Source organism: Myxococcales bacterium, assembly GCA_016712525.1.
GTDB lineage: Bacteria > Myxococcota_A > Polyangia > Polyangiales > Polyangiaceae > JAAFHV01.
The window spans coordinates 514,493-628,061 of record JADJQX010000007.1 but is presented as its reverse complement, the minus strand read 5'-3'; the positions used below and the strand labels follow the sequence as shown (position 1 = coordinate 628,061).

At 69.8% G+C, this 113,569-nt stretch carries 97 protein-coding genes, 1 tRNA gene and 2 pseudogenes (2 of these 100 cut by a window edge); 50 read left to right on the top strand and 50 right to left on the bottom strand.

Features of this window, described 5'->3' with window-relative positions:
• The 3 genes from IPK71_19810 to IPK71_19800 form a co-directional block, all read right to left on the bottom strand.
• Window positions 1-78, bottom strand: partial view of an FHA domain-containing protein gene (locus IPK71_19810; GenBank protein MBK8215980.1) — the 5' portion only. 810 nt of this gene lie to the left of the window's left edge; only the first 78 of its 888 coding nucleotides appear in the window; the start codon lies at window positions 76-78; the stop codon falls past the left edge of the window.
• A gap of 108 nt (window positions 79-186) precedes the next feature.
• A complete protein-coding gene (locus IPK71_19805; GenBank protein MBK8215979.1) occupies window positions 187-462 on the bottom strand; it encodes a NifU family protein in 276 nt (91 codons plus the stop codon).
• 91 nt (window positions 463-553) lie between these two features.
• Window positions 554-1,597, bottom strand: a complete 1,044-nt coding sequence (locus IPK71_19800; GenBank protein MBK8215978.1) for a hypothetical protein — start codon at window positions 1,595-1,597, stop codon at window positions 554-556.
• A gap of 173 nt (window positions 1,598-1,770) precedes the next feature.
• Between IPK71_19800 and IPK71_19795 the strand changes: the two genes are divergently transcribed.
• Window positions 1,771-2,355 (top strand): cobalamin ABC transporter substrate-binding protein, encoded by a 585-nt coding sequence (locus IPK71_19795; protein ID MBK8215977.1) that lies wholly within the window; start codon window positions 1,771-1,773, stop codon window positions 2,353-2,355.
• 88 nt (window positions 2,356-2,443) lie between these two features.
• Entirely contained in the window at window positions 2,444-3,241 is a 798-nt protein-coding gene (gene map / locus IPK71_19790; GenBank protein MBK8215976.1) for a type I methionyl aminopeptidase, read from the top strand.
• 91 nt (window positions 3,242-3,332) lie between these two features.
• On the opposite strand, the gene recN is transcribed toward map, so the two are convergent.
• Complete coding sequence (recN, locus tag IPK71_19785; protein MBK8215975.1) at window positions 3,333-5,033, bottom strand: DNA repair protein RecN; 1,701 nt, start codon at window positions 5,031-5,033, stop codon at window positions 3,333-3,335.
• A 247-nt stretch (window positions 5,034-5,280) separates the two neighbouring features.
• Between recN and IPK71_19780 the strand changes: the two genes are divergently transcribed.
• The 4 genes from IPK71_19780 to IPK71_19765 all read left to right on the top strand — a co-directional run bounded on the left by IPK71_19780 (window position 5,281) and on the right by IPK71_19765 (window position 9,836).
• A complete protein-coding gene (locus IPK71_19780; GenBank protein ID MBK8215974.1) occupies window positions 5,281-6,108 on the top strand; it encodes a Fic family protein in 828 nt (275 codons plus the stop codon).
• 90 nt (window positions 6,109-6,198) lie between these two features.
• Complete coding sequence (locus tag IPK71_19775; GenBank protein MBK8215973.1) at window positions 6,199-8,262, top strand: hypothetical protein; 2,064 nt, start codon at window positions 6,199-6,201, stop codon at window positions 8,260-8,262.
• Window positions 8,263-8,362: 100 nt separating this feature from the next.
• Complete coding sequence (locus IPK71_19770) at window positions 8,363-9,391, top strand: hypothetical protein (GenBank protein ID MBK8215972.1); 1,029 nt, start codon at window positions 8,363-8,365, stop codon at window positions 9,389-9,391.
• Between the two features lie 58 nt (window positions 9,392-9,449).
• Window positions 9,450-9,836 carry a TerB family tellurite resistance protein gene (locus tag IPK71_19765; GenBank protein ID MBK8215971.1) on the top strand — a complete coding sequence of 129 codons (387 nt, stop codon included), beginning with the start codon at window positions 9,450-9,452 and terminating at the stop codon, window positions 9,834-9,836.
• Between the two features lie 75 nt (window positions 9,837-9,911).
• Here the strand turns inward: IPK71_19765 and IPK71_19760 are convergent, their stop codons facing one another.
• A complete protein-coding gene (locus IPK71_19760; protein MBK8215970.1) occupies window positions 9,912-10,274 on the bottom strand; it encodes a response regulator transcription factor in 363 nt (120 codons plus the stop codon).
• 59 nt (window positions 10,275-10,333) lie between these two features.
• Window positions 10,334-11,668, bottom strand: a complete 1,335-nt coding sequence (locus tag IPK71_19755; protein MBK8215969.1) for a HAMP domain-containing histidine kinase — start codon at window positions 11,666-11,668, stop codon at window positions 10,334-10,336.
• A 114-nt stretch (window positions 11,669-11,782) separates the two neighbouring features.
• Here IPK71_19755 and IPK71_19750 point away from each other — a divergent pair, with 114 nt between their 5' ends.
• Window positions 11,783-12,100: a hypothetical protein gene (locus IPK71_19750; GenBank protein ID MBK8215968.1), complete on the top strand. Its 318-nt coding sequence runs from the start codon at window positions 11,783-11,785 to the stop codon at window positions 12,098-12,100.
• Window positions 12,101-12,126: 26 nt separating this feature from the next.
• On the opposite strand, the gene IPK71_19745 is transcribed toward IPK71_19750, so the two are convergent.
• Entirely contained in the window at window positions 12,127-13,410 is a 1,284-nt protein-coding gene (locus IPK71_19745; GenBank protein ID MBK8215967.1) for a hypothetical protein, read from the bottom strand.
• A 196-nt stretch (window positions 13,411-13,606) separates the two neighbouring features.
• Here IPK71_19745 and IPK71_19740 point away from each other — a divergent pair, with 196 nt between their 5' ends.
• The 8 genes from IPK71_19740 (at window position 13,607) to IPK71_19705 (ending at window position 20,355) form a co-directional block, all read left to right on the top strand.
• Window positions 13,607-13,966, top strand: coding sequence for a hypothetical protein (locus tag IPK71_19740; protein MBK8215966.1), 360 nt, complete (start codon window positions 13,607-13,609; stop codon window positions 13,964-13,966).
• A complete protein-coding gene (gene aroQ / locus IPK71_19735) occupies window positions 13,963-14,433 on the top strand; it encodes a type II 3-dehydroquinate dehydratase (protein MBK8215965.1) in 471 nt (156 codons plus the stop codon). The genes IPK71_19740 and aroQ overlap by 4 nt, the downstream gene beginning before the upstream one ends.
• A 127-nt stretch (window positions 14,434-14,560) precedes the next feature.
• Window positions 14,561-15,019, top strand: coding sequence for an acetyl-CoA carboxylase biotin carboxyl carrier protein (gene accB / locus IPK71_19730; protein ID MBK8215964.1), 459 nt, complete (start codon window positions 14,561-14,563; stop codon window positions 15,017-15,019).
• A gap of 8 nt (window positions 15,020-15,027) precedes the next feature.
• The gene (gene accC / locus IPK71_19725; protein MBK8215963.1) at window positions 15,028-16,377 is read left to right on the top strand and encodes an acetyl-CoA carboxylase biotin carboxylase subunit; all 1,350 of its coding nucleotides are present in this window, start codon (window positions 15,028-15,030) and stop codon (window positions 16,375-16,377) included.
• A complete protein-coding gene (locus IPK71_19720; protein MBK8215962.1) occupies window positions 16,370-17,008 on the top strand; it encodes a hypothetical protein in 639 nt (212 codons plus the stop codon). Before accC ends, IPK71_19720 begins: the two co-directional genes overlap by 8 nt.
• Window positions 17,009-17,085: 77 nt before the next feature.
• On the top strand, window positions 17,086-17,946 hold the full coding sequence (locus tag IPK71_19715; protein ID MBK8215961.1) for a rhomboid family intramembrane serine protease: 861 nt from the start codon (window positions 17,086-17,088) through the stop codon (window positions 17,944-17,946).
• 25 nt (window positions 17,947-17,971) lie between these two features.
• A complete protein-coding gene (locus tag IPK71_19710) occupies window positions 17,972-18,817 on the top strand; it encodes a glutamate racemase (protein MBK8215960.1) in 846 nt (281 codons plus the stop codon).
• 62 nt (window positions 18,818-18,879) lie between these two features.
• Window positions 18,880-20,355 carry a nicotinate phosphoribosyltransferase gene (locus IPK71_19705; protein ID MBK8215959.1) on the top strand — a complete coding sequence of 492 codons (1,476 nt, stop codon included), beginning with the start codon at window positions 18,880-18,882 and terminating at the stop codon, window positions 20,353-20,355.
• A gap of 9 nt (window positions 20,356-20,364) precedes the next feature.
• Here the strand turns inward: IPK71_19705 and IPK71_19700 are convergent, their stop codons facing one another.
• From IPK71_19700 to IPK71_19685, 4 genes are all read right to left on the bottom strand, one after another.
• Window positions 20,365-21,672: a homoserine dehydrogenase gene (locus IPK71_19700; GenBank protein MBK8215958.1), complete on the bottom strand. Its 1,308-nt coding sequence runs from the start codon at window positions 21,670-21,672 to the stop codon at window positions 20,365-20,367.
• Window positions 21,673-21,717: 45 nt separating this feature from the next.
• A complete protein-coding gene (locus IPK71_19695) occupies window positions 21,718-22,182 on the bottom strand; it encodes a GNAT family N-acetyltransferase (protein ID MBK8215957.1) in 465 nt (154 codons plus the stop codon).
• Window positions 22,183-22,290: 108 nt separating this feature from the next.
• On the bottom strand, window positions 22,291-24,726 hold the full coding sequence (gene lon / locus IPK71_19690; GenBank protein MBK8215956.1) for an endopeptidase La: 2,436 nt from the start codon (window positions 24,724-24,726) through the stop codon (window positions 22,291-22,293).
• Window positions 24,727-25,030: 304 nt separating this feature from the next.
• On the bottom strand, window positions 25,031-26,359 hold the full coding sequence (locus tag IPK71_19685; protein MBK8215955.1) for a DUF1015 domain-containing protein: 1,329 nt from the start codon (window positions 26,357-26,359) through the stop codon (window positions 25,031-25,033).
• 367 nt (window positions 26,360-26,726) lie between these two features.
• Between IPK71_19685 and IPK71_19680 the strand changes: the two genes are divergently transcribed.
• Window positions 26,727-28,064 carry an MATE family efflux transporter gene (locus IPK71_19680; GenBank protein MBK8215954.1) on the top strand — a complete coding sequence of 446 codons (1,338 nt, stop codon included), beginning with the start codon at window positions 26,727-26,729 and terminating at the stop codon, window positions 28,062-28,064.
• A gap of 90 nt (window positions 28,065-28,154) precedes the next feature.
• Here the strand turns inward: IPK71_19680 and IPK71_19675 are convergent, their stop codons facing one another.
• Both IPK71_19675 and IPK71_19670 read right to left on the bottom strand, forming a co-directional pair.
• A complete protein-coding gene (locus IPK71_19675) occupies window positions 28,155-29,021 on the bottom strand; it encodes a cyclic nucleotide-binding domain-containing protein (GenBank protein MBK8215953.1) in 867 nt (288 codons plus the stop codon).
• 102 nt (window positions 29,022-29,123) lie between these two features.
• Window positions 29,124-29,933 (bottom strand): SDR family NAD(P)-dependent oxidoreductase, encoded by an 810-nt coding sequence (locus tag IPK71_19670; protein MBK8215952.1) that lies wholly within the window; start codon window positions 29,931-29,933, stop codon window positions 29,124-29,126.
• 136 nt (window positions 29,934-30,069) lie between these two features.
• Between IPK71_19670 and IPK71_19665 the strand changes: the two genes are divergently transcribed.
• The gene (locus IPK71_19665; protein MBK8215951.1) at window positions 30,070-30,585 is read left to right on the top strand and encodes a hypothetical protein; all 516 of its coding nucleotides are present in this window, start codon (window positions 30,070-30,072) and stop codon (window positions 30,583-30,585) included.
• Between the two features lie 92 nt (window positions 30,586-30,677).
• Window positions 30,678-31,112 carry a GatB/YqeY domain-containing protein gene (locus IPK71_19660; protein ID MBK8215950.1) on the top strand — a complete coding sequence of 145 codons (435 nt, stop codon included), beginning with the start codon at window positions 30,678-30,680 and terminating at the stop codon, window positions 31,110-31,112.
• A gap of 138 nt (window positions 31,113-31,250) precedes the next feature.
• Here IPK71_19660 and IPK71_19655 read toward each other — a convergent pair.
• The 4 genes from IPK71_19655 to IPK71_19640 all read right to left on the bottom strand — a co-directional run bounded on the left by IPK71_19655 (window position 31,251) and on the right by IPK71_19640 (window position 35,818).
• Window positions 31,251-31,325: transfer RNA gene (locus tag IPK71_19655), tRNA-Pro, on the bottom strand.
• Window positions 31,326-31,474: 149 nt separating this feature from the next.
• Entirely contained in the window at window positions 31,475-31,963 is a 489-nt protein-coding gene (locus IPK71_19650) for an arsenate reductase family protein (protein MBK8215949.1), read from the bottom strand.
• A 43-nt stretch (window positions 31,964-32,006) separates the two neighbouring features.
• On the bottom strand, window positions 32,007-34,607 hold the full coding sequence (locus tag IPK71_19645; GenBank protein MBK8215948.1) for a CehA/McbA family metallohydrolase: 2,601 nt from the start codon (window positions 34,605-34,607) through the stop codon (window positions 32,007-32,009).
• 44 nt (window positions 34,608-34,651) lie between these two features.
• Complete coding sequence (locus IPK71_19640; GenBank protein MBK8215947.1) at window positions 34,652-35,818, bottom strand: M20/M25/M40 family metallo-hydrolase; 1,167 nt, start codon at window positions 35,816-35,818, stop codon at window positions 34,652-34,654.
• 124 nt (window positions 35,819-35,942) lie between these two features.
• Here IPK71_19640 and IPK71_19635 point away from each other — a divergent pair, with 124 nt between their 5' ends.
• The 3 genes from IPK71_19635 (at window position 35,943) to argB (ending at window position 38,689) form a co-directional block, all read left to right on the top strand.
• Window positions 35,943-36,698, top strand: coding sequence for a sterol desaturase family protein (locus IPK71_19635; protein ID MBK8215946.1), 756 nt, complete (start codon window positions 35,943-35,945; stop codon window positions 36,696-36,698).
• A gap of 99 nt (window positions 36,699-36,797) precedes the next feature.
• Complete coding sequence (argC, locus tag IPK71_19630) at window positions 36,798-37,856, top strand: N-acetyl-gamma-glutamyl-phosphate reductase (protein MBK8215945.1); 1,059 nt, start codon at window positions 36,798-36,800, stop codon at window positions 37,854-37,856.
• Entirely contained in the window at window positions 37,853-38,689 is an 837-nt protein-coding gene (argB, locus tag IPK71_19625; GenBank protein ID MBK8215944.1) for an acetylglutamate kinase, read from the top strand. Before argC ends, argB begins: the two co-directional genes overlap by 4 nt.
• Before the next feature lie 74 nt (window positions 38,690-38,763).
• Here argB and IPK71_19620 read toward each other — a convergent pair whose 3' ends face one another.
• Window positions 38,764-40,932, bottom strand: a complete 2,169-nt coding sequence (locus tag IPK71_19620) for a bifunctional (p)ppGpp synthetase/guanosine-3',5'-bis(diphosphate) 3'-pyrophosphohydrolase (GenBank protein MBK8215943.1) — start codon at window positions 40,930-40,932, stop codon at window positions 38,764-38,766.
• Between the two features lie 211 nt (window positions 40,933-41,143).
• Here IPK71_19620 and hemW point away from each other — a divergent pair, with 211 nt between their 5' ends.
• The 3 genes from hemW to IPK71_19605 all read left to right on the top strand — a co-directional run bounded on the left by hemW (window position 41,144) and on the right by IPK71_19605 (window position 45,707).
• Entirely contained in the window at window positions 41,144-42,325 is a 1,182-nt protein-coding gene (gene hemW / locus IPK71_19615; GenBank protein MBK8215942.1) for a radical SAM family heme chaperone HemW, read from the top strand.
• Between the two features lie 102 nt (window positions 42,326-42,427).
• Window positions 42,428-44,506, top strand: a complete 2,079-nt coding sequence (locus IPK71_19610; GenBank protein ID MBK8215941.1) for a right-handed parallel beta-helix repeat-containing protein — start codon at window positions 42,428-42,430, stop codon at window positions 44,504-44,506.
• Window positions 44,507-44,594: 88 nt separating this feature from the next.
• Window positions 44,595-45,707: a hypothetical protein gene (locus tag IPK71_19605; GenBank protein MBK8215940.1), complete on the top strand. Its 1,113-nt coding sequence runs from the start codon at window positions 44,595-44,597 to the stop codon at window positions 45,705-45,707.
• Window positions 45,708-45,778: 71 nt separating this feature from the next.
• On the opposite strand, the gene IPK71_19600 is transcribed toward IPK71_19605, so the two are convergent.
• The 4 genes from IPK71_19600 to IPK71_19585 all read right to left on the bottom strand — a co-directional run bounded on the left by IPK71_19600 (window position 45,779) and on the right by IPK71_19585 (window position 49,854).
• Window positions 45,779-47,383, bottom strand: a complete 1,605-nt coding sequence (locus IPK71_19600) for an AMP-binding protein (protein ID MBK8215939.1) — start codon at window positions 47,381-47,383, stop codon at window positions 45,779-45,781.
• A gap of 80 nt (window positions 47,384-47,463) precedes the next feature.
• Window positions 47,464-47,730: an acyl carrier protein gene (locus IPK71_19595; protein MBK8215938.1), complete on the bottom strand. Its 267-nt coding sequence runs from the start codon at window positions 47,728-47,730 to the stop codon at window positions 47,464-47,466.
• 112 nt (window positions 47,731-47,842) lie between these two features.
• On the bottom strand, window positions 47,843-49,081 hold the full coding sequence (locus tag IPK71_19590) for an alanine racemase (protein MBK8215937.1): 1,239 nt from the start codon (window positions 49,079-49,081) through the stop codon (window positions 47,843-47,845).
• Window positions 49,082-49,107: 26 nt separating this feature from the next.
• Entirely contained in the window at window positions 49,108-49,854 is a 747-nt protein-coding gene (locus IPK71_19585) for an acyltransferase (GenBank protein ID MBK8215936.1), read from the bottom strand.
• A gap of 142 nt (window positions 49,855-49,996) precedes the next feature.
• Here IPK71_19585 and IPK71_19580 point away from each other — a divergent pair, with 142 nt between their 5' ends.
• Window positions 49,997-51,037: a hypothetical protein gene (locus tag IPK71_19580; GenBank protein MBK8215935.1), complete on the top strand. Its 1,041-nt coding sequence runs from the start codon at window positions 49,997-49,999 to the stop codon at window positions 51,035-51,037.
• Between the two features lie 15 nt (window positions 51,038-51,052).
• Here IPK71_19580 and IPK71_19575 read toward each other — a convergent pair whose 3' ends face one another.
• Window positions 51,053-52,621, bottom strand: coding sequence for a hypothetical protein (locus IPK71_19575; GenBank protein MBK8215934.1), 1,569 nt, complete (start codon window positions 52,619-52,621; stop codon window positions 51,053-51,055).
• Between the two features lie 105 nt (window positions 52,622-52,726).
• On the opposite strand from IPK71_19575, the gene IPK71_19570 reads away from it, so the two are divergent.
• The 4 genes from IPK71_19570 (at window position 52,727) to IPK71_19555 (ending at window position 57,494) form a co-directional block, all read left to right on the top strand.
• On the top strand, window positions 52,727-53,542 hold the full coding sequence (locus IPK71_19570) for a class I SAM-dependent methyltransferase (protein ID MBK8215933.1): 816 nt from the start codon (window positions 52,727-52,729) through the stop codon (window positions 53,540-53,542).
• 30 nt (window positions 53,543-53,572) lie between these two features.
• Complete coding sequence (locus IPK71_19565; GenBank protein MBK8215932.1) at window positions 53,573-55,921, top strand: heparinase II/III family protein; 2,349 nt, start codon at window positions 53,573-53,575, stop codon at window positions 55,919-55,921.
• A 37-nt stretch (window positions 55,922-55,958) separates the two neighbouring features.
• A complete protein-coding gene (locus tag IPK71_19560; protein ID MBK8215931.1) occupies window positions 55,959-56,351 on the top strand; it encodes a YhbY family RNA-binding protein in 393 nt (130 codons plus the stop codon).
• A gap of 120 nt (window positions 56,352-56,471) precedes the next feature.
• Window positions 56,472-57,494, top strand: coding sequence for a D-alanyl-D-alanine carboxypeptidase (locus IPK71_19555; protein MBK8215930.1), 1,023 nt, complete (start codon window positions 56,472-56,474; stop codon window positions 57,492-57,494).
• 45 nt (window positions 57,495-57,539) lie between these two features.
• On the opposite strand, the gene IPK71_19550 is transcribed toward IPK71_19555, so the two are convergent.
• A complete protein-coding gene (locus IPK71_19550) occupies window positions 57,540-58,673 on the bottom strand; it encodes a hypothetical protein (protein ID MBK8215929.1) in 1,134 nt (377 codons plus the stop codon).
• 564 nt (window positions 58,674-59,237) lie between these two features.
• On the opposite strand from IPK71_19550, the gene IPK71_19545 reads away from it, so the two are divergent.
• Entirely contained in the window at window positions 59,238-62,606 is a 3,369-nt protein-coding gene (locus IPK71_19545; GenBank protein ID MBK8215928.1) for a vitamin B12-dependent ribonucleotide reductase, read from the top strand.
• A gap of 208 nt (window positions 62,607-62,814) precedes the next feature.
• On the opposite strand, the gene IPK71_19540 is transcribed toward IPK71_19545, so the two are convergent.
• The 3 genes from IPK71_19540 to IPK71_19530 are packed head-to-tail and all read right to left on the bottom strand — an operon-like array spanning window position 62,815 to window position 67,359.
• On the bottom strand, window positions 62,815-64,518 hold the full coding sequence (locus tag IPK71_19540) for an ABC transporter substrate-binding protein (protein ID MBK8215927.1): 1,704 nt from the start codon (window positions 64,516-64,518) through the stop codon (window positions 62,815-62,817).
• A gap of 25 nt (window positions 64,519-64,543) precedes the next feature.
• The gene (locus tag IPK71_19535; GenBank protein MBK8215926.1) at window positions 64,544-65,506 is read right to left on the bottom strand and encodes a PEGA domain-containing protein; all 963 of its coding nucleotides are present in this window, start codon (window positions 65,504-65,506) and stop codon (window positions 64,544-64,546) included.
• Window positions 65,503-67,359, bottom strand: a complete 1,857-nt coding sequence (locus tag IPK71_19530) for a protein kinase (GenBank protein ID MBK8215925.1) — start codon at window positions 67,357-67,359, stop codon at window positions 65,503-65,505. The genes IPK71_19535 and IPK71_19530 overlap by 4 nt, the downstream gene beginning before the upstream one ends.
• A 235-nt stretch (window positions 67,360-67,594) precedes the next feature.
• Between IPK71_19530 and IPK71_19525 the strand changes: the two genes are divergently transcribed.
• A complete protein-coding gene (locus tag IPK71_19525; GenBank protein MBK8215924.1) occupies window positions 67,595-68,317 on the top strand; it encodes a class I SAM-dependent methyltransferase in 723 nt (240 codons plus the stop codon).
• 27 nt (window positions 68,318-68,344) lie between these two features.
• On the opposite strand, the gene IPK71_19520 is transcribed toward IPK71_19525, so the two are convergent.
• The 3 genes from IPK71_19520 to IPK71_19510 are packed head-to-tail and all read right to left on the bottom strand — an operon-like array spanning window position 68,345 to window position 72,362.
• On the bottom strand, window positions 68,345-69,694 hold the full coding sequence (locus IPK71_19520; GenBank protein MBK8215923.1) for a sigma 54-dependent Fis family transcriptional regulator: 1,350 nt from the start codon (window positions 69,692-69,694) through the stop codon (window positions 68,345-68,347).
• A gap of 6 nt (window positions 69,695-69,700) precedes the next feature.
• Window positions 69,701-71,290, bottom strand: a complete 1,590-nt coding sequence (locus IPK71_19515) for a serine/threonine protein kinase (GenBank protein MBK8215922.1) — start codon at window positions 71,288-71,290, stop codon at window positions 69,701-69,703.
• Window positions 71,291-71,300: 10 nt separating this feature from the next.
• Window positions 71,301-72,362: a hypothetical protein gene (locus IPK71_19510; protein MBK8215921.1), complete on the bottom strand. Its 1,062-nt coding sequence runs from the start codon at window positions 72,360-72,362 to the stop codon at window positions 71,301-71,303.
• 159 nt (window positions 72,363-72,521) lie between these two features.
• Here IPK71_19510 and IPK71_19505 point away from each other — a divergent pair, with 159 nt between their 5' ends.
• A complete protein-coding gene (locus IPK71_19505) occupies window positions 72,522-73,640 on the top strand; it encodes an SUMF1/EgtB/PvdO family nonheme iron enzyme (GenBank protein MBK8215920.1) in 1,119 nt (372 codons plus the stop codon).
• 22 nt (window positions 73,641-73,662) lie between these two features.
• Here IPK71_19505 and IPK71_19500 read toward each other — a convergent pair whose 3' ends face one another.
• From IPK71_19500 to IPK71_19485, 4 genes are read right to left on the bottom strand one after another with little or no spacing between them, the layout of a single operon-like run.
• Window positions 73,663-74,892, bottom strand: coding sequence for a DUF790 family protein (locus IPK71_19500; protein ID MBK8215919.1), 1,230 nt, complete (start codon window positions 74,890-74,892; stop codon window positions 73,663-73,665).
• A 4-nt stretch (window positions 74,893-74,896) separates the two neighbouring features.
• Window positions 74,897-76,336: a DEAD/DEAH box helicase family protein gene (locus IPK71_19495; GenBank protein MBK8215918.1), complete on the bottom strand. Its 1,440-nt coding sequence runs from the start codon at window positions 76,334-76,336 to the stop codon at window positions 74,897-74,899.
• Window positions 76,281-77,138 (bottom strand): hypothetical protein, encoded by an 858-nt coding sequence (locus tag IPK71_19490; protein ID MBK8215917.1) that lies wholly within the window; start codon window positions 77,136-77,138, stop codon window positions 76,281-76,283. Before IPK71_19490 ends, IPK71_19495 begins: the two co-directional genes overlap by 56 nt.
• A gap of 32 nt (window positions 77,139-77,170) precedes the next feature.
• Window positions 77,171-77,680: an FHA domain-containing protein gene (locus tag IPK71_19485; GenBank protein ID MBK8215916.1), complete on the bottom strand. Its 510-nt coding sequence runs from the start codon at window positions 77,678-77,680 to the stop codon at window positions 77,171-77,173.
• 653 nt (window positions 77,681-78,333) lie between these two features.
• On the opposite strand from IPK71_19485, the pseudogene IPK71_19480 reads away from it, so the two are divergent.
• Window positions 78,334-78,438, top strand: a pseudogene (locus IPK71_19480) (flagellar motor protein MotB).
• A 331-nt stretch (window positions 78,439-78,769) separates the two neighbouring features.
• On the opposite strand, the gene IPK71_19475 reads toward IPK71_19480, so the two are convergent.
• Window positions 78,770-79,417: a hypothetical protein gene (locus IPK71_19475; GenBank protein MBK8215915.1), complete on the bottom strand. Its 648-nt coding sequence runs from the start codon at window positions 79,415-79,417 to the stop codon at window positions 78,770-78,772.
• Between the two features lie 148 nt (window positions 79,418-79,565).
• Here IPK71_19475 and IPK71_19470 point away from each other — a divergent pair, with 148 nt between their 5' ends.
• The 4 genes from IPK71_19470 (at window position 79,566) to IPK71_19455 (ending at window position 83,367) form a co-directional block, all read left to right on the top strand.
• Window positions 79,566-80,756 carry an alpha/beta fold hydrolase gene (locus IPK71_19470; protein MBK8215914.1) on the top strand — a complete coding sequence of 397 codons (1,191 nt, stop codon included), beginning with the start codon at window positions 79,566-79,568 and terminating at the stop codon, window positions 80,754-80,756.
• Between the two features lie 35 nt (window positions 80,757-80,791).
• Complete coding sequence (locus tag IPK71_19465) at window positions 80,792-81,499, top strand: FadR family transcriptional regulator (GenBank protein MBK8215913.1); 708 nt, start codon at window positions 80,792-80,794, stop codon at window positions 81,497-81,499.
• A 214-nt stretch (window positions 81,500-81,713) separates the two neighbouring features.
• The gene (locus tag IPK71_19460) at window positions 81,714-82,133 is read left to right on the top strand and encodes a hypothetical protein (protein ID MBK8215912.1); all 420 of its coding nucleotides are present in this window, start codon (window positions 81,714-81,716) and stop codon (window positions 82,131-82,133) included.
• 136 nt (window positions 82,134-82,269) lie between these two features.
• A complete protein-coding gene (locus tag IPK71_19455; GenBank protein ID MBK8215911.1) occupies window positions 82,270-83,367 on the top strand; it encodes a 6-phosphofructokinase in 1,098 nt (365 codons plus the stop codon).
• Between the two features lie 86 nt (window positions 83,368-83,453).
• On the opposite strand, the gene thiL is transcribed toward IPK71_19455, so the two are convergent.
• A complete protein-coding gene (thiL, locus tag IPK71_19450; GenBank protein ID MBK8215910.1) occupies window positions 83,454-84,410 on the bottom strand; it encodes a thiamine-phosphate kinase in 957 nt (318 codons plus the stop codon).
• Window positions 84,411-84,485: 75 nt separating this feature from the next.
• Between thiL and IPK71_19445 the strand changes: the two genes are divergently transcribed.
• The 4 genes from IPK71_19445 to IPK71_19430 all read left to right on the top strand — a co-directional run bounded on the left by IPK71_19445 (window position 84,486) and on the right by IPK71_19430 (window position 89,318).
• Window positions 84,486-85,112: a peroxiredoxin gene (locus tag IPK71_19445; protein ID MBK8215909.1), complete on the top strand. Its 627-nt coding sequence runs from the start codon at window positions 84,486-84,488 to the stop codon at window positions 85,110-85,112.
• A gap of 297 nt (window positions 85,113-85,409) precedes the next feature.
• On the top strand, window positions 85,410-86,117 hold the full coding sequence (locus tag IPK71_19440) for a hypothetical protein (GenBank protein ID MBK8215908.1): 708 nt from the start codon (window positions 85,410-85,412) through the stop codon (window positions 86,115-86,117).
• Window positions 86,118-86,512: 395 nt separating this feature from the next.
• Window positions 86,513-87,409 (top strand): M48 family metallopeptidase, encoded by an 897-nt coding sequence (locus IPK71_19435; GenBank protein MBK8215907.1) that lies wholly within the window; start codon window positions 86,513-86,515, stop codon window positions 87,407-87,409.
• Between the two features lie 100 nt (window positions 87,410-87,509).
• A complete protein-coding gene (locus IPK71_19430) occupies window positions 87,510-89,318 on the top strand; it encodes a dynamin family protein (protein MBK8215906.1) in 1,809 nt (602 codons plus the stop codon).
• 67 nt (window positions 89,319-89,385) lie between these two features.
• Here the strand turns inward: IPK71_19430 and IPK71_19425 are convergent, their stop codons facing one another.
• The 3 genes from IPK71_19425 to IPK71_19415 all read right to left on the bottom strand — a co-directional run bounded on the left by IPK71_19425 (window position 89,386) and on the right by IPK71_19415 (window position 92,040).
• On the bottom strand, window positions 89,386-90,255 hold the full coding sequence (locus IPK71_19425) for an MBL fold metallo-hydrolase (protein ID MBK8215905.1): 870 nt from the start codon (window positions 90,253-90,255) through the stop codon (window positions 89,386-89,388).
• Window positions 90,256-90,367: 112 nt separating this feature from the next.
• Window positions 90,368-91,087: a hypothetical protein gene (locus tag IPK71_19420; GenBank protein ID MBK8215904.1), complete on the bottom strand. Its 720-nt coding sequence runs from the start codon at window positions 91,085-91,087 to the stop codon at window positions 90,368-90,370.
• Window positions 91,084-92,040 (bottom strand): homoserine kinase, encoded by a 957-nt coding sequence (locus IPK71_19415; protein MBK8215903.1) that lies wholly within the window; start codon window positions 92,038-92,040, stop codon window positions 91,084-91,086. Before IPK71_19415 ends, IPK71_19420 begins: the two co-directional genes overlap by 4 nt.
• A gap of 354 nt (window positions 92,041-92,394) precedes the next feature.
• Here IPK71_19415 and IPK71_19410 point away from each other — a divergent pair.
• Window positions 92,395-92,925, top strand: a pseudogene (locus tag IPK71_19410) (hypothetical protein).
• 83 nt (window positions 92,926-93,008) lie between these two features.
• Here IPK71_19410 and IPK71_19405 read toward each other — a convergent pair.
• Complete coding sequence (locus IPK71_19405) at window positions 93,009-94,553, bottom strand: response regulator (protein ID MBK8215902.1); 1,545 nt, start codon at window positions 94,551-94,553, stop codon at window positions 93,009-93,011.
• Window positions 94,550-96,004, bottom strand: coding sequence for an Asp-tRNA(Asn)/Glu-tRNA(Gln) amidotransferase subunit GatB (gatB, locus tag IPK71_19400; protein MBK8215901.1), 1,455 nt, complete (start codon window positions 96,002-96,004; stop codon window positions 94,550-94,552). Before gatB ends, IPK71_19405 begins: the two co-directional genes overlap by 4 nt.
• A 56-nt stretch (window positions 96,005-96,060) precedes the next feature.
• Between gatB and IPK71_19395 the strand changes: the two genes are divergently transcribed.
• The 3 genes from IPK71_19395 (at window position 96,061) to IPK71_19385 (ending at window position 99,733) form a co-directional block, all read left to right on the top strand.
• Window positions 96,061-96,366 carry a septum formation initiator family protein gene (locus IPK71_19395; protein ID MBK8215900.1) on the top strand — a complete coding sequence of 102 codons (306 nt, stop codon included), beginning with the start codon at window positions 96,061-96,063 and terminating at the stop codon, window positions 96,364-96,366.
• Window positions 96,367-96,418: 52 nt separating this feature from the next.
• Complete coding sequence (locus IPK71_19390; GenBank protein MBK8215899.1) at window positions 96,419-98,002, top strand: hypothetical protein; 1,584 nt, start codon at window positions 96,419-96,421, stop codon at window positions 98,000-98,002.
• A 69-nt stretch (window positions 98,003-98,071) separates the two neighbouring features.
• Window positions 98,072-99,733 carry a methylmalonyl-CoA mutase gene (locus IPK71_19385; protein ID MBK8215898.1) on the top strand — a complete coding sequence of 554 codons (1,662 nt, stop codon included), beginning with the start codon at window positions 98,072-98,074 and terminating at the stop codon, window positions 99,731-99,733.
• 10 nt (window positions 99,734-99,743) lie between these two features.
• Here the strand turns inward: IPK71_19385 and IPK71_19380 are convergent, their stop codons facing one another.
• The 4 genes from IPK71_19380 to IPK71_19365 form a co-directional block, all read right to left on the bottom strand.
• Complete coding sequence (locus tag IPK71_19380) at window positions 99,744-99,989, bottom strand: hypothetical protein (GenBank protein MBK8215897.1); 246 nt, start codon at window positions 99,987-99,989, stop codon at window positions 99,744-99,746.
• A gap of 61 nt (window positions 99,990-100,050) precedes the next feature.
• Window positions 100,051-100,668, bottom strand: a complete 618-nt coding sequence (locus IPK71_19375; GenBank protein MBK8215896.1) for a thiamine phosphate synthase — start codon at window positions 100,666-100,668, stop codon at window positions 100,051-100,053.
• Entirely contained in the window at window positions 100,665-100,925 is a 261-nt protein-coding gene (locus IPK71_19370; GenBank protein MBK8215895.1) for a hypothetical protein, read from the bottom strand. The genes IPK71_19375 and IPK71_19370 overlap by 4 nt, the downstream gene beginning before the upstream one ends.
• 39 nt (window positions 100,926-100,964) lie before the next feature.
• The gene (locus IPK71_19365; GenBank protein MBK8215894.1) at window positions 100,965-101,738 is read right to left on the bottom strand and encodes a thiazole synthase; all 774 of its coding nucleotides are present in this window, start codon (window positions 101,736-101,738) and stop codon (window positions 100,965-100,967) included.
• A gap of 137 nt (window positions 101,739-101,875) precedes the next feature.
• Between IPK71_19365 and IPK71_19360 the strand changes: the two genes are divergently transcribed.
• The 4 genes from IPK71_19360 to IPK71_19345 are packed head-to-tail and all read left to right on the top strand — an operon-like array spanning window position 101,876 to window position 107,569.
• Window positions 101,876-103,510, top strand: a complete 1,635-nt coding sequence (locus IPK71_19360; protein ID MBK8215893.1) for a hypothetical protein — start codon at window positions 101,876-101,878, stop codon at window positions 103,508-103,510.
• A complete protein-coding gene (locus IPK71_19355) occupies window positions 103,495-103,965 on the top strand; it encodes a hypothetical protein (GenBank protein MBK8215892.1) in 471 nt (156 codons plus the stop codon). The genes IPK71_19360 and IPK71_19355 overlap by 16 nt, the downstream gene beginning before the upstream one ends.
• Entirely contained in the window at window positions 103,962-106,853 is a 2,892-nt protein-coding gene (locus IPK71_19350; protein MBK8215891.1) for a hypothetical protein, read from the top strand. The genes IPK71_19355 and IPK71_19350 overlap by 4 nt, the downstream gene beginning before the upstream one ends.
• Window positions 106,850-107,569: a hypothetical protein gene (locus IPK71_19345; protein MBK8215890.1), complete on the top strand. Its 720-nt coding sequence runs from the start codon at window positions 106,850-106,852 to the stop codon at window positions 107,567-107,569. The genes IPK71_19350 and IPK71_19345 overlap by 4 nt, the downstream gene beginning before the upstream one ends.
• Here the strand turns inward: IPK71_19345 and IPK71_19340 are convergent.
• Window positions 107,535-108,401 (bottom strand): lysophospholipid acyltransferase family protein, encoded by an 867-nt coding sequence (locus IPK71_19340; protein MBK8215889.1) that lies wholly within the window; start codon window positions 108,399-108,401, stop codon window positions 107,535-107,537. The two genes, IPK71_19345 and IPK71_19340, sit on opposite strands and share 35 nt — an antisense overlap.
• Window positions 108,398-108,676 carry a hypothetical protein gene (locus IPK71_19335; protein ID MBK8215888.1) on the bottom strand — a complete coding sequence of 93 codons (279 nt, stop codon included), beginning with the start codon at window positions 108,674-108,676 and terminating at the stop codon, window positions 108,398-108,400. Before IPK71_19335 ends, IPK71_19340 begins: the two co-directional genes overlap by 4 nt.
• A gap of 104 nt (window positions 108,677-108,780) precedes the next feature.
• Here IPK71_19335 and IPK71_19330 point away from each other — a divergent pair, with 104 nt between their 5' ends.
• Entirely contained in the window at window positions 108,781-109,581 is an 801-nt protein-coding gene (locus tag IPK71_19330; GenBank protein ID MBK8215887.1) for an ATP-binding cassette domain-containing protein, read from the top strand.
• Between the two features lie 19 nt (window positions 109,582-109,600).
• Here IPK71_19330 and IPK71_19325 read toward each other — a convergent pair whose 3' ends face one another.
• The 3 genes in view from IPK71_19325 to IPK71_19315 are tightly spaced (at most 55 nt apart) and all read right to left on the bottom strand, a layout consistent with a single transcriptional unit that may run on beyond the window.
• The gene (locus IPK71_19325; protein MBK8215886.1) at window positions 109,601-111,487 is read right to left on the bottom strand and encodes a polysaccharide deacetylase family protein; all 1,887 of its coding nucleotides are present in this window, start codon (window positions 111,485-111,487) and stop codon (window positions 109,601-109,603) included.
• 55 nt (window positions 111,488-111,542) lie between these two features.
• On the bottom strand, window positions 111,543-112,145 hold the full coding sequence (locus IPK71_19320; protein ID MBK8215885.1) for a DUF374 domain-containing protein: 603 nt from the start codon (window positions 112,143-112,145) through the stop codon (window positions 111,543-111,545).
• Window positions 112,142-113,569, bottom strand: partial view of a tetratricopeptide repeat protein gene (locus IPK71_19315; protein MBK8215884.1) — the 3' portion only. 9,936 nt of this gene lie beyond the right edge of the window; the window shows 1,428 of its 11,364 coding nt (coding positions 9,937-11,364); the start codon falls outside the window, past its right edge — the gene reads right to left on this strand; the stop codon is at window positions 112,142-112,144. The genes IPK71_19320 and IPK71_19315 overlap by 4 nt, the downstream gene beginning before the upstream one ends.

Sequence of the window (113,569 nt, the reverse complement as noted above, 5' to 3'; positions counted from 1 at the left end):
GTAGCTGCGTCCGATCAGCGTGGTCCCACGCGGAAGATCGAACTCTTGCAGCAACAGGCGCAGCCGATACCTCGCCACGACACCTCCACGCGCCCTGCGGGCCGCGATCGACCAAGTCTCTCATCGTCAGCATCGCTCGTAGGCCTTGCCCCTGGCAAGCCCCAAAGATGCTGCGGCGTTACCGGTTTAGGCCGGCCTCTCCACTCGCTTTGCTCCTTCGGGGGGCGAGAAGCCCGTCGTGACCTTGACGACCGCCTTCGGGGCCACCTTGGCCACCACGGGCTCGATGAGGCGCTCGCGTGTCATCTGGGCCCCCGGGCACCCCGCGCACGTGCCCGTGAGGTGCACGTGGACGAGGTCTTGGGTGGCCGCGACCAGGTAGAGGTGACCTCCGTCGGCTTCGACGAGGGGGGCCACGAGATCGCGACACTGCGCCACGAGTTTTTCTTCCACGGTCCCCACGTTAGCAAACTCCGGCCCGAGAAGCGAAGGCCCCTCCCCGCGGCGCGGAGAAGGGCCTCAAGTTGCCGAAAGTCCGCCGATTATCGGCGCGTCATTTCTTCGGCGCGGGCTTCTTCGGGTCCTTCTTGGGGTCCTTCGGCTGCACCGCGGCGCCCGCGGCGTTCGGGTCCGTGCGGTTGTCGCCCTTCGTGACGGCCGCGATCGTGGGGTCGATCTCGAGCGGATTGCCCTCTTTGACCGACCGGAGGCTCGCGAGGTTGTTCACCGTCGACAGGTCCTCCAGCACGAGCCCACACACGCCCTCGCCGGAGCGATCGACGAGGCGCATGTGGGAGCTCTGATCCCGCCAATCGACCAACGTGTGCGCGCGCCCGGCGGCGGCGTCGGGGGGGACGATGCGGCCTTGCACGCCGAGCTTGCCGTTCATCGTGTTCACGGCGTCGGCGAAGGTCTTTCCGTACGCACCCGAGTCCCCGAGGGGGACGGCGTCGTAGATTTTCCAGAGGCGGCCCTGGATGAAGAAGAAGTAGCGCGTCTTCCCGCCGCGGGTGAGCTGGAGGAGGGCCTCCTTGTTCCGGTACGAGTACTCGGGCTTGAGCCCGGTCGCGTCGTAGCCGGTCGGGTTCCCGTCGAACTCGACCCACGTCCGCTCGAAGGCGCGCATCGCCGAGTCGCGCTCTTGTTCGATTGCCTTCATTTGCGGGCCGATCGAGGTCTTCGCGAGCTTGGCGTCGTACTCTTTCCAGAGAATTCCGCCGACCGACGTATGCGCCTTCACTACCTCTTCTTTGCTCATGCCCCAGCGGAGACCGCCGTCGAGCATGGTGGCGACACCCGGGGCGCTGGGCGCCTCGCCGGGCTGCGAGCCCTTCTGCCCGCCGCCCGTGGGCGCGTTCCCACCCGAGCCACCCTTCGACGGGGGGATCACGGGGCCGGGGACGTTGATCCCTCCGGAGCCACCCGACGAGCCCGAAGAGCCCGAGGAGCCACCCGACGAGCCCGAGCTCGCCTCGGCCGGAGTCTCGTCGGCAGGAGCCTCGGCCGACTCGGCGGGCTTGGCGGGCGTGCACGCGCCGAGCGCGACGAGGACCGTCGCGCAGATTCCATGGACCCAAAGACCTGTCGTTCGCTTCATCGCGCCGTATCTCCTCGGCGCGAACGCTACCAGAGCGGCACGAGCACAGGAAGGCGCACGTCACGGTCCCTCGAAGGCTCCACGAAAGCCTCGCGCGAGGGCGGCCCACGAACCGAGGCGGCGCGGCACTTTTGCCGTGGTCTCGAGGGGTTTTGAAGTACGATGCGCCTCCCATGGTATCCCGTGCATTTCGTAGGCCCACGTCGCTGTCGCGCACGACGAGCCTCCTCGCGGCGCTGACGCTGTCCTGGGCGCTCTCCGCATGTGGCGGAAAAACTCAGCCACGCGGACCCATCGGGACCTACCTCGGCCACTCCGTGGCGCTGTTCGACGACGGCATCGAGCCCGCCGCCGCGGGCATCACGGGCGAGAAGCGCGTCTACCAGCCGAAGTTCGACCCCCTCTTCCTCGAGCGCGCGCAGACGTCCGACGGCGTCGTGCGCGTGAGGATCACGACGATCGTGGCGAAGGGCGAGTCGAGCGGCACGAGCTTCGTCCTCGGGTGCCGGATCGAAAAGGTGCTCGCGGGACCGCACCCCCCCGCCGAGACGTTCGACCTCCACGTGGCCCACGACGCCCCGTCCGCGGGCATCCTGAAGAACCTCGACTCGGCCATCGTGGGCAAGAGGTTCGTCGCGTTCGTCAAATCGTTCGTGCGGCCCGACGGTGACAGCGAGATGCACTTCCATTTCGCCCCCGACACCAAAGAAGTGGCCGACGCCGCGACGGACGCCAACGTCCTCGCCGAGGGCAAGTAGGGCGCCCTACCGTCGAGCTCGCGGGGGGGCGCACGAATCGTGCTCGCAACCCGAGGACGGCGCTCGTCTCACGTGCTAAGAGGCGCGCGTGGCGATCGAAATCAAGAGCCCCCGTGAAGTCGACGACCTGCGCGTCGCATGCCAAATGGCCGCCGAGACCTTGCTCCTCGTGGGCGAAAAGCTCCGAGCGGGCATGACGACCGACGACATCAACGACATCGTGCACGAGGACACGATGAAGCGGGGCGCGTACCCGGCTCCCCTCAAGTACCGGGGTTTCCCGAAGAGCGTGTGCACGTCCGTGAACGACGTGGTCTGCCACGGCATCCCGGGCAAAGAGATCTTGCGGGACGGCGACATCGTCAACGTCGACGTGACGACCCTCTACAAGGGCTTCTACGGCGACACGTCGGCCACGTTCTACGTCGGCACCCCGAGCCCCGAGGCACGCCACGTCACCGAGGTGGCCCGCAAAGCGCTCGAGCTCGGCATCGCCGAGGTGCGCGAGGGGGCCCGGTTCGGCGACATCGGCGCGGCCATCCAAGAGTACGCCGAAGCCCAAGGCTGCAGCGTCGTCCGGGACTTCGTCGGTCACGGCATCGGCCGGAAATTCCACGAAGATCCGCAGGTGAAACACTACGGAAAACGTGGCACCGGCGAGCGCATGAAGGCCGGCATGACCTTCACGATCGAGCCGATGGTGAACCTCGGCCGGTTCGAGGTGAAGGTCGACACGAAGGACAAGTGGACCGCGCGCACGATCGACGGAAAGCTCTCGGCGCAGTTCGAGCACACCCTCGTCGTCACGAAGGACGGCTGCGAGGTGCTCACGACCCGCTCGAAGCCCCTCCGCGCGTCCGAGAACGTCGCGCTCGTCCTCCTCTGAATCGGACGCCAACGTCCGCGGGTCCGCGGGGCACGACATAAGCCCCTTCACGCACGATCCGCCGAGGGTCGTGCGTGGCGAGACGCGGGCGTCAGCTCTTCTTGGCCGCGAGCAGCTCTCGGGCGGCCTTCTTGGCCGCGTCTCCCACTTTGACGCCGCCGATCATGCGGGCGATCTCGGTCACGCGCTCGGCCTCCGAGAGCCTCCGCACACGGCTCAAGGTGCGCTCCTTCTCTTCGGTCTTGTCGACCAAGAAGTGGACGTCGGCGAGGGCCGCGATCTGCGGGAGGTGCGTGATGCAGAGCACTTGGCGGTGGCGAGCGACGTCCTCGATCGAGCGGCCGATGACCTCGGCCACGGCGCCGCTCACGCCCGCGTCGACCTCGTCGAACACGTAGAGGCCCGCGGGCGCGTTCTCGGCGAGCACCTTTTTTACGGCCAAGAGCGCGCGCGACAGCTCTCCGCCGCTCGCGATTTTCCGGAGCGGCTTCGGGTCCTCCCCCTTGTTCGGGGCGATGAGCAGCTCGGCCCGGTCGACGCCCGACTCGGTCAGGCGCGCCCCGTCGACCACGAGCGGGTCCCCCTGCCCCGGCTGGATCGGTGTGACATCCACCGACACACGCGCCCTCCCCATGCCGAGCTGCGCGAGCTCCCGCCCGATCGCGTCGGCGAGCTTCTCGGCCGCGGCGCGGCGCCGCTTCGAGAGCGAGCGAGCCACCTTCGCGACCTCGGAGAGGCGGACGTCCCGGTCGGCCTCGAGCGACACGAGCCGGTTCTGAGCCGAGGCCATGGCGTCGAGCTCGCGGGCGAGCTCTTCGCGGTACGCGAGCAGCTCCTGGGTGCCGGGCCCGTGCTTCCGTAAGAGCTTCTGCAAGCGAAAGACCCGGTCCTCGAGCTCGGCGAGCCGCTCCGGGTTCTCCTCGACGGACTCGGCGTAGCGAGAGATTTGCCGGGCCGCGTCCGACAGCTCGACCGACGCCGCCTCGACGGCGCGGGCGACGGGCGAGAGGCTCGGGTCGAGCGTGGCGGCTTGCTCGAGGTCCGAGACGATCCGCGCGAGGGCGTCGCAGATCGTGCTCTCGCCGTCGTAGAGCCGATCGGCGGCGCTCCGGGTGGCGTGGGAGAGCTTCTCGGCGTGCCGGAGCCGCGCGCGCTCCGACTCGAGGGTGTGCTCTTCGCCCAGCGCCGGGCCCAGATCGTCGATCTCGCGGGCCTGGAAAGCGAGGAAGTCCTCTCGTTCGCTGCGGGAGCGCTCGGCCGCGCGCGTGGTCTCGATCGAACGGACGACGGCGGCGAGCTCGGCGAACCCTGCGGCGAGCGAGCGGCGAAGCTCGGCGAGGCTCCCGAACGCGTCGAGGTAGTCGAGGTGGCTCGACGGATCGGTCAGGCTCACGCTCTCGTGCTGGGACGAGATGTCGCAGAGCTCGCGCCCGATCTCGGCGAGCTGCGCGGCGGTCGAGAGGCGGCCGTTCATGAACGCGCGGCTCCGGCCCTCGGCCGCGACCACGCGCCGCACGACGAGCTCGCCGTCGCACGGGATCCCCGCCGCCTCGAGCTTCGCCCGCACCGACGACCCCTCCGGCAGCTCGAAGCGAGCCTCGACCTCGGCCTCTTTTTCGCCCTTTCGGACGAGGTCGGGGCTCGCTCGGCCTCCGAGCACGAGGCCGAGAGCGTCGACGAGCATCGACTTACCCGCGCCGGTCTCGCCCGTGAGCACGTGGAACCCTGGCCCGAGCTCGATCGAGAGGCGCTCGATGAGCACGAGATTCTGGACGGAGAGCTCGAGGAGCATCGCGTTCAGCTACACCCGCAGGCCCCCCCTTGTCGACGGCTTGCGCGGGCCCGACGGCACGGACGAGGGCCCTCGCGTCGTCTCGCTCCCCGTGAAGCAACCCTAGAGAATCGTTCACCTATTCGGCCATTTTCTTGACCTCGCTTCGGCGAAACGAGTAGGGTGCGACGGGCCCGAGAAGGGGGCTCTCGCGGGAGCGATCCCACGAGACAGCGACCTCGCACGGGAGAGGAACGTTCGGAGCACCATGGCCGCGAAGACCGCCAAGACCTCGACGAAGAAGCGCTCGATTAGCCCCCCGCCCGAGGTGCCCAAGCCTCTCACGCTGGAGGAGCGCGCCCAGAAGCTCGACGAGCGGCTGCAGGCGGCCGACCCCGACTTTCAGCGCCAGTACCACGAGGCGCTCGACATGTCGTGGATCTACCACGACAGCGCGCTCGAGGGCACGGTCTACACCCAAGAGGAGCTCCGTATGGCGCTCGACCCGAACGCGGTGGTCGTGCCCGAGTCGAGCCTCCAACCCATCTGCGACGAGATCCGCCGGCACCGCGAGGCGCTCGAGTTCGTCCGCGACTTCGCCCTTCGCAAGCGCCTCCCTGTCACGCTCGATGTCGTCAAGAAGATTTACCTCATCTTCCACCCCGAAGAGGGGGACATCAAGACGGTCAAGTACCGCAAAGACATTCCCCAGCACCGGCTCTACTTCCACGAGTACGCGGCGCCCGACAAAATCCCGGCGAAGGTGCGACAGGTCGTCGACTGGCTCAACGATCCGGAGACCCGGAAGGCTCGCTCCGCCCTCCGCATCGCCTCGCGCGCTCACTACGACCTCTTGCGCGTCTTCCCGTTCACGACCGACAGCGGCAAGGTCGCGCGCCTGCTCATGAACATGCTCCTCCTGCGCGCCGGGCTCCCGCCATCGATCGTCCACTCGACCGAGCGCCAGCGCTACTACGAGGCGCTGAAGGGCTCGAGCGCGATGATGAACCAGATCGTCGTCGAGGCGATGGAGAACAACCTCGCGTCCGTCGAGAAGCTGCTCGACGGCTACGAGTCGCGGCGCGGCGCGCGTTAGCCCCGACGCCCCACGAGGGAATTCCCCGAGAACTTTGAATCGCGTCCCTGCCTTTTGCTAGGGTGGCACGCGGAGGTCAATCGGTCCGCGATGGCAAGCGCGCTCGACGCGTCGGTGACACTGGAAGACGTATTCGCCGTCGTCGCGGCGAAGCGGGTGCCGTTGGCCCCCGAGCTCGCCGGCTACCTCGTCCTCGAGATCGTCGACGGCGCCGACGCCGCGGGTGGGGCGATCGACCCGAGGTCCGTCTTCATCAGCGACGAAGGCACCGTGGCCCTCGTGCGGCCGAAGCGCGACGACGCGACCGCAGAGGACGCCGAGACCTCGGCGCGTGCGCTGCTCGTGCGGCTCCTCGAGGCGAGCGGATCGCAGACGCCGGCGCTCGCGGCGACCGGACGGCGAAAGTCGGGAGCGGGCCTCCGCGGCCTCGCGACCGAGGTCGAGTCCGCGCTCATTCCGGTGAACCGAGCGGCCGGGCGGAGGGCCCTCGCCCGCCTCGCACGCGAGGTCAAGCGTGTCACCCAAGGTGTGGGGAGGAACGCGGCCCCGGCACCTCGGCGCGAGGAGCCGAAACCCCCGGCGCCCGCGGAGCGTGACGAGGCCTTCGACGACGAGGCCCGGACGCGCGCGAAGGTGCCCGGCGCAGACGTCCCGAAGAGCCCGCGGGTCGCTCCGCCCGTGGTTCGGCGTGCATCGGGGAGCCTCCCGAAGCCCACCCCGCCCAAGGCCCCCGCGCCCGAGCCCGAGCCCGACGAAGCCGCCGAGGCCGCGCCGCTCGAGGTCGCCTCCGAGGCGCCTCCCCCCGCCGCGCGAGGGATGCTCCCGAAGGTGCAACCTCCGAAGCCCCGCGTGCTCACCCCTCCGCCGCCCAAGGCGGAAGGCGCGCCCGAGGCGGGTGGCGAGTCGCTCTTCGCAGGAGACGAGGTCGACAACCTGCTCGCGACGTTCGAGGTCTCGAACGTCAAAGACGACAAGGCCGTGTCGAGGGACCTGAAGGCGATGGCAGGCCTCGACCCCACGCCGCCGCCCCCCGAAGCGAAAGACCTCGCCAAGCTCGTCGAGAGCGTCGTCGGGAAGCCGGCGACCGAGGCGGGGAGCGAGCCTTTGCTCGGGGTCGACCCGATCGCCATGCCCCCCGCCGAGGCGCGCCCGCGCAGCCTCGCCGACGCGCTCGAGCCCGAGCCCGCAGATGGCGGAGTCGACGAGCTCTTGGGCCTCGCTGACGACGAAGGCGCGCGCGAACGCGAACCTGACGAGGGCCCGACCAGCAAGCTCCCAGACAAACCCAAAGAAGCGAAGCCCGAGCCCGCGCCGAAGCGCCTCCCCGCGGTCACCCGCGCGGCCGATCCTCCAAGGCCGGCGGTGGCGCCCGCGAAGGCGGGGAGCCCGGCCGCGACGGCCGCTCCCGAGGCCGCTCGTCCCACCGGGCCCCTCGGCGCAGCGCCCGCGTTCGAGCCCCCCCGCGCGCCCCGGACCACGCTCGCCCTCGGGGCCATGGCGCTCGTCGCCCTCGCCGCCGGCGCCGCGGCCGTCTACAAGTTCTTCCCCGAGTTTTTCTCAGGCAAGAGCCATACACAACCCGTCACGTCGGCATCGGCCCAGCCAAGCGCTCAGCCCGCCGCACCCAAGTGCAAGGCCACGGTCGTCGCGGCCGACGTGCCCACGGGGGCCGAGGTGCTGTGGCGCGTCGGGCAGGCCCCGGCAGACGTCGAGCGCATGCCCGTCGGCCGCCTCGAGTTCGTCGCGACCGCCGAGGGGTTCGCCCCCAAACGCGCGGTCGTCCCGGCAGGAGCCTCCTGGGACACGGGGCCCGACGGGAAACCCCGGTTCGAGCTCGCCGTGCAGCTCGATCCCGCCAAGAAGGCCGGTGTCGTCGATCCTTGGCCGCCCGGCGAGCCCGGGTCCCAGGTCGGCGGGAACGGCGCACCGGGGACGGTCCACATCGTGACGACCCCGCGCGGCGCCGAGGTGTGGCTGCTCGTCGGCCTCGGCCCCGAAGCCCGCGTGGAGCGCCTCAAGTGCGACGCCGACGTCGACGTCCTCGTGGCGGGGCCCGGGCCCTTCCGAAAGCGTCTGCACGCGAAGGCCGACGACATCGCGAAGGCTCCACTCGACGAGAACCAGACCCGCGTCGTCAAGCTCTCGGCCAAATGAGCCGCCTTCGAGCGCCGCGGGCGCTGGCGCGAGAACGGCGGGCCTGATCCTCGATCGAGATCGCTGATTTCGGGCCGCGCGCTGCTCTAGTCTGGGCCGCATGCCCTTCCACCGATCGTTCGTCGCCGCGTGCACGCTCACCATCTCGCTCGCGAGCCTCGTCGCGTGCGGCGGCGCCCCGCCTCCCGCCGAGGTCCCCTCTCCGCGCCCGATCGACGACGCGACGGGCACCGCTGTCGCGGAGAAAAAGGAGGCTCCGTCGCCGAGCCTCCCGTGCTCCGGCGCTGCGGCGTGCGCCGAAGAGGGCAAGGCCCGGCTCGCCAAGGGCGACGCCGCGGGCGCCCGTGAGAGCCTCGGACGCGCCTGCCACGCGGGGGACGTACGCGCCTGCACCGACGCCGGTCTCCTCTACCTCGACGCGCCACGGGACCTTGGCCGCGCCTCGGCGATGCTCGTGCACGCCTGCAGCGAAGGCAAAGGGGACACGGACGGTTGCGCGCTCCTCGCCGGCCTCGAGAGCACCGAGAGCGAGACCCCTGCCGACGAGCGCCTTCGTGTGGCCGAGGCCGGGTGCAAACCGGGCGCGGACGACGCACGCCGTAAAAAGGCGCGGGCCGAGGCGTGCGCCATCGCTGGGGCGGCCTACGAGAAGAGCGTGGGCGCCACCTCCGACCTCACCCCGGCCGCGCGAGCCTACACCTCGGGGTGCGAGCTCGGCAGCGACGCCGCGTGCCGCGGAAAGAGCGCCGTCGAGGCGAAGCTCGAGGCGGAGCGCCGCGCGCGGGCCGAGAAGGACGCCCTCCTCCCCGGCGCCAACCTCAACGCGAAGAGCGTGACCGGAAACGGCTTCACCCTCGACGAGCTCGCCTGCAAGACCGAAGGGCTCGGAGGCTTCCTCGGCGCCACGCTCGGTGTCGCGGCCGCTTTCGCGCCAAAAAAAGCACGAATCGAGGGGTGCGCGACCAAGAAGACCGAGGTCGTCGTGCGCTGGACGGCCCGAGGAGGCGCCATGTCCGAGGTGAAGGCCTCCGGCGCCACCCCGCCCGTGCACGTGTGCGTCGAGCGCGCCCTCGCCGGGACCAAGGTGCCCGCGGGCACGTGCGCAGCGCGCTTCACCATCAAGCGCTGACGGATCCCATTGACGGAACATCGAGCCTCCTCGATCCTTCGTCTCCGAGGTTCATCCAATGCACGACCAGCAGCTTGCCATCGTCAAAGGGCTCATTCCGATCGCGTGGGCGGACGGGGATTTCGGTGAGAAAGAGCGCGAGGCCATCACGGGCATTCTCGCGGCCTACGGCGCGAGCGACGCCGAGAAGGCCGAGGTGCTCGAGTATGCGAAAGAGCAGCGCACGCTCGACGACATCGACCTCCAAGAGCTCTCGGCGACCGACCGCCGCGTGCTCCTCCAGACGGCCGTCGTCATCAGCTTCGTCGACGGCGAACAGAGCGTCACCGAGTCGACCATGCTCCACGACCTCGCCGTGCGGCTCCGCATCCCGGACGCCGAGGCGAAAGACTGCATGGAGCAGGCCGCCGAGCGCGCCAAACACCACCTCGGCCTCCTGAAGTAGCGGGACTCGAGGGGAGCGCCGCGCCTCGAGCGAGGTACGCGCGCTCCCCGTCGCCCGTGCGCTCGCGCCGCGAGGTCAGGGCTTCGGGCGGATCGACTCGAGCTCTTTCACGAGGGCCGTCGGGGAAACGGGGACGCCGTAGTACCCCGTCGCGCCCGCTTCGAGCGCACGCGCCCGCACGTCCTCGTCCGCGCTCGGGCCGATGACGATGACCGGGAGGCGAGCCGACCGCCCCTTCAGCATGCGACATACCTCGACGCCGTCGTGCGCCCCCACGACGTCCACGGCGACGACCACGGCATCGGGCTCGGACTCGGCGCAGACCTCCAGCACCCGGGCTCCGCTCGTCTCCGTGACGACCTCGATGCCGCGGGCCGTGAGCAGCGCCTCGAGGACGCTCGAGACCGAGTCGGAGGGGACGGCGAGCAAGATGCGCATCGTCCCTTCACGCTAGTTCGTGGCCGCTCGGATCGCGAGCAAAGAAAACGCGCGCCGCCTCACCGGCTGAAGATCGCGGAGACCCGAAGACCGCTCGGCGCGTCTCCAAATTCCATTGGAATTTGAAGAACTTGCGCAATTTCGACGCACGCGTGGAGGGGCACGGCCGAGGCCCTTCCGTAGGCGCTCGCGTCGACCTCGAGGCGGACGAAGGGGCCACGCATCGCCGCAGGGAGGGACGCCCCCTCGTCGGACACCGAGAGGCGAACGACGCCCGGGAGCGCCTCGACCGTCACCGTCACGACGCCGTCCTTGGGGCTTGCCGCGATCGCCTGGCTGACGAGCTCGCGGACGAGCACGGCCGTCGCTTTCGGGCGAAGGCGCGCCGCGGCGTCGTCGGGGACGACACGCTCGACGCGGACCCCGTGCCGCTCGGCTCGGCCCTCGAGCTGCGCGACCACCTGCCGAACGACGTCGACGAGGTCGACCGTCTGCGGGAGCTCGTCGACCGAGACGTCCCGCGTGGCGGCCAGCGTCGCCGCGAGGTCGTGCGCGGCCGAGAGACGACGACGCAGAGGCTCGAGACGCTCGTCTGCCACGTGCTCTCGGAGCGCCGCGAGGTCGGGGCCGATCGGAGCGAGGATGGCCCGGAGCTCCGCGCCGACGCCGGCGGCGAGCCGAAGCCACGCCGAGAACGAGTCGCCACCTCCGGCGGGCGGGAGGATCGAGTCGGGAGCTTCGGCGTGCTCGATGAGCTGCGCCAGCTCCCGCGCGACCGCCGCGCCCTGTTTTTTCGCCGCGTCGAGCTCCTTCGTGAGCCGCTCACGCTCGCTGCGGTCGGAGGCGTCGTCGGACCGGAGCGTAAGGATCTCGTGCCCGCCCTCGAGCTCGAGCTTGCCCCCGTAGCGGATCGCCATGCGGCTCAACCAGGCGCGCTCGGTCTCCGCCGTGGGCGAGGTGTCCGGGCCGAGGGCGATCGAGAGCCGCACCTCGTCGCCGTCCCCGCGGACGGCGATCGCCGAGCCGACTCCCCCCGCGTGGTCGAGCAACACGTGCAGCATGCGGCGAAGCTCCGACTCCTCGCCGAAGACCTCGGTGCCGCCTCCTGGCTCGATCTGAACACGCGCGTCGGGCGAGATCTCCCAGAGGAGCGCCGCCACGTCGATGCGACCACGCCGCGAGGTCGCGGACTTCTGGTGCATGTTCGAGAGCATGCGCATGACGTCGTCGAGGGCGTCGAGCGAGTCGTCGACCGTCGCCGAGTCGGTCGGCTCGGCCTCGGGGGCTTGCGTGCGGAGGACCTGTACGCCCTTGCGGAGCCGCTCCGCCGCGCCTTGCGCCTCTTGGGTGAGAAGCCAGCCGAGCTCTTGCCGTGTGAGCCTTCCTTTGGACATCGCACGTATCCTACCGTCGTCCATCGAAGAGCGTTTCCAAACTTTCTACCGCGCACCACATTTCGGGCCTCCACGCGGCTCGACGGGCCAAGCTCCGGGGCTTACCGTCTCGGAATGCTCCGCGACATCAACGCCACCCATGTCTCGTTCGACCCTTCCGCCGAGCTCACGATCGTACGGACGGGCACCGGCGACGGCCCCTTCGTGCGGCGCACGGCGACGCTGCTCCTCGATGCGGCCGGAACACTCGCCGGAGTCGACCTGCGGGGCCCCGGAGGGGACGGCTGGGTCGTCATGCTCGGCCCCCACGAGGACGTCGCCAGCACCGAGGGCGGCCACTCGGTCGACGTCGCGAGCGACGAGACCGGCAAGCCGAGCCTGCTGCGGGTGCCCGGAGCGAGGCCACGCGGCGCCGAAATGAGCATCCTCTGACCCGAACGCGCGCTCGCGCCGTCGGCTCAGCGCGGCCGCACGATGAGCACGTCGTCGGTCGGGAGAGAGCGCGGGAGCTTCAATCGCGGAAGGCGCCGGAACGCCTTCGGATCGTGGACCACCCCCCTGGCGATGGCCATCGCCAAGGTCTCCGAGCTGGCCGTGTACGCCCTCTCCACGGTCTCGTGCCCAAGGAACGCGCTGAGTGTCAGGCCGGCGCCTTTTGTGGGTGAAGGTACGAACACCTCGCCTCGGAGGATCGCCGGATCGGGCTCGACGATCCGCGCGCCGGCGCCGAGCAGGTCGGCGAGCGCGCCCGAGCTAGCGGCGACGTCGAGCACCTGGCGCGACGGCGGCACGAAGACGAGGTCGAGGCCGCGCGGCACACGCTTCCCGCGGACGAGGGCGGCGACCACGAGCACGTCGCGGTAGTGCATTCCGTCGCCCCCGAGCAGCACCTGCGCGACCTTCTCGCCCGCGAGCTTCCCGACGGGAGTCGCCCCGCTCGGGGTGCCGAGGGACGCCCCGACGGTGCCGAGGTCGAGCACCAGCGTGGCGTCGTGCGGGGCCTCGGCCTCTTCCGGGAGCACGCGGTGGGCCTTCGAGCGACGTTCGTCGCGGAGGAAGTCCTCGACCCTCTCGTCGACCGGGAAAACGACGCCGAGGGCGCCGACGAGCTTCGCCGCCGCGGCGATTTGCGCCCGTTCGTGCACCGAGAGGACGCGGAGGGACGGCCCGCCGACCTCGACGACGACCGGTCGGCCGCTCGTTTCCCCGAGCCCCAGGACGGAGCTTCGGCGGTCGACGAGCGCATAGGCGACGTCGGTCGCGCCGACGAACGGGCGGAGCTTTCCTTCCAGGGAGACACGGAGCGTGGCGATCTCGGGGAGCCCGACCCGCCCCTCGGCGAGCACCTCCGCGAGGGCAGCGACCGCCTCCACGTGCACCACGAGCATGCCCGAAGCGCCGACCGCCGCGAGGCGAGGGTCGTCCGTCACGAGCACCCGGCCCGGGCTCGCGAAACGCTCGAGATGCACCGTCGCGGCGGTGCCCGCGCCCGGCCGCGCGACGACCACACCACGCGCGACGAGGGCGTCGACGTCGACCACGGACCGCGGCGTCGCCGGGACGTAGGCGACCACGAGCTCCGGGACGAGCGGGCGATCCCTTATCGCCTCGAGGACCGCCGCGAGGCGGCCCATGTCCGTGATGGCGACGTGGTCGACGCGCACCGCTCCGGACGGTGCGCGGTGGGCGTCGACGATGCGCCGTGGAATCGAACGAAGGGGGTCGCCTTCCCGTGCACGCATGCGAGCTCCTCGCGAGAATCGGTGGGCACGCCCACCCGGAGGCGCGCCCGTGGGGCATAGGGCCCCGCGACACGTGCCGGCCCGGGCTCCCTCGACCGTAAACGCACCTTCCGGAAGGGGTCAATCGGCGAACCGTTCCCCCTCCCGACGCGTCGGGATGTTGACGCGGCCCGCGCGGCCCCGTAGCGTCGTCCTCATGTTCCAGGCGCAGCTGAAAGAGCTGGTCGAGAAGACCGACGGCGGTATCGCAGGGCTCGTGATGGACTCGAGCGGGATCGCGCTCGACGCCTACGCGAAAGACGGCGCCGCGTTCGACATCACCACCATCGGGATCGAGTTCAGCGTGGTGGTCGGCGGAATTCGCCGCGCTTCCTCCATGCTCGAGGCGGGCGCGGCCCAAGAGATCGCGGTCGGCAGCGAGAAGCTCGTCACCGTGATTCGAACGCTCGGAGAGCAGTACTTCCTCGCGCTCGCCATGGTCCCCGAGGGGAACATCGGGAAGGGGCGCTTCAACCTGCGCCTCGCCGCGCCGAAGATCCTCGCCGAGCTCGCATGAGCGAAGCCGCGGGAGAAGGCCCCCCTTCCCTCACGATCGCGTGTTTTTCGGGCCCGAACCTGCAGCTCCTCGGCACGCGTGAGCCCGAGGTCTACGGAAAGCTCACCCTCGCCGAGATCCACGAGCGCCTCGTCGCGCGGGGTCGGGAGCTCGGCGTGCACGTCGACGCGCGGCAGACGAACCACGAAGGCACCCTCTGCGATTGGATCGCCGAGCTTCCCGGTCGCGCCGACGGCTTGCTCATGAACGCCGGGGCATACACGCACACGTCGATCGCGCTCCTCGATGCGCTCCGCGCGACGCGAATCCCGTGTGTCGAGGTCCACCTGTCGAACCCCGAGGCTCGTGAGCCGTTCCGCAAGACGTCGTACATGGCGGCCGCCTGCGTCGGGAAAATCGCCGGTTTCGGTGCCGACAGCTACCTGCTCGCGCTCGAGGCCCTCGCGCGGCGTCTCCGCTCGACGTGAGACCTGCGTAGCGAAATTCGCAGAGTCCCACGGTCGACGCGCGCGAACGAAGGGCTCTCCGCCGTTGCCGAACGCCACCAAGCGATACTAGTGTCCCCGCTGCCGCGAGATCGCGGCGCGGAGGAATATGGCGGTCGAACTCGAAGAGCTTCGTGCTCTCCTCAAAGTGCTCTCGGATGCCGACGTGGCGGAGTTCGAGCACGAATCCGAAGGCGTGCGCGTCTTCATCAAACGCGGAACGGTAGTCGCCCCGGCGCAGCTCGCCGTGGCCCACGCGGCCCCGGCCGTCCCCTCGGCCCGTGGCTCGCAGGTCCACGTGGACAAGGCTCCCGTCGACGACGGCACGACCATCGACGTGACGAGCCCGTTCGTCGGGACCTTCTACCGCGCGCCGAGCCCCGAGACGCCCGCGTTCGTCGAGGTCGGCTCGCAGGTGAAGCCGGGCCAGACGCTCTGCATCGTCGAGGCCATGAAGCTGATGAACGAGATCGAGGCCGAGCTCGCGGGCACGATCGTCGAGATCTACGCGCAGAACGGCAAAGCGGTCGAGTTCGGCCAGAAGCTCTTCCGGCTCAAAAAGGCCTGATTTTCCCCATGTTCAAGAAGATCCTCATCGCCAACCGCGGAGAGATCGCGCTGCGCATCCTGCGCGCTTGCCGCGAGCTCGGCATCAAGACGGTCGCGGTCCACTCCGAGGCCGACGCACGCGCGCTCCACGTCCGGTTCGCCGACGAGGCCGTGTGCATCGGCCCCGCACCGGCGGCGCGGAGCTACTTGCACATTCCAGCCATCATCTCGGCGGCCGAAATCACGGGCGCCGACGCCGTGCACCCCGGGTACGGCTTCCTCTCGGAGAACGCCGAGTTCGCCCGTCTCCTCGGGAAGTGCGGCGTCACCTTCATCGGACCGACGCCCGAGGCCATGCGCGCCTGGGGCGACAAGGTCACGGCCCGCGAGAACGCGAAGCGGTTCGGGCTGCCCCTCCTCCCGGGGAGCACCGTGCTCAAGAGCGAGGCTCACGCGCTCGAAGAGGCTCGCCGCATCGGCCTGCCCGTGATCATGAAGGCCTCCGGCGGCGGCGGCGGGCGCGGCATGCGCATCGTCCGCACCGAGGAAGAGGTCGGGCCGAGCTTCGTGCAAGCCTCGCGCGAGGCCGAGGCCGGCTTCAAGAACCCCGACGTCTACATGGAGAAGTTCGTCGAGCGGCCGAAGCACATCGAGTTCCAAGTCATCGCCGATCAGCACGGCGGTGTGTGGACGCTCGGCGAGCGCGAGTGCTCGCTCCAGCGCCGGCACCAGAAGGTCATCGAAGAGGCCCCGAGCCCCGTGATGACCGCCGAGCTCCGCCAAGAGATCGGCGAGGTCATTCGCAAGGCGGTCCTCGAGACGGGCTACACCTCGCTCGGCACGCTCGAGTTCATCATGGATGAAGACAAGAAGCTTTACTTCTTGGAGATGAACACACGCGTGCAGGTCGAGCACCCGGTCACCGAGCTCGTGACGGGCCTCGATCTCGTCCAGATGCAGATCCGTGTGGCGGCGGGAGAGAAGCTCGAGCTGCCCGACACCCGCCCGTGGAGCTTCCGCGGGCACGCGATCGAGTGCCGCGTGAACGCCGAGGACCCCAAGTCGTTCGCGCCGTGGCCCGGGCTCATCACCGAGTACTTCCCTCCGGGCGGCGCCGGCGTGCGGGTCGACTCGGGGGTCTACGGCGGCTTTCGGGTCCCTTCCGACTACGACTCGCTCATCGCGAAGATCATCGTGCACGCCGGGTCGCGAGCCGAGGCCATCACGCGGATGAAGCGCGCGCTCGACGAGTTCATCGTCGGAGGAATCCGAACGAACATTCCGCTTCACCAGAAGCTCCTCCGGGACGCCGAGGTCCTCGACGGCACCATGAGCACACGGACGGTCGAACGGGTCGTCGGCCAAAGCGATGCGTAACCGCACGTTATTCAAGACGAAAACGTCATTTCGCGGAGTCGGCCTCGCGGCGGTCGCCGCCCTGCTCGTCGGGGCGGGCTCGAGCGTGACCGCGTGCGAGACGGGCACCTCCGCCGACCAGGCCGTCGTGACCAGCCTCACCGTGCGCGCCGCCGACGTCACCAGGAGCATCGGGTGCGGGCGACGCCCCGGTGAGGTGTACAAGTACGTCGCCGTCGGCCGCCCCGTGACCGAAAACGGCCTCGGGAACGCCGAGATCGGCGGGCTCTTCGACTGCTTCGCCGACGCCACGTTCGTCTCGCCCCCGCTGCGGTCGCTCACGACGTACGAGGTCACGGTGACGCTCTTCGACCTCCGCGGGTACGAGGCTCAGGCCGCCGCCATCGACGCGGCCCTCGCCAACGTCGGCGCCCTCCGCGACCTCCCCGGGAGCCTCGGCACCCTCACGTGCACCGGCACCGTGCGCGACAACGTACAGGCGTTCGCCGCCTGCAAAGACCCGAGCGGTACCGTCGTGCCCGTCGTCGACGCGTCCCTCGACGCCTCGGACGCCACCTCCGACTCCAGCCTCGACGCCTCCGACGCGACCACGGACGCCCACCTCGACGCCTCCGACGCGGCGACCGACTGATCCCCTCGAGGCGTGATTTCGGTTTCGGCTCGCCGCTCTGGCGATCGTGAGCCATCGGCCTTAGGATCTCTCGACGCATGGCGGACGAGCCCTCATCTCTCGGCATGGCCCTACCGAAGCCCGGGCCCACGCTCCGTGTGGTGCTCGTGCTGCTCGCCGCGGTCTCCGTGGTGTCGGCGATCGTCGTGCACTGGCTGCCGGGCGGTCCCAAGGGCGCCGAGCTCGTCGGGTACCTCACGTTCGACCCGACGAACCGCGCCTTCTTCCTCGAGCCGTGGCGGCTCCTCACGAGCGGCCTCCTCACGAGCCCCGAGGGGATCTCGCACACGCTCTTCACGCTGCTCGGCCTCTACTTCCTCGGAGGGGACCTCGAACGTCGCTGGGGGGGCGGGCGCTTCGTCGGGCTGCTCGTGTCCTCCGTGCTGGTGGGCAATCTGCTCGCGTTCGTCCTCGCGCAGGCCTTCCCAGGGGTCGGGCTCCTTCGGCGGACCGTGCTCTTCGGCCCGGAGGCCGCGCTCATCGCCGCCGCGATCGCCTGGGGCCGAGAGAACCCGAACGCGCAGATCCGGCTGTTCTTCTTTCTGCCCATCCGAGGGACGACGTTCATCTGGATCACGCTCGGCTTCTGCGTGCTCGGGCTCGTCTACTCGCAGAGCCAACCCGAGGGGGTGGTCGCGCCGTTCGGTGGGGCCCTCGTCGGAGCGCTCCTCGGGGGCACGCCGTCGCCGCTGCGCAAGGCCTACCTCCGCGCGAAGCTCGCGTTCCTTCGGCGCAAAGGGCCCGTGCTCACGGTCGAGTCGCTCCTCGACGAGCGCGGCACCTCGGAGCCTCGCGCCACCAAGAAGGGCAAGACGCCTTCGCTTCGTGTCGTCTACGGCGGCCTCGACGACGACCGCGAGACGAAAAAATCCCCGAAGGACAAGCGGTGGCTCAACTGAGGGGCCGAAGGGGCTCGGCCGAGACATGGTGAGCCACACGGACCGCGCCGACGACGACGCCCGACGAGAGGCGCCCCTCGGGGTGTTCGATTCGGGGCTCGGTGGCCTCACGGTGGTGCGGGCTATCCGCGCGGCGCTCCCGAACGAGAACATCGTGTACCTCGGGGACACGGCCCGTGTGCCCTACGGCACCAAGGGGCCCGACACCGTCGTGAAGTACGCGCTCGGCTGCTCGAAGGCCCTCGTCGCGCGCGACGTGAAGGCCATCGTCATCGCGTGCAACACGGTGAGCGCCGTCGCCCCGGAGCGCCTACGGATCGAGCTCGATCTCCCGATCCTGAGCGTGATCGAGCCCGGCGCCCGCGCTGCCGTCGCCGCGACCACACGCCACCGCATCGGCGTGCTCGCCACGGCCGGCACGATCGCCTCGGGAGCGTACCCGCGGGCCGTCGGCACCCTCTCGACGCGCGCCGAGACGTTCGGGCAGGCCGCGCCCCTCTTCGTCCCGCTCGCCGAAGAGGGATGGACCGAGGGCGACGTGCCGAGGCTCGCTGCCGAACGCTACCTCGCGCCCCTCGCCGCGAAGGGCGTCGACGTGGTCGTGCTCGGATGCACCCACTACCCCCTCCTCCGGCCGACGATCGAAGACGTCGCGCGGCGGCTCATCGGGCCTCACGTGGCGGTCGTCGACAGCGCCCACGCCACCGCCGAGGACACGGCGAGCTTCCTCCGTGAGCGTGGACTTGCGCGTCGAAAGGAGTCTCCGGGGACCGTGAAGCTCCTCGTGACCGACATGCCACGCTCGTTCGCCGACCAGGCCGCGCGCTTCCTCGGCGAAGACGCCCACGACGTGCACGCGATCGACCTTTAGAGCACCGTATACCCCAAAAAGAGTCATTGACACTCATAGCCTAGTTCCTATGGTCTAGGCTCATGACCATCTCCGTGCTCGCGACCGACGGCTACAAGCTCAGCATGGCCGAGGCGGGGTATCCGCTGCGCCGCGAGACGTTCTACCAGTCGCACCGCAAGGGCGGCGCGCAGCTCCTCCCCTTCGATCCGAGAGCCCTCGTGTCGCGGCTGCTGCCCGCGGCGTCGAGTGCAGATTACACATTTTTGGCCGCCCACGGGTACGACATGGGGGCGGGCTTCAAGGCGGCCGTGGCCGGGCCCGCGGCGCTCGAGATCCGGGCCCTCCCGAAGGGCGCGTGGTTCCTCCCGCGCGAGCCGTTCCTCACGGTGACCGGGCCGTCGGCGCTCGTGTCGTGGCTCGAGCCCCTGCTCCTTCAGGCGAGCTTCCGCATCCAGATCGCCACGCTCGCCCTCCAGGATCCCGAAGCGCTCGTGCGCGAGCTCGCCGTGGTGACGTGTGAGGCCGAAGCCCGCATCGTCGAGGAGACGCTCGACGCCGTGAGGGAGCTTCACCCCGAGTGCCGCGTCTCTCTCCGCCCGGAGGCTCGCCCCGAGGCGTACGCGAGCCGGGTCGCGACGCACGTCCGAGAGCTCGTCGCCATCACGGGCGATCCCGGGCGCATCTTCGAGGTCGGCCTGCGGGCCGCGACGTGCCTCGAGCAGCACCACGTGGCGCTCGCCGCCATGAAGGGCGCTGGGCTCACTCGGACGAGCAACACGCTCGGGGCCCACGAGCTCGGCATGATCCCCGTCGGGACGATGGGCCACGAGCACGTGCAAAGGTTCGGCTCCGACGAGGTCGCCTACCGGGCGATGCGGGACCGCCGCCCCACCCGCTCGAGCTTCCTGCTCGACACGTTCGACACGCTCCGCTCCGGGCTCCCCGCCGCCCTCAGGCTCATGGCCGAGGCGCCCGACGCGGGAGACAGCATCCGCTACGACTCGGGTGACAAAGAGGCGCAGTACCGCGAAGCGGTCGCGCGCGCGGCGGCCTTGGGGCTCGCTCCCGTCCACATCCTCGAGGACAGCTTCGATACGGCGCTCACCGCGCGCTTCGAGGCCGTCCGGCGCGAGCTCGGCGTGCCGGAGTCGAAGCAGTTCTACGGGTACGGGGGCTTCCTCGTGGCCGAGACGGCGGGCCGCACGCTCACACGCGACAAGGTCGCTGCGGTATACAAGCTGTCCCAGTCGGGTCCCCGCGCCGTGATGAAATTCGGGGACGAGCCTGGCGCAGGGAAAGAGAGCCTCCCGGGCGTCCCCGTCGTGGCGCGCCGTGTGCGGGGCGAGGGCGCGCTCGGCCTCGTCCTTCAGCACGGAGAGCCCGTCCCGCCCGATCACGTGCTCGGCACGGAGCTCGAAGGCCCGGCGCTCACGGCCGCGCGTGTCTCGAGCCCGACGCCGCTCGAGGTGAGCGACGCGACCCAGGCGCTCATGCGCACCCTCCGCGCCGAGCGGGAGCGCGTCGTCGCGAACGAAGGCCGCGGCGCGCCGGCATAAGCAACCGACTTACGCCGCTACCACCGGGAAGAGCCGAGTCTTTTCGACCGCGAACGGCGCAACGTCCACCTCGGCGAGCGCCGCCTCGAAGGCCGCCCGCGACGAGGCGTGCGTGAGCATGATGACGTCCGCGTTCGTGTCGCCCCGGCGAAGCTGGACAAGCTCTCGGATCGAGACGCCGGCCCGGCCGAGCGAGGTGGTGATGCGACCGAGCACTCCGGGCTCGTCCCTCACGACGAACCGCGCGTAGTGGGGGAGCACGTCCTCCCCTGCGGCGCGCACCCACGACGGCTCGGTGCGGAGCGCTGCCGTGAGCATTCCCGTGGAGCCTTCGTGGATCGCGCGGGCCACGTCGAGCACGTCGGACACGACGCTGACCGCCGTGGGCCCCTCCCCGGCCCCGCGCCCCGAGAGCACCAGCGGACCGAGGGCGTCGCCCTCGAGCAAGACCGCGTTGAGCACCCCCGACACGCTCCCGAGGAGCGCGTCCTTCGACACGAGGGCAGGCCCCACGCGGAGCGCGAGGCACGGGCCGCGCTCGGGATCGGAGAGCCCCGTGTCCTCCGCGACCGCGAGGGGTTTGACGACGAATCCGAACCTGTCGGCGCAAGCGTGATCGACCGGCTCGAGCGACCGGAGCCCTCGTGTGTCGACCTCTTCCGGCCGGACGCGGCGACCGAACGCGAGCGCCGAGAGCACGACGAGCTTGTGGGCCGCGTCGTGGCCGTCCACGTCGAGCGACGGATCGGCCTCGGCGTAGCCGAGCCGTTGGGCGTCGCGTACGACCTCGTCGAAGCCGAGCCCCTCGCGCTGCATGCGGGTGAGCACGTAGTTCGACGTCCCGTTCAGGATGCCGACGATGCGCCTCACACGATCCCCGGCGAGCGCGTCTCGGAGCGCACGAACCACGGGAACCCCTCCGCCCACGGCCCCCTCGAAGGCGACGTCGACCCGGGCTTCACGAGCGGCGCGAAAAATCTCGGGGCCGTGGTACGCGAGCAGCGCCTTGTTGGCGGTCACCACGGCCTTTTTCCGGGAGAGCGCGTCGAGGACGTGGGTCTTCGCCGGCTCCAGCCCCCCCATGAGCTCGACGACGACGTTCACGCGTGGCTCGTGCACGACCTCCGCGGGGCTCGCCGTGAGCCGCACGCTGCCGAGCTCGGACACGCGCGCCTTCGCGAGATCGCGGACCGCGACCGCCACGATCTCGACGCGGTCACCGACCCGCGCCTCGATCTCGGCCTGCCGCTGCCGAAGGAGCTTCACCACGCCGGAACCGACGGTCCCGCACCCGAGCAATCCGACCCCGATCGTCATGGCCGCACGATAGCAGAGGCGAGGCGGCGGACGGCGCGACTTCCCTTAGAGCGCGAGGACGTACCCGCGCGAGCAGCGCGCGCCGCGGACCTCGGCGTCGTCGCGCACGAACCCCTCGCGCTCGTAGAACGCGATCGCCGCCTTCATCTGCTCCGTCGTGTCCAGCACGAGCTTCTGCGCGCCCGCCGCCCGCGCGAACGCCTTGGCCTCGGCGAGCAGCGCCACGCCCACTCCGCGCCCGCGGGCCGAAGATGCAAGATACATCTTTCGGAGCTCCATGGCGCCCGGCCCGACGGGAAACACCCCGCACGTGCCGCAGAGCTCGCCCTCGAGCTCCGCCACCCAGAACGCTCCCCCGTGCTCCGCGTACGACCTTGGGAGCCCCATCACCTGCGCGTCGGTCTCGCTGCCTTCGCCGAACACGAGGCCGAACTCGGAGAGCACCTCGCGCAGCAGGGCCTCGATGCGGGGGACGTCGGCGGCGAGCGCCGGGCGGACGACGAGCGGCATGGGCCGGAACGAAAGACCGCCACCCGCGCGCGGTCAAGCCCGTCGTCGCAGACACACGAAGGCCCTCCGACCGCGAAGGTGGGAGGGCCTCGTGACGGGACGCTCGGCTCAGTTCGTGGACGGAGCCGCCGCGGTGCCCTCGGGCTTCGGGGTGGGCTTCTCTTCGAGCGCTGCGTCGAGCACCTGCTCCATCTTGCTCGCCGCGATGAACTCGAGATCGCCCTTCACCTCGACCGGGACCTCTTCGAGGTCGGGCACGTTGCGCTCGGGCAGCACGATGCGCTTGATGCCCGCGCGGTGGGCCGCGAGCACCTTCTCCTTGAGGCCACCGATCGGGAGGACCCGACCGCGCAGCGAGATCTCGCCCGTCATGGCCACGTCGTGACGAACGCGAATGCCCGTGAGGAGCGAGACGAGCGCCGTGAACATCGTCACACCCGCGCTCGGGCCATCTTTCGGCATGGCGCCCGCGGGGATGTGGATGTGGATGTCGCTCTTCTCGAGGAAGTCCTTGGAAATACCGAACTTTTCGCAGTTCGCGCGGACGTAGGAGAGGGCCGCGTGCGCGGACTCTTTCATGACGTCGCCGAGCTGCCCCGTGAGCTGGAGCTTGCCCGAGCCGTACATGCGGGTCGCCTCGATGAAGAGGATCTCGCCGCCGACGGACGTCCACGCGAGGCCGGTGCACACGCCGGTCTCCGAGGTGCGCTCGGCCACGTCGCTCGTGTAGCGCGTCGGCCCCAGGAACTCACGGATGTGGTCCTCGGTCTCGATGCGGCGGGGCGAGAGATCACCCTCGGCGACCTTGACGGCGACACCACGGATGACGCTCGCCACCTGACGCTCGAGCGTACGAACGCCGGCCTCGCGCGTGTGACCGTCGATGATGACCTCGACCGCCGAGTCTTTGATCTCGAGCAGGGCGGTGCCGTCGGTCGCGGTCTGGTTCGAGATGCCGTGCTCCTCGATCTGCTTCGGGATGAGGTGCTGGCGAGCGATGGCGAGCTTCTCGCGGCGCGTGTAGCCCGGGATTTCCAGGATTTCCATGCGGTCGCGGAGGGGCGCCGGGATCGGATCGGCGACGTTCGCCGTGGCGATGAACATCACGTTCGAGAGGTCGTAGGGGATCTCGAGGTAGTGATCGGCGAAGGTGTTGTTCTGCTCGGGGTCGAGCACCTCGAGCAGCGCCGCCGCGGGATCGCCGCGGAAGTCGTGACCGAGCTTGTCGACCTCGTCCATCATGATGACCGGGTTGATCGTCCCGACCTTCTTCATGCCCTGGATGATCTGCCCGGGGAGGGCGCCGACGTAGGTACGCCGGTGCCCGCGGATGGCCGCTTCGTCGTGCACGCCGCCGAGCGACATGCGGTGGAACTTGCGGCCGAGGGCGCGCGCGATGCTGCGCCCGAGCGACGTCTTGCCCACGCCGGGCGGCCCGAGGAGGCAGAGGATCGGGCCCTTCTTGTCCTTCTTGAGCTTGCGTACGGCGAGGTACTCCAAGATGCGCTTTTTGACCTTCTCGAGGCCGTAGTGGTCCTCGTCGAGGACCTTGCGCACCGCCGAGATCTCGAGGTTGTCGGCCGTCTGCTGGTGCCACGGCACGTCGAGGATCCAGTCGAGGTAGGTGCGGACCACCGTGTACTCGGCGGAGCCGACCTGCATGTTGCGGAGGCGCTTGATCTGCTTCTTCGCGACCTGCTCGGCCTCGGTCGGGAGGTTCGCCTTGGCGATGCGGTCCTCGAGCCCGTCGAGGTCACCCTGATCGCCGTCGTCCTCGCCGAGCTCCTCTTTGATGGCCTTGAGCTGCTGGCGGAGCACGTACTCGCGCTGGTTTTTGCCCATCTCCTCTTTGATTTGCGAGTTGATACGCTCGCGCATCTTGAGGATCTCGAGCTGGCGCGTGAGGAGCTTCAGCACCTTGCGGATGCGCTCTTTTGCGTCGAGCGTCTCGAGGAGCTGGGCCTTCTCTTCGACCGGGGCGTCGAGGTTCGCGGCGACGAGATCGGCGAGCGCGCCGGGCGCCTGGATCGAGTCGATGAGCGAGCCCGCTTCACGGGGCAGCTCGGGCATGAGCTGGATGACCTGCTTCGCGATGTCGCGCAGGCTCATGCTGAGGGCCTCGGCCTCGTCGTCCTCGGTGGTGGGCTCGTCGAGCCGCTGCACCTTGGCTTTGAGGTACGGACCGGACTGGGTCACGTCGTCGAGCCGGATGCGGACGATGCCCTGGAGGATGAGCGAGTAGTTGCCCGAGCTGTGCTTGAGGGCCTTCAAGACCCGCGCGGCGCAGCCCACGGTGTGGAGGTCGTCCGCGCCGGGATCGTCGGTCGACGGGTCTTTCTGGGCGAAGATCGCGATGACGGGCGACGGGAAATTGTCGACGTCCTCGACGAGGGCGACGGACTTCTCGCGGCCGACGTCGAACGGGGCCACGTTGCCCGGGAAGAGCACGGCGTTCCGGATCGGAAGCACCGGGAGCTCGTCACCGAACGTGATGGGCTCGTCGTCCTTGTCGCGGGGGGGCGCGGGGGCCTTTTTATCGGACATGGTAGGAACCTCTCGGGCGGGCACGGCCGCCGGATGTTTCGCCCCCACCGCCGGCCAGGCGCCGAGTCGGAGGGGCGGACGAAAGGAGCAAGGGCTCCGGATCGAAGGCCAAGGGAGCCAAGGGCTCTCGGGTCGAACTGCGAGGAAAGCGTCGCGGGCCAAGATTCCCCGAGACGACGCCATGTTCCCTTGAACCCGACGAAAAGATCAAGGGATTCGGGGCCGCCGTCTCGAGCACTGAGAGGGCAAGGTAAGCCTGATTCGGCGGGGGGAAAGGGCCCGCGGCGCGCCGTGGCCACACGGCTCAGCCGAGCGCGGGGACCTCACGCGCCGGGTCGAGCGTGTGGATCGTGAGCCCGGTGAGCACCTTCGGGAAGAAAAACGTGGACTTCTGGGGCATGACCTCGCCCGCCTCGGCCACGTCCCGCACGACGTTCGGCGGGGTCGGGTTCATCAAAAAGAGCACGTCCCCCTTGCCCCCGAGGAGCTCCGTGAACGCCTTTTCGGCATCTTGGGGGTAGTAGAGGTTCGTCTTCGCCGCCTGAGCCTCTTTGGTGATCCCGCACAGGCTCTCGAGGATGGCGCCGTGCAGAACGGCGATGTCGGTCCGCTGGAGCGCCGGGACGAGCCCTGAGAGCGCGGGGTGAGCGGCGAGGTTCGCATCGCTTCGGAGGCAGAGGAGCGCCGCGCGGCCGTCTTTGGCGCACGCGACGAACGCCGGGCCGACTTTTCCGGCGCGGTCGAGGTCGCGGAGCATCTCGCGCGTGTCTCTCGTGCCGAGCATGGTCACGTCGAAGAGGGGCCGCGCGCCCGCGAGGAGGTCGTCGAACGAGAAGCTCGGGAGCGAGTGCACGTGCCTGTGCGTGGGGAACACCACGAGGCCCGGGTCGTCCCCGTTCGAAAGGAACACCATGAAGTACCGGTGCTCGGCCCTCGCCGACGCGCCGGGGTGGGCCTCGGACACCTCGCCGGCGTAGCGCACGGCCGTCTCGTAGCGGTGATGACCGTCGGCGATGAGGAGCGCGCTCTCGGCGATCTTCGAGGTTATCGCCCGGAGGGCCTCCGGGTCGACCACCTTGGACAGGCGGTGGACGACCCCGTCGGGCGTGATCATCTCGGCGACCGGCCGCGCGAGGCCGAGGGGCCCGTCGAGCGACAGCGAAGGATCGCGGTAGAGCATGAACCCGGGGGAGAGGTTCGTGCGCGTCGCGCGAAAGAGCTTCAGGCGGTCTTCTTTCGGACCGGAGAGGGTGCGCTCGTGGGGGAGGACGATGCGCTCCGAGAACGGCGAGAGCTTCACCGCGGCGAGGAACCCCTTGCGCGTGATGCGGCGCGCCTCGCCGCCGGCGACCGCCGCGGTGAACGTCTGGTCGTAGCGGTAGTACCCGGGGACCTCGTCGCGCACGAGCACCCCACGCTCCCGCATGGAGGCGAGGGTCGTCGCGGCGTTCGCGTACTTCGTGTCCCCTTCCCCTTCGGGCAAGATGAGGCGCACGACGTTCTCGGGATCGCGGGCCGCGAGCGCCTCGCGCTCCTCGGCGGAGATGACGTCGTAAGGAGGAGCCGTCACCCTCTCGAGGGCGAAGCGGCTCAGGTCGTACCGGAGGGGAGTGAGCGGGGCAATCTCGGCCATGCGCGCGAGCCTAGAGCGCCGACGCGCTCGATGACCAAGGATTTTGGACACGTCGCGACGCGAGGCGACCGCGCATCGCCGCTTGACGGGCCCCGGCTCGGCTGTCAGAAGAAGCGCATGGTGAATCAGCGCACCCTCCACACGACCCGTTTCGGCGTCCCGTGTGGGGGCGTCGTCCGCTGAGTCACCGGTTCCCTTCGCCACCTTCGGTGCGAGCCCCTCGAGGAACCGGACGCAAATCCGGTGGCCCGAGGGGCATCGCAAGTTCGCGGAAGGAATCATGAAAAGGCACTATTTTCGACGCAAACGCAGGGTCGCTTCCGGGCGGCCCTCTCGCCCCGGCAAGCGACCTACCCCCGAACGATCCATGTTCGCCGAGCTCGTCGAGCTCGCGTGGCCGATCGCGGCCGCCATGCTGGGCGAGACGGCCTTGGGGCTCGTCGACACGAAGATCGTCGGCGGCCTCGGCCCAGCGGCGCTCGGTGGCGTCGGCATGGCCACGACGCTGATGTACCTGCTCTACGCGCTCGCGTTCGGCACCATGCGCGCCGTCAAAGTGCGGACGAGCCACGCCGTCGGCGAGGGCGCGCCGCACAAGGGCTTCGCGTACGGGCGGGCCGGTGTCGCGCTCGGCCTCGGGTTCGGCCTCCTCGTCTCGCTCGCGATGCGGGACACGGCGCCGCTCCTCCGGCTCGTCGGCGCCGATCCGAGCGTCGTCCCCTACGCGACGGAGTTCTTGCGCGCGGTCTCGTACGGCGCGCCGGCGACGTGCGCCGTGGCGGCGCTCATTCAGCACCGGCAGGCCAAAGGCGACGTACGGCTCACGATGGTCGTGGGCATCGGCGGCAACGTCGTGAACGCGACGCTCGCGTACCTGCTCGTGTACGGAAAGCTCGGTCTCCCTCGCCTCGGCGTCGCCGGAGCGGGGTACGCCACGGCCACCACCGAGGTGCTCGAGCTCGCCGTGCTGCTCACGCTCTTCGTGCTCGAAGAACGGCGATCGAAGGCGAGCGGGCTCTCGTTCCGCGAGGCCCTCTCGGAGGTGGCGTCGCTCGGCGTCCCGACCGGGGTCCAGTTCGCCGGCGAGCTCCTCGCGTTCAGCACGTTCACGGCCATCGTGGGCTCGCTCGGCGCGGGAGAGATCGCGGCGCACCAGATCGCCCTCGCGACCATCCGCGTCTCGTTCCTCCCGGGGATCGCGGTCTCCGAGGCGACGAGCGTGCTCGTCGGGCGCTCGCTCGGCGAAAAGAGGGTCGACCGCGCCGACCGCGCCACGCACGCCGGGCTCTTCACGGGCATGGCCTTCATGGCGGTCTGCGGCGTCGGTTTCGCGCTCTTCGCGGGCCCGATCGCGCGCTTTTTCACGCCCGACGCGGCCGTCTCGGCCATCGCGACGCGCCTCTTGTGGGTCGCGGCCGTGTTCCAGCTCTTCGACGCGGTGAACATCGTGCTCCGCGGAGCGCTCCGCGGCGCGAAGGACGTGAGCGGCGTCGCCGTGATCGGCATCTCGGTCACGTGGGCGTGCATCCCCACAGCCGCGTACGTGCTCGGCAAGCACATGGGCATGGGTGCGCTCGGTGGCTGGATGGGCTTCCTCGCGGAGACCTCGCTCGGCGCGGGCCTCTTTTGGCTGCGATGGAGGCGCGGGTCGTTCCGCACGCTTGCGACGCAGCCTTCGGTGGAGTCAGGCGGGCCGAAAACCTAAGAAATCCGCAATGCTACAAAAGAGCGTCGGGCACCTCACGGGAACCGTGGGGTGCCCGAGGGCATGCGCGGAGTAACGGGCGCGCTCTGTTCAGACGACGTAGTCGAGCATTTGCAGGCGCGTGACGTAGTCCTCGAGGGCGGCGTGGTACTCGTCGATGAGGACGTCGAGCTTCACGACGACGCCGTCTTTGCCGGCGCGCAGGACCTTGCCCGAGACGAGGATCTCGCGCTGCGGGAGGACGAGCACCGCCACGAGCTCACCCTTGGGAGCGAGCCTGTCCTTGGCGCCGGCGAGCTTCAGGTAGGCGTCGGAGAGGTCCACGATGCGGACCTCGCTCTTGTCGTCGAGGCGCACGTGCGCAGGCAGCGCGGGCACCGGCGAGACGCGGTAGTGGGCGCGACGGTTTTGCTCGATGTGCTCGTCGAGCATGTCGCAGACGGGCTTCGAGATGGGCGTCTCGGGGGCGCCGAGCACCACGTCCCGCAGCTTCTTCATGGCCTTCTGGGTGCGAATGACGTTCGCCCGGACCTCGTCGAGGCGGCGGCGATCACGAAGCACCTTCTCGCTCACGACGGCGAGGAGGTTCTTGTAGAACGGGAACGCGATCTCGGCGCGAGCCTCGAAGAACGTGCGCAGCTTGTTCACCTCGATCGAGAGGACCTCGACCGCCGTCTCGGCGACGGCCGTGCTGCTCCGGGGGATGCCCGTGAGCGAGCCGAGCTCTCCGATGGGCGCGACCGGGTCGAGCACGAAGCGCGTGGTCGACTCTTCGGTGAGGCGCACGCGCCCCTTCACGAGGAGGAGGAACGTCTTCGGCATGTCGCCCTCTTTGAAGAGGACGTGGCCTTTCGGGTGGGACGTTTTCGTGAGGCTCGCGAGCAGCTCTGCGAGGTGCGGTTCGGAAATGTCCGAAAACAGCGGGATTCTGCGGAGATCGTTCGGGGTCACGCTCACGGGAGGCCTCTTCTTCTCGCGAACCCTACCCCGAACTCGAGCCGAGCGGCCCGTTTTTTCGGGGAGGGGAAATTTGGGCTGCCAGCCGACGCGCAGACGCGTTCAGCGTGGGTCGCGGGCCTTCTTGGCCATGTAGGCCGCCTTCGCACGCGCCCCCTTTTTGGCGAGCGGGCCCCGGATCGCGGCCGAGAGCGCCGGGAACACGTACGCCGCGGTCGCGAGCCGCCCCGACACGGCCGGCACGGCGATCTCCTCGGCGCGGGTGTCGATGCACCGGAGGACGGCCTCGGCGACCTCGTCGGCGCTCGACATCGGCTGCGAGAAGACCAGGTCGGCCACCTCGGAGACGTCCCCGAAGAAGCCGGTATCGACCGGGCCGGGCGACACGACCCCGGAGTGCACGCCCCGCTTCGCGAGGTCGTCGGCGGAGGCCCGGGCGAACGCGCGGAGCCCTGCCTTCGAGGCCGAGTAGGTCGCCTCGCCGGGCACGGGGACCATGCCCGCGATGCTCGCCACGTGCACGACCGAGCCTCCCGACGAGAGCTCGTCGTAGGCCGCCCTCGTGAGGACGATCGGCGCCGTCAGGTTCGTGGTGACGATCTCGGCGAGCTTCGCCGGGCTGTGTTTGGCGATGCTCCCGCGGTGGTTCACGCCCGCGTTGTTCACGAGGATGTCGAGCCTGCCCATCGCCTCGCGGACCTTCCGGGGGAGCTCTTCGAGGGCCTCGAGGCGGCTCACGTCGCACGGGAACGCCATGGCCCGGTCGCGCCCGAGCCGCGCCACGGCGCGCTCCAGGTTCTCGACGGTCCGGGCGACGAGCGCCACACGCGCCCCCCGCGCGACGAGCTTCGCCGCGACCGAAAGGCCAATGCCCGAAGAGGCTCCCGTGACCAACGCGACTTTGCCCTGCATGGGCCGCGAGAGTAGCGAAGTCCTCCGGCGACGTGGCTCTCCGCGTGCAGCGGGCAAGCGCCCCGAGGGAGCCGCCCATGGGCCGATCCCCCCAAATGACTTGCGGCCTCGAGCCCCCACACGTATATGGGGGCTCGTGACCTCACTTCTCCTGCTCGTGACGATGCTCAAGCTCCTTCCTTCGCGCGGCGAGGCCGACGTGAAGGACCGACTGGCGCTCGCCGAAGCCATCCACGCCGCCACGGCCGACGCCGACGAGCAGAGCCTGCTCGTGGCCGTGGCCCTCCGCGAGTCGAGCTTCCAGACCGGCGCGCGAGGCGACCTCCGCGAGGGGAAGGCCACGAGCTTCTGCGCGTTCCAGCTCCACCTGCCGGGAGGCGCCAAGACCCGGGAGGGGTGGACCGGGGAGGAGGTCGCGGCCGACGTGACCAAGTGCACCACCGCCGCCCTCCGCAAGCTCCGGGAATCTCAGCGAATCTGCGGTGCCCTGCCACGCGAGGAGCGCCTCGCCGTGTACGCCGCCGGGCGCTGCGACTCGGAGGCGGGGAAGAGGCTCTCCCGCGACCGGGTCGGCCTGTCCAAGCACGTGCGCGCGATCGCCCTCCGCGCCAAGGAGAGCGAGGCGCCGAAGGTCGCGCTCGAGTCCCGCTGAGCGCGAGCAGCGGCGGCGAGCGCCCTGAACAGGAAGAGGACCCCTCGCGAGATTCGCGCCCCCCGAGGGCCGTCCCCTGGCATCATGCGCCCATGTTGAAAGACGAGATCTCGCGCCGCATCAAGCAGGCCATGAGAGACGGCAACACCGTCGAAAAAGAAGTGCTCCGCGTCGCCCTCGGCGACATCCAGACCGCCGAGGCCCGGGAGGGCGCCAAAGAGAGCGATGACGCCGCCATCGCCGTCGTCAAGAAGCTCTTGAAGTCCGTCACCGAGACGGCCGCTCAGACCGCGAATCCGGCCGAAAAGGCCACGCTCGAGGCCGAGATCGTGGTCCTTTCGTCGCTCCTCCCGAAGGCCCTCTCGGTGGAGGAGCTCGTCGCGAAGCTCACCCCGAAAGCCGACGCCATCAAGGCCGCTCCGAACGACGGGGCCGCGACCGGCATCGCCATGAAGGCCCTCAAGGCCGACGGCGTCGACGCCAACGGCAAGGACGTAACCGAGGCCGTGAAGAAGCTCCGCGGCTGAAGGCTCGAGCGCCCGACCGGAGCACCGCTCGGGCGTGCCCCTCCCCTGGGACGCGCGACACGCGACGCGCGCCCGAACGACGCGCGCGCACGCGACCACAAAACCGAAAAGTCCCGAGAGCCGAGCTCCCAGGACCTGTCGGGGCGAGAGGATTCGAACCTCCGACCCCTAGACCCCCAGTCTAGTGCGCTAACCAGGCTGCGCTACGCCCCGATCCGCCAGCGTTTTTCAACGAAGGCGGGCGGAACATAGACGCGCTTTCGGAACTCCTCAAGAGGAAACGACCAGGTGCCCATCAACTTTGATTTTGTTCGAGAATTTGCTCGAGAAAATCATGGGGCGCTCGGGACGGGCGCCCCCGCTCAGGCCTTCTTCGGGGCGCGGCGGGGCGGCGAGGTCTTCGGCTTCGAGGGCTGGGTGCTCTTCGGCTTCGGGGCGGGCGCCGCGGCGGGGGTCGGCTTCGGCGCGGTGGAGCGCGGGCGGGACTTCGTTTCGGCGAAGTGCGCGGCATACGCGGCCTCGTCGAAGCCGACGAGCACACGGTCGCCGTCGACGAGCACGGGGCGCTTCACGAGCTTGCCGTCCCCGGCGAGGAACGCGGCGATGCGATCGTCGGCGGCCCCCTCGAACGTGGCCTTGCCGCCGAGGTCGCGGTAGCTCTGGCCGCTCGTGTTCAGCCATTTTTTGGCCGCGATCCCGCTCGCGGGCATCCACACGTCGAGCTCCTTCGGCCGCGGCGGGTCGTCCACGATGGGTCGCACGTCGACCTCGATGCCCCGCCCGGCGAGCCACGCCAGGGCTTTTTTGCAGGTTCCACACGCCGCGTAGGAGAGAACGAGAGGCTTCGCCATGGCCCCTCGTTACCACGCCGGCCCGCCCCCTTCGAGGGCCCGGTCAGAGCCCGAGGGACCGACCGTCGCCGTCGGCGTCGAGGAAGATCGCCGACGTCATGGCGTAGGGGCGGAGGTCGTCCCCCGCGCCATCCATGACCTCTCGGAGCTCGCGCACGCCGCGCACCACGACGGAGAGCGCGTCGTCCGCGGCCACGGTCACGGCGAGCTCGAGCTCGGCCACGCACCGCTTCGCGTCGCACTGGAGCGCGGGGCGACCATCGGCCCTCGAGAGCTTCGCGAGCTCGCGCTCGGGACCGGGGCCCCCTCGGGCGAGGCGGTAGCCCACGAACGCGAGATCGATCCACGCGGGCGCCTCGATGCGCACCTTCACGCGAGTCGGAGCGCCGGACCTCACACGGACGACCTGCCCCGGGCCCTTGCCGTCGATCGTCACGCGCACGAACGGACCGTTGGTGACCACGACGTCGCGCGTCTTCGTGAGCGAGCGCACGAGGCCGGCCGTGCGCCCGGCGTCCCACGCCTCGAGGTGGGTGTCGTCGTCGACGCGCACCATCGTGCGCGGGTACCCGGGCTCCTCGCCGACCACGCCGTGGGTGTCCGTGTTCGCGGTGGGCGTCACGGGCCTTCGGGCCGCGAGCAGCGCGAAGTAGTCGTCCGTCGCGCGCCCGCGCTGCGTCTCGTCGCGCCCGTTCCATACCTCGAGCGCGTCGAAGTCGGCCGTGTACCCCTCCCCCGTGCCCTCGCCCTTCGTTCGATCGAACGCGAGGGCGTCGAAGTAGCCCGTTCGCCCCGAGCGAGGATGGTTCACTTGCACGACCACCGGATGCGGCAAGGCTCGCGCGTCACGCACGACGTCGCGGGCGAGCCTGCCACGAACGGGGAACGCGCCGGCCCGAGGCTTCGCCGGGTCGGGCACGAGGGGGAAGACGTTCAAGTGACCGAACGGTCGCACCTGGGCGTCGGTCGTCACTTCGTCCCCGGGGACGTGGACGAGCCACGCCTCGAGAGACAATTCCTTAACGATTCCAGACAGATCTGCGACAAGGTTGTGTTCGGTGGTCGCCGCGAGCTCGACGCCCTCGACGGCGTTCGACACGACCCGGTCGCGTTTGCCGACGGGCGCGTCGGCGCCGAGCATGGAGTGCTGGTGAAAGTCGCACGCGAGGTAGCCGGACGTGTCGACCACGCGCTCGAGCGTGCCCTCGACCCGCACGGTCTCGCCAGCCTTCACCGTGGCCCGCGCCTTCGCGATCGTGTGCTCGAGCCCACGCGAGAGCACGACGTCGTAGTCGCCCGGAGGGAGCTGCGCCTCGCCCACGCCCGTCTCGGTGAGCACGCGGTTTCTGGCGAAGCCCGCGCGGTGCGGGGTGCCGAGGTCGGGGGTCTCGGTGCCGTTCGCGCCGACGAACGTCGCCTTGCAGGGGAGGTTCCGGCCGTCCGTGTCGGCGCAGGCAAACGCGAGCGCGCCGGGCTCGGTCACGTCGAGCCACACCTCGGTCGCTTTCCCCTTCTCGACGACCGCCGGCACCGGCTTGCCACGCGCCACGCGGCCCGCGCTCGGGGCGTAGGCCACGAGGTAGCTCCCCTTGGGGACATCGCCGACGACCGCGGACGTGCCCGCCGCCACGATGCCGACGAGCTCGTGGTCGTCCCGGGTGCGCACGGAGACACGCGCGCCCAAGGGCGCAGGGACCTCTCCTTTCGGTCCGCGGAGGCGCACGGTCAGGGTGCCGACGTCCTCTCCCGAGGTGCGCAAGAGCTCGGCGAGGACGCTCGCCGTGTCCCCGCGCTCCCCCACGACGAAGACCCTCGCGTAGCTCTTCGACGCCCCGGGCGCGAGCTTCACGTCGCGCTCTTGGAACGTGTCGCTCCACGTGGACCCGCTAACGGCCTCGACGTGCGCGTCGGTCGTGGTGAGGGCGTAGCTCGTCGTCACGCCCACCCCACCGAGGAACGCGCCCTCGGATGGGCCACGGAAGCCGCGAGGTTTGCCCGGCGCGTACCGCTCGGCCATCCCCCACTGCACGGCGTCGCCCAAGCCGGGCACGACGAGCGGCGCCCGGCTCGTGTTCGCCAGGGTCGTCGTCACGAGCATGGCGCGATCGCCGGGAGAGAGCCTGTAGACCGTCTCGATCGCGAGAGACGGCTCGTAAAGCTCCTTTCCTTTCGCGACGACGACCGCGCTCCCGTCGGGCTCGTCGCGGAACGTGAGCGCGTCGTAGACGGCCTGGCGAGGGAACACGCCGAAGAACGTGAACATCTGCCCGAGCTCGTCGCGTCGCACCTTCGCGTCGGCGGCGTCGACCAAGTTGCCGCCCGACTCGGCGAACCCCACGCCGCCCCCGAGCGCGTCGAACACGAGCACGATCTCGTCGTTCTCGAGCATCACGTCGCCGGGCTTTCCGACCGCGTTCGTGCCGAGGAGGGCCTCGCCCGCTTTCATCACGTGGGCCCGCGCGCGTCCCGGTGCGGCGGCCCGCGGAGCCACAGCCCCCGCGTGCCGAGGTACGAGCCCCATGCGCCCCTGGACGCCGGGAGACACCGCGATGGGGGGGATGTAGTCGCTCTCGCGCTGGCACCCCGCCGCGACGAGCGCGATCCCTGCGACGACGAGGGAGAGGCCGAGCGACTTCGTTGCCATCGCGGGCTTCGACACACGAGGCCCGTGGAGTCGTGGGAAAAACTTCACCCGCGCGACCGCGCGACGAGGAACCGGGCGAGCGCCTGGGCCTTGAGGAGGAGCGTCGCTACCTCGATTTGCTCGTCCTTCGTGTGGAACCCGATGCCACGCGGCCCGAGCCCGTCGATCGAGGCGATCCCCATGGCCGAGGACGTGCTCGCGTCGGAGCCCCCTCCGATGAGCGGCGCCTCACCCGACCCGAGCCCCACGGAGCGCGCCGCCTCGAGGTAGCTCTCCATCAACGCGACGCTCGACGCCGAGCGCTCGAGGGGGAGCCTCCCGATTCCCCCGCCGAGCTCGATACGTGTACCTTGCACACTCTCGGCCGCCTGGGCTGCCGCGGCGCGGATCGCGGCCTCGAGGGCCTCGCCGTCCTCACGCGTCTCGAAGCGGAGATCGACCTCGCACCGAGCCTCGTCCGGCACGGTGTTCTTGCCCTGTCCTCCCACGAGCTTGCCCACGTTCACCGTGACGCCGCGGGAGTAGTCGGTGAGGGCCTGCACGCGATCGACGAAGCGCGCGAGCGCCCAGATCGCGTTCGCGCCCTCTTTGTGGGCGTTTCCGGCGTGCGCGGCCTTGCCGAAGGCCGTGGCGGTCATGCCGCCCGTCCCCTTGCGCCGCGTGATCACGAGATCACCCTTTCGACCGGCCTCGAACACGAGGCACGACGAGGCGTCGCGAATGGCCTCGCGGATGACCCCCTGCCCCTCGGGCGAGCCCACCTCCTCGTCGGCCACGACCACCACGCGGAGCGGCGCGATCGCGTCGAGCCCTACGGTCTCGGCCACGGCCCGGAGCGCGTAGGCCACGACCACGAGCCCGCCCTTCATGTCGAGCACGCCGGGCCCGCGCAGGAGCTCGCCGTCACGCCGAATCCCCTCGAAGGTCCCCGGCGGGAACACGGTGTCGTAGTGACCGACGAGCGCGATCGGAGGAGCGCCCTTCTTCCCTTCGGTCGAGAGCACGAGGTGGTCGGAGAAGCGCGTCGACGGCACTCGTTTGCCAGCGAGGCCGGGCATGGCGAACGTCTCTTCCAGCATCGCGAGCACCTTGCGGCCACCCTCGGCGTTGTCCGTGAACGAGTTCTGCTCGACGAGCTCGGCGAGGCGCTCCCGCATCGCGGTCTCGTGGTCACGGAGGTAGAGCGACACGTCGTCGGCCGGGGTTCCCATGGGGGCCATCCTAAAGCACGGGGCCCCGACTTCGCGCGGGGCGAGCAGGCACGCCAACGCAACTAAATGAACGACCGGTCGTTTTGTTATTGCGTTCTGAGTTTTCAGAATTCATAGTCGACCCATGAGCACAGAGAACGGAACGCAGGTCTTTTCGTCGGAAAAAAGCACCTTCGAGGCCCACCGGGAGAAGGTGCGCAAGGCGTCGATGGAGGAAATTCCGTCGTGGTACTCGCCGATCGGTCACCTCTTGGCGACGGCGGGGATCGGGGCGGGCACCGTCGCCTTCGCGCTCTCGCGTCTCAGCGGCGTGTCGGCGCTCGAGGCCGTGCTCGTGCCCGTCGCCGGCTTCGTCATCGCGAACGGCTTCGAGTGGCGCGTGCACAAGGACGTGCTGCACAAGCGCCGCTTCCCGTTCGGCGAGCTCTTCGATCGGCACACCCCGAACCACCACGTGGTCTTCGTCGAGGACGACATGGCCATGCGCGAGACGAAGGAGATGCGGCTCGTGCTCATCCCGGCAGTGGGCGTGCTCGGCGCCGTCATGGCCTCGGCGCCGCTCGCCCTGGCGGTCGGAAAGCTCTTCGGCGCGAACGCGGGCTGGCTCATGCTCGCGACCTCGGGGGCCTACATGGCCACGTACGAGCTCTCGCACCTCGCCTACCACCTGCCCGAGGACCACCCCATCGGAAAACACCCGCTCGTTCGCTTCATGCGGAAGCACCACGCGGTCCACCACGATCCTCGCGTGATGCAGCGAAAGAACTTCAACGTCACGCTCCCGCTTTGGGACTGGCTCATGGGCACGATGGCCTCGGACGAGCCCGTTCGCCCGCGGCGTCGCGAGGCGAGCCGCGCGGCCGAGAGCGCCGCCGAGTAGCGCGCGAGACGACGCACCGCGACAGGGCCGAGCCCATCGCGCAGGACCGTTCGTCCCCCGTGCCATCCGCACCCGCGAAGCGGTAAGCTCGCGCGCACCATGGCAAAACGATTCAAGGCCGCCGTCATCGGTGGCAGTGGTTACGGCGGCGGGGAGCTCGTGCGACGGCTCTTGCTCCACCCCGAGGTCGAGCTCGTTCGTGTCGCGTCGGTCGACTTCGTCGGCGAGCCGCTTTCGGCGGCGCACCCGAACCTCGAGGGGCGCACCGATCTCGTCTTCGAGGGCCTCACGCCGGCCGAGGCGGCGAAGGGCATGGACGTCGTGCTCCTCGGGCTGCCGCACAAGGTGTCGGCCACGAAGATGCCCGAGCTGCTCGAGTCGGGCGCGAAGATCGTCGACCTCTCGGGCGACTTTCGCCTCCGCGATCCCGCAGCGTACAAGCGCTACTACCACGCCGATCACCCCTGCCCCGACAAGCTCTCCGGCACGTTCGTCTACGGCCTCCCCGAGCTCCACCGCGAGCGCATCAAGGCCGCGCGCTACGTCGCCTCGCCAGGTTGCTTCGCGACCACGATCGAGCTCGCGCTGCTCCCGCTCGCCAAGAAGGGCCTCCTGCGGGGCCCCGTCGAGGTCGTCGGCATCACCGGCTCGTCGGGGAGCGGGGTCGTGCCGAGCGCGGGCACGCACCACCCGGTTCGTGCGGTGAACCTCCGCACCTACAAACCGCTCGATCACCAGCACATCCCCGAGATCGTGCAGACCCTCGAGGACGCAGGCGCGAAGGATCTCACCCTCCGCTTCGTGCCCGTGAGCGCGCCGCTCTCGCGCGGCATCTTCGTCACGTGCTTCGCCCACGTCGAAGGCGCGACGAAAGAGGACCTCCGTGCACTCTACAAGGAAACGTACGCCGCCGAGCCGTTCGTGCGCGTGCCCGCGAAGCGCCTGCCCGAGGTGGCGGCGGTCTCGGGCACGAACTACGCCGAGGTCGGCTTCGAGGTGGGCTCGGACGGCGCCGAGCCGGGCAAGAGCGTGGTGGCGTGCTTCGCCGCTACGGACAACCTCATCAAGGGCGGCGCCGGGCAAGCCATCCAGTCGATGAACCTCGTGCTCGGCCTCGACGAGCGCCTCTCGCTCGAAGATCCCGGCGGGTACCCATGAGCGCGCCCTCGATCGAGAAGGGCCGTGCCGTGGTCGTGAAGCTCGGCGGCGAGGTCGTGCGCGGAAAGCACCTCGCCGCGATCGGCCACGATCTCGCCGAGATCGCCAAGGTTCGCCCCGTGCTCGTGGTGCACGGCGGAGGGCCTCAGGCCACCGAGCTCCAGAAGAAGCTCGGCCAGTCGCCGAACATCGTCGCGGGGCGCCGCATCACCGACGACGCCACGCTCGACGTCATGAAGATGACCGTCGCCGGGCAGGTCAACGTCGACCTGTGCCGCGCCCTCCTGGGTGCCGGCGCGCGCCCCGTCGGGCTCTCGGGCGCGAGCTCGTGTGTGATCACCGCGAAGAAGCGCCCGCCGCGCGTGGTCGACGGCGGTGGGCCCGACCCGATCGACTTCGGGCACGTGGGAGACGTGACGGGCCTCGGCGAGCACCTGCTCGGGACGTTGCTCGGCGCAGGGTATTTGCCCGTGCTCGCGTGCCTCGGGGCCGACGAGGCCGGCAACGTCTACAACATCAACGCCGACGTCGTGGCGAACCGCGTCGCCGTGCTCGTCGACGCCGCCGCCCTCGTGCTCGTCACCGACGTCCCCGGCGTGCTGCGCGACATCTCCGATCCGAGCTCGCGCATCGCCAGGATCACGCGCGCCGACAAGGCCCGCCTCGTCGAGGACGGCACCGTCACGAAGGGCATGATCCCGAAGCTCGAGGAGTCGTTCACGGCGATCGCGAGCGGCGTGCGCGCCGTGCACGTCGTCGGGAATCTCGCCGAAGGCGACCTGGCCGCCGAGATCGCCGAGCCCGGCTCCAAGGGCACGGTCCTCGTCCCGTGAGGCAGGCCGGGCACCGAGCGGCCTAACGTATCGTAACTACGGATATTTTCGGTGGTCGTGGCGCGCCTTGGGCCTCAGGCGCGCTCGACCCCGACGACGCCCGCGACCTTCTGGAGGGCGCGCATCACGTTCTTGAGCTGGTTCAGATCCTGGCACATGAACGTGAAGATGTTGATCGCGCGCCCGTCGTCCCCGGCGCGGCAGTTCGCCTCGGTGATGTTGATGCCCTGGGCGCTGAACGTGGAGCCCACCGTGGCGAGGATGCCGACGCGGTTCTGCGTGACGACCTTGAGCTGCACGGTGCGGTTGATCTTGGCCTTCGAGTCCCACTGGATCTCGACACGACGCTCGGGATCGGTGTCGAACGCCTTGGTGCATCCGCGCCTGTGGATCGTGATGCCACGCCCGCGCGTGATGAAGCCGAGGATGTCGTCCCCGGGGAGCGGGTTGCAGCATTTCGCGTAGCGGACGAGCACGTCGTCGATGCCGTTCAGGCGAATGCCGCCGGTGTCGTCGCCCTTGACGATCTTGCGCACGAAGCCGGCGAGCCTGCCCTCGCGGATGCTCTCGGGCGCCTCGATCGCCTTGCCGTCCTCGGTGGGGGGAGCGGCCGCGTGCAGCACCGCGCGAGGGTCGATTTTGCCGTACCCGACCGAGATGAAGAGCTCGTCGGTCGTCGAGACCTTGAGGGCCTCGAGCACCTTCTTGAGCTCGAGCTCGTTCTTCTGGAGCTTCGAGAACGAGACGCTCGCCTTGTGGAACTCGCGCTCGACGAGCTCCTTGCCGAGCCGGAAGCTCCGCTCTCTGTGCTCGGCGCGGAGGAACGCGCGGATCTTGGCGCGCGCGCTCGTCGTCGCGGCGTAGTCGAGCCAGTCCTTGCTGGGCTGCTGGCTCGGCGACGTGACGACCTCGATGACGTCGCCATTGCGGAGCTTGTGCCGGATCGACTCGAGCTTGCCGTTCACGCGCGCGCCGGTGATGTGGTCGCCGAGCTGCGAGTGGATCTGGTAGGCGAAGTCGATCGGGGTCGCTCCGCGAGGAAAAACGCGCACGTCCCCCTTCGGGGTGAAGACGTAGACCTCGTCCTGGAAGAGGTCGACCTTGACCCCCTCGAGGAACTCGGCCGGATCCTTGAGATCCTTCTGCCACTCCATGAGCTTCTTGAGCCAACCGAAGCGCGCGGCGTCGTCCTCGTTCATGCCGCCGGAGTGGCGCTCTTTGTACTTCCAGTGGGCCGCGATGCCTCGCTCGGCCACGCGGTGCATGTCCTGCGTACGGATCTGGATCTCGACGCGCTCGCGGCCCGGGCCGATGACCGTCGTGTGGAGCGACTGGTACATGTTCGGCTTCGGGAGGGCGATGTAGTCCTTGAAGCGCCCGGGCACCGGGGTCCACTTCGAGTGGATGACGCCGAGGGCCGCGTAACAATCCGACACGCTCTCGACGATCACACGGAACGCGATGATGTCGTGGATCTGCTCGATGGTGCAGTCGTTCTGCTTCATCTTGCGCCACACCGAGTAGAGGTGCTTGGCGCGACCCGACACGTCGGCCGCGAAGCCCTGCTCGGCGAGCCGGCTCGAGAGCGTCTTGCAGACCTCGGTGATGTACTTCTCGCGCTGGTTCTTCGTCTTCTGGATGCCCGACGAGACCTCGGTGTACCCGTCCGGCTCGAGGTAGCGAAACGCCAGATCCTCGAGCTCGCACTTGAAGTTCGCCATGCCCAGGCGGTTCGCCAGGGGGGCGTAAATCTCCATGGTTTCCCGAGAGATACGCTCCTGCGCCTCGGGCTTCATGTGCTCCATCGTCCGCATGTTGTCGACGCGGTCGCAGAGCTTCACGAGCAGCACGCGAATGTCCCGCGACATCGCGACGACCATCTTGCGGAAGTTCTCCGCTTGGCGGTCCTCTTTGGACGTGAAGTTGATCTTGGAGAGCTTGGTGACCCCGTCCACGAGCTGGGCGATCTCGTCCCCGAACTCGCGCTCGATGTCCTTCGTGGTGGCGAGGGTGTCCTCGACCACGTCGTGCAGGAGGCCCGCGCACACGCTCGCCGTGTCGAGCTTGAGGTCGGCGATGGTGCCGGCCACGCTCGCGGGGTGGATGAAGTAGGGGTCGCCCGACTTTCGCATCTGCCCGGCGTGCATGCGAAAGCTGTAGTCGTACGCCCGCTTGATGAGCTCCGCGTCGGCCGTGGGCTGGTAGGCCCGGATGCGGTGGATCAGTTCTTCTACGGCAAGCATTTTGGGGGGAGAGACGCAGATCTCTCTCGTCTTCAATCTATCACCGGGCCACGCGAGCGGCAACGAACCGGCGGCGGCCCGAGGGTGCCCGGGGAGGCGGCACGAAAGCCCGTCCTTATGCCGGGACGCTCTAGAGACGCGAGGAGCGCGCGGGGGAGATGGGCGTCGATTCGGCTGCGGAGAGGCCCGAAGGAGCGTAAGGGAGACACCGATGGCCTCGGTCTACGTGCACTTTCCCTACTGCCTCGCGAAGTGCCCCTACTGCGACTTCACGAGCTACGCGGCCAAGCGCGAGGACATCGACCACCGCGGGTACGCCGACGCCGTCCTGTCGGAGCTCGGGCGGCGCGCACGGACGCTCACGGCGGGTGACCGTCCATTCGTGGTCGACTCGGTCTTCTTCGGCGGTGGCACGCCGAGCCTCTGGGACCCGACCGAGCTCGGGCGCGTCCTTCGAGGCATTTTTTCCGTGTTCGAGGGCCGGCTCGGCCGCGACGTCGAGGTCACCGTCGAGTGCAACCCGACCTCCCTCGACGAGGACCGCGCGCGCGCCCTCGCCGATCAGGGTGTGGGGAGGCTCTCGATCGGGACCCAGTCGCTCGACGCCGCGGCTCTGAAGTTCTTGGGGCGGCTCCACGACCCCGACGGCGCGCTCGCGGCGGTCCGCGCGGCCCTCGGGGTGCCCGGGCTGCGTGTCTCGACCGATCTCATCTTCGGCCTCCCCGAGCAGTCCCCGGAGGACGCGAGCGCCCAGGCTCGGACCCTCGCGGACCTCGGGCTCCGCCACGTCTCCGCGTACCAGCTCACGATCGAGCCCGGGACGCGCTTCGGAGAGCTCGCGAAGCGTGGGCGTCTCCCCCTCGCCGACGACGGGCGGGTCGCCGAGGCCTTCCTCGCGGTGGACGAGACCCTCGTCGCAAGTGGTCTACACCACTACGAAATCTCGAATTTCGCCGTCCCAGGAGAGGAGGCGCGGCACAACCTCGGCTATTGGAGGGGTGAGCCGTACCTCGGGCTCGGCTGCGGCGCGGTCGGCGCGCTCGAGGACGACGACGGCGCGTACGCCACACGCTACCGGAACAGCACCTCGCCCGAGCGCTACGTCAAGGTCAACCAAGGCGACGGCCGCGACGCCGCCGCGACCGAAGAGGTGGAGCGCCTCTCCCCCGAGACGCGCCTGAAGGAGCGCATCATGCTCGGGCTCAGGCTCGCGCGCGGCCTCGATCTCGCCGCCGCGGCCGCGCCCCTCGGGGTCGAGCCTTTCACACGGGAACGCGAGCGCGATCTCCGCGACCTCGAGAATCGCGGGAGAATCGTGCGGGACGGGACCGTCCTGCGCATCCCCCGCGAGGCGTGGCTCTTCACCGACGACACGGCGGCGCGCCTCTTCTGAGCTTGGCCGGGCCGAGCGACGAGGGCACGTGCGTCCGCGTGGCCCGTTCGGACGACGTCGTGCGCCCTCGACGTCGGGACGCGCGTTCCGTATGCTCGAGGCATGCGGAAGGCTCTTTTCTTCGGTGGTGTTGCCCTCGGCGTCGGGTGGGTGGGCGCGGCCGCCTCCGGCTGCTCGGAGCTCGAGCTCCCCTCGACGCTGGCCGACGCGGCCGCCACGGTGGCGTGCGCCCCGGGCGAAGACTGCGTGAAGCCCCCGCCCTGCAAAGACCCGGTGATGTTCGTCTCGCCGAAGGGCGACGACAAGAACGACGGCTGCTCGAAGGACAAGCCCAAGGCCACCATCAAGAGCGCGGTCGAGGCCGTCACCGCCGCGCGTGTGGGCGTGGCCCCGGCCGACGCGGGCCCCGACGCGGCCGTCACCAACCGCTACGACATCAAAGTGTGCGCGGGCACCTACAAGGAGCAGAACCTCGTCGTCGGTCACCCGATGAACCTCCGCGGCGGCTACGACTGCGGCTCCTTCGAGCGAGCGCCCGACTTCGGCTACGAGAAGGGCTTCCCCGCCACCAACGAGACCATCATCCAGAACGGCGCCTACACGAAGGACAACATCCAGGCGCTCGCGTACGCCATTCGCCGCGAAGGCACGCGCATCGATCGCGACGTCGTCCTCGAGGGCTTCACGATCGACGGCGGCGGCGGCACGTCCGGCTCGGTGGGGCTCGTCATCTCCGATGGCACCGCACCGACCATCCTGAACAACAAAATCAAGGGCGGCGCAGGCGTCTGCGACAACGGCTTCGGCAGCATGGCCGTCTGGGTCGTCGAGGGCTCGCCGCGCTTCTTCCACAACGACATCCACGGCGGCACCGGGAAGTGCCTCGACCCGGCCATGCCTTCGCCCGGAAACGGAATAGGTACGGGCAGTTACGGCATGTACCTGCAGGGCGCGGGCGACATCGACGTCGAAGAGAACAAAATCTCCGGCGGCTCGGGCAACGGGGCCGACGGCGCGGTGGCGATCACGGTCGCGTCGGTGGGCGGGCGGCACATCACGAAGAACTTCATTACGTGGGACGAGCCCCGCACCGACGCGAACGGCTACACGGCCGCGGCCGGCATCCTCGCGGTCGGCGAGACGGATCTCATCATCACCGACAACGTGATCAAGGGCGGCATGACGAAGTGCTGGGAGTCGTGCCTCTCATGGGGCATCCTCGCGAGCGAGTCGGAGCGCCTCCGCATCGAACGGAACCGCGTCTACGGCGGCGACGTCTTCATGGACCCTCCGTCGAAAGAGGGGAACCCCGACCGCAGCCAGGTCTTCGTCCGCGGCATCCGCGTCGACCGCTCGCGCGACGCGCTCATCGCGAACAACATGGTCCACTCGGGCGGGCTCCTCACGCAGACCGAGTCCCCCGGCGTGAAGACGACCCAAGATCGCTTCTACAACGAGCGCAACGCCACGGGGCTCATGCTCGACGACCGCGGGCTCGGCGCACGGTTGATCCACAACACGGTCATCACCGTCTCTGGGGATCCTGCGCGGACGGGCGACGTGGGCTCGCAGAAGGGCGGAACGGGGTGGGACATCGTGCGCCCCTTCTATCTGGCCATCGGGTACGAGAAGGCGATCATCCAGAAGAACCTCCTCATTGCCCATGGAGGAGGACCGGAGTCGAACAGCTCGTTCGGGTTCACCCTGGTCGAGGCCGACAACAGCGTCGAGCTCGCCGAGGACAACGCGTTCGTGAACTTCACGGGGCCTGCGCTCATCGCCATTCACGCGTCGCCTGGCCCCGGCATCGAGTCTCCCCCCACCGAGATCTACCGCGCCCTGAAGGATGTCGTCCCGTACAACCCGCAGACGAAGACCGGCGTCGGCGGCACCTTCCGCAACAACAAGTTCATTCGCTCGAGCTGCGCCGGCGATCCCGATTGCGTGCAGGATGCACAATACGACGGGAAGTGGGGCGCGGTGGGCCTCGTCATCGACGGCCAAATGACCGAGCCCGATCAGGGCACCCAAGAGCTCTTTCGCGCCGGATGGAAGCTCAAGCCGAGCGTGCTCGGGCTGCTCAAGACGGGCGCGGGACAGCCTTCGCCGCTCGTCCCGAAGGACTACTACGGGACGACGCGGTCGGCGCCCGTGGCGTACGGGGCCCACGAGCTCGATTGAGCTCCGACGCGCCGGGTCTTGCGGTCGTGTAAGCCGCGAGGGGGGAAATGGACGAGCCATCCCTCGGCGGTGACGCTACGCTTCGCGCATGAGCCGCTCTCTTTTCTTCCCCTCGCTCGCGCTCGTCTCGGCCACCCTCGTCGGAGGGGCGTCCGCCGCGTGCGGCGCCGACGATGCCGCGATCGAGGGGGACGCGGCCGCCACGGCGACCGCCACGGGTACGGCCTCGGGCGACTCGGGCCCCATCGTGCTGGAGGACGGCGCGATCGTGGATCCCCCGCCGCCTCCTCCCCCGCTGCCGACGTCCGGCGGAGGGCACTTCTATTACACGCTCGGAAACCGCATCCTCCGGATCGCGGCGAAACAAGGCGCGCAGGCCGAGAACATCAGCCTCGCGCTCGATCGCGTGAGCCGCGGCAGCCGCGACCGCTACCCTGCCGCGAGCCTCGACGGCGCGTGGCTCGTGTTCGCGGCCTCACGCTTCGGGTGCCAGAGCGAGTGCCTCGTCCGCGTGACACGCGACCTCTCGAGCGGCGAGGCCGTGAAACCGGGCGGCGAGGAGATCTACCCGGAGGGCATGTCGGCGATCACGTCGAACGGCGACCTCATCGTGTTCCCCGCCACCGGCGGCCCGCACCGCATGGACCTCTGGGTGACGCGGCGCCAGGGCAACGGCTGGTCGGCGAAACAGCTCCTCACGGCCGCCTCGCCCTACCCGTACAACAACATGGCCGCCCTCACGTTCGACGGCCAGCGGGTCACGTTCGACTGCGGCCAGGTCGCCTACCCCGAGGGCGGCATCAACGACGCCTGCGAGGTGAGCGTGACGGGCTCGGGCTTCAAGAAGCTCGTGGGGCGCGACGCGCTGCCGAACCCACGCCAAAACCACGTGCAGAACCCCCACGAGGGCCTCGACGGCCTCCTCTTCGAAGCGGCCTGGCCCGTGGGGCAGACCTCCCCCGAGATCGTGTGGCTCCTGCCGAAGGCCGGCGGTGCGCCCACGGCGATCGCAAAAAACTTCAACAACTCGGTCGCCCCCTGCCCTCTCCCCGACGGGCGCTTCGGCATTCTGTGGCTCGAGTCTCCGAACAACCCGCAGGGCAAACACGAGCTCACCGTGGTCGAGCGCGACGGCTCGAAGGGCACGGTGCTGACTCCGGGCATCGACGTGGTCGACGACGGCGTCGGCTGCAGCGATTGACACGGCGCCGGCGCGACGAAAAACGGGGTGGCACCTCTCCGGCGCCACCCCGATTTATTCAATAAATACGTTCACTTATCCCAAGGCTTGTCCCCCGAGAGGTACGTCGACTTGGCGAAGTCCTCGAGGTTCGTCTTCGAGATTTTGTTGCTCGTGGTCTTCTGCATCTCTTTCAGGAACGTGACGAACTTGGGCACCATGAAGGGCTCGAGCTTCTGCCCGACGACCTGCTGCACCTGCGCGGGCACGAGCTTGGCTTTGCCGTTCTCGATCATCTCGTCGGTCACGACGATGTAGGCGTGCACGGCCTGACCGAGCACGTCGTCCGCGCGACCCACGACGGCCGCGTCGACCACGCCGGGGATGCCGTAGATGACGTTCTCGACCTCTTTCGGAGAGACCTTCTCGCCGCGCGACTTGATGATGTCGTCGGTGCGGGCCACGAAATAGAGGTAGCCCTCTTCGTCCATGCGGAAGGTGTCACCGGTGAAGAGGTGCATCTCGTTCGGGATCTCGGGGCTCGGCTTGAGGCGCTTCGCGGTCGACTCGGGCTTCTCCCAGTAACCCTTCATGACCTGCGGGCTCCGCACGACGAGCTCGCCGGGCGTGTTCGGCGGGAGGCGCTTTCCGGTGACGGGATCGGCGATGTACGTCTCGAGGTTCGGCATGGCCTTGCCGACCGAGTCGGGGCGGCGATCGATCTCGGACGGAGGCAAGTACGAGACGCGCTTGCACTCGGTGAGGCCGTACATCGAGTAAATGCGGGCGTTCGGGCAGATGGCCTTGAGCGTCGCGATGTGCGAGCCCGAGAGGGCCGCCGCGGTGTTCGTCACGTACTCGACCGTGGGCAACACGAGCCCCTTCGCCTCGTACTGCTTCAGGATCGACGCGATCGTCGGCACCACCGGGAGCCCCGTCACCTTGAGCTCCGTGATGCGCTTCAGGATGGGCCCGGGGTACGAGAACGACTGCTCGAGCACCAGCGTGCCGCCGAACTGGTTCGCGTTGATCCACTGGTAGAGGCCGTAGTCGAACGAGAGCGGGAGCAAGTTGATGACGATGTCGTCGGGCTTGTTCTCGAGGTACGTCGTGATCGACTCGGTGGCCGACACCATCGCGTGGTGCGTGAGCATGACGCCCTTCGGGTCGCCCGTGGATCCCGAGGTGTAGATGATGGCCGCGAGATCGATGGGGATGTTCACCCCGCGCGGACGCTCGGTCGTCTGCGCGGCGATGGCCTTCGCGAACGGGACGAGCTCGACGTCGCCGACCTTGTGGCCCTCTTCTTCGAGGCCCACGACCAGCGCATGTTTCAGGTGCGGCGTCTTCGTGAAGGCCTCTTTGTAGACACTCTCGAGCGCGATGTCGGTCACGACGGCGCGGGCGCGGCAGTCGTTCAACATGTAAATGAGCTTGTCGACCTTCGTCTGCGCGTTGATCGGGCTGAAGATCGCGTCGGCGCGGAGGATGCCCCAGAGGCTCGCGGCCATCTCGACGTTGTTGTCGAGGAAGAGCACGACGCGATCTTGGCGCGCGACCCCGAGGCTGCGGAGCAGGTGGGCGAGGCGGTTCGCCGTCGTGTCGACCGCGCCCCAGCTCTCACGGCGGTCTTTGAAGATGAGCGCCGTCTTCTCGGGATGCTTCTGGGCATTTCGCTCGAGGTACTCGTCGAGCATCGTCGGAATCGATACGTGCATGTTCCCTCTCCTCGCACCAAAACAGGATGACCTCGGCCGCGCGCGCCGAGGGGACGCGCTCAGCTCGCGGCGCCGACCTTGCCGGCCACGAAGCCGACGATGGCGTCGACCGTGTCGAAGTTCTCGGGGGTCGCGTCGTCGTTCGTGACCTCGAGGCCGAAGGTCTCTTCGAGGAAGAGAATGAGCTCGAGCACGCGCGCCGAGTCGACGATGTGCGAGCGCTCGAGCGACACGTCGTCTTTCAGGCCGGACGGGTCGAGCCCCGCCATGTAGCTCTCGAGGATGAACGAACGGATTTTTTCGCGGATCTCGGCCTTCGTGGACATGGCGCGAGTATAGACGCGCGCGACGCCAGGGCGAGGCGTGAAAAACGGCCCGCCCCGCGGAAAGGCGCCCGACCGTCGAAACGCACCCGAGGGATCGCCCCCGCCGCGCCGATCACTGGAAGTACGAGGCCGGTCTCCGCGGGCGGACGAGCGTGATGCGGCCGTCCTGGAGCACGAGCTCGGGCGGGGTGTCGTGGCTCAGGAAGAGGAGCGGGCTCGCGGCGTAGCTGTAGGCGCCGCAGCGATCGAAGACGACCAGGTCGCCGATCTCGGCGCGGGCGAGCTCGAGGGCGCGGGCCATCGAGTCGATCGGGGTGCAGAGGGGGCCGACGATCTCGTGGGGCTCGGTCTTTTCGCCGGGGCGGGACGCGTTCGCGACCGGGAAGTTCTTCTTGATGACCTGACCGAAGTTGCCCGTCGCCGGGAAGCAGTGGTGCATGCCGCCGTCGAGGATGGCGAAGCGCTTGCCGCGGGTCTCTTTCACGTCGAGCACGCGCGTCACGTAGATGCCGAACTCGGCGACCATGAAGCGCCCGAGCTCGAGCAAGAAGCGGGTCTTCGCGAACCTCGGGTTTTGTTCGCGGAACACGGACACGGCGTCCCCCACGGCCTTGCCGAGGGCCGCGACGTCCATCGGCTCTTGGCCCGGAAAATACGGGACGCCGAACCCGCCGCCGAGGTTCACGATCTCGGGCTGGAGATCGTGGGCCTCCGCGAGCCGCGACGCGATGGCGAGCGTGCCTTGAGCGTTGTCGACGATGGCGCGGGGCTCGAGGCAGTTCGTCCCGGAGAAGACGTGCACACCGACGACCCGAATGCCCTTCGTACGGAGCGCCTCGGCCATGACCTCGTCGGCCTGCTCCTCGGGGACGCCGAACTGCGAAGGGAGCCCGCCCATCTTCATGGGGAACTCCTTCGGCGCGCTCATCGGGTTCACGCGGAGCGTGATGCTCTGCTCTTTGCCGAGCCGCGTGGCGATGGCCGAAGCGCGCCGGAGCTCGGTGGGGCTCTCGACCGAGATGACGTGGACCCCGGCGGAGATCGCGCGCTCGAGCTCGTCCTCGCTCTTGCCGGGGCCGGCGAAGCTCATGACGCTCGGCTTCCATCCGACCGCGACGGCGAGATCGAGCTCGCCCGCGCTCGAGATGTCGAGGCCGGAGACGTGCGGGATGAACCCGGAGAGCACGGCCTTGTTGGCGTTCGCCTTCGCGCAATAGAGGAGATCGATGCACGACGGGAGCGCCGCACGGAGCGCGCGCGCCTGCGCGATGGCCGCGTCCATGTCGTAGACGTAGAGCGGGGTCTTGTGCTCCTTGGCGATCGCCTCGAGGTCGAGCTTGGAGAAGTCCATGGTTTTATTGCCTTTTTAGCCTTCGCTCAGGTCTCGTTTTTGGGGGCAGCGGGGGGCGCGGCGGCTGCCCCCTCGGCCACGATGCGCTTCACGACACGGGCCGGGTTGCCGGCGACCACCGAGTCGGGCGGGATGTCGCTCCGGACCACGGAGCCCGCGCCGATGATGGCGCGCGCGCCGATGCGAACGCCGCGCAGGATGGTGACGTCGCGGCTGATCTGGACGTTGTCCTCGATGATGACCGGGGCGATCTCGGCGTCGGTCGCGGGGACCTCCCAGATGGGGCGGTTCGGGTTGTAGTTCGCGTGGCCGTCGGTGTCGGTGATGTAGGAGCCGCCGCCGATCGACACGAAGTCGCCGATCTCGATGCGGTCGGCGATGACGAACGTGGTGCCGTGGCCGATGAAGATCCCGTTTCCGAGCTTGAGGACCGGCTTTCGCTGCGCGTTCCCTTGGATGCCAACCTGGCCCGAGAAGCGAATGTCGCTCCCGAGCTGGATGCGCGGTGAGCCTTGGATGTAAGGGAGCCTGTCGATCTCGATGCGCTCGCCGTACGACTCGCACTGCGTGAGGAACGCAGGGGTGGCGACGAGGCTCCGACGCGCGAGCTCGTAGGCCTCGCGGACGTAGAAGTCGGCGCTCGCGACCGCACGGTAGATCCACCGTGTGCCCGGCCCAGGTTGGACGGCCTGCCCGTAGAGGATCTTCTTCGCGATGGGCTTCACCCAGGTGCGGAGGCGCGCCTCGATCCCCGACTTGTCACTCGCTCCCATGGCCGTCGACGGTAACGTATCCAGGCGCGCTCTAGCTGGGAAAAAGATGCGAAAAACGACCGGGGAACGAGGCCTCGCCGAACGGGACGAGCCCCTTCGCCGCCGCTCGCCCGGAGAGGAGATCCGTGCGATGCTCTTCGCCATGCGCTCTCTTGCACGCTCGCGCCACGCACGCTCCGTTGCCGTGTGGGCCCTAGGTCTCTCCTCCGCCCTCGCCCTCGCCTTCGGTGCGCCGCGCGCCGAGGCAGGAAACTGCCCCAAGCCGGAGTGTGTCACGGGTGTGCTCCTCGCCTCCGGAGGCACCATCCCCGCGAGCGCCGACGGCATCGTATACCGCGCGACCCAGGGAAAATACGTCTCGTCGGCCCCGTCGAGCGGAGTCGACGACGCGGGCGATCCGATCCCGCCGCGCTACTACGGTCCGAACGCCGAGGTCATCGACGACCAGGGCAACGTCGTGCCGTCGAGCCTCGACGACGACCTCGCCGACGAACGCTACAAAGTGCTGAAGCCCGCAGGCGGGCTCCGCGCGAACCGCACGTACAAGGTGCGCTTCGATCAACAGTGCGCCACCGGCTCGACGCAACCCCCACCCGTCACGGCCGAAATCAAGACGGGCGAGGCCGCACCCAAGCCCACCAAAATGGGCACCCTCGAGATCGGCGAAAAGAAGGTCGAGATGCGCGACGTGCCGAACCCGGAGGACGGCGGCGCGTGCACCGTGAAGAAAGAGGTCTCGCGCGTGCACATCGTCTACAAGCCCGCGCCCGAGGTGCTCCCCTTCGTGCCGTACTTGGGCTTCCGCGCCACCCTCGACGGTTTCGAGTCGGGTCCGCTCACGTACGAGGCCGCCCGACCCGACGGAACCTACGAGACCGACGTGTTCGTCGAGTGCCCGACCGACGAGCGCGCGGTCAAAGCCGAGCTCCTCGTCCGCCTCGCCGGAGCCTCGGTGAACGCACCCGCGGTCGCCGCCGACGTGACCGTGCTCCCGTGCGGTGGGGGCGCGGCCGCCGGAGACGCGGGCGCGGATGGGGGAGCATCGAAGGCCGCCGACGCCTCGGGCTGCTCGTGCGACACGACGGGTGGTGGGGCCGGTGGCGCGGGCCTCGCGTTCGCCGTGGGCGCCTTCGCCACGGGGCTCTTCGTCCGCGCCCTCGGGCGGCGCAAACGAAGCAGCTAAGTCCCCGATAAGGCTCTACTTTTCGACGATTCGCCGCGCTCGCCGGGAGCCACGCCGGCGGGCCGCCGCGCTCACCGCGAGGCCGACGAACGCGAGGCCTCCGACGAGGGGCGCGCGCCCGTTCGCCTTTGCCCCCGCCGCCTCGCACGTGCACCCCGAGTCGCTCGGGTCGGCGCTCGTAGTCGGGCCCCCGTCGCCCGAGAGGCCCCCGTCGGCCCCTGGTGTCCCCGGTGGGGTCGGCGGCTCTGTGCCGGGGACGCCGGGCTCCTCGGTCGCGCTCCCGTACTCGTAGGCCCCGATGTCGATGGCGCCGACCGAGGCGCGCACGGTGGCCTTGCCGAGCGCGGGTAGCACCCGGAGCGGAGGCGTGTGCGTGGGTTTGGCGAGGGGCCGAGGGATCGCGTACGCGTCGGTGCGCGCGGTCGTGGCGGCGCCCTTGTCGACGAGGGGACTCTCGGCCTTCGGGCGCACGTCGCGCTTCGCGAGGTCGACGAAGCCCGGGTCCGTCCCGAAGATCGTGCCGGTGAGGCCCTCGGGGATGTTGGTGGTCCCGGTGGTGACCCAGTTGTTCGCGCCGGCGACGCGGCGACCGCTCACCCACTGGAGCTCCGTCTCCCGCGCGAGGTACTCGATCGGCCTCGGGCTCACGAAGACGTTGTTGTAAAGCTCGACGGACTCGAGCGAATACGAGAACCGGAACGCCCCGAAATTGCCCTCGTTCGCCGCATGGACGAACGTGTTGTTGACGAAGCGGTACCGCCCGCCCGTCCTCCCCGAGCCGTCCCCTCCGATGCGCACCACGTAGCTCTCGGACTTCGTCTGGAAGAACACGTTGCCGACGACGTCGCCGTCCTCCCGAGGGGCCGTGAGGGTGTCGCCGTCGTCGGGGCCGATGAGCTCGAGCTCGTAGTACTGCCCGCCCTCGAGCCAGTTGCCGTAGATTTCGTTGCGCTCGGCGCGCGACTTCACGGAGTTTCCGCCGTTCGCGTCGTGCACGTAACAGTGTTGCATCCGGAAGACCGAGCCGGGGTGGGCGCGCTCGTCGGTTGCAATATACACGGGGTGCTTGAGCGACTCGCTCGGGCGGTCGGCGCCCGCGTCGTACACTTCGACGTACTCCATCGTGATGGAGCCCGAGTCGGTGTCGGTCCCGAGGATGCCGTGCCTCGGGCAGCCGTGGACGACGTCGTCGCGGAGCACCGTCCCGTGAGCGCGGTGGACGACGCAGTCCTGCGTGCCCCCCGACACCTCGAGGCCCTCGAGCACGACGTGGTTGCCGAGCACGAGGATGGTGATCTCGCCGCCTGCGACGAGCGGGCGTTTCCCCGCGACGCGCACCCCACGAAACGTGATGGGCGCGGTCTCGGTGCCTTGGCTCTCGATCTCGAACGCCTTGTAGGACGCGTTGCCCTGGATCTCGACCACGTCGCCGGCCTTGAGGCGCGCCGTGACCTCGGTGATCTCGCGGAACGGTTTTCCGGGACCGACCTCGTAGGTCGCGGCGCGAGCCAAGCTCGGAAGGGCGACGAGGCCCCCGACGACGACGAAGGCCGGAACGAGACGGAGAGCTCTCTCGAGACGCATGGCCGAAGACTTCCCCCCCAAACCCCCGACGTCAACCGCCTCGGCGGCGCCGCGCCCGCCTTTTTGACCCTTGGTCGGCGCGTTCGGGCGTGATACCCGAGATCCATGAGCGAGGGCCGGGGCGCGGGCGAAATGGGCAAACCCACGGTCGTGAGCGAGGAGCGGGATCGGGAGTTCGCCGCCCTCGCGCGTGCACAAGGGCACGATCCGGCCGGGACGTTCGTGGGCGGCTACGTCGACTACGAGTGGCGCAAGGGCCGCCACCTTTTCCTCGAGGTGCCCGGCGGCGTCGAGGGCAAACGTGTCCTCGAGTTCGGGTGCCACATCGGCGCCTCCGCGATCGTGCTGGACGCCCTCGGGGCCAAGGTCACCGGGATCGACGTGCACGCGCCGACCATCGAGCTCGCCAAGGTGAACGCGGCCCGCTACGGCGCCGAGGGGCGCATCGACTTTCGCCACGTCGCCGACACCCGCGCCCTCCCCTTCGCTGACGCGTCGTTCGACATCGTCGTGTGCAACAGCGTGCTCGAGTACGTACGCTCGCGAGAGCTCCCCGCCGTGCTCGCCGAGCTCGATCGTGTCGTGGCGCCCTCGGGCATCGTGATGGTGCTCGGCACGTCGAACCGGCTCTGGCCCCGCGACACCCACACGAAGCGCTGGCTCCTCAACTACCTGCCCGACCCGGTGCGCGGCGAGCTCACGCGGAGCGTGACCCCCTTCCGCGTGAAGCGAGGGTTCCCCGGATACCGCGACCTGTGCTTGGCGGACGGGAGCCGTATGCTGCTCGACGCCAAAGAGAAGGCCGGCCTCTCGCCGACCAAGCGCACCGCCGCAGAGCTCGTCCAGAGGGCCATCCGTCCGCTCGGCCTCTCCCTCGGCATGTTGGCCCAGAGCTTCACCCTCTTGCTCCAGAAGCCGTGAACCGCGGCGCGCCTCGTGAGGTGTAAGACCATGAAACTACGGACTTTTGTAGCCTTCTTCGGGCTCACCTCGCTCGGCCTGCTCCCGGCCTGCAAGCGCCACTTCGTCTCCCCGTTCGACAAAGATCCGGGGCCCGCCCCGTCGTTCTCGGCCGACGGCCTGCCGCCCGATCCGGGCGGCGCCGAGGGGGGCAGCGGAGCGGACGTCGCGCCCGGCACGTACAAGGGCCTCGGCGGCAACGGGTCGGCGTCGCCCCAAGACGATCGCGACGCGACCCCCGTCCCCGATCCGGCCCCCGGCACGTGGCCGCATCCGCGCATCCTCGTCCGCAAGGAGACCATCCCGGCGCTCAAGGCGCGCGCGAAGGACGACAACCCCGTGTGGCACGAGCTCGAGTCGTCCTGCAACGAGGCCGTCGCCGAGAAGACGGAGGCGGGCTACGAGAGCGAAGACTGGGCGCACGCCGCGACGAACCTCGCCATGTGCGCGCTCGTGACCGATAACCCCAAGTTCGCGAAGGCCGCGGTGCGCTACGCGGTGGGCCTCGTCGAGGACGCGCAGAAGCTCGGCGACGGCAAGGGCGGCGAGAAGATGGTCGAGCACGCCGACGGCTACTCGATCCGCCACCGCGGCGTGGCACCGGCGCTCGTCTACGACTGGCTCTACGGAAACCCCGCCCTCACCGACGCGGCCAAGAAGAAGATCGTCACGCGCCTCTACGGGTACGGGAAGTGGTACCGGAAGGCCGGGTACCGGAACACCGCCGCGATCGGCAACCACTACATGGGGCACTTCGCGTCGATCGCGGCCTCGGGGGCTGCCTTCGCGGGCGACGATCCTCGCGCCGCCGAGCTCCGCGGGATCGCCCGCAAGATGTGGAAAAAAGAGGTAATTCCGGCCTACACGGCGCTCGCGGGGGGCGATTTCCCCGAGGGCTTCCAGTACGCGCGCACGATCGCCACCTCGATGGCCCTCTACGTGGACGCCGAGTCCCGCGCCCCCGGCGGAAACCCGAAGCTCGCCGACGAGCTCCCCTGGCTGCGCGAGACGCTCGCCTTCCAGATCCACGCGACTCACCCCGAGGGTCGCACCATGCACGACTCGGCCGACTGGAGCGAGAAGCCCGCGAAGCCGAACCCGGCCCCGTACTTCGCCATCTCCGTGGCCCACCACGATCCCGTGGTGAAGAAGCGCGCCCTCTCCCTCGCGCGCGCCACGCGGAACCCCGAGGGGCAACCCATCGCGTGGCTCGAGCTCCTCGCGGACGACCCGAAGGTGGCGACCGACGAGCTTCGCCAAGGGCCTCTGAGCTACCTCTCACGGGGCACGGGCACCTTCTTCGCGCGCACCGACTGGGCCAAGACCGCCACGTGGGTCTCGCTCCAAGCCTCGCCGCTCTGGGCCGATCACCAGCACTCCGACCAAGGTCACTTCGAGGTGGTCCGCGGCGGCGACCTGCTCTTCACCGACCCAGGCGACTACGACTCGAACGCCACGAGCGCGCACAACTGCATCCTCGTCGACGACGCCGGCGAGAACATGGAAAAGACGCCCAACCAGGCCATTTACGGGCAAAAAGTCGGCATGCGCCGCTTCGAGGACACGGGCCGGTTCGTGTACGGCGAGGTCGAGTACTCGGCCGCGTACGACGCGCCGCACGACTCGGGGAAAGCACGGAGCGTGACCCGCGCCGAGCGCGCGGTCGTCGTGTCACGCGCGCCCGCCTCCCAGAGCCGGAGCCCGGGCGCCGCGAGGGTCGTCGTGTACGACCGGGTCACGGTCCGCAAGGGCAGCTACGGCGTGACGTTCGCCATCCATCCCGGCGCCCAACCGAAGGGGCAAGGGGCGGCCTACCGGGTCGACGCCGGGGCCTCGAGCGCCGAGCTCACCGCGCTCCTCCCGAAGGGCACCACGTTCAAGCTCGTGAAGGAGCCGTCCATCAAGACGGACGACATCTTCAAGAAGGACGACCCCGCGAAGGGGATGTTGGGCCTCCGGCTCGAGAACGCGTCGCCGAAGGGCGGGACCGAGCGGCGCTTCCTCCACGTGATCGCGTCGGGCGGCTCGGGGGACGGGAAGCTCGCGGCCGAGGCCGTCGAGGGCAAGGGCGTCGACGGCGCGCGCCTCGACAACGAGGCGTATCTCTTCACGAAAGACGGGCCCCAAGCCAAGCCGGCCGAGGTCTCGTACGAGGTCTCCGAGGCGGCGACGACCCACGTCGTCATGGGCCTCGCGCCGAAGGGCCACTACTCGCTCGCCGCCTCGAAGTCGGGCGCATCCTGCAAGGTCTCGCTCAAGCCGGAGGGCGCGCTCGTAGCGTCCGCGGCGGGCACGGTCACCCTCACCCTCGCCCCGGGCTGCGCCGCGAAGGCGCCCTGAGACCCACACCCGCTCGTTTCGTGGTATCGGCTCCCCCATGCCCCGAGACTCCGCCCCCGAGCGCCGGCCCCGTCGTAAGCCCGTTCGGCGAAACAAACAGAAGAAGCCAGAGGACACGCGCGTTCCGTACGTCGACCCCGAGACGTCCGGCGCGAAGCGTGTGCTCCGCGGCCTCGGCCACGACCTCGACCCGGTGCTCGCCATCGGCAAGGACGGCCTCACCGAGGGTGTCGTCGAGGCGTGCCGAGCGGCGCTCCTCGCCCACGAGCTCATCAAGGTGCGCGTCCTGACCGAGGCCCCGGTCGATCGCAAAGAGGTCGCGTCGGAGCTCGCCAAGGCCGCCGAGGCCACGCTCGCCCAGGTGCTCGGGCGCACATTTCTCCTCTACAAGCGCCACCCCAAGAAGCCGAAGCTTCGCCTCGACGCATGACGCACCCCGGCTCGATGGCGTAGGCGGGCGCGTCAAGAACGCCGAAAAGCGCGGGCACCATGCGTTCGAGGCACGAAAAGGACGTTTCCTCGGCGGGACGAGTTGGTACGGTGTGGGGTCATGATCTCGTCTCGCTTCGTCGCTTCCACGGTCACGCTCGCCCTGGGTCTCTTCGTCACGGGCTGCTCCGCCGAGACGGCGGGCGATCCCGACGATCTTGCGGGTGAGGGCCTCGAGGGCCTGACCGCCGAAGACGCCGAGGCCCGCGCCGAGAAACTGCTCGCCCAGGCGAACGCGAACCGCACCAACTTCGAGAACGAAGAGAGCCTCACACGCGCGCAAAGCGGCGTCGCGCCGGCCGGGCTCCCGTTCACCGAGGGCTCCGTCGGGATCCGTACCCTCGCGGACGACACCCGCGACGGCCTCGGACGCGGCACGTGGGGGTTTCGCTTCGAGGTGCTCGACGAAGCCGGGAGGAAGACGGTCCTCTCGGAGGACAAGACCGCGCAGAAGCTGATGGGCGCGTCGACCTTCAAGCTCTTCACCGGCTGGACCGCCTTCAAGACCGGCTCCACCCGGGCGAGCACCCTCACGCTCATGCTACGCGCCAGCAAGAACAACCTCGCGAACCTCGCGATGTGCCAAAACGGCGAGAAGATCCGCGGCTACGACGCCGCGTGCACCGCGCAGACGACGCCCACCTCGGCCCTCCGCATGCGCGACGCCATCCCTGCCACGCGAAGCTACCTCGGCGAGCAGGGGGTGGGGCTCTCGTCGACGTTCACCATGAAGGACGGGTCGGGGCTCGACTCGGGCAACGTGCTCACCATCGACGACCTCACGACCCTCCTCGAGGACGTGAACGCCGATCCGAAACGCGACACGTTCCTCGACATGCTCGCGCAGCCCGGGGTCTCGTCGACGCTCGTGTCGCGTTTTTCGGGCCTCGAGGGGAAGCTCTTCGCGAAGACGGGCACCTACTACGAGGACGGGGGCGGCGTGAAATCGCTCGCCGGCATCGTGAAGCTCTCCGCGGGGAAAGCGCTCGTCTTCGCGGTGGTCGGCAACGGGACGGGCGATCCGAAGGCGGCCCTCGATCGCATCGAGAAGGCCGTGCGACTCAACATCGACGCCGCACGCTGACTTTCCAAGTCGGTGTGGAGATGCACCCTCGCCGTGTCGAGGAGGTCACGGCGTGGGCGACGAGGGGGCGGCCTGCTCGACGCGTCGACGAGGGGCGCCCGTCGCGGCGTCGACCGTGACGACGACGGAGCGCGCTCCGCAGGCGACGGCGATGACGAGCTCCGAGGACGGCTTGCCGAGGGCGACGCGAGGGGTGCACGCGCGCGCTTCGGGGTGCGCCTTGACGACGAGCCGGTAAGCCTCGCGCAGCGACTCGCCGCGCGCGCGGAGCACGACGAGGGCGACGTCCGTCGGGGCGAGCGGATCGAACGCCGCGAGCGCCACGAGGTCCTCGGTGTCGAGCACCGTGACGGCGCGCGCCGCTCCGAACGGCACCTCGGCGCGCTGCGCGACAGCTCCCGACAGAGCCCCCTCGGCGCCGTGCGCCACGTGCAAGAGCTCCTTCGGCGTGACGACGAAGAGATCCCCCGGCACGGCGCGCGCCGCGAACACGGCGAGACCGCGGACGGGGAGCTCGCGTCGGGCGTCGGACGGCGTGGCGACCGTCCCCTTCGCGCGGGGGGGATCCACGATCACGAGCTTCTCCTCGGAGGTGCTGCGCAGCACGACGAGCTTCTCGTCGGCGAGCTCGGGCGGCGCGAAGGCGCCTCGTGTGGGGACACGAAAGACCTCACGCCCCGTCTTGGCGGCGTACCCGACCACGCGATCGGGCCAGCCGACCAGCACGAGGTCGCCCGGCAGCGCCAGCACCGAGCGAGCACCCTCGGCCGGGATCGCGTAGGCAACCGCGCCCGTGCTCCGCTCGAGCACGTGGACACGCTGCCCCGCGAGCGCGACCACCTTGTGCGCGAGGACCGCACCCGCCCCGAGGTCCCCGGCCGGCGCGGCGCCGCCATCGAAGAGCGGCGTACGAAAGCTCTCGACGCCTCCTTCGCGCAGCACGACGGCGCCTCCCTCGACCGCTACGGCCGCGAACGGAGGTGCCTTCGCCACGACCTCGCCCGTCGCGAGGTTCGCGAGGTGCGTTCGGCAGTCCACCACCTCGCCGACGCGAGGCCCGGCGTCGATCGGCGGAGTGGGCGCGGGCGCCGGGCTCTCCCGACAGGCCGCGAGGGACACGACGAGAGACACGAGGGACAGGACCTTCCCCGGCCGCACGCCACGCCACGAGACCGCCATCGCGTGAGCCTACCCTGCCCGCGTCGGTCTCTCCAGCCTGTGGAAAACCCCTGAACAACCTGGGCATGGCTTCCGGGAGACCTGTGTTCAACGCGCTTCGTGGGTTCAGTGTCCCAAGGATTCCGGGCACCTGGCCCACACCTACCGGATGGAGTATCCATTCCGCTTGCGCGGCCCCGTATCTAGGGGCTAAAGAGTCTGGGTACCCCGCCCGTGCGGGGTCGCGGGCGCCACCGGGACTCCGGGGGCCCCCGGTCGAGGCATCACGAACCCCACGAGGGGCCACCCTGAAAAGTGGCTTCGAGGGGTACGTGCGTCTCGTAGTGCTGAACGGACGACACGACGACACCTGAACCCTGCTGAACGCGGCGCCCTCGGGCACCGCGCGGGCTTCGGGGCTTCCCCGCCGATCGCGGCGAGGGCACACGGGCGGGCGGCCTCGGGCCAGATGGCGATGTTCGGACCGGCGTCCACGGGCGCGGTGCGGTGAAAAGCGGAGGGTTTCGGCAGATGGCACAATCGACGAACGGCGGGAGCATGGGCACGCGAGGGTTCATCAGCAGCATGGGCACGCAGACGGGCAAGAGCGCGAAGAAGGCACAAACGAAGACGGCGCAGACGAAGCGCACCGCCAGCGTGACCAAGCGTCCCCGCGGCATGGTGTTCTCGCGCGTCCTCACGAAGGCCGGGCACGACCCGCTCGACGCGGGCTCGCCGGGCCCCGACGGGACGAGCCTCGTCTACGAGCGCCGCTCGTCCATCATCACGAACCCCGACGGGTCCATCGTCTTCAAGATGGAGGGCGCCGAGATCCCCTCCACGTGGAGCCAGCTCGCGACCGACATCGTCATCTCGAAGTACTTCCGTAAGGCCGGCCTCCACGGCAAGAAGGAAGAGGGCGAGCGCAGCGTTCGCCAGGTGGTGCACCGCATCGCCCACACCATCCGCGAGGCCGGCGAGCGCTTCGGCGGCTACTTCGCCAGCAAGGGCGACGCCGACGCTTTCGAGGCCGAGCTCTCGTACCTGCTCGTCCACCAGCACGGCGCCTTCAACTCGCCCGTGTGGTTCAACTGCGGCCTCTTCCACGAGTACGGGATCGAGGGCTCGGGCGGCTCGTGGGCCTTCGACCTCGACGCCGACTCGCGCACGAACGACGTGCTCGAGACGACGAACGCGTACGAGCGCCCGCAGTGCTCGGCGTGCTTCATCCAGAGCGTCAACGACGACCTCATGAGCATCTACGAGCTCATCAAGAGCGAGGCGCGCCTCTTCAAGTACGGCTCCGGCACCGGCTCGAACTTCAGCTCCATCCGCGGCAAGCAGGAGAAGCTCTCCGGCGGCGGCACGTCGAGCGGCCTCATGAGCTTCCTCGAGGTGTTCGACCGCGCGGCCGGCGCGACCAAGTCGGGCGGCACCACGCGCCGCGCGGCCAAGATGGTCTGCCTCGACATGGACCACCCCGAGATCGTCGATTTCATCAACTGGAAGGTCCGCGAAGAGAAGAAGGCCCACGCCCTCATCTCCGCCGGATACTCCAGTGATTTCAACGGTGAAGCGTACCACACCATCTCGGGCCAGAACTCGAACAACTCGATCCGCGTGACCGACGAGTTCATGAAGGCGGCCCTCGCCGGCGGCACCTGGCAGACGATCATGCGCACCACGGGCGAGGTCTGCGAGACGCTCGACGCGAAGGACGTGTGGCGCCAGGTGGCCGAGGCCGCGTGGGGCTGCGCCGACCCGGGCGTGCAGTACGACAGCACCATCAACCGGTGGCACACCTGCCCGAACAGCGGGAAAATCCGCGGCTCGAACCCGTGCTCCGAGTACATGTTCTTGGACGACACGGCCTGCAACCTCGCGAGCATCAACCTCACGAAGTTCCTCCACTCGGACGCCGCGAACGGCGAGTGGTTCGACGTCGACGGCTTCCGCCACGCCTGCCGCACCTTCTTCGTCGCGCAGGAGATCCTGGTCGATCTCTCGTCGTATCCGACGAAGGAGATCGCCAAGAACAGCCACGACTACCGCCCGCTCGGGCTCGGCTACGCGAACCTCGGCTCGATGCTCATGCAGATGGGCGTGCCGTACGACTCGGACGAGGGCCGCGCGATCTCGGCCGCCATCACGGCGATCATGTGCGGGCAGGCGTACGCCACGTCGGCCGCCATGGCCGAGACGAAGGGGCCGTTCAACGGCTTCGCCAAGAACCGTGAGCCCATGCTCCGCGTGATGGGCATGCACCGCGACGCGGCCTACCAGATCCACCGCGAGCACTGCCCGACGTCGCTCTACCGCGCGGCGTGCGAGGACTGGGACCAGGCCCTCGCGCTCGGCGAGAAGCACGGCTACCGCAACGCGCAGGCCACCGTGCTCGCGCCCACGGGCACGATCGGCCTCCTCATGGACTGCGACACCACCGGCGTCGAGCCCGACTTCGCCCTCGTGAAGTTCAAGAAGCTCGCCGGCGGCGGCTACTTCAAGATCGTCAACCAATCGGTCCCGGCCGCCCTCCGCAAGCTCGGGTACTCCGAGGCCGAGACGCAAGAGATCGTGGCCTTCGTCTCGGGCACCAACACGCTGCTCGGCGCCCCGCACGTGAACCGCCGCACCCTCAAGGAGCGCGGCCTCACCGACGCCGACCTCGCGAAGGCCGAGACCGCCCTCCCCGGCGTGTTCGACCTCGAGTTCGCCTTCGGCCCGTGGGTCCTCGGCGAGGAGACGTACGACCGCCTCGGGATCAGCAAGGATCAGCGCGGCAAGAAGCCCTTCCTCGAGCAGCTCGGCTTCACGAAGAGCCAGATCGAAGAGGCGAGCGACGAGATCATCGGTCGGATGACGATCGAGGGCGCGCCGTACCTGAAGCCCGCCCACTACCCGGTGTTCGACTGCGCGAACCGCTGCGGCAAGTCGGGCGAGCGGTACCTCGAGCCCATGTCGCACGTGAAGATGATGGCGGCGGTGCAGCCGTTCCTCTCCGGTGCCATCTCGAAGACCGTGAACCTCCCGAACGACGCGTCGGTCGAAGAGGTCGCGAAGGTCTACGAAGAGGGCTGGCGCCTCGGGCTCAAGGCCGTCGCGCTCTACCGCGACGGGTGCAAGGCGTCGCAGCCGCTCTCGACGTCGAGCAAGAACAAAGAGGACGACGCCGCGAAGGCCAAGGCCGACACGAAGGCCGCCGCCCAAGAGACGCTCACCCCCATCCCGCGCACGTCCGCGCCGCAAGACGCGACCCAGCTCGCGCTCCCGATGAAGGGCCGCCCCGAGGGCCTCCGCGTCCGCCTCCCCAAGAAGCGTGTAGGCTTCACGCAAGAGGCGCGCGTCGGTGGGCACAAGATCTTCCTCCGCACCGGCCAGTACGAGGACGGGACGCTCGGAGAAATCTTCATCGACATGCACAAGGAGGGCGCCGCGTTCCGCTCCCTCATGAACTGCTTCGCCATGAGCGTGTCGATCGGCCTGCAGTACGGCGTGCCGCTCGAGACGTACGTGAACCAGTTTACGTTCACGCGCTTCGAGCCGCAGGGGCAGGTCGAGGGTCACCCCTACGTGAAGCTCTCCACGAGCATCGTCGACTACCTCTTCCGCGTGCTCGGCGTCGAGTACCTCGGTCGGTACGACCTCGCGCACGTGAAGCCCGAGGGCGAAGCGCAGCACGTCGGCTTCGTCGGCGGTGGGGCCTCCGAGGATCCCGAGACGGAGAGCCTCTCGAGCACGCGCCTGTCGATCGGGCGGAGCGCGATGATGTCCGAGTCGCTCGAGCAGAAGATGCCCGGGCGCCACGAGGAAGCGCAGGCGGCCTCCCCGCTCGACGCGCAGCTCGACGCGATGATGGGCGACGCACCCGTGTGCGACGTGTGCGGTCACATCACCGTGCGAAACGGTGCATGTTACAAGTGCCTCAACTGCGGCAACTCGATGGGCTGCTCCTGAGGTCGAAGGCTCGATAGACACAAGAGCCCGAGAGGCCCTTCGCTTCGCGCGAGGGGCCTCTTCGTTTTTGTTCGCGACGCACGTGGGATCGCATGGGCTCCGCGCGCGCAGCCGACCGCGCGCCGCCACGAGCTCGGCAGATATCCCCCCCAAAAATCCTTTGGTTTCAGCAGCTTAGAGCACGAGCCCGCGGACCCGTGGTCGCCGATCAGGTGCCGCCGTCGCCACCGGTGGGGCAGTTGTACGTGCCGACCACGGTCTTCGTCTGCGCGTTGTAGTAGCGCCCCGTCGTGAAGTACGAGGGCGCGCCACCCGTGGTCGCCGCCTTCTGGACGCACCACACCTCGATGTCGGCCGGAGACTCTCCGGCTTCGTCGAACTCGAGGGGGCTCGACGCTCCGTTCAGGTCGAACTCGGAGCCCGAGGCGAGGAGCGGCTTGCCGACGTCGATCCCGTTGGGGCCGACGTCGACCGCGGTCTTGCCCGTCTTCGTGATGCGGCGGATGCCCGCCACGATGCCCTGCCCGGAGATCGGGGCGTCGGGCGCCACCGTGCCGAGGCCCCAGAGGATGAGGTACGCCGCGTCGTACGCGCCCGCGGTGCCGAACGTGGTGGCGCCCGAGCCAGCCTGCGCGAAGCGGCTCGTGTAGCGAATGGCGAACGTGTCCGTGATCGCGTTGGGCCTGCCCGGCGCAGTGCCTCGGACGCGTGTGCGGAGCTGCGTCGACGGCGCGGCGTTCTCGTCGGCCTTGATGAGATCGATGAGCTTGTCGGCCTTGAGACCGTCGCTGACGATGTACGTCGGCCGTGGCTTCGCGCCGGGCCACTGCGCCTCGATGGGCTTCACGAGACCATCGACGGTCTCGTTCGTGCCGGCGATGACGATGATCCCGGGCTCGAACTGCAGCGCTTGTTGAACGAGAGGCGAGAAGTCGAACGCCGCGTCGGCCTTGTACTCGAGCCCCTTGTAGGCCGTGTTGCTCGGATCGCTGATCTTTTTGCCGGCGTACGTGAGCTTGTCGACGAGCTGATCGCGGAGGCCCTGGCCGTAGCTGTCGCCCTTCGAGAACACGAGGAGCTTCTTGCCCGCAGGGGGCGCCGCCTCGGCCTCGTTGATGAGCTGGATGAGCGGGATCGCCTGGAGGGCGTCGCTCGGGGCCGTGCGGAAAAAGAGGCCCATTTTGTCGGGGTTCGACGTGAGCGCGGGCGATGTGGCGCTCGGCGCGATGAGGACCGCGCCCTTCGCCGTGACCTCTTTGAGGGCCGCGGTGGTCGTGCCGCTGTTGCCTCCGCCGATGACCGCGGGCACGCCCACGCTCGACACGAGGTGTCGGGCCGAGCGCACGACGGCCGGATCGGCGCCGCCGGCCGGGGGCGTGACGTCGATGTCGTTGCAGGAGAGCACCGCGATGGGACGCGTTCGACCGCCGATCGGGATGGGACGCGCCGCGAACTCTTGCAGGGCGAGCTCGAAGGCGTTCACCCGCGCCTCACCTTTCGGCTGGTTCGCGCCGAGGAGCGACGTGAGCGAGCCCAACACGATCGTGTCGTCGTTCTCGACGGCGCGGCGATCGGTGAGCAGCTCACCCTGCGCCGTGACGGAGAGCACACGGGAACAATCCTCGTTCGTGAGGCGCACGCAAACCTTCGTATCTTTTCGACAAATCGCGGGCACCCCGCCCTCGCGGTCGATGCACTCTTTGTTCGTCGTGCAGGCCCCGCCGCCGCCGTCGGTCGTCGGGGTCGCGCAGACCTTCTCGGGGGTGCATTTCGACTGGGCGCCGAACCCGGCGCAGTCGCCGTCGGTCGCGCATTGCGTGTCACCGCGGGTGACGATGAGCGAACAGGCCCAGAGCCCGCTCGCGGCGAGGACCCCAGCGAGGAGAATCCCACTTCGAATCTTCGAGGTCATGAAAAGCAAAGCCTCCGGGAAGAGCTCAAAACGTCCCGATGACGTGACCGCCGCCGATCGACGGGACGAACCGCACGCCGGCGCGCGCCGAGGACTCGGGCTTCTTGGGTCCGCCGGTGAGCGTGCGGATGGTGAGGTACGTGGACACACCGGCCGCGACGACGGTCGCGCCGAGGAAGACGTCGGTCACGAGGGCGAACGTGCCGACCGATCCGTCGAGGGACCGGAGCTCCGCGGCGCTCGCGTTGGGCTTCGCCTTCTCGGCGGCGAGATCGCTCTCTTTCCCCGTGGTGACGATGCCCATGACGACGGTGGTCGCCGCGAGCGCGCCCGTGACCGCGAACCCGATTCCCGGCGCCACCCACGAGGGCTCCTCGTCCCCCGCTCCGGCCTTCGGAGGCGGGGGGGTGTCGACGGCCTTGAGCTTCACCTCGACGGTTCGGACGTCGCCCCCGGCGACCTCGACGCTCTCCGTCGCGCGCTCGAAGCCCGCCTGGGTTACCTCGATGCGATGGGCCCCCGGGTTGAGCTTGATGCCCTCTCCGCTCTTGCCGACGACGTCCCCGTCGACCGTGATCTTCGCGGAGGTTGGGGTGACGTTCACCGTGACCACGGCGACCCGCCCCTTCAGCTTGGCGATCTCTCCGACCACCTCGGCGCGGCGGTCCTCCTTGAGCTGCGTGCCGCCGTCGACCAAGAACTTCTCGAAGGCGGCGAGGGCGCCGACGTAGTTCGTGAGCTGGTACTCGCTCTGGGCGATGTTGTAGAGGATGCGGTAGTCGTGGTTGCTCGCCTCGTAGGCGCGCTTGAACTCGACGAGCGCGGCGCGGTAGTCGGCCTCCTTGTACGACTCGACCCCGCGCTTGAAGAGCGCGTTCACTTGATCGGACGTCTCGGCGTGCGCGAGCCCGGGTGCGACACACGAGAGCCAAGCCAGCGCCACGAGCGAGGGGCCACCCACCCGAGCGACCGACGATAACCACTTCATTTCAAGACCTCGATGATGGGACGATCGGGACGCTTGGGCGTCGACGCGGGAGGCGGCTGCGGCGGGGGTTGCGGCGGCGTCGACGGAGCGGGCTGAGCCGCGACCGGCGGAGGCGGGGCCGCCGGTTTCCCGCCATGCGCGTTCGGCTTGAAGGTCGACGTAGGGGGAGGTGTGTGAGAGGGGGACGATGCGGCGGCCACGTGCGCCCCGTCCGCCTCGAGCGTGATCGTGACCCGCTGGTCCTTGTCGAGCTTCACGGTCTCGACGTGGTCCTTGAAACCGGCGGCGCGGACCTTGAGCGTGTGGGGGGCCTCGTCGCGTGGGGCGCGGACCTCGTCGCCGACCGAAATCTCACGGCCGTCGAGGAAGGCCGTGGCCTTCTCCGTTCCGGAGGAGACGACGACCTCGAGCCGCACCGTCGCCGTGCCGGGCACCTCGGACGAGGCCGACGGTTTAGCCGCCGCGCCGTCGTTCTTGGGACGGAAGACGAACACCCCCGCGAGCGCCACGACCGCGAGCGCCACGACCGCCGCGACTCCGACCTTCCAGGCCGACCCCGACGCCGGCGGGGGTGTGAGCGTCGACGGGGCGAACGTTGGCCCCGGGTTCGAGCCCGAGTAGGTGCCCTGCCCGCCCTGGAGCATGGGCGACACGAACGACGCGGAGCCCGAGGGTGTCAGCGTGCCCGGAGAGCTCTCGTGGGGCGAGCCGAACGAGCCGAACGAGGGCTGCGACGGGGTGCCGGAGCTGCTCTGGAGGATGGCGAGCGGAGTGCCGGGCGACGTGCCGGGCCCTGGGAGCTGCGCGAGGGCGCCGGTCGAGGTGAGCCCGAGCATCGCGGGGTACTCGGCGGTGCTCTGGGCCGCGCGCACCTGCCGGATCGCGTCGTCGACGACACGCCGGCGTTTGTCGCGCTCGGAGCCGAAGTGGGCCGTGAGAAGCTCGGCGATCGCGCGCGCGCTCGTCTCGGCGCGCGGGAGGGTGTCGAGGAAGGCCTCGAGCTCGTCGGCGAAGGCGCGAGCCGTGGGGTAGCGCTGGTCCGGATCGGCGGCGGTGGCGCGCGCCACGATCGCGCGGAGGGCCGGCGGGACGGGACGGCCGTCGACCACCTCGGGCAGCTCGGGGATCTCGCGGCGAACGAGCTGCGCGAGCACTTGGACGTCGTTCAAGGCGCCCCACATGCGGCCACCGACGATGGCCTCCCACACGAGGACCCCGACGGGGAAGAGGTCGGCGCGACGGTCCAGAGCCTCGCAGCGCGCCTGCTCCGGCGCCATGTACCCGACCTTGCCCTTGAGGACGCCGGTGCTCGTCTGGTGCGACGAGCCGCGGGCCTTCGCGATGCCGAAGTCGAGGAGCTTCGCGTGGCCGTCGTACGAGACCATCACGTTGTGGGGAGAGACGTCCCGGTGCACGAGGTGGAGCGGGGAGCCGTCGTGGTCGGTGAGCTCGTGGGCGTAGTGGAGCCCCTCGAGCACGTCGCAGACGATGCGAAGGTGAGCTCCGAGCGACAGCGCGCCGTTCTCTTGCAGCCGCTTGCGCACGATGCGGAGGGGCTGACCGTCGACGAAGTCCATCGCGATGAAGAAGTGGCCATCCTGCACGCCGAGCTCGTGGGTCTGGACCACGTTCGGGTGATTCAGGTTCGCGGCGATGCGGGCCTCGTCGCGGAACATCGCGAGGAAGTCCTGATCTTCGGCGAACTCGGGCTTCAGCACCTTGATGACGACGAGCTTGTTGAAGTTGCCCGCCCCATTGACGAGCGCGAGGTACGCGTTCCCCATGCCGCCGCGCGCCACGAGCGCGATCGGGCGGTACTTTCCGAGGGTTCGCGGGAGAGCGGTCGTCGACACGGGCACCTCAGGGGCGCCGCACCCTCCCCTTGAGCGCGCGACGCGAAAACACGACTTCTCTCGAAGGGTACCGATCCCACCGCGCGGTGTCGACCAAATCGACGCCGTCACGGCCCTGTCACGCGCGGGTGCGCCGTCCGACAAAACCCCGTAACCACGGCACTTTTCGACAACCCGAACCCGAACGGCGCCCCGGGGGCTCGAAAGGTCGGGGGGCTTTGGGTAGGCTCGCGCCATGTTCCGCCCGGGCGGCCCCACCCTCCGCGAGCTCGTCGATCAGGCCCTGAGCGAGACGACCGCCGGCTACGACAAGCTCGCACCGAAGTTCGACAAGACCCCGTTTCGCACGCCTGACATCGTGACACGGGTGATGGCCGAGCGGGCCGCGGGGCGAGGCGTGCGCGCGGCCCTCGACGTGTGCACGGGCACCGGCGCCGCGATGCTCGCGCTCCGGCCGTTCGTGCACGAGCGCCTCGTCGGTCTGGACCTGTCGGCGGGCATGCTGGAGGTCGCCCGAGCGTCCCTCGCGAGCGCCCCGGGCCCGGCCACGGTCGAGCTCGTGCAAGGGGACGCCCTCGACTTGCCGAGCGCGTTCGACGGCGCGTTCGACCTCGTGACGTGCACGGGGGCGTTCGGGCACATCGAGACACGGGACGAGCACCGGCTCCTCGTCGGGCTGCGACGCGCCCTCGTCCCCGGGGGCCGCTTCGTCTTCGTGACGAGCCCGATGCCCTCCCCGACGGGCGCCTGGTTCTGGGTCGCGCACGGCTTCAACGCGGTCATGCACGCGCGAAACGCCCTATTTTCGCCCAAGTTCGTGATGTACTACCTCACGTTCTTGTGGCCCGAGGTCCGAAAGCGGCTCGAACAAGCGGGCTTCACCGTCGAGGCGAAGCACGGCCTCTTCCCCGGCGAAGCGTCGCGCCTCGTGTACGTCGAGGCGACGCGGCGGGAGTGACGACGAGCGGGCGCGCGCCGTCCTCGGTCACTCGTCCGGATCGTCGCGGCCGAGCCCGAGCCTCGCGAGCGTTCGCTGCAGGAATCGCCGCGATACGCCCGCGCGCTCGGCCGCGCGAGTGACGTTGCCCCCTGTCGACTCGAGCATCGCGCGCACGTAGATGCTCTCGAAGGCTTCGGTCCACTTCTCGCGGGCCTCTTTGAGCGGGAGGCCGAGCGGCACGAGCGACTCGAGGCCGTCGGGGAGGATCGGGGGCTCCGGGGTCGCGCGGGACACGGGCGCGGTCTCGTCCGAGAGCTGACCCAAGGCCACGGCGCGCTCGACGTAGTTCCGGAGCTCGCGCACGTTGCCGGGCCACGACCGGTTCTCGAGCTGCCGCAGGGCGTCGGACGAGAGCCGCGTGCCCTTCGGGGCGATCTTTCGGAAGAACCTGTCCGCGAGCAGGGCCACGTCGCCGCGGCGCGCGCGGAGGGGAGGCAGCGTCACCTCGACGACGGCGAGGCGATAGTAGAGATCCTCGCGAAACGTCCCTTCGTTGACCGACCGCGCGAGGGTCCGATGGGTGGCGGCGACGATGCGGACGTCGATGGGCGTCTGAGTCGACGCGCCGACGCGGCGAATGGCGCGCGACTCGATGGCGCGGAGGAGCTTCGGCTGCATCGAGAGCGGCATCTCGCCGATCTCGTCGAGGAAGAGGGTGCCGCCGTGGGCCTCCTCGAACGCGCCCTTGCGGCTCTGCACGGCCCCCGTGAACGCGCCGCGCACGTGGCCGAAGAGCTCGCTCTCGATGAGGTTCTCGGGGATGGCGCCGCAGTCGACCGGGACGAACGGCCCGCGGGCGCGAGGCGAGGCGGCGTGGAGCGAGCGCGCGACCACGTCCTTGCCGGTGCCGGTCTCGCCGGTGACGAGCACCGTGGCGTCGGTCGGGGCGACGCGCTCGAGCATGGCGTAGACCTGGCGCATCGAGAGGCTCGAGCCCACGAGCTCACCGAACGAGTCGCGCGAGGAGAGCGGCACGGCGCGCGCGTGGCCCTCGGTCTCGACGCGGAAGGCCGACTCGCCGACGCGCACGACGGCCCCCGGAAGGAGATCGACGTCGCGCACCCGGAGCTCGCCGACGTACGTGCCGTTCGTCGAGCCGAGGTCGCGCAGAACGAGGTGCGATTCGCCGACCTCGAGCGCGCAGTGCATGCGGGAGACGAGGCGATCGACGAGGCGGAGCGTGCACGCCTCCGACGAGCCGATGGTGGCGCGCGGACCGTCGACGCGGACCTTCGCTCCGCGGGATGGACCGTCGAGCACGACGAGCTCGACGGCGAGCTGCGTGAGCGCGGGAAGCTCGGAAGAAATGCGGCGGGTTTCGTCGTCGAAGGTCATGAGGGGTCAGTGCGCGTACGGGTTGGGAGGCGGGCCCTTCGGGGGCGTGGTCGTGGCCGAAGGGCGCAGCACCGGCACCTTCGGCTTCTCGCCAGACGGTCGCGGCGCCGCCGACGGGGCCTGGGGGGCTGCGGACGACGAGGGCACGGCACCGACGCTGGGCGCGCTGGGCGAAGCGGACGACGACGAGACGGAGACCGGCGGCGCTCCCGACGAGGCGACGGTGGACGGGTCCGTCCCGGGGAGAGGCGTCGACCTTCGTGTGACGGTCACTCCCCCGACGACGGCCGCGACGACAACGAGCGGCACACCGACGACGAGCCCCCAGAACCCGGCCCCGCGAGGGCGCGGAATCGAGGCGCGATCGAGCGCGGAGAGAGAGAGCTCGTTCGTGCCTCCGAGCGAGGGCTGCGACGCGGCGTTCGCGACCTCGGTCGCGGGCACGTGCGCGGGATCGCGACGCGTCGCGGACGCGGGAGCGTCGTCCCGAAGGGTTTGCCCGAGATCGACGGGATCGCGCACCGTCGGGGGCGACACCGAGACGGGCGCGACGAGCACGGGGTCGCGCACGGGCGTGAGGCGCGCCCCCTCGAAGAGGCTCGCCACCGAGGGCTCATGAGCGAGCTTTTCCCGAATTGTTTCGCGACGTTGAGAAAGCTCACCGCCGAAGAGCTCCAGGACGACAGCGGACACGTCGCGGGGGCTCCCGACGATGCCGGCCGACCGCGCGGCCGACTCGAGCGCCGCCGACATCGCCGCCGCGGACGCGAACCTGTGGGAGGGGTCCTTGGCGAGCGCGCCCTCGAGGACCGCGTCGATAGGGGCGGCCTCGGGCACGAGCGCCCCCACCTTGCCCGGCGTGAGGCCGAGCACGTTCTGGAGGGTGTCCGCGTCGTGGGCCCCCCGAAAGAGACGACGCCCCGTGAGCGACTCCCACAGCACGACGCCCATGGCGAAGACGTCGAGGCGGCGGTCGATCGACTCGTTCCGGAGGTACTCCGGGGACATGTACGCGATCTTGCCCTTGAGCTGGCCCGTGGTGGTCGAGTGGTCTTTCTTCCGAAACTTGGCCACGCCGAAGTCGACGACCCGTGCGATCCCATCGGTTCCGACGAGCACGTTCTGAGGCGAGACGTCACGGTGCACGAGGCCTACCGGGCGCCCGCGATCGTCGTGAAGCTCGTGGGCCGCGTGGAGACCGGCGAGCGCGTCGAGGCAGATACGCACGGCACACCCGGGAGGGAGGCGCCCGCCCTTCGACTGGAGGCGCCCGAGGATCTCGGAGAGCGACGCGCCCTCGACGTAGTCCATGACGAGCGAGACCTCGTCTCCGGCGACCTCGACGTCGCGCACGTCGACGACGTTCGCGTGGTGGATCGACGACGCGAGCGCCGCCTCGGCGAGCAACTCGGCGCGGTGCTCCGCAGTCTCGACGAGGTGGGGGTGAGGCTTCTTGATCGCGACGAGCTGGCGAAACCCGAGCCCCCCGCGCACAGTCCCCACCCACACCGACGCCATCCCCCCGGACGCGAGCTTGAGCAGCGTCGCGTAGCGAGACGGGCGAGAGGGAGGCGGCGCCGCGGCCGGGGTCATCATGCCCAGGATATCAGAAGGCGCCGGAGAGGCGGATTCCTCCCTGCCCGGGCCCTCCGGTCGGCGCGAGCGTGATGGCCTTGCCGCTCTCGGGGCCACCCCAGTCGACGAGCGTGAACGCGACGACCGCCGTGACGACGGCGAGGCCCCCCGTGACCCCGAGCATCACGTTGGTGCGCGTCTCGGCGGACTTCCCCGACGACGCGAGCGAGGTGCACTCGGTCGATACGACGGAGGCGCAGCCCAACGAGACGAAGTCGCCGTGTTTCCCCGAGACGTCCACGGCGCTCGCGATGGCCACGGCGCCCGCGACGACCGTGAGCCCGCCGCCGATGGCGACGACCACGCGAGGGAGAGGCTTCCGCGACGGCTCCGCGCTCGGCGGGGCGGGCGCCGGAGCCGCCTTCGACGCAGGCGCCGACACCGCGCCCGCGGGAGGTGGGGGGGTGGATGTGGGAGGGAGTGCGGCAGTCGGGGCCGGTGCGGCAGCGGGGGTGGGAGCCGCGGGCTCGGCAGGCTTCGGCACCACCGGAGGCAACCCCGCGGCGGCCGATAGGTGGACCTCGACGAGCTCGTCGCCGGCGACGGTCACGCGGGAGCTCTCCTCGGTCGCCCCCGAGCGCAAGCGGACCTGGTGGTCGCCTATGCGCACGATCCGAGGCTTCCCGGGGACGAGCGGCGCCCCGTCGACGGTGCCATCGCAGGAGCGGCCCTCTCCGCAGTGGAGCACGACGCGCCCGACCCGCTTCGAGAAGGCGCGCTTCGCCTTCTCGACGCTCGCCGACAGCTCCGGTGGCGAAGGCGCTCGGCTCGCCCGCTCGACCAGCTCCGACCCGAGCACGGGATCGTCGGCCTCGATGGCCGCGTCGAGCGCGGCGCGGAGCGCGACGGGGCTCGGCGCGAGCTCGTCGGCGAGGGCGAACTCCCGCGCGGCCGTCGCCGCGTCGTGCTTCGCGTAGGCCTTGACGCCGCGATCGTACGCGCGTCGCGCGCCGTCCCGATCGACGTCGGCCCACGAGGTCGACGCCAGAAGGGCCGTGGCAGTGAAAAAACCGAAGAGAAGCGAGCTGCGCATCGAAAGCCCAGCCATCGTAGGGCAGTTTTCGGGGGTCCGTGCGCCCCTTTCCTCCCCGCAGCGCGATTCGTAGGGAGCGCTCACCTGCGAAACCGTGCTGCGGTGCGCTATGGTCACGCGGTGCCGGACGAAAGTCGCCGCATCGGACGTTTTCTTCGCGTGAGGCGCCGCTTCTGTCTTCCGCTCGTGCTCGTCGCCGCGTGCTCGTTGAAGGCGGCCGCACCTCCGCCGCCACGCGACGTCCCCGATGCGAACGAGCTCCTCGCCGACACCTCGCCCACCATGTCCGCCGTCGTCGACGGCGCGCCCTTCGAGTCCGACGGCGGGCCCCCGGACGCCTCCTTGGTGAAGGGCGCCCTCACCCCCGACGGCGGGGACGCGTACGAGCCACCGCTCCACAAAACCTCGGCCAAAGAGCTGCTCGCGCTCTTCACGATTCGCCCGCTCACCCAGAAAGAGACCGCGCGGATCTTGCCGGAGCCCTTCCTCGCGCAGATCGTCGGCGTGGGCACCCCCGCCAAGATTCACCAAGGGAACCCGACGATCTCCACCCATGACGTCTCTCGCAGGGCGTGCCTCGCGGGGCTCGAGGGGACGGTGCTCCAGACGAGCGAGCAACGCGCGCGCTGCGGGCACGACAACATGGTGCCCGTGCACTTGCGCGGAAAAGACCCTTACTTCTGCATCGACATCTTCGAGTTCCCGAACCGGCCGTGCGAGCTCCCGTTCGTGTGGGCATCCCCCACGTACGCGAAGAAGCTCTGCGAGCTTCAAGGCAAGCGCCTCTGCTCGCAGATCGAGTGGCAGCTCGCGTGCCGGGCCGATCCGAACGACGGGCCCGACACGGTGTACGCGTACGGCGACACGCTCGACCTCGACGCGTGCCACACGAAGAAGCGTCACCGGCAGGTCGCCGAGAAGCCGTGCACGACGACCGACGCCCCGACCACCTACCGCACGTGCCCGACCGACACGGAGCCGTCGGGCTCGTTCCCGAAGTGCCGCTCGCGCTACGGCGTCTACGACCTCCACGGCAACGTGGCCGAGATCATGATGCGCCGGGACGGCGACGGCACCGTCAAGAGCCAGCTCAAAGGGAGCGCGTGGTTCTACGACGAGGTCGCTCGCGAAGTGTCCGGGCCACCTCTCCACCCAGGCTCGCAGGGCGCGTACCCCGACCACTGCAACTTCGATCCGAGGTGGCACGTGGAGCCCATCGAGAACGCGTGGCACGTGAACTACCACCTCGGATTCCGGTGCTGCGCGAGCATCCCGTAGCGGGCTCACACGGGTCAAACGCCTATGTTTTCTTTGGCTTTTTTACGGACGCCTTCTCGCGCCCGAGCCAACGCATCACGCGCTCGAGCACCTTCTTCGGTTGCGGCACGCCCTTCCACACGTAGAGCGACGCGCGATCGTCGTCGAGCACGCTCTCGCGGACGCGCAGCCGCTCGCTCGCGCAGAAGACGACCCGCTCCGAGAGCCCGGCCTCGACGAGCTCCACGCGCTTCCAGACCGCGTCACGGCTCCAGAAGCCGAGCAGCTCCACGAAGACACGCTCACGCCTTCGCTTCACGACGAGGTCGGGGACGACGACACCGACCCCCGGGAGCGCGAGCAGCTCGGCGCACGGCTCGACCGAGAGCCCCTCGGCCTCGCAGAGCGGCGCGAGGCCCTCGAGGAGCTTTCGCGCCTCGTCGGACAAAACAGTAGCCGACGGGGACGAGGCGCCCGGCCCGAGGCCACCCGACCGGCGGAAGACGAGCCGTGTGCGCTCTTTTCCCCACAGCACCTCGGCCTCGACCTCGTAGGCCTCGAGCGCCTCGAGGGCGGGCAGCAGCATCGCGAACCCGAGGCCGTACTTCGTGACGGACTCGAAGAGGCTGAACGGGCCGTCCACGCGCACCACGAACACCCCCTCCCCGGCGGCCTCGACCTCGAAGAGGAGCTTGTGGAACTTGAGGACGCGCAGAAAGTGACGGACCGCCCCTGCGTCGCGCGAGCGCACCGTGCACACGGCCGAAACGGCGCGCAGCATGACGGCACGCGCCATCTCGGGCTCGAGCGACGCGACGAGCGTGTCGCCGTTCACCGCCGGCCCACGCACCACGCGATCGGCGTCGCGGAGGTCGGCGAAGAGGCCATCCTCGAGGGCCTCGGGAGACACCTCGAGGCGCGCCGCGACCGCGCCGACGACCGCGTCGCGATCGAACGTGTCTCCATCACCGAGCTCGCGACGGCTCTTCGCGGCCTCGACGAAGAGCTCGCGGCGGTAGTCGGGCGCGAAGGACGCGTCCCCTTGGGAGATCTCGCAGGCGTCGAGCACGAGCTTCTGGAGGCCGTTCTGGAGGCGACGGTCGAGGGACTCGTCAACGAGCGCGGAGAACGCCGCGGTGAGGCTCTCGCGGCTGCTCCCCGTGTGGGCGTGAGCCTCCCGCACGAGGGCGTGGGCGAGCGTCGTCGCCCGCGCGAGCTCGTCGTCGGTGAGCTTCCGCAGGCGGAGCTCCCCCTTCTGGCGGCGCGCGAGCACGTGCTCAGCGGTAAGCACTGTGCTCCCTCCTGCGGTCGCTCGTGTAGGTCTCGCCCGTGTCGGCGGTGACGAGCTCGTAGAGGCACGCCCGCTTTCCCTCGCCTTTGCGGAGCACCCGCCCGAGGCGCTGCACGTGCTCGCGCACGGACCCCGAGCCGGAGAGCACGATGGCCACGTTCGCCTCGGGCACGTCGACCCCCTCGTTCAGCACGCGAGACGTCGCGATGACGCCGTAGCGCCCTTCGCGCAGACCCGAGAGGATCTCGGTGCGCTCTTTCACCTTCGTCTGGTGCGTGATGACAGGCACCAAGAACCGGCGCGAGAGACCGTAGGCCGTCGCGTTGTCTTGCGTGAAGAGCAGGACCCGATCACGCCGGTGCACGTGGAGGAGGTGCTCGGTGTACTCGAGCTTGCCGCTCGCCGAGAACGCGAGCTCGCGCTGACGGCGGTACGCGGCCATCGCCCTTCGCCCGTCGGGCGAACGCGCCGACAGCATGACGAACTCGGCGAAGCCGCGCGGATGGCTCATCCGAATATGGTTCATCGCAATGAAATCTTTGTAGATTTTCCGTGCACCCTGGTACTCGGCGCGCTCCTCGGGGGTGAGGTCGACGAGCACCTGCTCCGTCTCGTAGGTGGCGAGGTAGTCGCCCGCGAGCTCGACGATGTCCCGGCGGTAGACACACGGGCCGACGAGCTCGTCGAGCATCGCGTCGCGGCCGTCGGTGCGCTCGGGCGTGGCGGTGAGCCCGAGGCGGAAAGGAGCGAGGCACTGGCGCGCCGCGAGCGCGTACGCGGGGCTCGGGAGGTGATGGCACTCGTCGAAGACGATGGTGCCGAAGCGCGCGCCGAGGTGCTCCATGTGGAGGTAGGCCGAGTCGTACGTCGAGACCGTCAGCTCGCGCACGTCGTGCTCGCCCCCGCCGACGACCCCGACCGGCCCGCCGAACGTGGCCGAGAGGAGCCCGTGCCATTGCCGGACGAGGTCGAGCGTGGGGGCGAGCACGAGGGTCGAGCGCTTTTTCTCGGCGATCGCGAGCACGGCGACGTGGGTCTTTCCGGCCCCCGTGGGCAACACCACCACCCCGCGCCCGCCTGCGCGTTTCCACGCGGCGAGGGCCTCGTCTTGGTAGGGGCGCGCCGCGCGATGCACGTGGGGCGTCGCGTCGATCGTGGCGTACCCGCGCGCCTCGTCGGCCACCTCGAGGCCATCACGCCGAAATGCGAGCACGGTGCGCGCGTAGACGCTCGCGGGCGCCCGTAGGCACGCCGTGCGAGAGTCCCATACGAAGCCCTCCGGCGCGTCGGCCTCCGACACCCCGTGGAGCTCGAGCGTCCCCGAGACGAAGCGGAGCGAACGACCTTGGCTCACGTGGCGGGGGTCGCCCCTACGGGCATTCTTGCCCGAGCTGTGCCCGGGACACGCCGCAGAAAAGGAACCCACCGCCCACGGCGCGGGTGACGAGCACGATCGTGTCGGCGCGCGTCGTCGCGTCGATCGTGGGGAGCACGCGCATGACCGCGTCGGCGTTGACCTGGCTCGCGACGTAGACGTGCATGACCTGCTTGACCCACTTGTCGGCCGGGGTGACTCGCGCCGTCGAGCCACGAATGCTCTCGAGCTTGCGCTCGAGGGACGCTTTGACCTCCGCGTCGGTGGGCTGGGGCTGGTTCGACGGCTTGTAGACGCGGATCGGGTTCACGCCGACCTTCTTGCCGTCGATCTCGATCAAGAGGTCGGTGATCGTCGTGGGACCGCCGTCTTGGACGGGCTCGTAGAGGATCTCCTTCTCCGTCTTGAGGAGCTTGGCGCCCTCGCACGCGTGGAGGATCTCGAAGCTCATGACCTCGGACTCGATCGAGCTTCCACCGGCGTTCGGGGTGTCGAGGATGCGGTCGCCGCCGTCGGACAAGAAGGCCTTGTCGAAGGTCTCCCCCGCGACGAACGTCAGCGTGTTCGAGAGCACCGAGGGCGTGGGCTTCGAGATCTCGCCGCGCACCTGGCCGCACGAGCCCGACAGCGAGCCGAGAATGTCCGCCGGCGGGCCCGCGTCCGGTGCGCTCCCGTCCGTGTCGCCCCCGCCGTCGGGCCCCGCTTCGGGCGCCGACGAGCCGGTCCCGGTGGCGGACGCCGACGGAGACGTGACGTCGGCGTCCTGGGTGGTGACGTCCGTGCCGGAGCACGCGACGACGGGAACGAAGACGACCAACGAAGCGAGGAGGGCCACGAAACGGCGCGAGCTCATCTCGTTCACGCTAGCTCACTTCGCGCGCGCGGTCAGTGGTTCTCGTGCGGGTCGTCCCCTTGCGCGGCGAGCAGGTCGACCATCGCGTCGACGACCCGGAGCATGGCCTCGCGCGACAGCCCCTCGGCGCGGAGACGGCGCGTGAGCGACTCCGCGAGGCGCCGCTCGCGCGCGATGGCCTCTCCCAAGGACGGCTCGAGGCCCGTGCTCGTGGGCTCGTCGACCTCGGCGGGCGCGGGAGGCTCCGGGCGCCCCGGGTCGAAGGAGAGCACAAAATCGCCGATTTGTACAAGATCTCCATGACTTAGCGTAGCCTGGGAGCGCACCGGAATGCCGTTCACGAAGGTGCCGTTCATGCTCGCGAGGTCCCGGAGGACCACGACGCCCCCCGTCACCTGCGCGGTCGCGTGGTGCTTCGAGACCCGCGGGCAGAGGAGCATCACGTCGTTGTCGGGGCTCCGCCCGATCGTGATGAGGCCGCCGTCGCGGAACGTCTCGCGTCGCGACTCGCCGCCTCGTTTCCTTGTGCGCACCGTCACCATGCCGCTCCGAGCCTAGCCGATGGGTCGAATCGGTAGAAGCGTCCCGAGGTCGAGGCCTCGACTCTCCGCTTGACCGGCGCGCCGCGGGAAGCTCCCCTGTAGGCCCCATGGATCCCTACGCGCCGATTTCAGGTATCTCCCTCGAGCTCTACGCCGAGCTCTCCGCCGACGTCTCCGACCACCTCAACGATCCGGGCAAACAAGCCGAGATCGTGGCCCAGAAGGGCATCTCGAAGGAAGCCTGGGACGCCGCGAAGGCGGGCTGGACGGCGCGCATGCAGGACATGTCCCTCATGGGCCAGGTGGCCATGCGCTACATGCCCCTCTATCAAGCGGCGCTCGAGAAGAAGTCCGGGGGCAAGCCCAACGTGACGTTCGAGGACTACGTCGCCATGAGCGGCGCAGCCAAGGCCATGAGCATCGAGGGGATGCTTGCATTCTACAAGATCACGATGAACGACTGGACGCTCATCGCCGGCGACTGGAACACCAAGATCCCCATGGACATGGCCCGGTACGGCATGTTCGGGATGATGGTGGAGCAGGAAGGGGCCCGCATCGCACAGGGAGGCGCGCCGAAGCCCGTCGCCATCCAACGCGGCTCGGCAGGCCCAGGCCCGGCCGCCCAGCCCGCCATGGCTCAACCGAGCATGCCCCAGGGCTACCCCCAACCCGGCATGCCCCAGGGCTACCCCCAACCCGGCATGCCCCAGGGCTACCCGCAGCAGCCCGGGTTCCCCCAGGCGGGGCAGCCGCAGCCACACGCCTTCGGCGCCCAAGCGGCCCATTTCGGCGCGGCGGTCGGCGGGGCCCTCGGCTCGTTCGGCCAGGCGATCGACGCGTTCGCGACGAGCGCGGTGGGCGGCTTCGCGATCGGCACCCCGGTGCTCGTGCTCTGGTCGGACGGGAACCGCTACCCCGCGACGATCACGCAGCTCGGCGGCGGGCAGTACCAGTGCGCGTTCCCGGACGGGCGACAAATCTGGGTGCCGGGCCACGCGGTGAGCCTGCGGAGCTGAGCTCCGGATCGTGGCACGGAGCGGCCCGGCCCCTCGCGGCGTCGGGCCGTTCGTGCGACGTAGGCGCGGGTCACTTCGACTTGGCGAACACCATGAGCCCGACGCGCCCCGCACCTTTCGTCGCCGCCACGTCGACCTTGTAAGGGATCGCGATGGGCGAGATGGGGCAGATGGTCGTGGGGCTCTTCCCGATGACCGCGGGCTGCCCCTTGCCTTTGCCCGCTTCCATCGTGAAAAACGGCGGCAGGAGGAGCTTCACCTCGAGCTCCTGCACGACGCCGGGCACGCCCGCGGCGATGACGGTGTAGCAGGTGTTCGGTTGGAGCGTGTAGACGACGCCCGTGTGCTCGCCGTTCGCGAGGTCGACGCGGAGGATCTGCGCGTCGGGGAGGGCGCCCTTCGGCGCGACCTTGAGGGCGTGCTGGCGAATGGCAACCTCGATCCCCTGATCGATCACGTCGGCCGACGCGCGAGGGACGGGCACGGTGGCCGAGGAAGACGCGCTCGGCGCCGCGGAGGGATCCGTGCTCGCCGACGGAGAGGCGCTCCCCGTCGACGTAGGAACGAGCGACACCGGGCCGCCGCCGTCGACGCACTGCGGGCCCACGCATGGGGGCGGACCGCCGAAATGCTCGGTCTTCCCGCAGGCAGCGAGCACACCCGGGACCCCGGCAGCGAGAACGAGAGACAGGGTCGAGAGCACTCGGGTACGCGACATGGTAGGCCTTCCTCGGACCCGACCGCCGGGCCTTCGGACCGGATACCACACACGGGAGGCTCGGCGTGCGCGGAAGGGCGGCGCGGCGAAGGTTCTCGAAACGTTTTTTTGGTTTTCACGAGGCTCGACGTTCGACGACTCTCCAAGAGTGCCGCGCCTCGACCCCGCTCCCGAGCCCATCACGATCGAGCGGCCTCTCCCCCCCTTTCGCCTCGAAGCGGGCGCGGCGCTCCTCGAGCCTCGGGCGCGCGTGCTCTTCTGGGGCACGGTCGCCGAGCACGACGTCCTTCGCGAAGGCGGCACCCTCGCGGACGATCCCGACCGGCCCATTCTGTGCGTCCTACACACACTGACGGGCGCGCTCGACCCTCGAACGTCGTTTCCGAGGCTCTTCGGGCGAGGGAGGCCGTTCCGCCCGTGGACGTGCCGAATCGTCGCCGTGGGCCTGCTCGGCTCGCACAACGACCCCGCGGGCCCCTCCTCGGGCACCTTCCCGAATCGCACCGAGGACCTTCGCCATCGGCCTTCGCCCCCGGTCTCCCGAGGTGGCTCGCCACACGACGAACGACGCCTCCCTGCCACGGTGACCACGTGGGACCAGGCGCGCGCGGTCACGTTCGCGCTGCACGCGCTCGGCCTCCACCGGGTCCGGCTCGTGCTCGGGGCCTCGTTGGGCGGAATGGTCGCCCTCGCGCTCGCGGCCTACCAGGGCGACGCCATCGAGCGCGCCTGCGCGATCGCGAGCCCGCTCGCGACGTCGGCGTGGACGTTGGCCCACGATCACCTGGTACGCGAGATCTTGCTGTCCGACCCTGATTTTCCCCACGGTGAAGCGACGCGCGCGCTCGCGCGGCAGGTCGCGTTCTTCGGATACCGAGGGCGCCGCGCCCTCGTCGAGCGCCAAGGCCGCGAGACCTCGGGGCCCCGACACGCGGGCGCCGTCGCGTGGAGCCCACGCGCGCCGTACCGCGTCGAGACGTACTTCCGCCACATCGCGGAGGGGCCCCACCCCGACCCACGCGACACGGTCGCGATGCTCGGCGCGATGGACCACCACGACCTCGCCCGAAGGCCACCGTTCTGGCCGGGCCGAGAGGGAGACGCGCCCCTCGATCGCGTGAGCGCACACGTGACCTGCGTAGGCATCTCGAGCGACACGTTCGTCACGAAGGAGGAGGTCGAGGCCGTCGCCCATGCACTCGGTGCGCGCGCGACTTATCGAGAAATCACGAGCGACTTCGGTCACGACGGCTTCCTCGTGGAGGAGGCGCGGGTCGCGGCGATCGCGCGCGAGGCGTTCGGCGACATGCCCACACCGGCCCACCCGAACCGACGTTGACAAAGCTCGGGGTTCGCGGAAGAAGGCGCTCCCTTATGGCGAAGATCGCCTCACCGCGAAAAGCTGACGAGGTCTCGAAGGAGCTCCTCTTTCGGATCGTGTCCGGCCAAATCGCGCCGGGCACCCTGCTCCCCAAAGAAGAAGAGCTCGAGGCCGAGTTCGGCGTCGGGCGGAGCGTCGTGCGAGAGGCCGTGAAGCTCCTCGAGGTCCACAAGCTCGTGCTGCCCGTGCGCCGCCGCGGCACGGTGGTGCTCGACCCCCGCGCGTCGCTCAGCCCCGAGGTCGTCGCCGCGTTCCTCGACCGGCGCACCGGGCCGAGCGCGCACGCGTTCCTCGTGGGCCTGCTCGAGGTGAGGAAGCTGCTCGACGTGGAGATGGCCGGGCTCGCGGCGGCGCGCCGGACCGACGAGGACATCACCGCGCTCCGCAAGGCGACCGAGGCGTTCGCCGCGCGCGCCGCTGCCGGGGAGGACGTGGAGGACACCGTGCTCGCGTTCGGCCTCGTCATCGCGTCGGCCACGAAGAACCCCATCTACACCATGCTCGTGCACTGGAACTCGGCCGCGGTGCGCGAGCTGCGCCCGGTGTTCGCCGGCGTCCGAGCTTCGGCCGGTGCCCACGCGCAAGGCCTCGCGATGGTGGTCGAGGCCATCACGCGGGGGGACGTGAACGAAGCGCGGCAGCTCACGGCGCTCTTCCACGATTGGTCGGGCCCGCAGATCGTCGCGGCCGCGTCGCGCTGAGCCCGCGCGGCTCTCCGCGCGCGCCTCGGGTCGAGAGGGGCCGTGACACGAAGTCGTCGAGCCCGCGCACGTACGGGCGGTTTTGCCCCGAGGGCATGGCCTTTCGACGCGCAAACTGTTTCCCCGAAAGGCCACCTCTTGTAGGGTGACGCGGGAGAGACAAGCGTGCTCTCCCGGAGGCCCGATGCACCGTTCCGCGTTTCGTAGCTCGTTCGTGATCTTTGCCCTGTTCGGCGCGGCGCCGTTGTTGGTCGGCTCGGGCTGCAAGAAGGACCCGCCGCCCGTCGTCGACGCGGCGCCTCCTCCCCCGCCCCCCGTCGAGGACGCGGCCCCGGTCGAGATCGCTCCGATGGACGCCGACGTGCCCGACACGGCCGACGCCGCCGAAGCAGGCAAGAAGTGGGGCCCCGCCGGCAACCCGAACGTCGCGCGGCTCAAGCAGTGCTGCGGGCAGCTCCGCGCCGAGGGAAAGAAGCTCGGCTTGTCGCCCGAGGCCGGCTTCTTCAACGCCGCCGCGGCCCAGTGCGACGGCATCGCGGCCCAGGCCGGAGCGAGCGGCACGGCCCCCGAGCTCGGCCTCCTCCGCACGGCCCTCCAGGGGCGAACCCTCCCTGCTGTCTGCGCCGGATTCTGAAATCCTTTCGGCGACTTAAGAGACACCGGCACCCCTCGGGGCGCCGGTGTTTCGTGTTTCGTGGGCGGACGAATGACGCACGACGCCGCGCTTTCGCCCCTTTCTCCGCGTCGGCGTGCGCCGCTATCGTGACGCCATGCCGACGAAGCTCGAACGCAACGACAAGGTCTGTGTGCTCACCTCGGGCGGCGACGCCCCGGGCATGAACTCGGCGCTCCGCGGCGCCGCGCGCGTGGGAGCCGAGCTCGGCCTCGAGATGGTCGGCGTCGAGGACGGCTACGTCGGTCTGCTCGCGGAGCGTTTCGTCCCGCTCGACATTCGCATGCTCGACGACGCATCGAGGCGAGGCGGCACCGTGCTCGGCACGGCCCGCAGCAAGATCTTCCCGACGCCCGAGGGGCAAAGGCGCGCCCGCGAGGTGCTCGCGAAGAGCGGATTTTCGGCGCTGCTCGTCGTCGGAGGGAACGGCTCGCTCACCGGGGCGCAGACGCTCGAAGGCGTCGAGACCGGACGCGGACCGCTGCGGGTCGCGGGGCTCCCCGCCTCGATCGACAACGATCTCGGCGGCACCTCGATGGCCATCGGCGTGGACACCGCGATGAACACGATCGTCGAGGCGTGCGACCGCATTTGCGACACCGCGACGGCGCACCGAAGGATCTTCCTCGTCGAGGTCATGGGCCGCGACTGCGGCTACCTCGCGATGACGGCGGGCGTGGCCGCGGGCGCCGACACGGTGCTCGTGCGTGAGACCGACAAGAGCGACGCCGAGGTCGTCGATCAGGTGTGCCGAACGATCGAGCGCGCGTACGCCGAGGGGGAGCGGAGGCGACGCGTGCTCATCCTCAAATCCGAAGGCGTGAAGCTCTCGACCCAGGATCTCAAGACCCAGGTCGACGCCCGGCTCGCGACGACCCTCGCCGACGTCGACTCGCGCGTCACGGTGCTCGGCCACGTCGTCCGCGGAGGGACTCCTTCGGCCTTCGATCGCCTGCTCGGCGCGCGGCTCGCCAACGCGGCGGTACGAGGCCTCTACGACGGCCACTCCGGGTTCATGGCGGGTTGGGTCGGGCCCGGCGTGAGGCAAGAGCCCTGCGTCTACGATCCGTACGTCGTGCTCGTGCCCCTCGACGAGATGCTCGCCGAGACGGACAAGCTCCACCGCGGAGAGTCGGCGCTCGCCCTCTGGCGGAAGAAGGTCTACCGCGAGGTGGAGTCGATCCTCGAGCGCTGAGCGAGCGCCGCTGCCGCGAGCGCCTCGGGTACGAACGAGGCGGACGATGCGTCGTCGGCTGTCGGCCCGTCCGAGCGGCGCGCGGCTCAGGCGAAATGATCGTGCCCGACGGCGCCGACACGCCGCAGCTCGGAGCCGTGATCGACGAAGACCCCCTCGCCGGCGCGCACCTCCCCGACGATCGTGAGCCCCGGGGGCACGGGCTCGCGCGGAGAGATCGCGCCGAGGACGACGTAGTCTTCCCCTCCTTGGAGCGCGGCGAGCATCGGCTCGACGCCGAACCGCGCGGCCCCAGAGACGAGCGCCGCGCCTCCGAGCGAGAGCACCTCCGCCGCCCCGAGGACGATGGCCACCCCGCTCGCGGAGGCAAGCCTTCCCGCGTCGATGGCGAGGCCGTCCGACACGTCGACCGCGGCCGAGGCATGCGAGACGGCCGCGGCGAGATCGTAGCGAACGCGCGGCCGACGAAACGCGTCGACCACCTCCCGCAGCCGCGGGTCCTCGGCGAGGCCCCCCTCGAGAGCACGAAGCCCGAGCCCCGCGAGGCCGACGGGCCCCGTGAGAAAGAGCCGATCTCCGGGGCGCGCGCCGCCGCGCTCGACCGCACTCGCGCCGAGGACGCGCCCGAGCACCGTCGTCGTGACGGAGAACGTCGCGCCGCGAGAGAGGTTTCCCCCGACGACCGCCGCCGAGGCCGCCTCCGAGGCTTGGCGCTGGCCCCGCGCGAGCGCGACCACGTCGGCGTCGGTCACGACCGGGTCGAGCGTGAGCGCCGAGAGCACGGCGATCGGGCTCGCCCCCATCGCGACGACGTCGCTCGCGGCCGCAGCGTAGGAGCGAAAGCCTACATCTTCGTACATCAGCCACTCACGCCGAAAATGAACGGCCTCCACGTGTGCATCGACCGTCCACACGAGGTCGCCCGAGGGACGCGCGAGGACGGCGCAGTCGTCGCCGATGCCGAGCCGTACGCTGTCCCCCGCGGGCCCGAGGGCGACGGCGAGCGCGCGGACGAGGTCGGCCTCGGACGTCACAGGAGGCATCGGTTCGGCCTTTCCACGAGGCAGATCCCCGGGCGACAATGCCCACCGCCACGCCCCGGCGGGCGAGAAAGGACGATGTCCGTGCTGAACGAAGGTGACAAGGCTCCCACGTTTTCCCTCCAGGGCGACGACGGCGAGGCGCACGAGGTCTCGAGCGTCGGGAAGACCGTCGTCGTCTACTTCTACCCGAAGGACGACACCCCGGGATGCACCATCGAGGCGAAGGATTTCTCCGCCGACGACGCCCGCGCGCGCCTGGCTCGTGCTGGCGTCGCCGTGTTCGGGATCTCGAAGGACAGCGTCGCGAGCCACGCGAAATTCTGCAAAAAACACGGGCTTCGGGTGCGCTTGCTGTCCGACCCCGACCTCGCCGTGCACACCCTCTTCGGCGCCTACGGGGAGAAGACGATGTACGGCCGCAAGGTGCTCGGCACGATCCGCTCGACCTTCGTCCTCCGGGACGGAAAGGTGCTGCGTGCGTTCCCGAGCGTGAAGGTCCAGGGGCACGTCGAGGCCGTGTTGGCCGTCGTCGAAGGGGGCTCCGCGACTCCTGCGAAGAAGGCCGCTCCCGCGAAGAAGACCGCGACGCCGAAGCCCGCAAAGGCAAAGACAGCGACACCGAAGCCCGCGAAAAAGACCTCCGCTCCCAAAACGGCGACCAAGAAGGCCTCGACCACGCCGAGGCGGGCGCCGAAGCCGTGACCCCATGACGGTGGCCGTCCCTGTCGTCTGGCTCGACACGGCGAAGGCCACGCCTTCGGAGAACGCGGCGGCGGTCGACGCGTGGGCGCGCTCGCGTGGCCTCCGGCTCACCGGGTTCGCTTCGGACGACAGGCTCGCCCTCCCCTACCCCGAGGCCGTGGTCGCCCGTGTCGAGGCCGAGCTCGATCGCGCCCGCGAGGCGATCGCCGCCCTCGACGGCCCGACGTCCGACGCCGCCTTGGGGCGCGCCGAGGCCGAGCTCTTCGCCCACCCCGAGGTCCCCAGTCGGCCTGGCTCTTGGCGGAGATCCTCCGCGCGCGGGCCGCTCGTTCGAAGACGATCGCGCCCGAGAGCCCGGCGGCCGCCGCGGCAGCCCTCGCCGAGGCCAAACGCCTCGATGGAGGGCGAATGGCTGGCCTCGCCGAGCCACCGGACCCCGAGGGAGACGACCCGACCCCGCTCGTCGACGTCACGGTCGAAGGCGAGGAGGCCGGGGCTCTCCGGATCGACGGGACGCCCTCCGCCCAGGGAAACGCCGGGCTCCATGTACGAGCGGGCCGCCACCACGCCGCGGTCTTCGTCGCCGGGAAGCTCGCGTACGCGACCTGGTTCGTGGCGGCGCCCGGGAGCCACCTGACCGTCCCGCAGATACGTGTACCTTGCAGTCGTTCGGATCTCGCGGCCGTGAGGCTCGAGGGCTCCCGGCTCTCCGCCGAGCGCGTCCGCTGCGACGACTGGGTCGCGGCGAGGCGAGGCGCAAGCTCGCTCTTCGTCGCGCGCTGCCACCGCGACGGCTGCGGCCCCCTCGCCGAGTGGAGAGTGCTCGCGCCCACGGCGCCGCTGGTCCCGCGGTACGAGGACCGCCGCGTCCCCGCCTGGGCCACGTGGGGGGCGATCGGCGCCGTGACGTTGGTCGTCGCCACGGTCGTGCTCGTCGGCTCGGGGGCGCTCGAGAGCCCACCCGAGTCGACGCGGTTTTCCTACGGGGGAGTCGTCGCGAGGTAAAAAAAAGTCGACCCCTCGGGAAGGTTCGCGCGCCGCCGTGTGTCGTTCGAGCGAGCCCACGGAAGGTCCTCCTCCCAAAAGGTGGGCTCGCCCCCAACGCCCCGCGTCGCCGAACGAAAGGAGCCTCAAGGCACGCCACTTCGACCATCCGATTCTCCTCCCTCGGGGTGCCGCGCGAAAACGTGGGCACCCCGCTCCTATTTCGGGGCGCCGCGCGGAAGGCGAAGGGCCGGCACGTAAACATGCGCCGCGCGGCCGTTTCGCCGGTTGCGGAGCCCATCGCCCGTCGCTACCGTTTACGGGGACGAAATCGACCGCGCCCTTCGTACGTACGAGGGAGACCCCGACGACGCGCGTTCCCCCAAGCCCCGAAGCCGCCCGAGAAGGATTCACCCATGGCGCATGCCCCCGAGCTCGACTTCCACTCGTTCGTCAACCGTATGAAAGGAGAGCGCGTAGGCGGAGGCCCCGAGAGCACCGGGCACGACTACAGCTACATCCTCGACCGTCAGACGCGCGCCGCGTTCGAGAAGGCGCGCCCCGTCGAGCTCGCGGTCGCCGCCAGCGTGCGCATGTCGAAGCAGCTCATCCGAAGCCAGCTCCTCGGCAACTCGGTCAAGGTCAGCGATCGGCAATTTCCACGCATCCACCGCATCACCCAGCAGTGCGCCGACACGCTGCACATCCCCGCCCCCACCGTGTACCTCGTGCCGAGCCCGGTGCTGAACGCCGCCACCTACGGCACGAACGAAGACTCGTTCATCATGATCCACTCGGCGCTCGCGTCGAGCTACACGGACGAGGAGCTCCTCACCGTGATCGGCCACGAGTGCGGGCACATCCACAACTCGCACGTCGTCTATCTCACCGCCCTCCACTTCTTGACGCGCATGGCAGGCGCGTTCGTCGCGTGGATCGTGGAGCCCGCGACCATGGCCCTCCGCGCTTGGTCGCGCCGGGCCGAGATCACCTGCGACCGCGCGGGCATGCTCTGCGTGAAGGACGAGAACGTCGCCACGCGAGCCCTCGCCAAGCTCATCGTCGGCTCGAACGACCTCTTCAAAGAGTTCAACATGGACGCCTTCCTCGAGCAGTACGAGGAGGCGAAGGACGGCGCGGGGAAGTTCCTCGAGGCGTTCGCCACGCACCCCTACCTCACGAAGCGGGTGCTCGCCATGCGCACGTTCGCCCAAAGCGAGCTCTACAAAAAAGCCGCGAGCTTGGGCGAAGGCGGCCTGTCCATGCAAGAGGTCGACGAGCGGGTGCTCGCCCTCCTGAAGGGCGACGCCTGAGCCCGAGCCCGAGCTCCCGCAGACGACCACCGAAGACGGGGCGAAGGACGACGCTCGCCCCCGATATGCCAAACCCACCGAGAAGGAACCGCACCGCATGATGCTCGAGGCATTTTTCGAACGAAAAGCCGAAGTCAAGAAGGCCCTCGCCGCGCTCTCGAACGTGGCAGAGCGACTCGGCGCCAAGAGCCTCCACGAGCGCATCGAGCGAGATCTCGTGAAGAAGCTCGACGAGGACCGGTTTCATCTCGTCGTGGTGGGAGAGTTCAACCACGGAAAATCGAGCTTCGTGAACGCGCTGCTCGGCGAGACGGCGCTCGCGGTCGGCGTAACCCCGACGACCGCGGCGATCCATCACTTGAAGTACGCCGAGACGCCCAGCGCCGAGGTCGTCTACGCGTCGGGCAAACGAGAGCCCATCGCCTTCGGGGACGTGCGTAAATTCGCCGTCGGCGGGGGCAGCTCGACCGACGACGTCCACTACGTCGAGCTCGGCTACCCCGCGCCGATCCTCCGCGAGCGCATCTTGCTCGTGGACACCCCCGGAGTGAACGATCTCTCCCTCCAGCGCAGCGACATCACCTACAGCTACATTCCGCGCGCCGACGCCGTCCTCTTCCTGCTCGATGCCGGGCAAATCCTGAAGGAGAGCGAGCGCATCTTCCTTCAGGACAAGCTCCTCAAGGCCTCGCGCGACAAGATCGTCTTCGTCATCACGAAGTGGGACATCCTCTCGGCGGACGAGCAGAAAGAGGCGCTCGAGTACGCGCGTACCCAGCTCGCGAAGCTCGTGAAGGACCCGGTCGTCTTCCCGATCAGCGCGGAGACGTCGCTCGCGGGCAAGCCCGGCGAATCGGGGATGCCCGAGCTGCTCGCGCACCTCACCGCGTTCCTCGCCGAAGAGCGCGGGCGGATCTTGCTCGACAACGCGCTCGGCGAGGGCGTGGGCGTGGGTGCCCTCCTCGGCAAAGGCGTCGACGCGAAGCGCCGCGCCGCGACCATGAAGACCGAGGAGATCCAGCGGCGGATCGCGATGCTCGAGCAAGACCTCGCCGGCAAGGCAGGGAACATCGAGCAGCGTCGCATCAAGATCCGCGAAGAGGTCTCGGGCATCAAGGTCGGCGCTCGGAAGGACCTCGACCGCTTCGTCGAAGAGACGATCCGCCAGCTCCCGAACGTCATCGACGCCGCGAAGCAGGAGGACCTCAAGCAGTACTTGCCCGCGTTCCTCGAGGACACGTTCCGCAAGTGGGCCGAGGCCGAGGCCAAGGAGATCGGGCAGAAGCTCGAGGACCTCGCCGAGCGCACCATCGCGCTCGTCCGCGAGGACGCGACCGAGACCACGCGAAAGGTCGCCGAGACGCTCGGAGGCGACGTGAAGCGGCTCGACGTGCAGGTCGACACATTCCGCTACGATGCCGGAATCGCTGCACTTTTTGCCGTCGGCCTCGGGGTCATGTTCGTGAACGTGCTCGTCGGTGGGCTCCTCACGCTCGCGGCCCCGGTGCTCGCGCTCGTGCTCCGCGATCGCATCGACGCCGAGTACAAGCAGCGCGCGAAGGAGCTCGCTCCCGACGTGGTCCGCCAGGCCGCCGAGAAGGCCGCGCCGAAGCTCGACGAGATGATCGACGACTTCGCCAACCGCCTCGACGCGTGGGTCGTGAACGCCGGAGAGGAGCTCCACCGCGAGGTCCTCGAGGTGCTCACGTCGGCGCGGACCCAGCGCGAGGCGGGCGAGAAGGACGAGTCGCAGGTGCTGGCCGAGGTCGAGGCCCAGCAGAAGCTCTTGGACGAGGCGGTCGCCAACGTCGAGACCCTGCGCAAGGGCCTCTGGCAAACCGAGAAGGTGCGTGTCGCCGAGGTCTCTCCGAAGGCCGAGGCACAGGACGCCCCGGCACCTCCCGCCTGAGGCTACCGCGCGCGCCTGTCGCGACGAGGGCCGCACCCACCCGGGTCGCGGCCCTCGCGCGTTTCACTCACTCGTCGTCGGCTTTGGGCTTCGGCACCGGGACGACGACCCGCTGCTCGCCGATGCCGAGCGCGATCACGCTCGCATCCGGGACGGACTTCACCTTCGCTTCGGCCAGGAAGCGGCGGAGAGCTTCTCCGCGTTCGTCGGTCGAGCTCACGAACGTGTCGCGGTGGATGGGCACGACCGCCTTCGCGCCCAGGTCGAGGAAGACCTGCACCGACTCTTCCGGACCCACGTGCGTGCGCCGCATGAACTCGCGTGGCTCCGCCGGACCCGTGGGCAAGAGCGCGAGGTCGATGCCCGGGAACCGCCTGCCGGTCTCGACGAAGGCGCGCTCGTCGTAGGCCGTGTCCCCACCGAAGTACACCTTGAGGCCGTGGTACTCGACGACGTAGCCCGTGAAGGCGTCCTTCATCCAGGCATCGTCGATGCCGTACCGAAACCCGACGTGGCGCACGGGCACCGCCGTGATCCGGAGGCCGTCCTTCTCCCAGCGCTCCCAGGTGCCGAGCTCGAACGCGTCGAACGCGAAGTCCGTGAGGTAGGTGAGCCCGCCACGTGGGAGCGCCAGATGGCGAACCTTGGGAGCCAGCATCTCGAGCGAGCCGAGCGAGAGGTGGTCGGCGTGCACGTGCGAGACGAGCACGGCGTCGATCGGGGGCACGTCGGCGACGTCGATCCCGGGCTCGACCAGCCGGCGCGAGAGACCGGCGATCGTCGCCGTGAAGACCGGATCGGTGAGCACGACCTTGTCGTCGATCTGGAGGAGGCAGGTGGCGTGCCCCACCCAGAGCACGGAGAGCCTCGCGTCTTTCCGCAGTGGTTTCGATATCTTGTGAGGCACCTTGTCGGGCGTCCGCGTGATCGTCGACATGTTGCGGGCGGCGATCGACCCGATGGCGCAGCCCGACGCGACGAGGGCGACGGACGCCGCGAGCAGACCGCACGCGGCTCGCGACACGAAGGTCTTCGTGAGGACGGCCATGTCAGAAGTACCGGAGGTCGAGGGTGAGCATGGTGGCGACCGGCGAGTGCGCCGGGGTCGGTGAGACCGTGGCGACGAGGCCGAAGAGGCCGAAGAGCACGTGGACGCCGGCCTCGTAGCGGACACCGGGCGTGCCGTCGAACCAGGTATGCGCGACGCCGAGCGACGCGCTCAGGTACTCGCCACGCTGGAGGAGCGGGAGCGTGGCACGCGCGCCCACGGAGAAGAGCCCCTTTCCCCCCGCGAACGAGACCCACTCGGGCGTGAGCAGGAGCTCGACCGATCCGGAGTGCCGCACCACGGGCTCGACCACGAGCGTGCGCACGGGCGAGAGGCGACGATGAATGCCGAACGAGTAGAGGAACGGCGTGATGTGCCAGCGGAGGCCGAAATGCGCGCCGCCCTCGGCGGGAGCCTCGGGGGGAGGAGGAACTGCGCCCTGTCCACCGACGACGAGCGACGGGCTCGGGATGGCCTGCGCCACGAGCCAAACGAGGCTCGGGGCGACCATGTTCTCGCGCGCCAGGTACGGGTCGTTCCGCTCGGGCATGAGGCCCGGCGCGGGATCGGCCGGGGGGAGCTCGGGACCTTTGGGCGGAGCCTGGGCCGGCTTCTTCTCTTGGCTCTCGTCGTCGTCGAGGTCGTCGGCGTGGGCGACCGCCGGGAGGAACGAGAGCACGAGGACGACGGCCGCGAGCACGCTCGCCTTGACGCCGCTCATGCCCGGAGCCTCTCGGCGAGCCCCGAGGGGCCGACCGCCTCGAGCGCCGTCAGACGGGCGAGAAAGCGCCGGTAGTGTTTGCCGACCCGGATCGTGTCGTCGGCGATACGCGTCGTCGCGAAGCGCAGGCACCCGAACCGAGCCTCGGCGAAAAAGGCATTCCATTCGCGTCGTTCCAAAGGTCGGACGACCTCGTACCCCGCGACGAGCGCGCGCGCCAGATCCCAGTCGAACGACGCGCCGTAACACCACGACAAGAAGACCACGGCGAGGTCGTAGACGAACGTCCCCTCGCACGCGGACTCGAAGTCGAGCAGCGCGGCGAGCTCGTCGCCTCGAAAGAGGACGTTGTCGCGGAAGAGATCGCCGTGGACGAGCCCGCCCGGGAGCGACGGATCTCGCGCCGCCGGACCGTCGTCGCGAGACAGCTCCCTCGCAAGGAACGGGGCCGTCTCCCGCACCGAGCACGAAGGGTGCACGCCGAAGGTCGAAACCAAGCGGAGGAGGTCCTCGCGCTCGAACCTCCCCCTCGGCGCCGGCACTCCGTCGACGGCAAGGTGGAGGCGCGCGAGCGCCGTGCCGACGGCGCGGAGCTTCGTGGGGGTGACCCCCGCCTGGCAGGTCGTCTCGCCTTCGAGGAACGGAAACGCGACGAGGGCCTTTCCATGCACGAGCGTGACATAGGCGCCGTCGGCGCGAACGAGCGGACCGGGCGTCGGGACGTCGCGGGCCGCGAGCCGCCCGAGGAGCGCGGCCTCCCGTGCGGCACCGGACGGGTCCTGTTGCTCGTAGAGGCGGAGAAATACCCGCGCTCCGGAGGCGAGCCGGGCCACGTAGCTCGTGTTGACCGTGCCAGCGTGCACGGGCTCGAGCGTCACGCTCCGGGCGTCGTGCCCGATGGCGGACAAGCACGGAGCGACGTCCTCCGGGGTGAGGGGCGTACGGATGGCCACGCGAGACTATCTTTCCCGAGGGGCCACCGATGCAACCGTTCTTTACGCGGCTCCGCAAAGGGTGCTATCGACGACCCGTCGGCGCGGCCGGCCCCGGGGGAATCCGGCAAGGCCTGCGCTCACACTTCGCGAACGTAGAGTCATCCCGGTCGGACCGCCGAGACCCCCGTGTGGGGCGGCGGACCCGGTCCACAAGGGTGGCCGAGACCGAGACCAGGGTGGCCCTGCCACCCGAAGAAGTGAGTGAGCTTCCCCATGGCGACGACGAAGAAGTCGGCAAAGGCAAAACCAGACGCGAAACCCGAAAAAGGCGCCAAAGGCGCCAAGGGTTCCAAAGCCGAGAAGGACACGCCGAAGCGCAAGCTGGGCCTCCGCGGCGCGGCTCCGTGGGCCGCGCGGCACGCCGCCAAACACGCGGCCGAGGCGCGAGCACGGGCGGCCGAGCCCCCCCTCCCCGGGAGCGCCCGCGCCACGATCCGCACCCCGCAGGGCGCCGAGGACATCAAGCAGCGCATCGCCGACCTCCACAACGCGCTCGTCTCGGTGAAGGGCTTCCGCAAAAACCTCAACAAGGGGTTTTACGACATCGGCCTGGTCCTCAAGGAGATCCAAGCCAAGAAGCTCTACGAGGCGAAGGGCTTCGGCTCGTTCGAGGCCTTCCTCGAGCGTGAGATCGACCTCGGCAAGACGACCTCGCTCCGCCTCATCCGCGTGGTCCACACGTTCCACCGCGAGGCCGCCCTCGAGCTCGGGATGGACCGGCTCTTCATGGCCCTCATGGCGATCGAGGCCGGCGACACGACCCCCGAGGCGCGCCCTTCGGGGAAGATCCCTCCGCCTCCCCTCTCGTCCTCGGTGCTCCCGCTGAAGCCGCCAGGCCGCTGAATCTCGCGCACACGACGCCCCGGCTTCGAAAGAGGTCGGGGCGCGTCGCTTTTGTAGGCAGATGTGCGCTTCGTCCGGAGCGCTCAGGCCGTCGCGCGAGGCACGCTCACGACGACCGTGGTGCCACGGCCGGGCTCGCTGTCGATGCGCACGTCGCCGCGGTGCTGGTCGACGATCTTCCTCACGATGCTGAGCCCGAGCCCCGTCCCTGCCTCCTTCGTGGTGAAGAAGGGATCGAAGACGCTCGCGAGCACGTCCTTGTCGATGCCTGCCCCCGTGTCGGAGACCGACATCTCGACCATGTCGGCGCTCGCGCGGACCTTCGCCGTCAGGATACCCCCGCCTTTCATGGCGTCGATGGCGTTGACGACCAGGTTGATGAGGACCTGCTTCAGCTTGCCCGCGTCGCCGATGGCGAGGCACCCGTCCTCCGGGAGCTCTCGGACGAACGAGACCCCTCGCGCGAGGGCCGTGTCGCGCTCGAGGTCGAGCACGTCGTGCATGAGCCTCGGCACGTGCACGGGCTCGCGCGCCAACCCACGCGGTCGCGCGAGCTCGAGGAACTCGGTGAGGAGGCGGTTCAGGCGACCGATCTCGTCCCCGACGATCCCCGCGCGTGTGCGGAGCGCCGACCGCGCGCCCTCGTCGGCCGAGATTTTGTCGACGTCCCGCGCGAGCAGGTGAAGCTGGAGGATCGCGGCGTTGAGGGGGTTCCGGATCTCGTGGGCGAGGTTCAGCGCGAGCGAGCTCATCGCCGAGAGCGCCTCGGCGTCGGCCGCGCGTTTCTCGAGCGCGCGCTTCTCGGTGACGTCGATGCCCACCGCGTACACGACGCCTTGTACTCCGTCGGCGCGCGAGAGGTGCCACCGCACACGCAGGCCCTTGGCGCCGACGAGCCCGGTCTCGACCTCGACCCCTCGGCGCTCTCCACCCTTGGCACGGACGCGCGCGAGCGCCTGGCGAAACCGCTCCCGTGAGTCCTCCGAGACGAACTCGTCGAGCATCGGCCGACCGAGCGCGTCCTCCGTGGCGACAGCTGTGAGCGTCGCCACACGACGGTTCCACAGGGACACGAGGTCCGTAGCGTCGAGGGCGACGAAGAGCACGCTCGTGAGCTCGACGAGATCGCGGTAGCGGCGCTCGAGCTCCTCGCGCTCGCGCTTCAGCGCGACCTTGGCGAAGGCCTGCTCGACCGTGGCGATGAGCTCCTCGGGGCGGAACGACTTCAGGACGAAGGCGAACGCGCCGCTCCGGAGCGCCCCCATCGCCGCGTCGAGCGTCGCGAAGCCCGTGACCAGGAGGACCTCCGAGAAGGGGGCCTTCTCGCGGAGCGGCTCGATGAGATCGACCCCGCTCGAATCGGGCAGCTTCACGTCGACGATGGCCACGTCGAAGCCCGCTTCCTCCGCGAGCGCGAGGCCGTGCGCCCCGCTCTCCGCGGCGCGCACGAGGAACCGAGGCTCGCCGGCGTCGTCGCGCACGCTCGCGATGACGTCCTCGAGGGCGCCGCGGAGCTCGGCGTTGTCGTCCACGATGAGCACGCGCCCGCGCGCTCGTGAGGCGCGCGCCTCGGGAAGGATCGGGAAGGTCCCGGGCGGGGCGACGCTCTCTCCTTCCCGGGCCATCACGCGCCCTCCTTCGAGAGCAGCTCCGTCAAGATGGCGTTCGCGAGGGCGGGGTTCGCCTTCCCGGACGAGGCCTTCATGACCTGCCCGACGAAGTATCCGAACAGGGTCTTCTTGCCCTTTCGGTACTCGTCGCGCTGCTTCGGGCTGTCGGCGAGCACCTTCTCGCAGAGGGCTCGCAGGGCGCCCTCGTCGCTCAGCTGGCGCATACCGATCTCCTCGGCGAGCCTCTCCACGTCGACGTCCCCGCCTCGCTCTCTCACGGCGCGGTAGAGGTCCTTTGCTTGTTTGCCGCTGATGGTGCCGGCCTTGACCAGCGCGAGCACCCCCGCGACGGCCCGCGCCGTCACCGGCAGGTCCACCTCCAGGCCATGCGTTCGCACGTCGGCCATGACCTCCGCTTGCACGAAGTTGGCGAGCGCGACAGCGTCAGCGCCGAGCGCGAGTGCAGCCTCGAAATACGATGCAATTCCGGGATGTTGCGTGAGCACGTCCGCGGCGTACGGCGAGAGCCCCAACGCCTCGACGTAGCGGCGACGTTTGGCCGTGGGCCCCTCGGGGAGGTCGCGGCGCACGGCTTCGACGAGCGCGGGATCGACGCGCAGCGGGAGGAGGTCCGGCTCGGTGAAGTAGCGGTAGTCCTGGGCCGTCTCTTTCGAGCGCATGGCGAACGTCGCCTCCTTGGCCTCGTCCCACCCGCGGGTCTCCGAGCGCACGCGGCCTCCGGCGGACACGATCGCGATCTGACGCGCGGCCTCGACCTCGATCGCCTTCTCGACGAAACGAAACGAGTTGATGTTCTTGAGCTCGACCCGCACGCCGAGCTCGGGATCCCCGCGCCTGCGCACGGAGACGTTCGCGTCGCAGCGGAAGCTCCCCTCCTCGAGGTTCCCGTCGTTCACTCCGGCGAACACGAGCGCGTCGCGCAACGTCCTGAGGTACGCGGCCGCCTCTCTGCCGCTCGCGAGGTCGGGCCTGCCGACGATCTCGACGAGCGGGGTGCCGGCGCGGTTCAGATCGACGAGGCTATGCTCCCCTTCGTGCACGCTCTTCCCGGCGTCCTCCTCCATGTGGATGCGCTCGAGCCGGGCCCGTTTCGTGGTGCCATCGGCGAGCGGGACGTCGACGTACCCTCCGCGGCCGATGGGCGCCTCGAACTGGGTGATTTGGTAGCCCTTGGGGAGGTCCGGGTAGAAGTAGTTCTTCCGGGAGAAGACCGAGACCTCGGCGACCTCGGAGCCGAGGGCGAGACACGCGGCGATGGCTTTTCGCACGGCGCCCCCATTCAGCCGCGGGAGCGTGCCCGGGTGGCCGGCGCACACGGGGCAGACGTGGGTGTTGGGCGCACGACCGAAGCTCGTCTCGCAACCGCAGAAGAGCTTGGTGCGCGTGAGGAGCTGCGCGTGCACCTCGAGCCCCACCACGGTTTCGAAGTCTCTCTCGACCGGGTTCATGGCTGTCCCATACCAGAAAGTTGGCCCCGAGCCGCCGGGGCTGACAGTGTCGGGTCATGTCCGAGACGTCCGTCGAGCGAGCCTTCGAGCGACTTCTGCCCGTCGCGATCCTCGGGGTGGCCTTCGTCTCGGTGCCGCTCCTCGTGCTCAAGCCCGAGGGCCTCCCCCGGATGCGCCAGCTCGAGCGGGAGCTCGCCCAGGTCGACGCCGAGAACCAAGAGCTCCGGCGTGACGTCGCCAAGCTCCGGGTCGACGTGACCGAGCTGCGCGACAACCCGGCCGCGGTCGAGCGCATCGCCCGGTCGAAGCTCGGCCTCCTCCGGAAGAGCGAGGTCGTCTTCCAGTTCGGGAAGCGCCCGTAGTCTCTACGAAATCGGCGCAGCGGCGGCCGCTTTGGTGTAACGTCGTCGGGTCGTGGCGGTCGAGTTCGCCAAAGGTTTGATCGTGGCCGAGGTCGTGAGCGCAGACGCGCTCGAGCGAGCCCTCTACGTCGCCGTGTCGAACGACTCCCCCGTCGAGCACGCGCTCCTCGACACGGGCGCCCTCACGAACGATCGCCTCGACGAGGAGCTCGCCCGCGGAGATGCCCCCGTCCTCCACGACGTGGTCGCCGATCCCGACCTCCTCGATCGCCTCCCGGCGGGCCTCTGCTCACGCCTCCTCGCCGTCCCGCTTCGGCTGGACGTCCGCTCGAACACGGTCGACGTGGCGGTCGTCAACGTGTTCGACACGCACGCGGCCGAGGAGATCGCGTTCCACCTCCAGGCCAACGTGGTCGCGGTCCGCGCGTCCCTCGAGGACGTCGAGCGGGCGCTGCGTGACCGCCCGAGCTACGCGGCCCTCTCCGGTCGCTCGGTCGGCTCTGCCGGGGCACGGCCGCACGGGGCCCCGGCGCTCCGTCACCCGGAGACACCTCCTCCCGTCCCGAAGCTCATCTCGAAGCGCACACCACCGTGGGGCACCGAGGTCGGTGTTCCCCACGATCGAGGGTCCGACATTCCGATCCCCCTCACCCGCCGCAAGAGCATGATCCCCGAGGCCGCGCCCGCCGGCGAGAACGACCTGGCCGCGCTCACGTACGCTCGCCTCGGCGGTGGCCTCTCGCTGCCGGACGCGGCGCTCGTCCGCTCGAAAAGCTCGTCGCCGGCGCCCGAGCTCGTGCCGAACGACCAGGGGCTCACCATCGAGTCCCTCCCGGTCGCGGCGGTCGAGGTCACGCGGTCCGTCGACGCGCCCCAAGCGCCTTCGACGAGCCGCGATGGATCGGCGTTCGGCGCCACCCCGAACGACGGGGCGACGGCACCCGAGGCCGTCCTACCTACACCTCCCGACACGGAGCGCGGGCTTCCCTCCGTTCCGTCGATAAGCCTCCGAGACGGTCCTCGTACCGAGAGCGTCGTTCCGCGCCCTCCGCCCGTCTCCGTCCGTGCGCCGAGCCAGAGGCCTTCGGGAGCGCCGCCCATCTCGGTGCGCGCGCCGAGCGTACGTCCCCAGGGCGAGCCGAAGCCTCGGACCACGCAGAGCTTCCCCGCGCCCGACACGAGCCAAGCGGTCGCCGCGCTCCGTACGGCGCACGACCGGGACACGATCCTCGGGATCACGCAGGCGGGCGCGCGTGGCGTGGCGCGTCGGGTGGCGATCTTCGTCGCGAAGCGAGGCGACTACGTCGGCTGGTCGTGCACCCCGGAGCTCGGCGACGAGGGCGAGCTCCGCGCGGTCACCGTGCCCGCCGAGGCGCCGACGGTGCTCGCGTGGGCCTCCGCCGAGGGCAGCTACCTCGGGCCGCTCGACCCGAGCGCGCACGGCGCGATCCTCTCGGTCATGGGCACGGCCACGCGAGACGTCGCCGCGGTCCCCATTCGAGTGAGCGGCAAGACCGCCGCGGTGGTCGTCGCCGACGAGCTCGGGGACACGATGATCGGCACGAAGCGGCTCGAGGAGATCGCACGCGCGGCCGGCGAGGCGCTCCTCCGCGTGGTTCGCGCCGCAAAAAAGTAGCCATTCGGAGCCAGCCGGGTCGGACCTCGTGCCCCCGCACGCGCCGCGCCGGTGCTAAGCTCGCGGCCGATGAGCTCTCGGTACCGCAGTGAACGCGAAGCCTGGAAAAACAACGTCCTCGCCAAGGTCGAAGCCAAGGAGGCGCCGCGCAAGCGTGTGCCGAACCTGGCCGGACAGGCCGACGTCGAGCCCCTCTACGGGTCGGACGATCTCCCCGAGAACGTCGAGGAGCGCACGGGGTTTCCTGGCAAGCCTCCGTTCACGCGCGGCGTGCAACCGAACATGTACCGCGGGCGCCTGTGGACGATGCGCCAGTACGCCGGCTTCGGCACCGCGGCCGAATCGAACGCGCGTTACCAGTACCTCCTCAAACAAGGTCAGACGGGGCTGTCCGTCGCGTTCGACCTTCCGACCCAAATGGGCCGCGACTCGGACGACGCACGGAGCTTGGGCGAGGTCGGGCGCGTGGGCGTCGCGATCGACTCGATCCACGACATGCGCACGCTCTTCGCCGGGATCCCCCTCGGCGACGTGTCGACGTCGATGACCATCAACGCGACGGCGTCGATCCTCCTCGCCCTCTACATCGCGGTGGCCGAGGAGAACGGCGTCTCGCGAGACAAGCTCCGCGGGACGATCCAGAACGACATCCTCAAGGAGTACATGGCGCGGGGTACGTACATTTTCCCACCTCGCCCGTCGATCCGCCTCATCACCGACATCTTCGCGTTCTCCGGCAAAGAGGTGCCGAAGTGGAACACGATCTCGATCAGCGGGTACCACATCCGCGAGGCCGGCTGCGACGCCGCGCAGGAGATCGCCTTCACCCTGGCCGACGGGCTCGCCTACGTGAAAGCGGCGGTCGACGCGGGGCTCGACGTCGACGGGTTCGGAGCGCAGCTCTCGTTCTTCTTCAACGTGCACAATAACCTGCTCGAAGAGGTGGCGAAGTTCCGGGCCGCGCGGCGCATGTGGAGCGATCTCATGCACGAGCGCTTCGGGGCGAAGTCCGACCGCGCGCGCGCGCTCCGTTTCCACTGCCAAACGGCGGGCATGACGCTCACCGCCCAGCAGCCGCTGAACAACGTCGCGCGCGTCACGATCCAGGCGCTCGCCGCGGTGCTCGGCGGGTGCCAGTCGCTCCACACGAACAGCTACGACGAAGCCCTCGGCCTGCCCACGAGCGAGTCGGCCACGATCGCCCTCCGCACGCAGCAGATCGTGGCGCACGAGTCGGGCATCGCCGACTTCGTCGACGCCCTCGGCGGGAGCTACGCCATCGAGGCGCTCACGGAGCGGCTTGAGCGCGAGGCCAAGAAGTACCTCTCTCGCATCGACGAGCTCGGCGGCATGGTGTCGGCGATCGAGCAGGGCTACCCGCAGCGCGAGATCCAGAACACGGCGTACGCCTACCAGCTCGAGATCGAGGACAAACGCCGCCTCATCGTCGGGCAGAACGCGTTCGTCCAGGAAGCGGCGCCGGTGCCCGTCATGAAGATCGATCCGCGGATCGAGGCCGAGCAGGTCGAGCGGCTAAGGGCCATGCGGAGCGCGCGCGACGCCTCGAAGCACGCGGAGGCGCTGCGAAAGGTCGAGGCCGCCGCCAAAGACGACACGACGAACCTCATGCCGCCGATCCTCGATGCGGTGAAGGCCGAGGCGACCGTGGGCGAGATCTCCGACGTTTTGCGCGGCGTCTTCGGGGAGCACGTCGAGACGCTCGTGCTCTGACGTCGACCGCTCAGGCCCCTTGGAGGCGGTGGATGGCGCGCGCGACGTCGTCCACCGTCACGAGCTCGGTCAGGATCTCGTTCGGGATCGTGACACGGAACCTGTCCTCGGCGTCGGCCACGAGCTCCATCACGGCGAGGCTGTCGAGCCCGAGATCTCCCTGGATCGAATGTTTCGCGAGGACGTTCCTGGACGCCGGGACGTGACGGCGGAGGAGCAACACGGTCGCCTCGAGGGTCTCTTCGTACGTGGCCATGACGCCGGTTTAGATCGAGCGTCCACGATTCGCGACACTCTTTTTCGGCCGCGCGTCCCGGTCATTCTCGGCCTGGCCAGCCGAGCCCGGCGAGGTCGGCGAAGAGCGTGGGCGCGGCGGCCTCTGCGAAGGGCGCCCGCATGACCGCCACGGCATCGGCGCCCGCGGTGTAGCAGTCCCCCGCCGTGGAGGCGTCGATGCCCCCGAGGGCGACGACACGCATCCCACGCGCCAACGTTTTTGCCCTCGTGATGGCGGCGAACCCTCGCGCCGCCCCCTTCCCCGGCACCGCGAGGATCGGGCTCACGAGCACCGCGTCGAAGCCGGCCTCCGCGGCATCGACGACGTCGATGTCGTGATGCGCCGGGCACGAGATCCATGCATCTCGCATCCTTTCGCGTAGCCCCTCTCTCGGCATCCCACCGGGTACGTGGAGGTGCGCTGCGAGCTGCTCGGCGAGGGCGACGTCGCCGTTCACGAAGAGCTCGAAGGCGTGACGCTCGCGGAGGCTGGCCAGGCGATGCGCGACCCGCGCGAGCTCGGCGGGAGAGCCCTTGGCGCGCGCCTGTACGGCGAGCCGCGGACCGAGCGCCGCCGCGGCCTGGCCGACGACACGCGCGAGGGCCTCGTCGGTGACTCCTTCGGGCGTGACGAGCAGCACCCGGAAGGCGTGGCTCACGCGCCCCCGTCGCCCTTGCCCGCGAGGATCTCGCGCGCCGCCGCCGCGTGCCGATTCGACGGGTAGCGTTCGACGAGGAACGAGAGCGTGGCGTGCGCCGCGGCGGGATCGTTCTTCTTCTGAAAATCTTGGGCGAGGTCCCAGAGGGCGTCGCCCGCCGAGTCTTCGGTGCGAAGCGCGGGATCGGGCTGCCGGGAGCACTGGATCGGGGCCGTCCCGAGGGACGCGACGAGGGCGGTGACGAGGGCGATGCGCATCGGATGGGTCTCTCTCTCTGCTTCGCGTGGCCGACGGCGCTACTCGATGAGCCCGGCCTCGGGGCTCGAGGCGTTTGCGTACCGCGACTTCTTCATGCGGCCCGCTCGAAACGCCTTCCGCCCGGCGGAGACGGCCTCGCGCATCGCGCTCGCCATGAGCACGGGCTCCTTCGCGTGGGCGATGGCCGTGTTCATGAGCACGCCGTCGCACCCGAGCTCCATCGCGACGGCGGCGTCGCTCGCGGTCCCCACCCCCGCGTCGACCAAGACGGGCACCTTCGCGCGCTCGAGGATGATCGACAGGTTGTGAGGGTTCTTGATGCCGAGGCCGCTGCCGATCGGCGCCGCGAGCGGCATGACGGCCGCGCACCCGAGGTCCTCGAGCTTGCGGCAGACGATCGGGTCGTCCATGCAGTAGGGGAGCACCACGAAGCCCTCGTCGACGAGGATCTTCGCGGCCTTCAGCGTCTCTTCGTTGTCGGGGTAGAGCGTGTCCTTGTCGCCTATCACCTCGAGCTTCACCATCTCCGCGATGCCGAGCTCCCGGGCGAGCCGGAGGGTGCGCACGGCCTCGTCGGCGGTGTAACAGCCGGCCGTGTTCGGCAGGAGGAGCCAAGGCTTTCGCGAGAGGAGGGCCATGAGCGAGCCTTGGCCCTTGTCGGCGAGGTCGACCCGGCGAAGCGCGACGGTGACGATCTCGGCGCCCGAGGCGTCGATGGCGGCCTCGGTCTCGGCGACGTCCTTGTACTTGCCGGTGCCTACGATGAGCCGGCTCTGGAACGCGCGGCCCGCGATGACCAAGGGATCGTTCATGGGAACCGATTACCGGGGCCACGCGTGGGGAGCAAGAGGGACGTGGGAGGAGTCAAGATTCTTGCATTGCGCACGGATTTTACCGCCGCTTCGTTGACATTCGGTGTCGCGCGCCGCCATCGTTCGCCCGAAGGCCCATGCCGCTCCCCCGCCCCGCCACCCCCGCTCCGCAGGTCGCCGTGTCCCGGCGGGGCTGCATGGCGATCGGCGCCGGCCTCGTCGCGGCCTTCGTCGCCACACAGAGCCCCGCGCGAGGAGACGAGGGGCGCCTCCGCCCGGAGCTCGCCGATCCACCGCGCGATCAGCTCTCGGCAGATCTGACTGTAATTCCAGGTGGTTACGGAGCTCTTTTCGTCCCTGCGCTCGAGGCCGAGCCCGACGCCGACGCGTCGGTCATCGTGGAGCTCGACGGGGAGACCCTCGCCGTGGGTCGGCTCGGCGCGCGGCTCCCTCTCCCTCCCGGCCACTACCGCGCGCTCGTCGGCACGGGCCCGAGAGACGCCCGCTCCGCGTCCGAGATCGACATCGTCGAAGGCGAGACGGTGTCCCTCTCCCCGAGCTACGGGGTCCTCCGCGTGAGCGTGGTCGACGGGAACGGAAAACCCGAGGACGAGACCTACGTCGTCGGCGCCATCGACAGCGGCCGCACGTTCGGGCCGTATCACCCGTCGTTTCGACCGGGCCAACGGGCCTCGACCGCGCTCTACCTCGCCCCGGGCCGCTACGTGCTCGCGCTCGGCAGCGATCCGAAGGCCAAGGAGAGCTCGGTCGCCGTGCTCGTGTCCCCGGGGGACGTCCTCCACTACCGCGTCGTCGTCGAAGAGGGCCGCATCGTCCGGACCGAGTTCGGCGAGGGCGACATGGTGAAGGAGCCCAGCATCTTCAAGGTGCGCTGGACGCTCGCCGCCGATGGCACCCTCGGCAGCCGCCTGAACCAGCTCGCGTCCTACAACGGAGACGCGCTCACGCTCGGGGCCTATACGCGCCTCGACCTCGGCATCGACACCGGCCGACACCTCGCCGAGGTGAGCCTGCTCGCCGACCTCGCCGCGGTCGGGATCTTGTCGTCGAACGGGTCGTCGGAGCTCCCCATCCAGAAGGTGACCGACGACGTCCGCGCCGAGGTCCTCTACAACTACAGGCTCGGTGGTGTCGCGGGACCCTACGCGCACGCCATGGGGACGACCTCGCTCTTTCCGACGCGCTACTACGCACCGACGGACATGCAGGTGACCACGCGCGACGAGGCGCAGGCGATCGTGCGCGAAGAGACGTTCAAAAAGGGGAGCGACTACCGGCTCTTCCCGGAGCTCGGCCCCCTCGTGCTCCAAGAGGGCGCCGGCATCGGCTCGAAGGTCGATGTCCAACAGTTCCGATTCGCCGTCCGGGGTGGGCTCGCCGCGCGTCAGGCGTTCTTCTTCGACGGGCGGACCGTGACCTCGATCGAGGGCTCTCGGCTCGCGCTGCTCGAGCTCGACGACGTGAGGACGTTCGGCGTCGAGGCCACGGCGATGGCGGGCGTCACCGTGCGAAACCTGCTCGACATCGACTCGCGGCTCGACGGATTCCTCGGGGAAAACCAGTTCGGAACGCTCTTCAAGGGCGAAGGGAAATACCGCCCCGTCTACCGGTGGGACACGACGGCGGCCCTCAAGCTGAGCCGACACGTCGCCCTCGTGTACACGCTCGGTCTGCGGCGCGACACGCAGGCCATCGAGCGGGATCAGATCGCCCACTCTCTCCGGCTCAGGGTTCAATGGTCCGTCTTCTGAGCCTACGCGCCGCATGGACGTGCTTCGCGCTCGCCGCGCTGCTCTCTGCGGGCTGCGCCGAGGCTCGCTCCCCCGAGCCTCGCGCCGCCGATGCGCGCTTCGATCCCACCGAGCGGATCGTGCGCCTCAAGGTCGCCTTGACGGAGCTCCGCGACGATCCCGACGCGTCGGGATCGTCCATCGAGGTGTCCCGAGCCGAGACGTGGGTCGCGCGCGCCGAGGCGCTCACGCGGACGCACACGGACCCCGAGCTCCGTGATCTCTTGCTCGAGACCGCGGAGGGCCAAGTGACGATGGTCCGCTCCGCCATCGCCCTGCGAAAGAGCACACGCGCGCTCGGTACGAGAGCGCCCGGACCCAAACGAGCCCCCGAGACCGCGCGCCCGACCCCGGAGACCTCCGCGCTCCCGACCCCCGCTGCGGGCGACCCCGCACCGCCCCCGAGCTCCCCATGAAACGAAGCCTCGCCCTGCGCCTCTCCTCGTTCGGCCTCGTCGCCTCCCTAGGTCACCTCGCGTGCACGCCGCCCCAGGTCCCCCAGGCAGTAGGCGAAGCGGACGCGATGCTCGAGCGTCACGAGACCCGCACCTTGGCTTCGGCCCGACCGAAGCTCGTCGCGGAGGCGCGGGACCTCTCTCGCCGCGCACGCGAAGCCGCCGAACGCGGCGACACGGAGCGGGCCATCCTGCTGGCACGCCAGGCCGTTCAAAAGCTCGAAACTGCGAAGAATTTCGCCGAACGTGACCAAGCCGAGCGCATGCTCGTGGCGCTCGAAAAGGGCGGCGCGTCGAGGGCCCCGCGCACCGACGAGAGCCGCGACGGAGCGGCCGGCGCGAGCGTTCGAGACGCGCTGCTCCGCGCCGAAGCGGCACGCGACGAAGCCGTGCGCGGCGGCGCGAGGCCATCGCTGCTCGCCGAGGGGGACGAGCTCCTTCGTGCCGCGCGGCGCGCCGAGACGAGCGACAGCCCCGAAAAGGCTCGCGGGCTCGCGAACGAGGCGCGCTCCCACTTCGACTCGCTGAGAGGTCGGGGCGTCGACCGAGAGGCACGCGACGGCTCCCCCTCGCTCCAGAGGCTCGCCGAGCGCTCGCTCGTCGCCCTCGCGCTCCGACGGGGCGAGCTCCTCGGCCAGATGCGCGATCAGTCGTGCGCCGCGCCTTTTCGCGAGTTCGAGGCGGTGCTCGAGCTCGGACAACGTCGCTACGACGTCGGCGACTACGAGCGGGCGTACGAGTTCGCCCTCCGCGCCGACGAGCGGCTCCGCGCATGCGATCCGCGCACGGGCCCTCAGACGCCCGCGGCGCAGACGAAGAGCTCGGCCGACGAGGACGCGCTCCGAAAGAAGGCCACGGCGGCGCTCCAGAAAGCGCAGATCGAGCTCTCGCGGGTGCAGGCGCAGAACCGAGAGGACCCGGCGGCGATGCAGGGGCAAGCGCTGCTCCAGAGCGGGGACACGTGGTTCGCTCGCCGTGCATACGCCGAAGCGGCCGACATGGCGAGCCGCGCCTACGCGATCCTCTCCCGCGTCAAGGCGGCGCCCGAGGCGCCCCGCAACGCGGCCAAGGACGAGGCGGACGAGGCCCTCGCCGAGGCGCGGACCGCGCGCGACCAAGCGACGGACGCCGCCGCGAGAACGAAGGGGCTCGAGCTGCTCTCGCAGGCCGAGCGCGCCTACGCGGCGAAGAGCCTCGGCGACGCCAAAACCACCGCGCGCAAGGCGACGGCCGCCTTCCGCGCGGGCCCCGGAGATCCGTGCGACGCCGCGCGTGCGCGCCTCGCGGAGGCTCGCGAGGCCGAACGAACCGCGGAGTCCGACCCGAGGCGGAAGGGCGAGACGAGGACGAGCGACACGGAGCTCGCCCTCGCCGAGAAGAAGCTCGCCGAGCGCGCGTGCGCCGAGGCCCTCGCCATCGTGAACCGAGCCGCTCCGCGGGCGCGCTCCTCCGACGCTCGCGGCGGGCGCGCATGGGACGCGGCGCTCGTGGCGATCAAAGAAGCCGAACGCGCGCGCGACGAGGCCCGGTCCCGAGGCGCCTCAGACATCGCCGTCGAACGCGGGGACATCGGGTTGAAGACGGCGAGCCTCGCGTACGCCCGAGAGGACTTCGCCGACGCGGCGAGGGCCGCGCGCGAGGCTCGCGATCTCTACGCCGAGAGCGGGCAGTCCCTCGTGCCGCCCATGCTCGCCGCCCAGAGCCGCGCCGACGAGCACCTCGCGTCTCGCGCTCGCGCCCTCGCCGCGGTCGACGCGACCGCTCCCGGGCACAAGGCCGCGTACGAAGCGATCTTCCGCGCGCTCGCGGCCCGCGAGGACGCCGCGCGCGAGAGCCCGCTCGACCGCGAGGCTCTCGCCAAAGCCGACACGATGATTAGCTCGGCTCGCAAACACTGGGAACGACAGGCATTTTCGGAGGCTGCTCGCGAGGCGAAGGCCGCGAGCGCGTGGCTCGCACGGCTCGCCTCCCCGGCCCCGGAGACGCTCTCGGTCGAGGAGGCTCCGTTCGCGAAGGACCGCGCGCAGGCAGCCCTCGCCATGGCCACCGAGATCGCCGCGGCGTGCGAGCGTGGGCGCTGCGACGACCGCGACCTCCCTCGCGCGCTCGAGGGCAAGACACTCCTCGTCGCCGCACGACGCGCCGCCGCGACCCAGAGGCCCGGTGCGGCGCGCGACCTCGCGATCGCCGCGGCCGAGAGGTACTCGAGCGCGATCGACAAACCCCGCCGCGGGCACGAGGGAGCGCAAGCTCGCACCGACGCGGAGAAGGCGGCGATCGCGGAGACCGACACCGCCCTCCGGGACGCCGAGGCGGCGAAGCGGACCTGCGAGACACGCGGCTGTGGCCCCGAGGCTCGCGCGGCGCGAGAGGCCTTCCTGTCGGCGAGGCTCGCGCGGGCCGACGGGCTCACCGACGAATCCCGGAGGCTCGCGCGGGAGGCCGAGCACGCCTTCCGCGCAGCAACGCTCCCGGCCTTCGAGATCCCCCTCCAATCCCGAGAGGTGAGCCGGAACGGTGAGGCCCTCGTCATGACCCCTCCCCTCGCCTTCAAGCCGGGCCAGCGCGACGTCGCGACCGAAGGCTCGATGGCCGCTCTCGCGCGCACGATCGTCGACAACACACGGGCGCTCCGTCGCGTGCGCATCGCCGTGACGGTCGAGGCGAAGGGCGCCGAGGCCGCCGCGAGGAAGCTCGCCGAAGCGCGCGCCGAAGCCCTCGCGACGGCCCTCGTGTTCCGAGGCGTGCCGAGGGATCTGCTCGCGGTCGAGGTAGGAGGCAAGGAGAGCGACGTCGCCGCACCCGCGCGCGTCGACGTGGTGATCGAGCTCCGGGAGGGCGTCAAGTGAAGCGCCCTCTCGTCCTCGCGTCCGTGAGCGCCACGATCCTCCTCGCGGCGGGCTCGGCCAACGCCCAGTCCGATCCGTTCGCCGACTACGAGGAGCTACGCACGGGCACGCCGAAGGCCGCGCAGGCCCCGGTCGAGCCCGACGTGACCCTCCCCTACCAACGGGGAGTCTGGATGCTCGGGCTAAGGAGCGCGTTCAGCTACACGGGGGCCCTCGCCGAGTCGGTCACCGGTCCGAGCGAGAGCCTCACGACCTTCTTCTTCCGCTTCACGCCGACCCTGCAGCTCCACGTGATCGACAAGCTCGCCCTCGGCGTGAGCTTCGGCATCTTGGGCAAGTCGAGCGGGCGCGAAGAGGAGCGCGGGCGGTCCGAGATCGACTGGCTCAGCGAGGTGACCGCCCACTACACGTTCCCCGTCACATCACGCTTCGCCGTCACCCCCGGGGTCGGCGCGGGCTTCTATTTCGGCGGCGCCGATCGACGTCTGCAGCTCGTCGAGGCGGGCCCGCTCGCCGACGAGTCGACGAGCACACGCGGCTTCGCGGCAGCCCTCTACCTCGACGTCGCCTACCAGGTGACGAAGAGCTTCCAGCTCCGCTCCGGGCTCGGGTTCTTCGCGAGTGCCGGGTCCGAGTCGGTCGCGAGCCGCGACACGAGCCTCGGGACCACGGCGTTCAACATCACGCTACCTGTCGAGATTCACTACACATTTTAGGTATGGGCCGCGGCTCCTCGGGCGCCCCGCGCCAGCGCCTGTGGAGCCAGAGCCACGACTCGGGGAAGGCGCGCACGTGGGCCTCGAGCGCGGAGGTCGCCTCGGCCGCGAGCCGCTCGACGCCCCCTTCGCGACGAGCGCGCCCGCGCGCCGAGAGCACACGAAGCACGTGTACGTTCGCGCCCTCTTGCGCCGCGACGAGCACCGTCGCCCCGGCACGTCTCGCGATGACGAACGGCGCCCTGTCGACGCGCGCCGGCGCGCCCAAGAAGGGCACCGTGATCGAACGGGCCCCTTCGTGGGGCACCTGATCGATCGGTAGGACCACCACGCCGCCTCGAGAGAGCGCCCCAAGACACGCTCGAACCGCGCCTTCGGGCGCGATCACCGAGACGCCGTGGCGGCGGCGCAGGTCCATGATGAAGCGGTCGGCCGAAGAGACCCCCTGCCGCTTGGCGACCACCGAGACCCTCACGTGCCGCGCGAGCGCGAACGCCGCACACTCCCAGTTGCCGGTGTGAGACGCGGCGATGATCACGGGACCTTCGGCGAGCGCCACGTCGAGCGCGGCTTCGGCCTCAGGGGTGAGCTTCGACATGGCAGCGCCGAGCTCGGCCCCTCCCGCGAGCGCGAGGAGTTCCACCGCGCGGCCCGCGAGCGCGCGGTAGAACGAGGCAGCGTCTCCTACGCCCGCCCGCTCCATCGCCTCGCGCACGTGCGCCCGGCGGATGCGGAGCACCCGGTAGACAAGGAACGCGACGAGCCACGCCAGCACACCTCGCCCCCGTGGCCCGAGGCACGCCACCGACGCGGCGAGGAGCCGGAAGATCACACCCCGAAGCCAGCGGGGCGGCGACCGTCGGGCCCCGCACCGTCGCGCGCCACGGCGAACACGTTGGCCACGTGGAACACGACGCTCGACTTCGGCGAGCGGGCCACGACGAGCGCCCCCTCGATGCGCACGTGCTCGACGCGCGAGACGGCGAGCGCCGCGCCCTCGTAGGCCACGTGGAACGTGAGGCTCTTGCCGTCCGCGAGGGCGTACTCGCCATCCTTCGCGTGGACATCGAGGGCCTTGAAGATGTGCTCGAGCTCGGCGGACGTCATGGCGCGCAGGCTAGCAAGCTCTCGGCCCGAACGCCCCTCTTTTCCCGCCCGGACGCGGGCTCGTGCTTGCCGAATCGGGCCTCGTTCCTTAGGCTCGGAGCGCCATGCATCCCCCCGCGGGCCCCCCCCCGAAGGACGTCATCGTCTCGCTCCGCGGAGTCCGCAAGAGCTTCCGTGACCAAGAGGTCCTGAAGGGCATCGACCTCGAGTGCCGCAAGAACGAGACCACCGTCATCATCGGCGGCTCCGGCGCCGGCAAGACGACCCTCCTCCGCCTCATCGTGGCCCTCGAGTCGCCGACGAGCGGCGAGATCTGGATCGACGGCACGAACATCGTCGGGCTCGACGAGCGCGCGACGAACCGCGTGCGCCAGAAGTTCGGCATGGTCTACCAGTACGCGGCCCTCCTCGACTCGTTCACCGTGCTCGAGAACGTCGCCTTCCCCCTCGTCGAGCACACGAAGCTCTCGAAGGCCGAGATCAAGGATCGGGTCGTCGACAAGCTCACGCTCCTCGGCCTCGACCCGTCGGTCATCCACAAGTTCCCGAGCGAGCTGTCGGGCGGCATGCGAAAGCGCGTCGGTCTCGCCCGCGCCCTCATGCTCGAGCCCCCCATCCTCGTGTACGACGAGCCCACGAGCGGGCTCGACCCGCTGACGAGCCGCCTCGTCGACGACCTCATCGAGCAGATGCGCGAGACCTTCGGCGTGACGAGCCTCGTCATCTCTCACGACATCGCGTCGTGTTTTCGCATCGCCCACCAAGCCGTGCTGCTCATTCGCGGCAAGATCGTCGCGAGGGGCACCCCCGACGATCTCGTCGCCGGGGACAACGCCGAAGCACGCGAGTTCATTCACAATTCCGGCGTCGACCTCGCCACCATCAAGCGCGTCGCGGCGCGTTGACCCCCGGCGGGCGTGCCCCTCAAAGGACGGCCGAGGCCGCCTCTTCGAGCGTGACGAACGTGTAGCCGCGACCCCGAAGGAGCGCGATGGCGGCCCCGAGGGAGTCGAGCTTTCGAGAGAGCGGAACACGGACGTCGACCTGGTAGGGCACGAGCGCCTCGAGGCCGTCGTGGCGATCGAGCACGTCGATCCCGTGGAGCTCCAGGTTCACGAGGGGCTCGCCCGCGCACTGAGCGGCGAGGAGCCGCGCCCCGGTCGGCCCGGCGAGGGTGAGGCTCGTGCCGATCACCGGAAAGCGAAGGCCGGGCGTGACCTGGATCGGGAGCTCGACGATGCCACGCCCTCGCGTCGAGTAGGGTCGACCGACGCGGTACGGGCGCGTGGGAGCGCGGAGCACCTGCGGATGGTCGACGATGCTTCGGCTCTCTCGCCCTCGTACGCGGATGAGCCCGAGCGCGGACGCCTTCGCGAGCCAGTAGAGCGGGCACGGGAACACCGACGAGTCGTAGGCGACCTCGAGCTCGTCGAGCACGTCGAAGACCGTGTCGGTGATGGTGTACCCCGGGGCACGGAACCCTCGCGGTCGCCGCCCGGTCGCGCGCTCGATCGCGTCGGCGCCGCCGCGGACCTCCTCGAGGATCTGGGCACGCGACCGGGTCGTCAGGCGGTAGTCGTGCGTGAGCGTGTGGTTGCCGATCTCGACCCCGCCCGCCGCGGCCGCGCGGAGGGCCTCGGCCGACTCGGGGCGCTCTAGATCGGCGCCCACCGCGAAGAACGTGAGAGGCACCCCGTGGGCACGCGCGAAATCGACGAGCCGCGGCACGGCCAGGTCGTAGACCGCGCTCTTCACGGCCCCTTCCGCGGCGAGCCCATGGATGCCGAAGTAGTTCGGGATTTCGTCGAGGTCGACGTTGACGGAGGCGAGCTTCACGAGCCCGAGTCTTAGCAGAAAGGGCGAAGGGCCCACGGACTCTTGCCGCGGGCCCTTCGTTGTCGGAGCAGCGGGGACTACTGCTTCTTGAGGATCGCCTGGCCGATGAGCCCCGTAGAGCGCACGGTGATGCTCTTCGCTCCCGTACCCGCCGTCCCGTAGCCTTGGCCGTTCTTGAGATCGGGGAAGTCGGTCGTCACGACATCCTTCGCTTCGTCCGCCGAGAGGGTCACGAGGTCGGCGGCGAACGACGCCGGCACGGCCAACGAAGCGGTGTCGTCGGAGACGACCGAGAGGACGCTGTCCTTCACGGGGGTGGCCGACACGATCGCGTCGCCGCTGCCCGTGGACTCGACGGTCACGCTGCCCGTGACACCGGCCACGTTCACGCCGCCGTTGCCCGACTTCACCACGAGGTTGATGGGCTTCGTGGCGTCTCCTGCGGGCACCGTCACGACGAGCGACTTGCAGCCCGTGCTCGCCTTTTTGATCGTGCCGTAGTCCTTCGTCGCATGGCCACACCGCACGACGAGCTTGCCTCCGACCTCGCTCACCGAGAACGACTCGAGGACCTCCTTGTTCGCGAGGCCGGCGTTCTCCGTGTCTCCCGCCTCGCCCTGCGACGACACGACCGCCGCCGCCGTGACCTTGGTCGCCCCGGCCGCGCCCGTCACCGTGAAGGTGACCCCGAGCGCCGGGTTGGGGCCATCGTTCAAGACCTCGATCACCTGACCGGTGTAAGCGGCCTCCTTCTGGGGGCGCTGGTCCGACACAAACTCGGTCGGGGGCTTGATCGTGATGGACCCGTCGGGGTTCGTCGTGATGTTGCAGGCCATGACGGAAGCCGAAGCGACGAGACCGGCGAGGGCGACGAAGGCAGTACGCATGAGCATCTCCTAGAAGGATGACAAGGCTTTCGAGGGGCGGGGTCCGCTCCACCTCGACGCACTTGGACCGATCGGCCCAGGCTTCCATTCAACACGACGTCCAGGAAGCCGGCAACGCCCCGCGCGGGGCGCACTTTCCAAAGCTATATCAACAACTTGTGAGCCTCCGCCTCTGCGGCACGCACGGCGGCCTCGAGCTCCTCCGGGGGGGACCGAGGGTCGAGCGGGGGACCGAGGACGATGGCCACCCTCGAGAGCGGATACGCGAGCGCGAACCCGTCCCACGAGCGACGAAACCGCCTCCCCCACGCGACCGCGGCGCCCATCGGCACGAGCGCTCCGCCGATGCGCGCCGCGACGAACGCGGCACCCGGCTTGGCGACTCCCGCGGGCCCCCTCGGACCGTCGACCGCGAAGGCGAGATCGTGGCCCTCCCTCCCTCGCCTCACGAGGGCCGCGAGCGCCCTCGCCCCGCCCCGCGAGGACGAGCCGCGCACGACCCCGAACCCGAGGGCATCGAGGATGGCCGCGAGCCACCCGCCATCACGCGACAAGCTCACGAGCACCGACGTCGTTCGCCGTGCACGCCACGCCAAGAGCGGAAATTGCTGGCCGTGAAAAAAGCAGAGGACCCACGGCTCCGTGCGCCCCTCGAGCTCGGGGGCAGCCGAGAGGCGAACACGGAGCGTATGGATCCAGAGGCGAACGAGGAGCCCGACGAGCGCGCCGAGGCCCCTCCGAATCACGACTTCAGCGTGTCGAGCATCGACTTCGCCCGCTCGAGGCCAGGCTCGTTCTCGAGCGCGCGCTCGAGCATCTGCTTCGCCTTGGGGGCGTCTCCTTGGCGCATCGAGATGTCGCCGAGGTAGAAGAAGACCTCCCCCTTCGAGATACCCGAACCGGGCTCGAGGCGCTGAAGAAGGAGGGCGCGGAAGGTCTTCTGAGCTCGTTCCAGATCGCCCGAGTCGAGGGCGAGGACGCCGAGGTCGCGGAGGACGGGGACGCTACCCGGATCGATCTTGAAGGCCATGTCGAGCTGGGTGAGCGCCGAGTCCTTGTTGCCGATCTGCGCGAGCGCCTTGCCGAGCCTGTGGTGGAACACCGACAGCTCCTTCGTACGCTTCTGGCCGAACGACGCGATGATGCGCTCGAGCACGACCGTCGCGTCCTGCTCGCGACCCGCAGCCGTGTAGGCATCGCAGAGCATGAGCAAGAGCTCGCGGTCCGCCGGGACGAGCTCGGTCGCCTTCTCGAGGACCGGCACGGCGTCGGCGGGGCTCTTCCGCTGGCTCAGGTGGATCTCCGCCGCACGACGGAGGAGCTTGACCGGGCCCACGACCTCGGCCGGCGGCGGCAGCGATCCGGTCGCCGGGAGCGACGGGACGACCGCGGGCTTCGAGAGCTCCGCCTCTTCGACGAGCATCTCGGCGAGCTCCGCCCACTTCTTGCGCTTCTCGAACGCGGCGAGGAGCCTCGGCCGCACGTCGAGCCCCGGCGGAACGAGGGCGATCGCGCGGCGAAGCGCGTCCTCCATGCCGTCGAGGTCGTCTCTCGCCTGGCGCACGTCGGCGAGCCGGAGGGCGAACGCCTTGGCGTCGGCGGGCTCCGAGATATCGACGAGCTTGCCCAAGGCGGACGCCGCTCTCTCGTAGTCGGAGCGCGCCTCGGTGATGCGGGCCACGGCCTCGAGCGCGCCGCGATGCGAGGCGTCCTGTTCGAGCACCGCTTCGTAGGTCGACAAGGCCCGACCCGTATCCTTGAGGCGCCCCTCGAGGACCTGACCGAGGCGCACCTTGAGGGCGAGCTCGGACGTCGTGTCTCCACGATCCTTCGCACGCGCGATCTGCGTGTCGAGGAGATCGGCGAGCTTGTCGTCTTGTCCTGTCTTTTCAAGGATTTCCGAGAGCGCCAGCGCCGCGTCCCCTTGATCGGGATCCTCGTCGAGCACGGCCGTGAGCGTATCGATCGCGTCGTTCGGCGCCGCGAACTTCTCCATCTGGAGCTTCGCGAGGTCGAGCCTGAGGGCCACACGCTCCTCCACGCTCGTCGCGTTGTCGACCAGCGTGGCGAGGAGCTTCGCGAGGTCCTTGTCGCGACCGGTCTCGGCGAAGAGGCTTCGCAGGGCACGCGCCGCCTTCTCGTCCCCCGGCTCGCTGTCGAGGATCTCCTG

What these genes read in the sequence shown, in the direction of transcription:
- IPK71_19420 (MBK8215904.1), bottom strand. Translation starts at nt 91,087, where the DNA reads ATGAGCGGCGTCAAGGCGAGCGTGCTCGCGGCCGTCGTCCTCGTGCTC.
- IPK71_19485 (MBK8215916.1), bottom strand. Translation starts at nt 77,680, where the DNA reads ATGGTGACGGTGCGCACAAGGAAACGAGGCGGCGAGTCGCGACGCGAG.
- IPK71_19610 (MBK8215941.1), top strand. Translation starts at nt 42,428, where the DNA reads ATGCGGAAGGCTCTTTTCTTCGGTGGTGTTGCCCTCGGCGTCGGGTGG.
- IPK71_19380 (MBK8215897.1), bottom strand. Translation starts at nt 99,989, where the DNA reads ATGGCCACGTACGAAGAGACCCTCGAGGCGACCGTGTTGCTCCTCCGC.
- IPK71_19430 (MBK8215906.1), top strand. Translation starts at nt 87,510, where the DNA reads ATGCTCGAGGCATTTTTCGAACGAAAAGCCGAAGTCAAGAAGGCCCTC.
- IPK71_19765 (MBK8215971.1), top strand. Translation starts at nt 9,450, where the DNA reads ATGCACGACCAGCAGCTTGCCATCGTCAAAGGGCTCATTCCGATCGCG.
- IPK71_19775 (MBK8215973.1), top strand. Translation starts at nt 6,199, where the DNA reads ATGGCAAGCGCGCTCGACGCGTCGGTGACACTGGAAGACGTATTCGCC.
- IPK71_19760 (MBK8215970.1), bottom strand. Translation starts at nt 10,274, where the DNA reads ATGCGCATCTTGCTCGCCGTCCCCTCCGACTCGGTCTCGAGCGTCCTC.
- thiL (MBK8215910.1), bottom strand. Translation starts at nt 84,410, where the DNA reads ATGCCTCCTGTGACGTCCGAGGCCGACCTCGTCCGCGCGCTCGCCGTC.
- aroQ (MBK8215965.1), top strand. Translation starts at nt 13,963, where the DNA reads ATGAGCGAAGCCGCGGGAGAAGGCCCCCCTTCCCTCACGATCGCGTGT.
- IPK71_19395 (MBK8215900.1), top strand. Translation starts at nt 96,061, where the DNA reads ATGTCCGAGACGTCCGTCGAGCGAGCCTTCGAGCGACTTCTGCCCGTC.
- IPK71_19745 (MBK8215967.1), bottom strand. Translation starts at nt 13,410, where the DNA reads ATGCGTGCACGGGAAGGCGACCCCCTTCGTTCGATTCCACGGCGCATC.
- hemW (MBK8215942.1), top strand. Translation starts at nt 41,144, where the DNA reads ATGGCCTCGGTCTACGTGCACTTTCCCTACTGCCTCGCGAAGTGCCCC.
- IPK71_19720 (MBK8215962.1), top strand. Translation starts at nt 16,370, where the DNA reads ATGCGTAACCGCACGTTATTCAAGACGAAAACGTCATTTCGCGGAGTC.
- accC (MBK8215963.1), top strand. Translation starts at nt 15,028, where the DNA reads ATGTTCAAGAAGATCCTCATCGCCAACCGCGGAGAGATCGCGCTGCGC.
- IPK71_19575 (MBK8215934.1), bottom strand. Translation starts at nt 52,621, where the DNA reads ATGCGTCTCGAGAGAGCTCTCCGTCTCGTTCCGGCCTTCGTCGTCGTC.
- IPK71_19465 (MBK8215913.1), top strand. Translation starts at nt 80,792, where the DNA reads ATGGCGAAGATCGCCTCACCGCGAAAAGCTGACGAGGTCTCGAAGGAG.
- IPK71_19350 (MBK8215891.1), top strand. Translation starts at nt 103,962, where the DNA reads ATGAAACGAAGCCTCGCCCTGCGCCTCTCCTCGTTCGGCCTCGTCGCC.
- IPK71_19600 (MBK8215939.1), bottom strand. Translation starts at nt 47,383, where the DNA reads ATGCTCGACGAGTACCTCGAGCGAAATGCCCAGAAGCATCCCGAGAAG.
- IPK71_19585 (MBK8215936.1), bottom strand. Translation starts at nt 49,854, where the DNA reads ATGGGAGCGAGTGACAAGTCGGGGATCGAGGCGCGCCTCCGCACCTGG.
- IPK71_19650 (MBK8215949.1), bottom strand. Translation starts at nt 31,963, where the DNA reads ATGGCGAAGCCTCTCGTTCTCTCCTACGCGGCGTGTGGAACCTGCAAA.
- IPK71_19700 (MBK8215958.1), bottom strand. Translation starts at nt 21,672, where the DNA reads ATGACGATCGGGGTCGGATTGCTCGGGTGCGGGACCGTCGGTTCCGGC.
- IPK71_19330 (MBK8215887.1), top strand. Translation starts at nt 108,781, where the DNA reads ATGCATCCCCCCGCGGGCCCCCCCCCGAAGGACGTCATCGTCTCGCTC.
- IPK71_19680 (MBK8215954.1), top strand. Translation starts at nt 26,727, where the DNA reads ATGTTCGCCGAGCTCGTCGAGCTCGCGTGGCCGATCGCGGCCGCCATG.
- IPK71_19540 (MBK8215927.1), bottom strand. Translation starts at nt 64,518, where the DNA reads ATGACCTCGAAGATTCGAAGTGGGATTCTCCTCGCTGGGGTCCTCGCC.
- IPK71_19335 (MBK8215888.1), bottom strand. Translation starts at nt 108,676, where the DNA reads ATGACGTCCGCCGAGCTCGAGCACATCTTCAAGGCCCTCGATGTCCAC.
- IPK71_19620 (MBK8215943.1), bottom strand. Translation starts at nt 40,932, where the DNA reads ATGCTTGCCGTAGAAGAACTGATCCACCGCATCCGGGCCTACCAGCCC.
- IPK71_19660 (MBK8215950.1), top strand. Translation starts at nt 30,678, where the DNA reads ATGTTGAAAGACGAGATCTCGCGCCGCATCAAGCAGGCCATGAGAGAC.
- IPK71_19475 (MBK8215915.1), bottom strand. Translation starts at nt 79,417, where the DNA reads ATGTCGCGTACCCGAGTGCTCTCGACCCTGTCTCTCGTTCTCGCTGCC.
- IPK71_19520 (MBK8215923.1), bottom strand. Translation starts at nt 69,694, where the DNA reads ATGACCTTCGACGACGAAACCCGCCGCATTTCTTCCGAGCTTCCCGCG.
- IPK71_19325 (MBK8215886.1), bottom strand. Translation starts at nt 111,487, where the DNA reads ATGGAAGCCTGGGCCGATCGGTCCAAGTGCGTCGAGGTGGAGCGGACC.
- IPK71_19590 (MBK8215937.1), bottom strand. Translation starts at nt 49,081, where the DNA reads ATGGACTTCTCCAAGCTCGACCTCGAGGCGATCGCCAAGGAGCACAAG.
- IPK71_19705 (MBK8215959.1), top strand. Translation starts at nt 18,880, where the DNA reads ATGACCATCTCCGTGCTCGCGACCGACGGCTACAAGCTCAGCATGGCC.
- IPK71_19510 (MBK8215921.1), bottom strand. Translation starts at nt 72,362, where the DNA reads ATGCGCAGCTCGCTTCTCTTCGGTTTTTTCACTGCCACGGCCCTTCTG.
- IPK71_19535 (MBK8215926.1), bottom strand. Translation starts at nt 65,506, where the DNA reads ATGAAGTGGTTATCGTCGGTCGCTCGGGTGGGTGGCCCCTCGCTCGTG.
- IPK71_19370 (MBK8215895.1), bottom strand. Translation starts at nt 100,925, where the DNA reads ATGCGCATCGCCCTCGTCACCGCCCTCGTCGCGTCCCTCGGGACGGCC.
- IPK71_19355 (MBK8215892.1), top strand. Translation starts at nt 103,495, where the DNA reads ATGGTCCGTCTTCTGAGCCTACGCGCCGCATGGACGTGCTTCGCGCTC.
- IPK71_19770 (MBK8215972.1), top strand. Translation starts at nt 8,363, where the DNA reads ATGCCCTTCCACCGATCGTTCGTCGCCGCGTGCACGCTCACCATCTCG.
- IPK71_19555 (MBK8215930.1), top strand. Translation starts at nt 56,472, where the DNA reads ATGATCTCGTCTCGCTTCGTCGCTTCCACGGTCACGCTCGCCCTGGGT.
- IPK71_19550 (MBK8215929.1), bottom strand. Translation starts at nt 58,673, where the DNA reads ATGGCGGTCTCGTGGCGTGGCGTGCGGCCGGGGAAGGTCCTGTCCCTC.
- IPK71_19435 (MBK8215907.1), top strand. Translation starts at nt 86,513, where the DNA reads ATGGCGCATGCCCCCGAGCTCGACTTCCACTCGTTCGTCAACCGTATG.
- IPK71_19710 (MBK8215960.1), top strand. Translation starts at nt 17,972, where the DNA reads ATGGTGAGCCACACGGACCGCGCCGACGACGACGCCCGACGAGAGGCG.
- IPK71_19795 (MBK8215977.1), top strand. Translation starts at nt 1,771, where the DNA reads ATGGTATCCCGTGCATTTCGTAGGCCCACGTCGCTGTCGCGCACGACG.
- gatB (MBK8215901.1), bottom strand. Translation starts at nt 96,004, where the DNA reads ATGAACCCGGTCGAGAGAGACTTCGAAACCGTGGTGGGGCTCGAGGTG.
- IPK71_19455 (MBK8215911.1), top strand. Translation starts at nt 82,270, where the DNA reads ATGCCGACGAAGCTCGAACGCAACGACAAGGTCTGTGTGCTCACCTCG.
- IPK71_19670 (MBK8215952.1), bottom strand. Translation starts at nt 29,933, where the DNA reads ATGCAGGGCAAAGTCGCGTTGGTCACGGGAGCCTCTTCGGGCATTGGC.
- IPK71_19425 (MBK8215905.1), bottom strand. Translation starts at nt 90,255, where the DNA reads ATGTCGACGATCACGCGGACGCCCGACAAGGTGCCTCACAAGATATCG.
- IPK71_19715 (MBK8215961.1), top strand. Translation starts at nt 17,086, where the DNA reads ATGGCGGACGAGCCCTCATCTCTCGGCATGGCCCTACCGAAGCCCGGG.
- accB (MBK8215964.1), top strand. Translation starts at nt 14,561, where the DNA reads ATGGCGGTCGAACTCGAAGAGCTTCGTGCTCTCCTCAAAGTGCTCTCG.
- IPK71_19685 (MBK8215955.1), bottom strand. Translation starts at nt 26,359, where the DNA reads ATGGCCGAGATTGCCCCGCTCACTCCCCTCCGGTACGACCTGAGCCGC.
- IPK71_19545 (MBK8215928.1), top strand. Translation starts at nt 59,238, where the DNA reads ATGGGCACGCAGACGGGCAAGAGCGCGAAGAAGGCACAAACGAAGACG.
- IPK71_19565 (MBK8215932.1), top strand. Translation starts at nt 53,573, where the DNA reads ATGAAACTACGGACTTTTGTAGCCTTCTTCGGGCTCACCTCGCTCGGC.
- IPK71_19385 (MBK8215898.1), top strand. Translation starts at nt 98,072, where the DNA reads ATGAGCTCTCGGTACCGCAGTGAACGCGAAGCCTGGAAAAACAACGTC.
- IPK71_19695 (MBK8215957.1), bottom strand. Translation starts at nt 22,182, where the DNA reads ATGCCGCTCGTCGTCCGCCCGGCGCTCGCCGCCGACGTCCCCCGCATC.
- IPK71_19580 (MBK8215935.1), top strand. Translation starts at nt 49,997, where the DNA reads ATGCGCTCTCTTGCACGCTCGCGCCACGCACGCTCCGTTGCCGTGTGG.
- IPK71_19365 (MBK8215894.1), bottom strand. Translation starts at nt 101,738, where the DNA reads ATGAACGATCCCTTGGTCATCGCGGGCCGCGCGTTCCAGAGCCGGCTC.
- IPK71_19605 (MBK8215940.1), top strand. Translation starts at nt 44,595, where the DNA reads ATGAGCCGCTCTCTTTTCTTCCCCTCGCTCGCGCTCGTCTCGGCCACC.
- IPK71_19645 (MBK8215948.1), bottom strand. Translation starts at nt 34,607, where the DNA reads ATGGCAACGAAGTCGCTCGGCCTCTCCCTCGTCGTCGCAGGGATCGCG.
- IPK71_19525 (MBK8215924.1), top strand. Translation starts at nt 67,595, where the DNA reads ATGTTCCGCCCGGGCGGCCCCACCCTCCGCGAGCTCGTCGATCAGGCC.
- IPK71_19780 (MBK8215974.1), top strand. Translation starts at nt 5,281, where the DNA reads ATGGCCGCGAAGACCGCCAAGACCTCGACGAAGAAGCGCTCGATTAGC.
- IPK71_19640 (MBK8215947.1), bottom strand. Translation starts at nt 35,818, where the DNA reads ATGGGAACCCCGGCCGACGACGTGTCGCTCTACCTCCGTGACCACGAG.
- IPK71_19360 (MBK8215893.1), top strand. Translation starts at nt 101,876, where the DNA reads ATGCCGCTCCCCCGCCCCGCCACCCCCGCTCCGCAGGTCGCCGTGTCC.
- IPK71_19515 (MBK8215922.1), bottom strand. Translation starts at nt 71,290, where the DNA reads ATGATGACCCCGGCCGCGGCGCCGCCTCCCTCTCGCCCGTCTCGCTAC.
- IPK71_19560 (MBK8215931.1), top strand. Translation starts at nt 55,959, where the DNA reads ATGCCCCGAGACTCCGCCCCCGAGCGCCGGCCCCGTCGTAAGCCCGTT.
- recN (MBK8215975.1), bottom strand. Translation starts at nt 5,033, where the DNA reads ATGCTCCTCGAGCTCTCCGTCCAGAATCTCGTGCTCATCGAGCGCCTC.
- lon (MBK8215956.1), bottom strand. Translation starts at nt 24,726, where the DNA reads ATGTCCGATAAAAAGGCCCCCGCGCCCCCCCGCGACAAGGACGACGAG.
- IPK71_19570 (MBK8215933.1), top strand. Translation starts at nt 52,727, where the DNA reads ATGAGCGAGGGCCGGGGCGCGGGCGAAATGGGCAAACCCACGGTCGTG.
- argC (MBK8215945.1), top strand. Translation starts at nt 36,798, where the DNA reads ATGGCAAAACGATTCAAGGCCGCCGTCATCGGTGGCAGTGGTTACGGC.
- IPK71_19595 (MBK8215938.1), bottom strand. Translation starts at nt 47,730, where the DNA reads ATGTCCACGAAGGCCGAGATCCGCGAAAAAATCCGTTCGTTCATCCTC.
- IPK71_19490 (MBK8215917.1), bottom strand. Translation starts at nt 77,138, where the DNA reads ATGAGCTCGCGCCGTTTCGTGGCCCTCCTCGCTTCGTTGGTCGTCTTC.
- IPK71_19755 (MBK8215969.1), bottom strand. Translation starts at nt 11,668, where the DNA reads ATGTCCAAAGGAAGGCTCACACGGCAAGAGCTCGGCTGGCTTCTCACC.
- IPK71_19740 (MBK8215966.1), top strand. Translation starts at nt 13,607, where the DNA reads ATGTTCCAGGCGCAGCTGAAAGAGCTGGTCGAGAAGACCGACGGCGGT.
- argB (MBK8215944.1), top strand. Translation starts at nt 37,853, where the DNA reads ATGAGCGCGCCCTCGATCGAGAAGGGCCGTGCCGTGGTCGTGAAGCTC.
- IPK71_19445 (MBK8215909.1), top strand. Translation starts at nt 84,486, where the DNA reads ATGTCCGTGCTGAACGAAGGTGACAAGGCTCCCACGTTTTCCCTCCAG.
- IPK71_19635 (MBK8215946.1), top strand. Translation starts at nt 35,943, where the DNA reads ATGAGCACAGAGAACGGAACGCAGGTCTTTTCGTCGGAAAAAAGCACC.
- IPK71_19750 (MBK8215968.1), top strand. Translation starts at nt 11,783, where the DNA reads ATGCTCCGCGACATCAACGCCACCCATGTCTCGTTCGACCCTTCCGCC.
- IPK71_19800 (MBK8215978.1), bottom strand. Translation starts at nt 1,597, where the DNA reads ATGAAGCGAACGACAGGTCTTTGGGTCCATGGAATCTGCGCGACGGTC.